Origin of the sequence: Fibrella forsythiae, assembly GCF_017353175.1 — a bacterium.
Lineage (GTDB): Bacteria > Bacteroidota > Bacteroidia > Cytophagales > Spirosomataceae > Fibrella > Fibrella forsythiae.
This window is the reverse complement of the sequence record NZ_JAFMYW010000001.1, coordinates 682,101-797,443: the sequence shown is the minus strand read 5'-3', so window position 1 is coordinate 797,443 and position 115,343 is coordinate 682,101. Positions and strand designations below refer to the sequence as shown.

The window sequence follows — 115,343 nt, the reverse complement described above, 5'->3', positions numbered from 1 at the left end:
AGTAATAGGGTTAAATATGTTAAAGCGGCTGGTTCTATTTCCTTATCAGGTACGTTGTAGTCCAGGCAGATATCCTGAATAAACTTGTCGATCAGAAGCGGGATATCCTCCCGGTGACTGGAAAGGGGAGGCAGATGAATGGCTATTTCACGAAGGTGATCGTACAAATCGGCCCGGAAATTTCCTGCCTCCACCTCACTCACCAGGTCTTTCTCTGTCGATGAAATGATGCGGGTGTTCAGCTTGAGTTCTTTTTTACTTCCGATGCGGGTAAATGTCTGTTGGTCAATGGCGTGCATCAGCTTTTCCTGGACCGCCGGGCTTATCCTGCCTATTTCATCGAGAAATAAGGTACCTCCTTCTGCCTGCTCAATTTTACCGATCCGTCGGCTGGCTGCTCCCGGAAAGGCACCTTTTTCATGACCAAACAATTCGCTTTCGAGTAATTCATCCGGAATGGCTGCGCAGTTCACCGTAATTAGCGGCCTTCTGGCGTTTCTGATTTTGTAATGAATCTGTTGGGCCACCATTCCCTTGCCAGCGCCGGAAGGACCGGATATCAATACAGGTGCACGTTGCTGACTTGCCTGCTCAATACAAGCTCTGATCGCCTGCATTGATGGAGACTCGCCCACAAACTCGCCGATTCTGTATATTTTTTTCCCTGCCAGTCGATTCGCTACTGCCCGTTTATAGCGTTCAACAGCATCTGCGGTAACTTTTAACAACCGGCTTAAGTCGGGTGGTTTCACGATAAAATCAAACGCACCAAGTCTGGACGATTCGATAGCATTTTCAACGGTGCCGACGGCCGTGATAACGATTATTTGTGTACTCACGCCTGCTTCATGTGCGTGAAATAACACATCGAATCCATGCATCTTGGGCATGTTCAAATTACAGAGTGCCACGTCATAGTAGTCTGTTACGAGCATTTCAATGCCTACCAGGCCATTTTCGGCCTCATCAACCTCGTAGCCTTCATACTCCAGAATGTCGCGAAGGGCAGCGCGAATACTCGCTTCGTCCTCAATAATGATGATTTTAGCCATTTACTCAGCGCGATAATGTCCCCGTAGTTGTCAGCTGGTTGAGCAGGGTATACCTACTTCTTTACTGCAATTGCTTCCTTCATGATTTGGCCATCAGCCTCCCAAACGCAGACCGTTGACTTACCGGAAAGGGCCAGGCTTGGCATCTTACCTTTCCCTAGGGCCACAGGTACGTTGCTGCCGTGTTGAAGCCAGACCGTGCCGTTCTCATCCCAGGCCATAACGTTTCCCGCCGGGCCGCTGGCGAGGGTCACGTTTTGTCCGGTGGCGAGAGGCGTTTCCGGTTTGCCCGGCTGGCAGGTATAGAGCGTGTTTTCGCGCCGCCATACCGTTGTCGGGTTGCCAGATGGGGTTAACGCGAGCCCGCCGCCATCCATTGGGCAGCCCGCCAGTTGCCAGGTGCCGATGCCCAGTTTCTGTACCGAGGGGTAGGTACGTCCGCCATCGGAAGAGTGGGCTAGGTACAGGTCGCGCGAGCCGTCGAGCCAGTTTCTGAATTGAACGTAAACGTCGTTGTTCCGCGCGGCAACAGACACCCGGCAACATTCGCAGACCGAGCCACCAGGCGATTGGTAAATGATTCGGTTAGCTGCCCAGGTACGTCCCCCATCTGTCGAGGTTGTACCCACGATCTTGTTTTGCCCGTTGCCGCGCAGATCGAGCCAGGCGGCGTGGAAGGTGCTCGATGACGCGCTGGCAACGGCCTGAAACCCTTCTTTGGCCACGTCAGGGACGTCGTTCAACCGGATTGCCCCCGACCATTTTCCGGCGCGACGATCCAATGTGTAGGCAAACAGATCGCCAATCTTGTTTACAACCGTGATAACAACGTAGCTGTCGGTTGCGGCGATTTGTGGCCCGCGTTTGGCCGTGGTAACCAGGCCGTGCAACGATGCTACGGCCACAGGTGGCGAAAAACTGCCGGGCTGCCCATTGGTATTGGCGTAATAAATTGTAGAGTCCTGTCCGAAGGTAAGATGCACCGTTCCTGCCTGGTCAGCTACAACTACCGGCAGATGCCCCGTTGCCATGCGCTGCCCCGAATCAGTTGGCTGGCTGGGTGTGAGGAATGGGAAAAGAAAGATCAGTAAGGAAAGAAGTGCGGGCATGGGCTGGGAAATTGGATGTACTACGTGATGCTGGTGCCAGGCCGTTGAAACATGTAGCGCGAAACCAGGTTGACGAACCCCCTCACCTCCGGCCGGCTATAAGGATTTTTGTGCGGCGCATCTGGCGGGTGGCTTTGTACCGAAGTCGTTCGTTGTACAGCATCCAGCCACCAATACCACCAAGAACACTGCCAATGAAAATATCGATAAATCGGGCAATGATCAGGGCTGTCGGGTCTACGGCTAGTGACTGGCCCGATTCGGCCAGGAAAATAGTGAGAACGGTGATAAAGATGACCGCTAATCCGTAATTGCGCACCACCAGAAACTCGACGATCAGTTGCAGGGCAATAATGCCCAGGCACAGCATCAGCGGCGATGGCTGTAACAACAGGATGACCCACGTAACCCCCAGTCCGATAAACGTACCCAGAATACGCTGCACGCTGCGTTGCCAGATATGCCTGGTACTTACGCCCTGCATCACGGCGGCGCAGGATGTGGGCACCCAGTACGGATTTTCGAGTTTTAGCAGATTGGCGATCAGAAGGGCAATACCAACCATGGACCCGAATGTGGCTGATTCGATCAGGTTGACGTACTTGCTTTTTGCAACAGTAACCGTCTGACTGTCATCGGCATGGCTCTTTATCGTCAGTAAACTGTAGACCACTGCCAGGGCGAAGGAGATCATCGTGCCAATGCCAATGAAGCCAATGTTTTGCGGAATGGTTGATAGTTTGAAAGGCAGGCAAATGGCAACCGACGCAATCATGATAAAAAAGAAATTGCCTGGCGGACGGGTCATCTTCAGGTAATAGAGGGCTACATGAACAACGAATGCGTATAGACCCAGGAGCAGTGGTGCCAACAGCGGATTGAAACTGAACAGACTACCCACTGAAAACGAGACCATGATGCCAAACGAGCAGGCCATCAGGATGATGAGCCGGTTGGCAATACGGATCGAGTGAATGTACAGAATGACGAGTCCGGCCATTGATGCCAGTTTGCCCCCCGGCAATGTTCCGGTGAAGTAGCCCGCCAGAATGGGAATACCAACGCTAAGGCCTGCCAGCACGGGTATGTGCCATTTCCGGTCTGTTTCTTTAAACTCCAGTAACTGCTTTAACATGGTGCCGCCCGTTTGTTTTCTGTCGGGAAAGTAACCCTTTATACGGCTCAACGCTATACGGATGGAGGCTTTATCGAGTGTATGCGCTTACGTACGCTGTTTATTTTGGGTGATGGCAAAGCCAGGGGAGAGTCAGCAACGCAACGCACAAAAGCGCTTAAACCCGAATGTAAATTCTGCGGCGGTCTAAGAGCCAGCCAACGCTCCAGCATAGGAGCATAAAGGCGAGCGCGAAGAGCAACGAACCCACCGGGCCGGGCGCGATAGTCTGAAACACGTGCGTGCCAACCCAGCCCTGTACGCTTTCGCCATCCCCCGCCGGAATCATGTAGCAGATAATCACGAGTACTTCGGACAGCAGATAAATGAAGAGTGGGTTTTTGCCGGGAATGACAAAGAATTGTGTCCAGTTGGCCCTGTTCCAGCGTCTGATCTCGATGGCGTAGATCAGCGTTGCCAGAATAGCCAGATCGAGGCCGGTGGTGAGCAGCACGAATGAGCTGGTCCAGAGCTTTTTGTTGATCGGGAACACCATATCCCAGCAAAGGGCCAGGAAGATCAGCGCGGCAGCGGTCAGCAGCAGCTTTGCTACGCTTTCGTAGTTCTTGCCCACCCGCTGCACAAACTGACCGGCGTAAAAGCCAATGATGACGTTGACAATGGCGGGCAGCGTGCTTAGCAGCCCTTCAGGGTCGAAAGCTACGCCGCCGTTGCCGTGGTATAAGTGATCATCGCCGAGCATGAACCGGTCGAGTTTGCGCACTGCATTACCCAGCAGGCTTAGCGGATCGGCCGGGTCACCCCAGCCAAGCAGCATCAGCCAGTAACCCACCAGAAAAGCCACACTCAGCCAGAAAACCGTGCGGGTCGAGAAGAAATAAACCATGAGCGAGGCCAGGCCGTAGCACACGCCAATACGTTGCAACACGCCCCAAATGCGGGTTTCGCCAATCGGGAAACTGAGTACATCGCCCGAATCGCTCAGCCGGAAAAACGGAAACCAGTACATCAGGTACCCGAGCAGAAAGATCAATGCCGTGCGCTTTGCCACTTTGCCCAGTACGGCCAACGTACCCAGCGCACTAACCTTTTTCATGGCAAAGCTCATGGCGTTGCCAACAGCGAATAAAAAGGAAGGAAAGACCAGATCGGTCGGGGTGAAGCCGTGCCAGTCGGCATGGTTGAGCGGGGCAAACGGTGTGGCACCAGCTCCGGGGGTATTCACCACGATCATGAAACAAACGGTTAGCCCCCGGAACACGTCGAGTGACAAAAAACGGTTGTCTGTCTCTGGAACGGCCAGTTGGGGCGGGGCAATCGAATAGTCTTCCACGGTAAAAATGGCTAAGGTGAGTGGTGGTAATCAGGTACGTTACTTTTTGATCGTTACCGTTTGTCCGGCCCGACCCGCCGAGTTGAATACCCGGAGCTTTGTCGTACTGGTAAATGGCAACGGAGCCGTGTACACCTGGCTGGCCGCGGTGGGCTCTGTGCCATCGGTGGTGTAGCGGATCGTCAGGCCGGGAAATTGTGTGTTGGCCATCAGCTTATTAGCAACGATGCTGGCTCCTGCCGTAGGAATCCGGTACTGAAACCCACCCGCGAACGAGTCGAGCCGGGGCAATTCCCGCTTGCCAACTGTGTGAAGGAATTCTGACCAGGCCCGATTATACAGTTGCTCACTCTTCCTTTCGTCTTTTTCGCGGGCCCATTCGGGGTCTTTAGCCCAGGCGCGCTCGGCAACGGCCAGTAGTTTGGGCAGGAGCTTGTATTCAAACTGAGGTGTGCTTCGGTTTGTCTCGGCCCAGAGCGGCGCTTCAATGCCGACGATGTTAGCCTTGCCTTTCTCCGTGATCATCTCCCGGCTCCTTATTCGGTTCTGATCAATGCGCTGTCCCGTATTATCGTCTTTCAGGTTGCGCAGGTAGTTGTAGGGGATAAAGTAGAACGGTTTGTCGATGTCGACGTACCCGCCCCAATATTGCCCGGCTTCTTCAGATAGTGGGTTATAGGCCAGATCGAGATACAGGTGCGTAACCCCGGTCAGGATAACCTTGTAGCCAGCATTGGCCATCCGGTAGGCCAGGTCTTCGGCGCCCGATCCCGGTTCGTTTTTCCATACGTTTACCCGGAATTTTTCGGGCACGAATGTGGGGTTGGGCACCCAGACTGACTTGTTGTTCTGCACCACTTTCTTCAGGCCAACTTCTTCCCAACCCGACAGAAACAGGCCCTTCTTTTTGAGCATTTGACCCAGCCTGCCGAAATAATAATACCACAGATCATCGGTTGATTTGACCGCTGAATTGCCCGCCATCAGCCGTTGCACAGCCGGTGATTTTTGCCAAACGCCCTGCGGTACTTCATCACCGCCAACGTGGATCGTTTTCAATGGAGCCCCCGCCTCGCGGTACATGCTTGTCAGATCATCGACTACCCGCTCCAGGAACGCGTAGGTTGAGGGGAGCGCTACGTCGATCACGTTATCATTCCAGCCTTGCACTGACTCATACGTCGATTTGTCGGCCAGATCTCGCAGCAGATACTGTTCGGCTTCAGCCTTCTTGCCCGCTTTCACCAGGGTTTGGTACCGGACATCCATTGCCCGCAGCGCGGCGCGAGCGTGGCCCGGCGATTCAATCTCCGGAATTACTTCGATATGCCGGTCGCGGGCGTATTTGAGGATCTCGATAAAATCGGCCTTTGTGTAGAAACCCGTGCCTGCTTTGTTGCTGGCATCCGGGCCGGAACCGTAGGAGGGAAGCAGGCTTTTTGTCTGATCGGCGTTGTAGGCACGGGTTCCGCCAACGGTGGTCAGTTCAGGAAGAGACGGCATTTCCACCCGCCAGCCTTCATCGTCGCTGAAATGCAGATGCAATACGTTGAGCTTGTATAAACCCATCAGGTCCAGCACTTTGATTACCTCTGATTTGGGTTGAAAATTCCGCGCCACATCCATCATCAACGCACGATAACCGAAGCGAGGGGCGTCTTTGACAACTAAACCCGGCAACCGAACGGAGTTAGCTTTCGCGGTGAATGCACTGGCCGGGATAAGCGTCTGGAGCGACTGAATACCGTAGAAAATCCCCGCGCGTGAAGACGCAGAGATCTGAATGCCGTCCTGGTTTACGCGCAATTCATAGCCTTCGACGGTAATCGACGGGTTTTTGCTAAGCGTAATCGTTTTGCCCGATGCCTGCGTTTTGACCGTCAGCTTTTTATCGACCACCGGAACAAGGCTCGCGACCAGAAAATTGGCCTCGGGAGTAAACTCGGCAGGCGACACAATCACGGTCTGTCCGTCGAGTACGAACGGCTGTCCCGTTTCCTGATACGAAGTTGGGGTTGGAAAGACCTTGGTCAATTGCTCATCAGGAATGGGCTGAATCGCCGTGTTTTGGCTATAAATACGCTCGGTCAGCTTTCGGTCTGATGCTTCGAACAAATCACCCAGGGTCGCCGTCAATTCGATTGGAAAAGCCTGCGCAGGATCTTTGTCAAAAACGATGTAAAATCCAGACGGGAAGTCGGTCCGGTTACGGAGCCGGCGTGACGAAACGGTTAGGGTGGCTGACTGACCCGGAGCAATCGACGAGAAGCCCGCCCCTGGGCTTAGTGCGTGCAAATCGCCATTTACCTGCTTTACGCTAGCCTGATTGGCGTCGGTGCTGGCATAGGATCCTCCATTGAAGAACAACCGCCAACCGGAAGCTGGCAGCGGCGTATCGCCCGTGTTTTTCAGCGTCAGGGCCATGCGTGATCCCGCCTTTGCGTCATTACTTACGAGCGTGAGCGTAATAGCAACAGGTTTCGACGCGATAGCTACAGCTGTCGGCAGGGGCAAGGCTGTGGCAGTAGGTGAAAGTGAGCCAACAAGAGGGAGGCAGAGAAGAAAAATACCAGGGAGGTTGAGGCGCATTAGAGTGGGGAAAGGGCGAAAGGGAAAGGGGGGTATTTATAAGGAATTACTGATAGTAAGCTTCGCGAGTCGTGCTCTTCGACTCGCGAAGCTTACTATCAGTAATTCACTCTTTAAAGTATATCAAAAAAATGCCCTGGCTTGCTGTATCGAGCAGGTTGCCAGGGCAAAGAAAGGGTGAATCAGAGCATCCCTCGCTTCAATTCGCCTACGGCGTGATTTGCCGCACGGGCGGTAATGGCCATGAACGTGAGCGAAGGGTTCTGCGTCGAGGTGGAGGTCATGCAGGCTCCATCGGTGACGAACACGTTTTTGCAGTGGTGCAACTGATTCCACTTGTTCAGCAGCGACGTTTTCGGGTCTTTCCCCATCCGAACGCCACCCATCTCGTGAATGTCGAGCCCCGGCGCTTTATCGGGTTTGTCGTTGGTACGGATGTTTTTAAAGCCCGATACCGTTAGCATCTCCGACATCTGTTCGTGGAAATCGCGGATCATTTTCTCGTCGTTGTCGTCGTAGGCCACCGAGATTTTGAGCTGTGGAATGCCCCAGGCATCTGTCAGAGCGGAATCCAGCGCCACGTAGTTCGACTCTTTCGGAATGGTCTCGCCCATCATGTGCGAGCCAACCCGCCAGGGGCCGTATTTAGGCTGCATAAGGCTGTTCTTCAAGTCTTCACCCAGGCCCGACGTATCTGTTTCCGATGATCGATAGCCACTAAAGCCCGCCGCGTAGCCGCGTAGAAAATCGGTTTCCTGCTTGAATACGTTACGGAAACGGGGAATATAACTGCCATTGGGCCGTATGCCGTCAGTGGTGGTGTCCTGGAAGCCGTCGTGCTCGGCCGAGATCGTTGTGCGGAAGTTATGAAACGCGACGTACTTGCCGAGTAGGCCGTTATCGTTGCCGAGTCCATTCGGGAAACGGTGCGAGGTCGAGTTGAGCAGAATCAGGTTACTATTTAAGCAGGCGGCATTCACGAACATGATTTTGGCATAATACTCCGTCACCTGTTTCGTGTGCGCGTCAATTACCCGTACGCCTGTAGCCTTGTTCTTTTTTTCGTCGAAGATGATCGAATGCACTACCGAATCGGGTCGGAGGGTAAGCCTTCCCGTGTTTGCAGCCCAGGGCAGTGTCGACGAGTTGCTGCTGAAGTAGCCGCCGTAGGGGCACCCCCGTTGACATAGTGACCGGTTCTGGCACTGACCCCGGCCCTGCTTCAGGTGAATAGGCTGCGGTTTGGTCAGGTGCGCACAACGACCAATGATCACGGGGCGGGTTCCCTTATACCGGGCCGCCATCTGATCGGTGAAGTGCTTCTCGATACATGACTGTTCGTGCGGCGGCAAAAACTCACCGTCGGGCAATTGTGCCAGTCCGTCTTTATTCCCCGAAATCCCCGCAAATTTCTCGACGTGGCTATACCAGGGGGCAAGTTCGGCGTAGCTAATGGGCCATTCCACCGCGAAACCATCGCGGGCCGGGCCATCAAAATCATATTGCGACCAGCGCTGCGTTCCGCGTGCCCACATCAGAGACTTACCGCCCACCTGATAGCCACGAATCCAGTCGAACGGTTTTTCCTGAACGTACGGATGGTCGGCGTCTTTCACAAAGAAGTGACTGGCATCTTCCCGGTTGGCGTAACAGCGGCTGGCAACAGGGTTGGCATCGATATACTCTTTCGACAGTGATCCCAAGTGAGCGAACTCCCAGGGCTGCATCATGGTCGTGGGGTAATCGGTAACGTGCTTCACGTCGCGGCCCCGTTCCAGCACGAGGGTACGTAATCCCTTTTCGGTGAGCTCTTTAGCTGCCCAGCCTCCGCTGATGCCTGAGCCAATAACAATAGCGTCGAACGTGCGCTCTTTAACGGAATCTATATTCAGAAAAGACATAATCGATTGGAGTAGAGATAAAACGGAAAAAGCCGAACGTACCTACCGGCTACCCGCAGCGGTCAGCTTTTCAACGGGTATACAACCATGGTAATAGCCCGGTGCCATGTTGAATTTCTGCACATTCACCAGGTAAAATTCCGAGTTCGTATACCCTTGAATCGTTAGCCGTTTGATCAGGTTGACAAAGGCTTTTCCAGCGGGGTCTGTCGAGGTGGCAACGGCGTTCAGCACTGCTTTTCGCTGGCTGGCATCGCAGTCAGCAAACGACTTGGTGAACAATTGCTGTGCAGTCGATTCCGTCAGTACTGTGCCCTGCTTCAGCGCCGTTTGAGCTGGTTCGCCATAACAATCCTGAATCATGCGCATGGCAAACTGATGCACTTTAAGCGATTTAGCGCCGGGTGTGGTCGTTTCGGGAATAATCGTCTCAACGATTTCGCCAAGTAGCGTCTCGTCATCGACGGAACCAATCGAAACTGGGCCGATCGACTCAGGTGTCCAGCCCGTCGCCCAGGCTGGCAGCGAAACCAGGCCACCCAGTGCCATCGTCAGGCCCCGAAGAGCAGTACGTCTTTGCATACAGATGAGGTATAAAATTAACTGTGAGTCAGATACTACGTGATACAGTAAAAGCACTACTCAACTAACGAAGCGAGTGCCCAAAAAAGTAAGCGTACCGGGAAATGGTGAGTCGAGTTGGCCACAAGCGTAACGCCCCATCCAAATCACGAAAAGCTGAAAAGCCTGATTCAGCTACTCTTTTACAACCGTACGACTTCGCCGGTGCGTACGCTTTCGTCGCAGGCGAAGGCAATGCGGAGGCTGTTGACGGCGTCGGCCAGGTGATCGGTCAGGTCGAGGTCTTCTTGAATGGCCTTCAGGAAGTAGCGCTGTTCGCGGTTGCACAGTTCCTGATGATCTGGCTCGTCGTGCATGTCGATCCAGGTGTCGGGCTGGGTAAACTGATCATCGGCGTTTAACTGAGCAGAATGGACCCGGAGCGATTCGGTCTTGGTATGCGAATCAACATCGTCGGATTTTCCGCCCGCGCCCGCATTTTTTGCTACAATGGAAACGCAACCCTTCGGACCAATCACGTCTTTCACGAAGAAAGCCGTTTCGCTGACCATCGGTCCCCAGGCGGCTTCGTACCAGCCAACAGACCCGTCTTCGAAACGCATCTGAAGTTGTCCGTAGTTGTAATTGTCGGCTGGAATATCGTCGGTTAGCCTGGCACCGATGGCTGATACCCAAACTGGTTTCGAGCGGGTCATCTGGCACATGACGTCGATGTAATGTACGCCGCAGTCGACAATGGGGCTCAGGGATTTCATCAGGTTGCGGTGAACCGTCCACATATAGCCGTGGCTTTGCTGGTTCAGGTTCATGCGCATCACCAGCGGTTTACCCAGCTTCTGGGCTTCTTCTACAAACCGGGCCCAGGAGGGGTGCACGCGAAGAATATAGCCCACCACCACTTTTTTGCCTGCTTTCACCGCTGCGGCCACTACTCGTTCTGACCCTTCGACGGTATCGGCCAGGGGTTTTTCAATAAACACGTGACAACCCGCTTCCAGGGCCATGATGGCAAAAGCTTCGTGGGTGTCTGGGTACGTTGAGATACAGACGGCATCGGGTTTAGTGTCAACGAGGGCTTTCGCGTAATCGTCGAAAAGAGGGTAACCACCGCCGAGTTTATCGTTCAGGGCGTACTTGCTTTGGCCGGTCGATACGATGCCGCAGATTTGAAAACCGTCGAGGGTATGATACGCCGTGGCGTGGGAGGCACCCATGTTGCCACAGCCGACAACCAGAACGCGTAGGGGAGAAGAAGACATAGTCTATTGAGTCAGGAAATAGTTGCAATATAACGCCGCGCTGAACCCTACCCGCAAAACACCCGTATATTGTGACGAAGGTTGACCGAAGTAATGCACATTTGTAAGTCGACCACTGTAATCGTAAGTAGTCATACATGCGTCACATCGTCATCATTGGTAATGGTATTGCCGGTATCACCGCCGCCCGCGAACTTCGTAAAGGGGGCGATGACCGGATCACCGTTATTTCGTCGGAAACCGACCACCATTTCTCGCGAACAGCCCTCATGTACATTTACATGGGGCACATGACCTACGCGCATACGAAACCCTACGAAGATTGGTTCTGGTCGAAAAACCGCATCGATCTGGTTCGAGCTCATGTAACAGGGATCGACTTTGACAACAAGCAGCTGACGACCAAACCCACCGACGGAGCCGAATTGACGCGTTCGTACGATGTGTTGATCCTCGCCGTAGGGTCGTCGCCTAACCGCCCTGGCGTGTTGCAAACAAACCTTCGAGGTGTGCAGGGATTGTACGGTATGCCTGATTTGGAGCAGATGGAAGCCCTGACCGATGCCAAAGAATCAGGTACGTTGGTAAGCCGGGCGGTGGTGATTGGTGGCGGGCTGATCGGGATTGAACTTTGCGAAATGCTGCTCTCGCGCGAGATTCCGGTATCATTTCTGGTACGCGAGTCTGGTTTCTGGCGGAGTGTGTTGCCCGTCGAAGAATCGGCGATGATCACCCGTCATATTCGCGAACACCACGTTGACCTGCAGCTGGAAACAGAGGTAACGGACATCCATGACGATGGCAATGGCCGAATCGGTAGCGTAACAACCAGTACCGGACAGCGAATCAACTGCCAGTTCGCAGGGGTGTCGGTGGGCGTGTCGGCGAATATTGGCTGGCTGCAGGGAACCAGCCTGGAGACAGACCGGGGCATCCTGGTTGATACGTACCTGGCAACGAACGTACCTGACGTCTACGCCATCGGCGATTGTGTGCAGCACCGAACGCCACCCCCGGGCCGCAAACCGACGGAACAGATCTGGTACACCGGCCGGATTATGGGCGAAACCCTTGCCCAGACCTTACTCGGCAAGAAAACGCCCTACCAGCCTGGCGTCTTTTTCAACTCCGCCAAGTTCTTCGATATTGAGTACCAGACCTACGGCGACGTACCGGCCAACCTGCCTGACAACGGCACGATTCAATCGCTCTATTGGGAACACCCGAACGGACAGAAGGCCATCCGGATCAATTACACCACCGCCAACGGGGCCGTAATGGGCGTGAACGCATTCGGCATCCGGCAACGACAGGATGTCTGGACACGCTGGATCACCGAAAAGCGCCCGATCCACTACGTGCTGGAACACCTCGCTCAGGCCAACTTTGATCCTGAGTTTTTCCGGCAGCACGAAGCCGATGTACTGGCCGTTTACAACGCCCAACATCCGGACGCGCCGCTACGCTTACGGGCGAAAAAGGGCTTGTTTGCCTTGTTCGGAAAGTAGCGTGATACTCGACCTTCTCATGCTGTTGCATGCCCTACAGGAAGTCGCCAGCTAAACGGATAACAATCGACGCTAGTCTGCTACTGCCTTCTCCACCCGGACCTCTGCCGACCTGGCCAGCGGGTGCGTAATTCCGGCCTGTATGGGTGGAATGGCGACTGCTGTTGCTGCTTCTATCTCCCGGTCGATAACGACCCGTTTCTCATCGATCCGCCGGAAGTGGTCGTCGAAATAATCGAAGCGAAGCTGTATCTGACGATAGCGGTGCTGACTGGATGTGTTGGTAATGGAGAACCGGTGTTCGTTTACCCGAGTCCCCGGCCGGTTGGCAATGGCCTTGGGTGTCCAGAAAATGCGGTCAATCAATAAGTCGCGAACCGGATTGGGCTGGCTTTTGTAGGAAGACTTATCGCTACCGCAACCAGTCAAAACCAGGAGAAAAAACGCGCAGCTTAGTTTTGCAAAGTGCATGGGCAAACCAGTGTCAATTAAAGTCAGTTGTGCAGCATAAATATTGGTGAAAGATAGGGTATGTTGGCTATAGTCGTTGACTGGGCAACATACTTACCCTGTAGAAACCCTGACTGGCTATGAATTCTCTGCGAAAACGTCAGCTCCTTGAGCTGTATCAGACCTTCCGGATTCACGACGCTGCGGAGCCCGATCGGCTGAAGCGCTGGCGTAATCTGGAGCCTGAATCGGCTTTGCTGCTGGCCATGCTGATCCGAACGCAACGGGCTCAACGTGTTCTGGAACTGGGTACGTCCAATGGGTTTTCTACGCTCTGGATAGCCGACGCACTCGAAGCCACGAACGGCCGATTAACGACAATTGATATCGATGCCGCCCGAACGGCGCTTGCGCAGGAGCACCTGCGTCAGTTTGGGCTGGCCGACCGGGTTGAGTGCATAACCCAGGATGCTGGCCTGTTTCTGGCGCAGGCAGAACCAATCTACAAACTAATTTTCTTAGACGCAGAGCGGCCCGCCTATGTTGGCTATTTGCCCGATCTGATCCGGCTGCTGACCCAGCAATCGGGTTGTTTACTGGTAGTTGATAATGTGCGCTCACACGCCGACGAGGTACACGAGTTTATAACGCTTCTTGGGGCAGAGCCTTCGCTCATGCTGTCAACGCTGGCCGTTGGGGCGGGCTTGCTGCTCTGTGTTGCGAGCTAATCAGTATAGTTTACCATCCCAACCTGAATTTGTCTGACTATATTGACCAACACTTCTATAGGATAACCCATGAAAAGACTGGTATACCTCTCGCTCGCCCTGTTATTGGCAGGTGCCTGCAGGCAAAACTCCATTACAAATAGAAAACGCGTCGTGGTTTCGGGCATTGACGCGTCTAAAAAACCGGGCGATGATTTTTTTATGTACGCCAACGGCATCTGGTATGATACCGCCCGAATTGCGGCTAGTCAGACCGGTGTTGGCGCGTATTCCTTTATGAATTACCCGCAACGGATCCGGCTGCAGGCAATTCTGGATAGCGTTGCGGCCACCAACAATCCGGCAGGAAGCATTGAACAGAAAGTGGGTGATTTTTACGCGTCAGGGATGGATACGGCCGCGATCAATAAGCGAGGGTACGAACCGATCAGGCCCCTGTTGACCCGCATTCAGGCCGTGACGGATGTGCCTGCCCTGTTGAGGTTGGTCGCTGACGAACAGAAAGTAGGTAATGGGTCCGTCCTTGGCTTTAACGTCGGCCCTGACAACAAACGGAGTACGGTCAACATTGCTCAATTTTCACAGACAGGCATTGGTCTTCCGGAACGGGATTACTATGTAAAAACCGATTCTTCGACGATCGCCATTCAGAAAGCGTATCGAAATTACCTTGCCCGTTTGTTTGAATTGACGGGGACGGAGCCAGCGATTGCCCGGAAAAATGCAGCTATTGCGTATGACATCGAGAAGCAGTTGGCCGCCGCCCACCGAACCAATATCGAACGAAGAGATGTAAAGGCCAACTACAATAAACTGGCGATCAGCGACCTGTCGGCTAAACAGCCTGCGCTGAACTGGCCTTTGTTGCTAACGACTTTGGGCGTAAAGGCTGATTCAGTCAATGTAGGGCAGCCGCCTTATTACGATAAACTGAATTCAATGCTGACTGCGGTTGCTATCGACGACTGGAAGGTCTATCTAACTGCGCATGCGCTCACTAATTATGCTAATTTCTTAAGCCAGCCGTTTGTCGATGCGTCGTTTGCCTACACAAAAATTCTGACGGGTCAGGCCGTTAAAAAAACGCGGGCCGAAGAAATGACCCAGGCGGTCGATGGCTCCCTGGGTGATGCCCTGGCCCAGCTGTACGTGAAAAAATATTTCCCGGAAGATGCCAAAAAGCGGATTGCCGTGCTGGTTGATAACCTCAAAAAAGCGTTTGAAGCCCGCATCAACAAGCTGGATTGGATGAGCGACTCTACCAAAGCAAAGGCTAAAGAGAAACTGTACGCTTTCAACCAGAAAATTGGTTATCCCGATAAATGGAAAGATTATTCGGCTGTGACCGTAAAACGGGACACCTATTTTGAAAACCGGCTGGCCACCATTAAAAATGAGTATCTCAACCGGGTGGGTAAAGTAGGTATGCCGGTAGACCGAACCGAGTGGCATACCACCCCGCCAACGGTTACGGCATACAACAACCCGCCCCTGAATGAAATTGTGTTCCCGGCCGGCATCTTACAATCACCTTATTTTGATTTGTATGCCGATGATGCGCTGAACTATGGGGGCATCGGTATGGTGATTGGCCACGAAATCACGCACTCGTTTGATGATCAGGGAGCGCAGTTTGACAAGGTTGGCAATGTAACAAACTGGTGGACAAAGGCCGACTACGACAAATTCAAAGCGAAAACACAACAGGTTATCGATCAGTACAACAAGTTTACCGTACTGGATTCGGTATCCATTAAAGGTGCCTTGACGGTGGGTGAAAATACGGCTGATATTGCTGGCGTTGCCATTGCCTATGACGCCTTTAAACTGACAGAGCAGGGAAAAGACACCACAAAACTTGACGGCTTTACGCCCGACCAGCGCTTCTTTATTTCGATTGCCCGAATCTGGCGCGTCAAAACGCGGGATGAGTTTATGCGCATGTACGTAAACACTAACCCGCACTCACCGGCCAAATGGCGGGTAAACGGGCCACTGATGAACTTCACGCCGTTCTATAAAGCCTTCAATGTACAACCTGGCAACAAAATGTATAAGCCCGAACAGGAGCGAATCACCGTTTGGTAGGGTTTAGTAAACCACTGAATGCGCTGTATGCCGTGCTTACTAAAGCAGCCTGTAGTGTACGTCTTTGAGGATGTATGCTACAGGCTGCTTTGTTAACTATCTGCTCATGATCAGAGGGAGACTGGATCCAGGCTATCAATGCGTGGCGAACACTGGTTCCGGTTCTGTCACTTCCACCAGGCTTTCCGGGTTAATGGCCGAGAGATGAACGGGAACCAACTCGTTGATGCGCAGTGGATCGTAGTTGGCCACCACGCGAACGTAGTTTTCGGTGAAGCCCTGCATGCGGCCGGTTGCTTCGTCTATGTCGTCTTCAAACAGCACCGTAGCCGTCCGCCCGATCTGCGATTCGTAGAAAGCACGCCGCTTTTTATCCGACAGAATGTGCAGCATCTTGCTCCGTTCGGCACGTACCTGACCGGGCACTACCGGCTTGATCGTGATGGCCATGGTGTTGGGCCGTTCCGAATAGGTGAACACGTGCAGGTACGAAATCGATAGTTCAGTCAGAAACTCGTACGTCTCACGGAAGAGGTCGTTCGTTTCGCCGGGATGTCCCACGATCACGTCGACACCAATGCAGGCGTGCGGCATGAGCGACTTGATTTTGGCTACCCGTTCCGCGTATAACTCACGCTTGTACCGGCGGCGCATCAGCCCCAGCACCGTATTGGAGCCTGACTGAAGCGGCACGTGAAAATGCGGCACGAATCGTTTCGACTGGGCTACAAACGCGATTATCTCGTCGGTCAGCAGATTTGGCTCGATGCTCGAAATGCGGAATCGGTCAATGCCCTCCACCTCGTCGAGCGTCTGAATCAATTCCAGAAACGTCTGGGTACGTTGCGGAGCCTGTCCAGCTACGTTCACCAGTCCGAAATCACCGATGTTCACGCCCGTCAGTACGATCTCCTTCACGCCACGACTGGCAATTTCGTGGGCGGCCCGAACTACGTTTTCGATTGTGTCGGACCGGCTTTTGCCACGCGCCAGTGGAATGGTGCAGTAGGCGCATGGATAATCGCAGCCGTCCTGCACCTTCAGAAACGTGCGGGTGCGGTCATTGAGCGAATAGGCGGCGTGGTAATCGATGGCTTCTTCAATGTTCGAATTCAACACCCGCCCCGGTTGGCCAACGGCGGCTTTCGTAAACGTCGGCATCAGCTCGGCTAACCGGAATTTTTCAGCGGCTCCCAGCACGGCATCGACACCCGGAATCTCCGAAATTTCGGTGGGCTTCAACTGGGCGTAGCAGCCAAGAATGGCCACAAACCCATCCGGATTTACCTTCTGGGCTTCCCGAACGATCTTGCGGCATTTCTTATCGGCGTTATCGGTCACCGAGCAGGTGTTGATGATGAAAATATCAGGTTGCTGGTTGAATTCCACGCGCTCGTAACCCTCTTTCTCCATCATGCGGGCGAGGGTCGAGGTTTCCGAGAAATTCAGCTTGCAGCCAAGCGTGTAAAAAGCCACTTTTTTCATATTCATTCCTAACACCCGTCATGTCATCGGGGTTTCATCCGGCAAAAATACAACATTCCGGCGTAGCCCCGCAGTGGCGGACCGTCCCGCCAGCATACCGAACCGTCTAAAAAGTACTTTCGTTGTCACTCGCCGCAGGCAAGCGACAATGTGCGCTGTAGCCGTATGCTGATACATCCACTACTCCCACGAATCCAGCCCCAGTAATTTCCGGCCCAAGTCTGACAGTTCGGCGGTTTGGTAGCGGGTCTTTTCCCAGTTGCGAGGGTCGCCGGGAAACGCGTAGCCTTCGGGTGCCTGCCGGTTGCGCCAGGAGCTGATGCGCCATTGGCGAAGTGCTTCGTTATCTTCCTGTGCGGGCATCATGGAAATGTATTGGGCAATGCGCACTTTATCCGTCGAATGGTTGGGCCGGATACCGTGAGCAAGGGTGCTGTTGAAGATGAGCAGGTCGCCCGCTTCGAGCTTCACCTTCACCAACTCGAAGCCGGTTGTGTCGGGCTTAAACCGGTCGCGGTCAGCGGGCTGAGTCAGCTTCCAGGTGTCGTAGGTTCGGTATAAGTCAGGGATGCACTGAAAACCACCCATGTTTTCGTCGGTCTGATCGGCGAGGGCCAACACGCCCTGCACGTTCTCCGGGCGCGTTTCGGGGTCATAATCCCAGTGAATAAACCCCTTGAAGGGCTGACCGGGCTGCAGCGGGAAATTGAGATTAGCCCGGTCGATAGTGACCCATAGTTTTTCGGTTCCCCACACATCCACAAAGGCGTCATAAACCCGCTGCGTCTGCCGGTTGTCCCACTCGTGTTGGTGGTTGTATAGCTCGACCATGCCCGAGCCGATCAGTTCTTTCATCCGCATTTCGGCGCGGGGTGGCGTGTACCAGGTGGCTTTATCGGTGGGGTCTTTCTCTTCAAATGCCCAGATCGTTTGGGCCAGGCGTTCAGCCTGCTCGCGGGGAACGGCCTGCTTGATGATGACGTACCCATTCTCGCGCCAGAATGTCCAGTCAGCTTCGGTTAGCACACGAAGAGGGGCACCGTTTGAACGGTCATTTAACGGTTGGGTGCTGCTGGTGGCGGTGGATGGATTACCCGGAATATCGGTATGCGCATTGTCGGGAATCATGGCAGGTTGCATAGTCGGTGTCATGGTTGGCTGCATCGTAGGGGTCATGAACAGGTTATGTTTTACAGTGAAAGAATAAGACAAAACTAGGATGCTGCCTGTTGTTTGTGTTAGCACGTACCTGACCCTTTTTTGCATTATATTGCTGTTGTCTGATGAGAATAAAGCGCACAAGAGTAAAGGAGTAAAAGAAAGTAACGCCGGTCGGGGCCACCACGCTCCAATTCAGATACTACCTCACTATGAAAATTGCCCTTGAAGAAATCCGACCTGATGCAGACAGTTCGTTTCATATTCTGCTGACGCCCCACCTGCAGGACGTTTTCCTGTGGCATTACCATCCCGAATACGAGATCGTGTATATCGACGGTGCCAGCGGAACCCGGCATGTGGGTGACCATATTTCACGCTATGAAGGCAGCGACCTGGTGTTTATTGGCCCTAACATTCCGCACCTGAACTTCGATTATGGTGTCAAGACCGACTACCGAAAAGTAGTGGTTCAGCTTCACGAATCGTTTCTCGGCGAAGGCTTCTGGAAGGCGCCTGAATTTGCCGCGATCACCACACTTTTTGAGCGTGCACGGGCTGGCCTATCATTCGGGGGTGAAACAAAACAGCAGGTCGGTGCTAAACTGGAAATGTTAGCCCATCAACCACCGTTTGAGCGGATGATGGCGTTACTGGCCATCTTCCAGCAACTCGCAACGAGTGCTGACGTCACCTCGCTGCATGGGAAGCCGGTGACAAGCGCATACAATCTGCGGGAACAAGAGCGAATCAGGAAACTCTATCAGTTTGTGGAAGAGCAGTTTACGCGGAAAATTAGTATCTCCGAAGCGGCTGATGTGGTGACCTTAACCGAAGCTGCTTTCTGCCGATACATTAAACGAATGACGGGGCTGACCTTTACGCAGTTACTAAACAAATACCGTATCAATCAGGCCCAGAAATTCCTGTTGGCCGATCATACAGTGACTGAAGCGGCTGAGGCCTGCGGGTTCGAGAGTCTGTCGTACTTCAATAAAATATTCCGAGCGGTAACGGGTGAAAATCCCTTGCAGTTCAAGAAACGGTTTCATGCCCGCTAGCTAGCCGAATGCTGGCGATTCCGGGGGTAACGAAACCAACGCCCATCAGCAGCTATGTTGCCCGGCTGCCCAGCGCCACGCTGATCAGTTCAACCATATTTTTCACACCTGCTTTTCGGATGATGCTGGCACGTTGGTTGGCAATCGTATTCGGGCTGACGTCGAACCGGTGAGCTATGTCGCGGCTGCTCATTCCCTGGGTGAGGCACTGCAGAATCTGGGTCTCCCGGGGCGTCAACTTTTTCCAGATCGTTGCGTTGCTTTCTTTGGTAAGTGCGGGGGTTTCCCGTTGCTGCGCCGCTTTAGGTACCACATAATGCCGAATGATGACCGCCGAGGCCGACGGCGGATAATACAGTTCGCCCGCCGCAACGGTCCTTAGTGCCTTCAGAATCTCGTCATGATCGCTGTCTTTGGGCAAATAGCCCGCCGCTCCGTTCTGCACGGAGGTCAGGATGTAATCAGGGTTGTTGTGCATGCTGAACATCAGTACCCGTACGCTGGGGTAGCTGGCGGCCACTTCCCTGGCCACCTCGAGCCCCGATAGTTTGGGCATGGTAATGTCGAGCAAGAGTACGTCGGGAAGCAGATCGGGAATGAGCGCCAGGGCCAGCTCACCATCTGCTGCTTCACCAATCACCTCCATGTCGTCGGCATCTTCGAGCAGGGTTAACATGCCTCTGCGCACTACGGCGTGATCATCGGCGATTAGGATTCGGATAGCCATCTGATTATGGTAACAGGTTGGTTGTATGATGAATAGTGGTAATGATTGTGGTTCCCTGCCCGGGCGCCGAGTGGATAGCGAAGGTGCCGTTAAGCAGTCGGGCTCTGGTGCGCATTGTGTCAATCCCGTTTCGGCCAATAACGGATTTGCCGCCAGTATCAGGCAGCTTACCTTCTGAATCTGGTGGCGTAAAGCCGAGTCCATCATCGGCAACCTGGATCGACACAACGTCATCATGCTGTTCCAGACTTAACCATATATGCTGGGCGCTGGCGTGCTTGACGGCGTTATTGATGGCCTCCTGCGCAATCCGGTATAACCCAATGTCAATTGCCGGACTTAACTTTTGGGGCGGGTGAAGTGATTCTGCCTGTGTGGCGTCAAACTGAACCTGAAGACCAGTAGAGTAGGCGGTTTGATCGGCAAGAAGCTGGAGGGCAGGGCCCAGGCCGAAATCGCCCAGAACCGAGGGCATCAGGTTATGCGATATCTGCCGGGTGGTTTGAATGATATCGCCGACAAGGTCGCACAGGTTTTCGGCCCGGCGGCGGTGTTTCTCGTCGGTGAAGCTGGCTTTTTTCAACGTACCTGCCTGTAGTTTTAATCCGGTCAGCATTTGTCCAATCCCATCGTGTAGTTCACGGGCAAACCGGCGGCGCTCTTCTTCCTGGCCTTCCAGCAGGGCGGCAGACCGAACGGTATCTTCGGCCCGTTGCAACAGGTGCTTATCCGTTGTCGCCTGAACAAGTTGCTGCTGCGTGCTGGTCAATGTCTGGTTGGCTACAATGAGCGTACTATTCGCCGCCTGTAGATCATCTTCTGATTTCGCTAATCGTCTGATGATCAATTTAACGTAATTGACAACTGGTCGAAAAATGAAAAGCCCTTCGAGCAGCAATGTAATGAGTGTAGCCAGTCCCAGAAACCATTCCGTCCGTTCCAGCGAACGTACCCGGGCTACGCTCTCGGCATCGAACTGAAACACGATCGCGTTCATCTGTCGAAGATAAGCCGGTTCGTTAGCCAGGATGACCCGAAGCGCCGCCTGCTTGTTTTCCGGTGACTGATTCAGCTGTATTACCTGCGTCAAGCCGTCGTGCATTCGCTGAAAAACAGGGTCTATCAGGATAAACATGCTGTCGAGCACCGGGCTTTTGGGAACTGTATAGGCTTTTTCCATTAGCAACGTACCTGCACGAAGCTGCTGATGGCTCTTGGTCCAGGTTTGCAATAGTGAATCGACGGGCGTCAGGTCGTTGCCGGGTATGTTCAGCAAACGGAGGAGCGCGAGTTTGGTCAGGCGCTGGCTTAACATACGCTGTCGGCCCGCAACGTTCACCACGCGACCATCATCGTAATGCTCATTGAGGGTACGCCGAACCAATACAATGCCGCTTACCGCCAATAGGGCAATGACCGACAGGGCCAGTACGTAAAAACGCGTAAGTCGACGAGCAACCTGCTCGTCGACTTGATGGTTTGTATGGGGGCGCGGGGGTGAGGTCATGCCGGGAGGCCAATATAGACCATGCCGTTCTCAATACGTACGGCGAATGTGTCGATCTGGTAATCGTCGCCGCTCAGACAGGCCCCGGTTTTTAGCGAAAAGGCCTTCTTATGGAATGGACAGGCAACTTTGGGTTCGTCGCCCACACTGCCGGTCATCCCCCGCGACAGGATCATCTGCTGGCGGTGGGGGCACTGGTTGTCGGTGGCATACCATTCGTTTCGGCGGGCCAGGTGAAAGATGGCAATTTGCCGGCCATTGATCAGGGCGCACGCCCCGCCGTCGGCAGGTACGTCGGCAGTCTGGCAGGCAACGTGCCAGGTTATGGTTTCGGTAGTTGTCATGGTTGTATTTTGTTCTTGATTCTGAAAAACAAGTTGTTAGGTGATTTTTCGCGTTTAGTGTATTGCTTTCGCGAGCTAGGCCCTTCGACAGGTTCAGGGTGACAACTCACTCAAGCATGTAAATGACGACCTTGGGTAGGGTTGTTACCCTGAGCTTGTCGAAGGGCCTACAGCGCGAAGCCAACGCTAGCCAGATCGTCGTTAAAATTCAACGTATCCAATCCTGCGCCTGTATCTGATCGCGCATGGGGGCAAACTGAACGGTTGGGTCTTTGAGCGTTGGGGCGTTGACAAAGTGGGTAAAGCGCTGGCGAAGGGCGGGCGACTCAACCACAGCCTTCCATTCGCAGCTATAATTGGCAATCAGCGCGTCCATTTCCCCTTCCAGTTCGGCGGCAATACCCAGACTATCCTCAACAACTACGGCTTTCAGGTACGTTATGCCGCCTTCCATTTTGTTAATCCAGGTAGCGGTGCGCATGAGCGGATCGGCGGTTTTAATGTAGAACATCAGGAACCGGTCGATCAACTTTACGCAGGTCGCCTTGTCAACGTCCGACACCAGCAGGTGTGCGTGTTGAGGCTTGGCCCCGCCGTTGCCACCCACATAGAGGTTCCAGCCCTTATCCGTAGCAATGATGCCGAAATCCTTGCTCTGCGCTTCGGCACACTCGCGCACGCAGCCCGATACCCCCGATTTGAATTTGTGGGGCGCCCGAATGCCTTTGTACCGGTTCTCGATCTCGATGGCAAACGAGACTGAATCCTGCACCCCAAACCGGCACCAGGTGGTTCCTACGCAGCTTTTTACCGTTCTGAGGGCTTTACCGTAGGCATGTCCGCTTTCAAAACCAGCGGCGATCAGTTGTTCCCAGATGGCGGGCAAATCACCCACGTGCGCGCCGAACAGGTCGATTCGCTGGCCACCGGTGATCTTGGTGTACAGGCCGTATTGCTTGGCCACCTGACCAATGGCAATGAGTTTGTCGGGCGTGATCTCGCCGCCCGGAATGCGGGGAACTACCGAATACGTACCCCCGCGTTGAAGGTTGGCCAGATACCGGTCGTTGGAGTCTTGAATCGGCGCACGGTCTTTCTCGAGGATGTTCTCATTCCACAAACTGGCCAGAATCGAAGCCACGGCCGGTTTACACACTTCGCAACCGTCGCCTTTCCCCAGCGTATCGAGCACGGCTCCGTAGGTGGTCAGCTGGTTGATCTTGGCCAGATCAAGCAGTTCCTGTCGGGTGTAGTCGAAATGTTCGCAAAGCACATTCCGAACATAGACGCCCTGCTGCTTCTGAACGGCCTGAATCAGGTCTTTCACCATCGGTGTACAGCCTCCGCATCCCGTACAGGCTTTAGTCGATTTCTTCAGCGCATCAATAGTGGTCTGGCCATTCTCGCCAATTTCGTGGCAGAGTTGCGCCTTTGTAACGGCCTCGCACGAGCATATCAGCGCTTCGTCGGGCAGGCTCATAACGCCCGCTCCGGGTACGTCTTCGCCACCCCGGTTGCCCAGGATCAGGTCTTCAGGGTCGGGCGGGAGAATCGTCTTGTTCTTGCAAACCTGTAATAACTGGTTGTATTCAGCAGCATCGCCCACCAGAATGCCCCCCAGCAGGGTGGTTCCGTCGGCACTGATGTTGATCCGTTTGTAAACGCCCTTCGCCTTGTTCTCATAACAAACCGTCCGGCAGTCGTCCCCTTCGGCAAACGCATCGCCAAAGCTAGCTACGTCGACCCCGATCAACTTCAGTTTTGTCGACATATCGAATGGCTGAAACTCCCGTTCGGTGCCGGTCAGGCGGGCCGCCACCACGTCGGCCATGTCGTAGGCCGGAGCTACCAGTCCGTAGATCATCGAGTGCACCAGCGCACATTCGCCAATGGCAAATATGGCCGGGTCGGACGTTTGTAGGAAATTATCGACCACGATTCCCCCGCGCGGATGTACGTCGAGACCACTGCGTTTGGCCAGTTCATCGCGCGGCCGAATGCCGGCCGAAATAACGAGCATGTCGATGGACAGAAGGGAGCCATCGGCAAACTGCATGCCGTTTATTACCCCGTCGCCGGTCAGTTGCTGTGTGCTTTTGTTCAGGTGAATCTGGAGGCCCAGATCTTCAAGCCGGCGTTGCAGAATGGCCGAACCCGCCGCATCGATCTGCCGGGGCATCAGGCGTGGCGCAAATTCAACCACGTGGGCAGCCTCCAGACCCAGGTCGAGCAGGGCGTTGGCGGCTTCGAGGCCCAGCAGCCCACCGCCCAGTACCGCCCCGTGCCGGGCTTTAGTGGCGTAGGTACGTATCAGGTCAAGATCTTCGAGTGTGCGGTACACAAACACGCCATCTTTATCGACGCCTGGTATCTGTGGCACAAACGCCGATGAGCCCGTGGCGAAGATCAGATAGTCATAAGGAACTACGTGACCGTGGTGTGAGCGAACCTCTTTCCGATCACGGTCAATGGCGATGACCGGGTCGGAAAGATAGAGCTGAATGTTGTTGTCGGTATACCAGCTTTCCGGGGCAAGCGCCAGATCGTCGGCGGTTTTTCCGGCGAAATAGGCACTGAGATGAACCCGATCGTAGGCGATGCGTGGCTCTTCCCCAAAAACGGTTAGTGTAAACGGGATTGCACTGCCCAATTGTTTGGCAATAAGCTTCTCGCAGAATTTGTACCCGGCCATGCCATTGCCCAATACCACAATACGACGGTTGTTTTGTGTGTTCATAGTCAATAGTAACTACGTGTTTAGAATTGCCCTGTTTTTTTATAGTACTAAACCAAGAAAATACCCCCGTATCCTCGATTTTTGTGTGCTTCAAAAGTAGCCGTGTTTTGCTAGTATTCCTATTAAAAAGAGCGTATAGAGGTTAAAATTCAAGATATTTTTTGGCAAAAGTGTTTTTTCTCAAAATTTAACCTCTACTTTTGAAGCAGTTAATCGTATAGTTACAAACAACTATAAATAGTACTTTTCTACTAACCAACAAGCAAGGCTATGCGTAGTGCAGTCCCTAAACTTACTCTGGTTGGCGCCGGTCCCGGAGATGCTGAATTGCTTACGTTGAAAGGCGTGCGGGTGCTCGAGCAGGCCGATGCCGTGCTGTACGACGACCTGGCCAACCGGAGCCTGCTGGCTTATGCTCCGGCGCATGCCCATCGCTACTATGTAGGAAAACGGGCAGGCCAGCCATCAACGCCTCAAACCGTTATCAATGAGTTGATCGTTGAGCTGGCGCATGAAGTAGGGCACGTGGTGCGGCTTAAAGGGGGCGACTCGTTTGTATTTGGTAGGGGATACGAAGAGATCGACTATGCCCGACGTCACGGGCTTATCTGCGACATTGTACCGGGTATATCGAGTTGCATTGCCGTACCCGCGTCGCAGGGAATACCCGTAACCAGCCGGGGCGTCAGCGAGAGTTTTTGGGTTATTACGGGCACCACCCGAAGCGGTGAACTGTCATCGGATCTGCCCCTGGCGGCACAATCGAACGCAACCGTGGTGGTGCTGATGGGTCTTTCGAAATTAACGGAGTTATGCCAGTTGTATCGCCAGTTTGGTCGGGATCACCTACCAATGGCCGTGATACAAAACGGAACACGCCCCGACGAACGGTGCGTGGTTGGGCAAGTCTGGAATATGCCACAATTGGTTGCGGAACAGGGCGTGGGGGCGCCCGCCGTACTGATTGTTGGTGAGGTGGTAGCGTTACACCCGGCCTATGTGACCGAGTATGCGCTGGGCCTGATGCAGGCTTGTTAACAAAAAAGCCGGTCTGGTGTGGGGGCACCTTTAGACCGGCTTAACAGGGGTTGTCTATGTGTCACACAAACAAAGCAAAGGAAATGAAAAATAGACCGTAAAGCAATTCAGCCGGCGGTTCACGCCCGGTTCCATTCGCCGCCTGTTGCACGGGCGAATGCCGCTCAGCACCATACTGAGCCCTTTTTCACCATCATTTTCATTGCTTAATCGTAACCACTTTCATGAAAATCTACCGTATCCGGTACTGGCTCCCGCTTGTGGCGCTGGTATGCGCACCGGGCCTTTTGCTGGCCCAGATGACCCTGGTTGGTCAGGTACGTACCCGAACAGAAATCAGGAATGGCCTGGGTAACCTGGCCCCGTTAGATGCTAAAGCGGCTGTATTTACGTCGCAACGTACCCGCCTCAACTTCGGCTATAAATGGGATCGCGTGCTGTTCTCAACCGCCATTCAGGATGTTCGCGTGTGGGGGCAGGATGCGTCAACCATCAACAACGCCGATGGCAACCGACTCATGGTTCACGAAGCCTGGGCCGAAATCACCCTCGCTAACAGCGCCGATACGACCATCCCGTTTAAAGCCATTCAAAACCTGTCGCTGAAACTCGGTCGGCAGGAACTGGTCTATGACGATGTACGCCTGCTTGGTAACCTCGACTGGCTGCAACAGGGCCGCCGGTTCGATGCTGCCCTGCTGAAAGCCCAACACCTCGGCTGGTCGCTTGACATTGGTGGTGGCTTTAACCAGAACTCCGACGCGTTTGGCGTGGCCGGTACCGACTACACACCCGGCAACGTGCCTGCATCAGCGCTGTCAAACAAGAACGTGTCGCTGGCCATTCCGGCGGGCTTCATCCCAACGTCGGGGAAAGGGGGGGCGCCGGTATTGGCTACCAATGTGAGTACCAACGGCCAGAACCAGCAGTTCAAATCGTTTCAGATGGCCTATCTGACGCGCAAGTTTGGCCAGACCAAATTCTCGGCGCTCTTCTTCAAAGACGACTTTTCCAGGTATCGTATAGACAGTACCGGTAGCGCTGCGGCTGGGTACGTTTACGGTCGCCGGTACGACCAGACGGGCACCAATTCGCGGATGACCTACGGCGGTATGCTGATCGGTCAGTTGGGCAATGCCTCATCGCGATTCGGGAAAGTGCAGTGGCAGGCGTTCGGCTACGGTCAGAGCGGTACCGACCGCGACGGGCTACTAATCAAAAATGCGTATCACTATGGCGGTAATCTGATGGTGCAGCGCGGATTATTGAGCACCGGTCCGGGTTATGAAGTGCTGTCGGGCAACAATGCCGCTACGATTCAGGCGGGGCAAACGAGCCGGTTCGATCCGCTCTACGGCACGCCACACCGGCATTGGGGCTACATGGATTATTTCTACGTGGGTACGGGTTCACCGGCGGGTGGTTTGCAGGATGCGTTCTGGAAATTCAAATACGCCGGTTCGCGTCTGACAGCCACCTTCGATGTGCATTATTTCTCACTGGCAGCGCCTACCTACAACAAGATGCCCGACGCCCCGACGGGCGCTCTCGTCGATGCCAAACTGGGTATGGAATACGATTTCATCGCCACTTACGCGCTCAACAAATTCACCACGGTTGAACTGGGTTACGCCGTCATGAATGGCACCAACAGCCTGGAATACACCAAACAGGGTACCATGAACCAGCGCGATAAAGTGGGTACGTGGTCTTACCTGATGATCAACATCCGCCCTGATTTCTTCTACGCTAAGCCAGTGGCTATCAAACAATAACACCATGAAAAAGAACTACATACGACTGCTCATCCTGACGTTACTGCCGGTTTTTGCCATCACCACGGCGCTGAAACCCGCCTCGGAACCCATCAAATTAGGGTTCATTCCCCTCACCGACTGCGCGCCACTGGTAGTGGCCAAAGAGCTCGGCCTGTTTCAGAAATACGGGGTGAATGTGGAGCTCAGCAAAGAAGCATCGTGGGCCAACATTCGTGATAAAGTACTCAACGGCGAGCTCGACGGAGCCCACTGCCTGTTCTCGATGCCTGCTTCGGTCTATACCGGCATCGGCGGCAAAGCAGGGTCGGAGATGAAGATTGCGATGGTGCTCAATAATAACGGACAGGCGATCACCCTCTCGAAAGATTTCTGCGGCCTCGTGGGCTTTAAAGAGATCAAGAAAGTGGGCGCGGCCATTTCGCAAATCAAACAGCGTAAGGAAGTTACGTTCGCCATGACGTTCCCCGGCGGCACGCACGACATCTGGTTGCGCAACTGGCTGGCAGCAGCGGGCGTGAACCCGAAATCGGTGGGTATCATCACCATTCCGCCGCCGCAGATGGTGGCCAACATGAAGGTCGACAATATGGAAGGTTTCTGCGTGGGCGAACCCTGGAATGGCGTGGCTGTGGCCCAAAACGTAGGATTTACGCACATCGCTTCGCAGGATATCTGGAAAGATCATCCCGAGAAAGCGCTGGTTGTCAACAGCCAGTTCTCGTCGGCCCGCCGCGCTGATCTGAAAAATGTAATGAAGGCCCTGATTGAAGCCGGTCGCTGGCTGGATAACATGGGTAATCGCAAGAAAGCAGCCGCCTGGCTCAGCAAACCGTATTACGTGAATGCACCGGTAGCCGTACTCGAAGCCCGGCTGATGGGTTCTAACGATCTGGGTTGTGAACTGGGCGTACAGAAATACGGCGCCGACAAGATGAATTTCTATAACAACGGTGTGGTGTGTACGCCGCTGAAAAGCCACATGATGTGGTTTCTGTCGCAATACGTTCGATTTGGCTACCTCAAATCAGCGCCCGATTACAAGGGCATATCTGAAAAGCTGATCCTCGATGACCTGTTCGCGGAAGTGGCTAAAGAGATGAACGTACCTATTCAGCCCGACATGAAGCCCATCAAAACGGCGTTCGATGTGGTGTTCGATCCGCTGGCTCCGGCAGGTTATCTGGCTCAAACAAAACATTAAGCGCAGACTGACTATGAAAAAGCTATTCACGAGGGCATCACTTCTGACCGTCGGTTCATTTGCTCTCAGCATGCTGATTCTGCTGGGCATCTGGTCGCTGGTGACGATGCTGACGAAAAACGAGATTCCGGGCCCGGTAGCCACCTGGACGGTGTTCTACGACCTGTTGCAAGACCCGTTCTACGATTACGGCCCCAACGATAAAGGCATTGGTATTCAGTTGTGGGCGTCGATCAAGCGGGTATTCAGCGGATTCCTGATCGGTAGCCTGATCGCCATTCCGGCGGGTTTGCTGATGGGCGCTTCGAAAACGGGCATGCGGTTGCTGAACCCAATTGTGCAGATCCTGCGTTCCGTATCACCGTTGGCCTGGTTTCCGCTTGGATTGCTGGCGTTCAAAGCGTCAGACGGTGCTACGGTGTTCATCATTGCCATCACTTCGCTCTGGCCAACGCTGGTCAATACGGCCTTTGGTGTAGCTAGTATTCCGCAGGATTTCAAGAATGTGGGGCGGGCCTACGGATTTCCGGTTGGCAAATACCTGACCAAAATCCTGATTCCGTACGCGTTGCCGCACATCATCACGGGACTGCGATTATCGATCGGCATTGCCTGGATGGTCATCGTAGCGGGCGAAATGCTCTCGGGCGGCGTTGGCATCGGCTTCTTCGTCTGGGATAGCTGGAATGGCCTGAGTCTGGAGAAAATCCTGTCGGCCATCCTGATCATCGGTATCGTAGGCCTGCTGCTCGATAAGCTGTTCAGCGGTTTTCAGAAGTGGGTCGCCTACGAATAAAACTTTTTCCGGTCCCTCTGCGCCTGCGGAGGGACCATAACAACCAACAACATGACTACTTCACTGATAGATAGCCCGGACGTACCTGTATTGGGCATTCAGGATCGGCCCGTTAGTATCGAGGTTAAAAACGTGACTGTCTCGTTTAAATCGTCTGGTAAAGGGCAGTTTACGGCGGTAAAAGACATTGACCTGACCATTGGTAAAGGGGAGATTGTCAGCATCATCGGTCACTCCGGCTGTGGCAAATCAACGTTGATGAACACCATTAGTGGTATGGTGAGCCCATCGGCCGGTGAGGTGCTGGTGAACGGAAAGCGCGTAACGGGACCGGGTCCCGACCGGGGCATTGTCTTCCAGAACTATTCGCTATTGCCCTGGCTCACGGTGTACCAGAATGTGTATCAGGCGGTTGATGCCGTGATGCCAGCGTGTTCGTCGGAAGAGAAAGCGGAAATCGTGATCAGAAACCTGGCCATGGTGAACCTGTCGGCGCATCAGGACAAACGCCCCGGTCAATTATCCGGGGGCATGAAGCAGCGCGTGGCCATTGCCCGCGCCTTTTCGATCAACCCGTCGGTGCTGCTGCTCGATGAACCGTTCGGCGCGTTGGATGCCCTGACGAAAGGCAGCATGCACGTGGAATTGCTCAAGCTCTGGAACCTCGATAACCGCGATAAAACGATTGTGATGGTGACGCACGACATCGAAGAAGCCATCTTCCTGTCAGACCGGGTGGTGGTGATGAACGATGGCCCATCGGCAACCATCAACCAGATCGTGGATATCAACCTGCCACGTCCCCGTCACAAAAAAGATATCATTCACCTGCCCGAATACATGGCTGTTCACGACAAGCTGCTAAGCCTACTGGTGAAGACGTATTCTATTGATGATGAAGTGGTTGACTGAGGCGTGGTTAGATGAATGACCAGTGCTCGATCAATTAAACTGGTTGACTACTGTGAATTAAGCAGCGCTTTTGTCATCCCGCAACGGCGGACCGCTCCTTACGTCGGGATGACAAAAAGCGCTGCATATCAACATCAGGAAATAAAGATATCAAGGGCCTAAGCGAGTGGTGATACCGCTACAAAACTCGTCAATTTAATTGTTGAAAACTCCTTCCCCCGAGTCTATAAACCGTACCGTTATGATTTCTCAAAACAAACCACTTACCAGTCTCAACGTACTCAGTTTCAGCGGCATTCAGATGCGCACGTTTCACATTACGTGGGTTACGTTTTTTGTCTGCTTCTTCGGCTGGTTTGGCCTGGCTCCGCTCATGCCCGCCATCCGCGCCGACCTGGGCCTGACCAAACCACAGGTCGGTAACACGATTATTGCGGCGGTCTCAGCCACGATTTTTGCCCGTCTGATCATCGGTCGCCTCTGCGATACCTGGGGACCGCGCAAAACCTACACGGCTCTGCTGGTGGTTGGCTCGTTGCCGGTTATGCTGGTGGGACTGGCCCATGATTATACCTCGTTTTTGTTGTTCCGGCTGGCCATTGGCATCATCGGCGCGTCGTTCGTTATCACGCAATACCACACCTCAGCCATGTTTGCACCGAACATCAAAGGCACGGCCAACGCGGTAGCGGGTGGTTGGGGGAACCTGGGCGGTGGCGTCACGCAACTGATTATGCCGTTGATCATGACAACCATCGTGGGCTTTGGGTACGTCAAAGGCGATGCCTGGCGGCTGGCCATGATCGTCCCCGGCGTGCTGATGCTGGTCATGGCTTACGTCTATTATACCTACACGAAAGATACCCCCGCCGGTAATTTCCAAAGCGCCGGACCGGACGGTATTGAGCAGACGTCGTCGGCCAAAAGCGGCATTTCGTTCTGGAAAGCCTGCGCTGACATTCGTGTATGGGGGCTGGCGCTGGCCTATGCCGGTTGTTTTGGCATGGAAATTACGTTCGACGGGGTGGCCGCTCTCTACTTTTTCGACAATTTCCACGTGTCGATGACCGAAGCTGGTTTCTGGGCCATGCTGTTTGGGTTCATGAATCTGTTCGCCCGTGCGCTCGGCGGCATCCTGGCCGATCGGGTGGGACGTACCTACGGCATGCGCGGGAAAGGCTGGTTGCTGGGTGGCCTGTTGCTGCTCGAAGGTGTGGGCGTTATCCTGTTTGCGCAGTCGGGTAATCTGCCCATCGCCATTGCTTCGATGCTCTCGTTTGCGCTGTTCCTGAAAATGGCGAACGGCAGCACCTACGCCATTGTGCCGTTCGTAAACCCCAAAGCCGTGGGCGTGATCTCGGGCGTTGTGGGGGCAGGCGGTAACCTCGGTGGTATGCTGATGGGCTTCCTGTTTAAGTCGGAAACCATCACCTACGCGCAGGCTTTCGGCTACATCGGCATTGCCGTAGCCAGTGTCGGTGCGCTTCTGTTCCTGATCAATTTCAACGAGAAAACGCAGGTCGCCGACGAACTCGAGCTGGTGCCCATCGCCGAACGAGCGTAGCGCAAGTTAGTTGATTCATAGTTAGATAACTGCTTCGCGCTCACGTACTTGGCTGACGTCTAGTCGAAGGGCCACAAGCGCGAAGCAAACGTGCCAACTCCGAACCGTACTCACCCTCTTTATCCCTAAAAACATGACGCATCAAACCACCTGCTGTTACTGTGGCGTTGGCTGCGGAGTTGTGGTAAAACAGGCCACCGGCGGACAGCTTTCCGTTGAAGGCGATACCCAGCATCCGTCGAATCGGGGTATGCTGTGTTCCAAGGGAATGAACCTGAATTACACGGTTATGGATCAGTCTGACCGGCTGCTGTATCCACAGATGCGGTTCAGTCGCGATCGGCCGATGCAACGGGTAAGCTGGGATGCGGCACTGGAACGGACCGCCGCCGTTTTCAAGACGTTTATTCAGAAATACGGCCCCGATTCGGTAGCGTTTTATGTATCGGGACAATGCCTCACAGAAGAGTATTACCTGGTAAGCAAGCTCATAAAAGGCTTTATCGGCTCCAACAACATCGATACCAATTCGCGGCTGTGCATGAGCTCGGCGGTGGTGGGGTACAAACTGTCGCTGGGTGAAGATGCCGTGCCGGTTTGTTACGACGATATCGAAGAGGCCGACCTGTTTTACGTGCAGGGCGCTAATCCGGCGTGGTGCCATCCCATTATCTGGCGGCGTATTGAGGCGCACAAAGCGGCCAATCCGCAGGTACGTATCATCTGCGTCGACCCCCGCCGAACAGACACCGCCCGTTCGGCCGATCTGCATCTGCCCATCCGTCCCGGCACCGATATCGTTCTCAATCACGCCATTGCCCGGGAACTGATTGACGGAGGAATGATTGACGCCTCGTTCGTCGCCGATCATACCGACGGGTTTACCGCCCTACGTGACGTGGTGCGCCTGCGAACCGTTGACGAAGCCGCCGACATCTGCGGTATTGACGCAGACGCAATTCGGCAAACGGCAGCGTGGATCAGCCAGTCGAAGGGGTTTTTGTCGCTCTGGACGATGGGGATGAACCAGTCGGTGGTGGGGGTGAACAAGAATTTGTCGCTTATCAATTTGCACCTGCTGACTGGTCGAATCGGAACGCCGGGCAACGGGCCGTTCTCGCTGACGGGGCAACCCAATGCCATGGGTGGCCGGGAAGTAGGGGGGCTGGCCAATGCGTTACCTGCTCACCGCGACGTGACTAATGCCGCCCACCGCGCCGAGATGGAAGCGTTCTGGAATAGCCCGGTGCCGATTGCGCCCAAACCCGGTCTTACGGCAACCGAGCTTGTCGATGCGCTGAACAACGATACGCTGAAGGCCATCTGGATTATTAATACGAATCCGGCGGTGAGCATGCCCGATGTGAATTCGACAGAAAAAGCCCTGAAAAACGCTCGTTTCGTAGTCGTGCAGGATATTTCGGCGCGGGCCGATACCGTAGCGTTTGCCGATGTAGTTCTGCCTGCTGCTGGCTGGCTGGAAAAAGAAGGCACCATGACCAATGCCGAACGCCGGATAACGTACCTGCCCAAAGTGCTCGACGTACCCGGCGAGGCCCTGCCCGATGTAGAGATTATCTGGCGATTTGCCCAGAAAATGGGCTTTGGCGATGCCTTTACGTACCCAAATGCCGAGGCTGTATACGCCGAATACGCCCGAAGTACGGCCAATACCAACGTTGACGTAACGGGCGTAACCTACGCGTTGCTGAAAGAGAAACGATCCATTCAGTGGCCTTATTCACTGGCCGATACCGAGTCGCTCGGTACGTCCCGCCTGTTCACTGACCACACATTTTACACGCCGAACAAACGCGCCCAACTCCACGCCGTACCCGACGAAAACGCATCGGAACCGACCGACGCCGATTTTCCGCTGGTGCTCACAACGGGACGGGTGCGCGATCAGTGGCATACCATGACCAAGACCGGGCGGGTGGCCAAGCTGAATCAACACGCGCCGTTGCCCCGGTTGCAACTTCACCCGGACGATGCCCGCGCCCGCGCCATCCGGGATGGTCAGCTTGTAACCATTACCGGTCGTCGGGGTCAGGTACGTGTCACCGCCGAACTGTCGGAAGATATCCGCCCCGGCCTATGCTTTCTGCCAATGCACTGGGGCCGCGCCCTGGCAGGCAACCCGGACAGCAGCACGCTGGGACGAGCCAACAACCTCACCAACGCCCTGATCGATCCCCGATCAAAAGAACCCGATTTCAAGTTCACGGCCGTGGAAGTGCTTCCGTACCAGAAACCGGTTGAAAAAATCATTCTGATCGGCGCTGGATCGGCAGGGTTGGGATTTATCAATGCTTACCGTAATCTGAATACCACCGACGAAATTCATGTGTTCTCGAGCGAAATTTATCCGTTCTACAACCGGGTGTTGCTGCCCGACTACATCAGTGGCGCGCAATCGTGGGAGCAGCTTGTCAAACTGCGCGAAGACCAGTTTGCTGAGGCGAATATTGTGGTGCATAAAGGCGTTAGCATTGCCCACATTGACCGACGAAATAAGGTGGTGACCGATACCGAAGGCGTTGAGCACAGCTACGATCGGCTATTGCTGGGCATGGGTAGCCGCGCGTTCATGCCGAAAGGCGTACCGAAGTTGCCCGGCATTTTCAATATGCGGTCTCGGCTCGATGCCGATGCGTTGCTCCCGTTTCTGTCGCCTGAAGCCGTTGGCAACGTACCTGTAGAACCACATACCGGAACGCCGACCGCCGTGATTGTGGGTGGTGGCCTGTTGGGGCTGGAACTGGCGGCGTCGCTCCGGCAGATTGGCGTTCGGGTGTCGGTCATTCAGCGCATCAGCCGGTTCATGGAGCGGCAGCTTGATCCGATAGCGGGCGATTTGTTGTATCAGGATCTGGTTGAGCGGGGCATCGACGTGTATTTCAACGAAGAAGTACAAACATTCGTCGGCACCGATCGGGTGACGGGCGTGCGACTTAAATCGGGACGCACACTGGCCTGTCAGGTGGTGGTGATGGCCATTGGCACCGTACCCAATACTGAACTCGCCCGCGATGCCGGACTGGCATGCAACCGGGGCGTGGTGATCAATGATTATGGGCAAACGTCGGACCCTGCCATTTTTGCAGCGGGTGAACTGGCGCAATGGCGCGGACAGATGTGGGGAATCACGCTGGCCGCCGAACAACAGGCCGAAGCCGCTGCCCGCTTCATCTCGGGCGACGTATCGCAACCCTACAAAGGCAGCGTGTCGATGAACATTCTGAAAATGGAGGGCCTGCACCTGTGCAGTATCGGCCTGCCCGAAGTGCCCGCCAGCATCGACCCGTCGGAGCGCGCCGCTTACGAAGAGATTATCTTCATCGATAAAGCAAAACGCTACTACAAGAAGTGTATCGTTCACCGGGATAAGCTGGTCGGCGCCGTGCTGGTTGGCGATAAAAACGAGTTTCAGGAATTCCGTGACCTCATTGCCAACGGCACCGAACTCACCGAGAAACGTCTCCAACTGCTCCGAGCCAGCAAGACGGCCGATCCGATTGCGGGCAAACTGGTTTGTTCCTGCAATAACGTAGGCCAAGGAAACCTGGAAAGGGCTATTACGGGCGGCTGTACCGATTTCCAGAAACTCTGCCAGCAAACGGGCGCCGGTACCGGCTGTGGCTCCTGCCGCCCCGAGGTACGGGGAATACTGGAACGAATGAGCGAATTGGTGAAAGCGGTAGCGAGTGACTAGTTACGTTGTCGGGATGACAAAAAAGCATACGCTCATTCTATCGTCCGTTCACTACCTAATTTCTTTCATCCATGCGCGATTATTTCACGGTAAAAATTAACCTGCCAGCTGGTATTGTCTCGCCCGCATCGTTGCAGAAAGTGCTGAAACTGGCCTACGAGGCCCGGGTACGTCAGGTACGGTTTGGGAGTCGTCAGCAGTTGCTGATCTCCGTTCATGGCGAGGAAATGAGACCGTTCGAGAAAGCCCTGAAAAGCGAGGCGATCACGTATGAAGTTGATACGGACAATCACCCGAACATCATCAGTTCGTATTGCGGCGAGGCGGTATTTCGCTCGGGCGACTGGCTGGGCGAAAGCGAGTACCACACCATTCTCGACCAGTTTGACTACCGGCCGAAGCTGAAGGTAAACCTGTCGGACGCCAACCAAAGCTTTACACCGTTTTTTACGGGTAACCTGAACTTCATTGCCTCGTCCGAACCCCATTTCTGGTATCTCTACATCCGCCCGAAGCAGAGCAATGCACTATTCCGCTGGCGCGATCTGGTGTATACGAATGATGTAGGTCGCCTGGCCAAAGCAGTTGAGGAGGCATTATTAAGGTCGGTAGGAGAGGATATCAACGCCAATGACCTGTACACGACGGTGATGGCTGGCAACTCGTTTATCACCCAGCCCGCCACGCAGGAGGTAGACCTGCCCGAATTTACGCTGCCGTACTACGAAGGTTTTAACCGCTACGGCGAACGTACCTGGCTGGGAATTTACCGCCGCGATGAGCTATTTCCGATCAGTTTCCTGCTCGATGTCTGCGCGCTCTGCCTTAAAACGCGGATTGGGGAAATTTGCATAACTCCATGGAAGTCATTGGTCATCAAGGCGATTACTGGTAAGGATCGGGCTGCCTGGTCGCACGTGCTTGGTAAACATAATATCAATGTACGCCATGCCGCCAATGAACTAGCCTGGCAAACCGAAGATCATACCGATGAAGGTACACGCCTGAAAAACTACGTGATCCGATTTTTCGAGAAGCATGATACGCGCACGTTTGGCTTGTGTTTTGGCATTCAAACCCGGGCCAAATCAGAGGTGTTCGGCTCTATTCTGATTCGTCGGCGGTCGGTGCTGGGCCTTGGACAACTCTCTTTCTTCAGCGTCTACGACCTGTATTTTGCCGAGAATTTCAATCCCAACAGCCGACGCTACACGCTTTTTGAGCGGGGCATATTTAAACTGCACCTGCCCGCCCGCATCGATCGGTTGTGCCATCAGTTCAACACCAGCCGCCTTAAACTGATGACTGTCAGCGCGGAACCAGCCGAACTGCCAACGCCCGCTACGGAACAGAGTCAACCGGTGCATCAATGCCCAAGCTGCTTCACGATCTACGATCCAGACTATGGAGATCTCAGACAGAACGTACCTGCTGGCCTACCCTTTGAGCAACTACCCACCGATTACCATTGCGCAACTTGCGACGAACCGAAGGCGAGCTTTGTGGCGGTTGATCTGAATGAGGTAATGGCTGGATGAGACGTACCTGATCGTAAGGTTGGTGGGCTGGGAGTTTTTGTCATCCCGACGTCAGGAGGGATGACAAAAACTCCCTCGAATTGATAAGAACTGTAAGTAGCAATCCTTACTTCCCGTTCTTACGATCGTTGCGATTACCGTTCATCTCCAGCAGTTTCAATCCAAGCAATCCGTTGATGCCACCCTCAGAACCTCCCTCGGCGCCGCCGTTGATGACCAGATCGGGAATGATCTTGATCTGACCTTTGCCGATCTCCTCGGTGATCTTGTAGCGGGTGAAGTTATCGTCGCCCATGGCCTTCACCTGCAATTCGTAGGCTTCGGCGGTCGATTTGCCAATGGCAAGAATCTTCTCGGCTTCGGCAGCACCCGTTTTGGCAATACGTTCGGCTTCGGCCTCGGCAGTCAGTTTGGTGGCATCTGCTTCGGCCGATGCCTGGCGGCGGCGGGCTTCGGCGTTGGCTTCGGCGCGTACTTTCGTGGCTTCCGATTCGGCCCCAACCTGAAGCTGTAAACTCCGCGCTTCACCTTCGCTTTTCTTTACGGCGGCATTGGCCGTGCGTTCGGCAATCTCTACGCTCTGTTGCGCTTTCACGATCTCGCGCTGCATCTCGGCAATGGCCGTTTCGCGTTCGTACCCCTGCCGTTTTTCCTGTGCCATCCGTTGCGTGTCATACGTTTTTTCCTCTTCCTGCGCCACCTTCCGGTCAGTCAGTGTTTTCATCAGGGCTTCAGGCGGAACAATGTCGCCAATGAGCGTGTCAACGGCGTTCACGTTGTAGATTTCCAACACCTGCCGGATATGCTCGCGGGCGGATTCCTGCCGTTCTTTCCGGGTGCTCAGAAAGGCGATCACGTCGGAGTCCTGCGCGGAGTTACGGAAGTAGTTGCCAATCGTAGGCTCCAGCACTTGCGACACCAGATTGACCATCGAGCCAAAACGGGCAATCACCTTGGGCGCTTCGTTGGCCGGAATGTGAATGATCTGCGCCACGTCGAGGTTGAACGGGAAACCATCGCGCGACCGTACCGTAATGGTCGACAGATTTCGGTCAAGTGCGTGCGCTTCCGAACGCGCATTCGCCCAGTTCAGGACCAGGTTGGTGGTAGGTACGTTCTCGACTTTCATCGTATACGTATTGATCGGGTATTTCCCCGGCCCCAGCGGCTCCATCCAAACGCCCCGGAACCCCTTCCTGACAATGTTGCCGTGCTTGAAGGTATCGCCGGTCATGTCTTCGCCATCTTCACCAATATAGGAGATCACCACCCCCACATGCCCGATCGCTACTTCCGTCATCGGGATCTGCTCGATCTGCACCGCCCAGGGGTTTATATAATAGGAACCTGCCAGCACCACCTGCGGCTGTAAGCCCCGGTTACCGCCATTCTGCAGGAAGCTATCGATGTTCTGGAAGTTGTTGTGCCCTTCTACCTGCCTGCCCGCAATCTGACCCGGCTGTAGTGGTGCCCCGTCGAGTGCGGTAATAATGCCGACCATGTTTTCTTTCACGTCGGTCATCGGGGCCATCGTGACCGTGAAGGCGTAGGGGTTGATCCGGTACGTACCTGGCGTCAGAATCGACGTTTGCCGACCTTTCTGCCCGCCGCTATCGAGGAAGCGGATGGTATCCTGGAAGTTGTCAGATTCCACCCGACGGGCCAGAATATTACCTGTTGGTAGCTCTTGCCCGTCGTTGGCCAATACAAGCCCTACCATCCCTTCCGGTACAACCGTGAACGGCTGCATCTCAACGCCGTATTGCCAGGGCCACATCCACCAGTATAAGCCCGGTGCGAGCATCTTAGCCTGGTAACCGGCTTCTCCCTTAGTGGCCATAATGCGTCCGTCGGGTAGCTCACGGTCAGTACCGACCAGCACGAATTTCTTGGTCACCAGGCCAATCCGGTCTTCGGGAACGATCACCATTCCGAACAGAAAGCGTAGCACGAACTTGTATAACACAATGGCTACCAATAGAATGGGCGCCCAGGCCCAGCTGGTCAAATCAGATAAAAATGTCATCGATACGGTTAGATTAAGTTGTTTTTGACAGCCGCCGTTTGGTGGCTGATCGTGGGTCAAATGTATTTACCTCCAACTTTCGTAGTGTACCCATCTGGATGTACGGTTGCCTTATGGCCGGATTGGTCGCCGGTATTGACGAATGGCAACCTCTGTTGTGCTTAAGTATATTTATGGATTATATGGTATAAAGGCGGGCCATATGAACTGAGGCTGGTAAGAATTTAAGGCAGTTCTCAACCCAAAATTGAATTTTGTCGAAATTGTGGCTTGTCGTAAAATGCCTGTGAAAACAGACGATAAATTGGTTGAAATTGTATTTAACAAACATTAATTGTAATTCAGTGTATATACCTCTATAAAATCCTGTGATTGCCGATAATTGCCTTTTTTTATTTTGGAAAGAGGGGTCTATATTTGATGCCGACAGTACCACCCACGTACCGCAAAACAATAAAACGACCTCTCCAAACACATGGCAAAGTCTAAATTAGAGTACATCTGGCTCGACGGTTACAAGCCCACCCAAAGCCTCCGGTCAAAAACGAAAATTGAAGAAGACTTCTCAGGCAACCTGGAAGATTGCTCAATGTGGTCATTTGATGGCTCCTCAACCGAACAGGCTGCTGGCGGTTCATCAGACTGTTTGTTGAAGCCCGTTTACATCTGTCCGGACCCACAACGCAAGAACGCGTTTCTGGTAATGTGCGAAGTGTTAAACGCCGACGGTACGCCACACGAAACCAACGGTCGTGCAACGATTGAAGACGATGACAATGATTTCTGGTTTGGTTTCGAGCAGGAGTACTTCCTGTACGACACGGCTACCAACAAACCATTAGGCTTCCCTGAAGAAGGTGATCCAGCTCCGCAGGGTCCATATTACTGCTCAGTGGGTGCCAACAACGCGTTTGGTCGCAACATCATTGAAGAACACCTCGACGTGTGCCTCGATGCGGGTCTGAACGTAGAAGGGATCAACGCCGAAGTGGCGCCCGGTCAGTGGGAGTTCCAGATTTTTGCTAAAGGTGCCCGTGAAGCTGGTGATCAGATCTGGGTTGCCCGTTACCTGCTGGAGCGTATCGGCGAAAGCTACGACGTAGCCATTAACTGGCACTGTAAGCCTCTGGGCGTAGATGCTGACTGGAACGGCTCAGGTATGCACGCTAACTTCTCGAATACGGCCCTCCGTACGTCGGGCAGCAAAGAAGTATACGACGCCATCTGCCAGTCGTTTGCTCCTGCAGACGTTGTTAAAGCACACATCGACGTATACGGTGCCGATAACCACCTGCGTCTGACCGGTAAACACGAAACCCAGTCGATCGACCAGTTCTCATATGGTATTTCTGACCGTGGTGCATCTATCCGTATCCCGATCGCTACTGTTCAGCGCGGTTGGAAAGGCTGGTTGGAAGACCGTCGGCCAAACTCGGCAGCTGATCCATACAAAGTAGCTGCTGTAATCATCAAAACGGTTAAGTCGGCTGCCCTGCCCGAAGTAGCTTAATCCGTTAGACTGTTCTTGCCAAAACGGCCCGTCGTTCTCGACGGGCCGTTTTTTTTGTATGTTTGGCAGGAAAAATGTTGTTCTTTAAATGAATGTGACTTGGTTAATCGGTTAACTGGTTGGCTGGTTAATCAGGTAATTGGGTGTTGGTAGCAATTAACCAATCAACTGATTAACCAGCCAGCCAACCAGCCAACCGATTAACCACCAACCAACTCCTTCACCACCAAACAGACCGAATGGCCTACCTACGTTTTAATGCCCTTGACACGGCACAAAGCCGCCAGCCGCTGGCGGTTGCTGCTCCCGCCGAACGTCTGACCGAATATTACGGAGTATATACATTCAGTAAAGACGTGATGCAGTCGCTGCTCTCGCGGGAAGCATACCTGCGCATCGCTGAAGCCATTGATACCGGCGGACGAATCGACCGAGATATTGCCGATGAAGTGGCTAACGCCATGAAATCGTGGGCGGTGAGTAAAGGCGCAACCCACTTCACCCACTGGTTTCAACCGCTGACCGGATCGACCGCCGAAAAGCACGACTCGTTTTTTGATCTGGCGAATGATGGAAAAGCGCTTGAGAAATTCAAAGGTTCGGCCCTGGTTCAACAGGAGCCCGACGCATCTTCCTTTCCGAGCGGTGGGCTTCGCAACACCTTTGAAGCGCGGGGGTACACCGGCTGGGATCCGTCGTCGCCTGCGTTCCTGATGGATAATGGCGCGGGCGGGAAGACGCTCTGCATTCCGTCGGTGTTTATTTCGTATACGGGCGAGGCGCTTGATTATAAAACGCCGCTACTCAAATCACTGGCTGCCATTGATAAAGCCGCCACAGCTGTTTGCCATTATTTCGATCGGAACATCGATAAAGTAACCCCCACACTAGGTATTGAGCAGGAATATTTTCTGGTCGATAAAGCCCTGTTTGTGGCTCGTCCCGATCTGGTTATGGCTGGCCGTACCGTGTTTGGTCATGCACCTGCCAGAGGGCAGCAGCTTGAAGATCATTATTTCGGTACCATTCCGCCCCGTGTAAATGCGTTTATGGTCGATTTTGAGTTCGAAGCGCTCAAACTCGGAATTCCGGTACGTACCCGTCACAACGAAGTAGCCCCCGGGCAGTTTGAGGTGGCACCCACGTTTGAAGAAGTAAACCTGGCCATCGATCACAACGCCCTACTGATGGACCTGATGAACAAGGTTGCCGAAAAGCACGGCTTCAAAGTGCTTTTTCACGAGAAACCGTTTGCGGGCATCAACGGGTCGGGCAAGCATAATAACTGGTCACTGGGCACCAACACAGGTGTGAATCTGCTGGGACCGAGCAGTAAACCCAAAGAAACCCTGCGGTTTATCGCCTTCATTGTCAACGTGGTAAAAGCCGTTCACGATCATGCCGATCTGCTTCGGGCAAGCATTGCTTCGGCCGGGAACGAACACCGTTTGGGTGCTAATGAAGCGCCACCCGCCATCATGTCGGTTTTCTTGGGTGATACGCTCACAAAGGCGCTCGATGACCTGGAAAACAAATCGGAAATCTCGCTGAGCAAGGGTGATAACGTGTATTATAAGCTGGGCCTGAACCGTATTCCGTCGTTGATCCGGGATAATACCGATCGCAACCGTACGTCGCCATTTGCCTTCACGGGCAATAAATTTGAGTTTCGGGCTGTGGGCGGCGGGGCCAATTCTGCCTCAACCATGATTGTGCTGAATACGATCGTGGCCGATCAGCTCATTCAGTTCCGCCGCGATCTGGAAACCCGGCTGGAAACCGGCGAGAAGAAAGAACTGGCCGTTGTGGAGGTGCTGAAACAGTATTACCGGGAATCGAAACGAATTCTGTTCGAAGGAAACGGCTATTCAGACGAGTGGGTTGCCGAAGCCGAAAAACGGGGCCTCTCCAACATCGCCTCCACGCCCGACGCGCTGAAGGTGTATCTCAAACCGGAGTCGATCGATCTGTTTGCCCGGCTGGGCGTAATGAATCACGCCGAAGTAGAAGCCCGCTACGAAATTGAGCTGGAGAAATACATCAAAAACGTGCAGATCGAGGCGCGGGTAATGGGCGATCTGGCCATTAACCATGTGGTGTCAACGGCGCTGAAGTACATGAACCAACTGGCCACAACGGCAAAATCGCTGGTGGACCTGGATATGATCAACGAAGCCCAACCGGTGAAAGCCATTATCCGCGAGCTGTCGGCGCGGGTGGTGGTGATCAAGAAAAATGTGGAGGCGATGATTGACTCACGAAAGCGGGCCAATAACGTACCTGACTCGGTTGAAATGGCCCGCCTCTATGCTACCGAGGTGAAAGGGTATTTCGACGTGATCCGTTATGAGGTAGACAAACTTGAACTGCTTATTGATGATGACGACTGGCCGCTGGTGAAATACCGTGAACTGCTTTTTGTGAAGTAGGGAGCAGATAAGCTGTAGTTTTGTGGCCATGCACCCCCTTCTGAACGCTCTTTGCCAGTTACCTCATCGCGGCGCGGCCACACCCAACGAACGTGAAGCGGCCCGCCTTCTGGCCGAACACCTGCGAAATCGGGGTGCTGCTGTCAGACTTGAGGCGTTTAGTACGCCCCAGACCTACGCAACGGTGGTTTACTGGATCACCGGCCTGCTGCTGGCAGGCATCGGCCTGGCCCTCAGCGGCGGCTTTCTGGTTGGGCAACTTGGGGTGATCCTGGGCGGGTTTGCCCTGAGTCAGGCGTGGTTGTACAGCAATTGGCGGGAAGCGCCGGTAACCCGTTTTCCTGGTCAACACCGGGCCGTAAACGTGCTGGCACAGTGGTCAATACCCGACAAGATACCGGTGAAGCTGCACGTCATCCTGATGGCTCATTACGACACCGCGCCAATCTCAATACTGTACAGCATGAAGCGCCAAAAAACTGCCAGGGCAACGCTGATCCTGTCGCTTTTCCTGATGACGCTGGGCGTTGTTCTGTCGATCATATACACCTTTGGCGGCACCTCGCCAGTTGTCTTCTGGTCGTTGTGGGGAATCGCGCTGTACCATGTTGTTCTGGCCATTGTCAGCACGCTTGGCTACCTGGTAAAAGGGTATGCCAACGGGGCGAGTGATAATGCAACCGGCGTAGTAGCGGCTATCGAAACCGCCGTCCGGCTACAGGCGGCCAGCCGATCAGGGGCATTGCCAGGTACGTTGGTTGAGGTAGTGCTGCCTTCAGCGGCAGAGGCTGGCATGCTGGGGTCATTGGCCTACCTGAGGAAAAATAAGGCAGAGTGGCCTAACGGTGGCCAAAATACAATCGTCATTAACTTCAATACGTTGGGGGCGGGTATGCTTACGGTAGTCGAACAAACCGGTACTGTTGAGGTTATCCGGTATACGAATGCGTTGACAGGGGTGGCCCGTCAGTTACTTGTTCAGCCTGATTTTGCGTTACGTGCGCAGACTGGGCAATGGCATGCCGCCGACTTTGATAGCGTCTGGTTTGTGCGGGAAGGAATACCGGCACTGGCTCTGTGCGCGCTTGATTCTGATGGAGGCATGCCACGTATTCACCAGATTAACGACGTACCTGATTTGGTCGACGAAGCGCCAATGAATACGGCGGTAGATCTGGCGGCATCAGTAGTGGAACATTGGTACAAACAGTTTTAACTAACTTGCAACAAACGAACGTTGCTCAATCATGAATTATAAGAATGAAGGATACGCCCCCGAAGAAATTGAGGGGCTCCGGGAAGAGTGCCGCGAGACAGGCCGCTCATTTATATATGTTGAAGACGAAGACCTGGATGTACTGGAATCAGGCGAATGTGCGCATATTCAATTTGTTGGAAAGGATTTTGGCGATGAGGTCATCTTCGACGGATTGATCTACACCCTGCGTCTTCACCACAGCAGCACCGTATATGAAACGGCTGTTGAGCAGATCCGGAAATCGCACCCGGAATATGTGCCACCCGAAGAGCGTCAGCCTGGCTATTCGATTGATGTGGCTAAAGATGAAGAGATCGAAGAGTTGTTGACGGAACTGATCGAGGAACTGGAAGAAACCGAAGCCGTGAAAGTGCAGGAGCACGTTGAACTGGAGCACGATTTCGAATACGGTATTGGTATCGATGTGTGCCTGAACGTGGAAGATATCAACGACGAGGTGATTGAGAACTTTATCAGCCAGTTCAACGCTGGCACCCTGAAACTGGATAAGACCCTCTACTCGTTCACCAGCGACGAAGTGGATGAAGAGTAATTCATAACGTATCGTTCTTGATCTGTCAGGTACGTTGTGAAGCGCTGGCTAGTGCAGCATACTCGACAGATCATTTTTACTTCTCTTTTCTATGCACTTCCAGGGCACCGAATCCTATGTGGCTACGCGTGAGTTGAGCGTAGCAGTCAACGCGGCCATTCAACTGCAAAAGCCACTCCTCATAAAAGGTGAACCCGGCACTGGAAAAACATTGCTGGCATTCGAAATTGCCCGCGCGCTGAACAAACCGCTGTTTACCTGGCATGTGAAATCGACCACAACAGCGCAGCAGGGGCTGTACGAATACGACGCCGTATCACGCCTCCGCGATTCCCAACTAGGCGACCGGGAGGTGGGCGACCTATCGGCTTACATTAAAAAAGGTAAACTCTGGGAAGTATTTGAAACCGACGAATCGTCCGTATTGCTGATCGACGAGATCGACAAGGCAGATATTGAGTTTCCCAATGACCTGTTGCAGGAGATCGACCGCATGGAGTTTTACTGCTACGAACTCCGGCAAACGATTTCGGCTAAACATAGGCCGGTCGTGATTATCACCTCCAATAACGAGAAAGAATTGCCCGACGCGTTCCTGCGGCGGTGCTTCTTCCACTACATCCGCTTTCCCGACCGCGAAACCATGCAGACCATCGTTGATGTACATTTTCCGGATCTGCCCGGTGAACTCATGGCGAAAGCGTTAGCCGTTTTTTACGGCATCAGGGAGGTTAAAGCGTTGAAAAAGAGGCCATCGACCAGCGAATTGATCGACTGGATTCGGCTGCTGATGGTTGCCGGCGTTACCCATAATGACCTGACAGACCTCGAAAATCTTCGCGAAGTTCCTCCTTATTTAGGCGCGCTGCTAAAAAACGAACAGGACTCCGACCTCCTGACCGCCCTACGAACAAAAGGACGCAATTATTGACAGCAAATAATGACCAGTTATCAGTGATCCACTGACTGATAACTGATCACTGCTACCTGTTGACAACGTATGTTTCTCTCCTTCTTCTTACTACTTCGCCAGCATGGACTTCCGGTTACACTGTCGGAGTACCTGACGTTGCTCAATGCGTTACGGAGTGATGTGGGCGGCGTAACGATCGATGACTTTTATTACCTCAGTAAAACGACGCTGGTCAAACACGAACAACACCTCGACCTGTTCGATCGGCTATTTGGCAACTGGGTATCAGAGCAGCCCGATGGCTCGGCGTTATCTGAAAACCTTCCCGATGTGCCGCCCGACTGGCTGAAAAATGCGTTGTCGCTCAACCTGAGTGATGAAGAAAAAGCGGCCCTGGACGCCGCCGGTGGTCTCGATGCCCTCTATGAACGGTTGCGTACGCTCCTGGCCGAACAGCAAAATCGGCATGAAGGAGGCAGCGAATGGATCGGGACAGGAGGCACGTCGCCCTTCGGAACGGCTGGTTATGCGCCGAAGGGATTCAACGTCGACAAGTCAGCGGAAGGGCAGGGAAATCGGACCGCATCAAAAGTCTGGGAAAACCGCGCTTATAAAAACCTGGATGACGGCATTGAACTGAACACCCGGAACATGAAGATGGCGATGCGTCGCCTGCGAATTTTAACCCGTGAGGGTGCCGCCGATGAACTTGATCTGGATGAAACCATTTTGGAAACCAGCCGGAACGGTGGCTATCTGGATATCAAACTCCATCCGTCGAGGCAAAATCGGGTTAAAGTGTTGATCCTGTTCGACGTGGGAGGCTCGATGGACGAGCATATCGACCTGTGTAATCAACTGTTTTCGGCCGCCCGGTATCAGTTTAAACACCTTGAGTTTCTGTACTTCCATAATTGTGTTTACGAAACACTCTGGAAAGACAACTCACGCCGACGTGAGCGGTTACTGACCTATGAGGTGCTTCATAAATACAACAAAGAGTATAAAGTGATCTTCGTGGGCGATGCCGCTATGTCGCCCTATGAGATTACCCAGTCCAGAGGGAGCGTAGAACATTACAACGAAGAAGCAGGCATTGTCTGGCTCGACCGGTTTAAAAGACAGTATCCGCACCTGGTCTGGCTAAATCCGTCACCGGCGGGCTATTGGCAATATACCCACAGCACCACGCTCATCCGCGACTGGTCGGGTAACCGCATGTTTCCGCTCACACTAGCCGGGCTGGGGCAAGCCATGAAATCGCTGAAAAACCCGAAGGTAACGTTTGAGGGGTGACGCAGACCTCCTGCGCCGAATCAATGAGGTTGAGAGTCGCCTTTTGGGGCAAGTATGCAGCACTTACCGGCATGTAGCAGACCGGTAGCCTGCAAAGGGCCGTGAGTAACGTTGCTTACGTACTAAATCTGAGCTGATTGCTGCGTTGGTGGCCTCAAATTGGTTAAGTTGCCTTGAAATTGAGCCGATTGGCTTTTGTATCTGATGGGCACTTTATATCGCATTTGCCAGGGGTGTTATCTGCTACTATTGCTCGCTTTTTGCCTGGGTAACGTACCCAGCCAGGCACAGTCAGTGCAACGGGCAACGTTAACGGGCCGGATCACCAATGCCACCGACGGGCAGGCATTGCCATTCGCCAGTGTGTATCTGAACGGAACAACAAAAGGCACGACGGCCGATCAGAACGGGCAGTTCACGTTGACGGACGTACCGTTTGGCGCCATTGAACTGGTCGCCTCATATACCGGGTTTTCGGCCGTACGCCAGGCGATGCGCATTACAGAAGCCAGGCCTCGTCCGGTTGCCATTGCGTTGCTGTCCATGACCAACATGCTGGCTGGTGTAGTGATAACGGCGAAAAAAGATAAAACCTGGACACGGCAGCTTGAACAGTTTGAACGGGATCTGCTTGGCGAATCATCGTTTGCCCGTCAATGTACCCTTATCAATCCAGACGTTCTCCAGTTTGAGGAGTCTGGCGGTACGCTGACAGCCACTGCAAGCGAGGCCCTGCGTATTGAGAATCAGGCACTGGGTTTCCAGATGACTTATACGCTGCTGGGATTTCGGAGCCAGGCAAAAACGGGAAAGGTTGTTTTTGGCGGAACAACACTGTTCAGGGAATTGACGCCCGAATCACCAAAACAGACCAAGCAATGGCAGCGAAACCGGATACTGGCTTATCAGGGGTCACTCCGGCATCTATTGGCCAGCCTGGCGGCCAATACTTATGAGCAGGAAGGATTCATGGTGTATCAGACCGACCCCGCTCACCCGTTGGTGGATAACCCGCCCCCGTCATTATCCGGTGAACTGGGTCGTCATCTGAAGCCGTTCAATGCAAAATTGATGGTCACGCCAGGTACGTTGCCACATGAACGCTGGCTGGTTAGCGCAAGTCCGCTTGACGTCTTTTACACGAAGATCACATCGCGCAATTCGCCATATCGTGATGCGCAGTATGCTTTTTCGCAGATCGTTCTGCCCCAGCTTTCGCTTGGCTTTACCGTAAACGGGCAGATCACGTCGCCGCGTGGTTTCGAAGCGGTTGGTTACCTCAGCAACGACCGGCTCGCCAATTCGCTGCCCGATGACTGGCAAACCGATGCCGCCTCTCCCGTTCAGCCACTCGCCTCCCGCCGCGATTCGACCCGTAGCCAGGAAGAAATAAAACCAGTTGCAGAATCCACCCTCGATTCACTGGTTCAGCGTTGGAAACGGCAACCGGCAGAAGCGCCAAAACCGGTTTTCGTACAGATCAACAAACCCCTGTACATGACTGGTGAGCGCCTCTGGTTGAGCGGTTATTTGCTCGATGCCCGTTCGCGGCGTTGCGATTCCGCACAGGTTGGTCCGGCTCTGTCTGTTGAATTAGTGAGCGCATCGACCAACAGGCTGGTTCAACACCAGTGGCTACCCGTTGAAACGGGTCGAACAAGCGGGTCATTTCAACTGTCGGATACGCTGACTTCAGGTACGTACTGGTTACGGGCCTATACTGAGGTAGACCGGCTACAGGGAAAAACTGCCTTTGAACGGCCGTTCTGGATCGTGAACCCGACAGTTCCATTGCCTGAGTCACCCGCCAGTACGACTGTCAGTGAACCAATCCGTAATGCCTGGATGCCAATGAGTGAATATGTAGAGGAGGCACCGGGGGCACCGTATCGGGTAACCGTGAACGTGGATAGTGCCCAGTTTTCACTGACATTGAACGCCCGTTTGAAAACCCGGTTTCAGACAGTGTATGTGTTGGTTGAGAGCCGTGGCAGGCTTGCGCTGTCTGCCTACGTACCTGTTCGGGCTGCCTCCACCACAATGCGGTGGTCAACGCGTACCTGGCCAACCGGTACCGCCTGGATTTCGCTAATGGATAGTACCGGACGAATCTGGGCCAAACGATCGGTGCGCGTGGCCGAACGGGCGGGCGACATCGCCGCCACGATTACCACAACGAGAGCAGGTACGTTTGGTCAGCCGGAAGGCGCTGTAGTCGTTTCGCTGCATGATGACGTTGGTAGGCCCGTTGTTGCACAGGTGTCTGTTTCCGTTGCCGACGCAGCCCTGACCCCCTCCGACTCGATGGTGCCGGGTTTTGCTGATTATCTGATGATCCTGGATAGCCGCCGTGTAACGCAACCGATACCTATGTCTGCAGCCGCAGACATCACGCTTCACGGTCAGGTTTCGACAACTGAAAAGCACCCTGTCAATGTGGTCCTGCTGGCAACTGGCCAGCAGGGAATTCAGTCCCGCTCTACGCAGACAGACGCCGGTGGCCATTTTCAGGTTCGGCAGTTATCGCTGGCAGATTCGGCCCGGGTTATGGTGCAGGTAACTAACCGGCGGGGCAAACCAGTTGATGCATCTGTTACGTTCCCGGTTGGGGCCAATCTTGGCTTACTGCCATTCTGGCCAGATGCCGCCGCGCAGTTTCGGCCGTGGAAAGCGTTTATCGAGTTGGCCCGCCAACGGCAACTGGCCGACACAACCCGGTACCGCCAACGTGATGCCCGCCAACTCCGCGAGGTGGTGGTGCGAACGAATCGACCGATCGACGAACGGCCCGCCGATATACAACTGCGGAGCCTGCACAGCCAGATCGATCAAACCATTATCCTGAATAAAGACACGCCACCGTTCGAGAATCTGTACCTGCTCATGCGAGCCAAAGTGCCGGTTCTCCGGGTAGATGAGGTACTGGCTGGCGGACGTACAGCCTACTCCGTGAGTTTTCCCGGTGCTTCGTCGGTTATGAATTCGCAGGTTGCCCCCGTAGTTAGCCGGGGAGCACCACCACAACCCACAATGGTGAAAGCCCAGGCTGGCATACAGAACCCGCTTTTTCTGATCGATGGCTTCCCGATTGATGATACCGACGGCACCCAATTGCTGTCATTTTCGCCTACTACCATCGAGCGTATCGAAGTGTTAAAATCGGGCGCTGTGGCGGCGATGTATGGCACTCAGGCCAGCAAAGGCGTGATTGCTTTTTACACGAAAACAATGCGTGAGGCCGCCAAAGCAAAAGGAGTCAGCCAACACCTGCTGCTGGGTTATCCCGCCAGCAGACCGTTCCCGAAAGCAACGTCCGCAGCGGCTGGCGATGTACTGGCCTGGGAACCGATAGCAACTACCGATCAGGCCGGGCAGTTACAGATACCGCTCACTATTCCCTCAACTACCAGGCTGCTGCGCGTAACCATTCAGGGTGTATCAGCCGATGGACAGCCCATCTATAGCGTACAAACGGTATCGCTAAAGCCTCACTGACCAAACACGGTTTGGGCAGTAGCCAACGTTTGTTTGTGAGCTGTAACGGCATCCAGTGTGTTGGGCGAACCGGTTTCCAGGCATTGTTCCATCACAATCAGGGGGTTAACTTTTATCGCGTCCAACGCGGATGCCAGTCGTGAATAATCAACGTCACCGGTTGGCGTAAATGTCTCAGACCAAACCCCTTCCTTCGATTGCCTGACGTGCAGTTCCACAATACGTTTGCCATACAGCTTCACCACATCGAACAGCGCTATCTGCGAATTCTCTGACCCCCGGTACACCCAGTGAGCATCGAGGCAGAGCGATACGTTGTTGGGGTCGCTGCCCAGCATCATGTGGTGAAATTCGCGGGCAGCGGCGCGGTGCTCCGGGGCATGGGTGTGGTAAGCCAGCGTCAGGCCTCGCTTTCGGAGTGCCGCACCCAGCCGGTCGAGGTTACGTACCTGTTCGATCAACTCAGCATCTGTTTTATTGTCGGCCGACCCCCACTTGATCGGATTAGGGTTGGTGACGATGATGCGCGTGCCCAGCGTTTTGGCCAGATCGGCAATGGCGAGTGCGGCGGCGATTGAGGCGTCGGCTTCGTTGGGGTTATGCAGCGAGCTATTCACGTAGAGTGAAGGCATGGCGAGGCTATACTTTTTTAGTAATGGGCCAAGTATCTGTACTTGTTTCAGCGAATCAACGCCCGGTTCGTAGGCCCTGAACCCTGAGGCGACAAAATCGCTGAGGGAAGCTTCAGGGTCCTGCATCCAGATCTTGCCAGCCCGGTTGTAGAAGGTATTCCAGGTGTAGGAATTACAGGCGATGAGCGGCGAAGCAACCAGCAGCCCGCTTACAGGCATCGCACCGGCAACCAGCGGCGAAGGGATAGTTAGCGTGGTGGCGCCCAGCGTGACTGATTGAAGGAACTGACGGCGTGTGGTGGTCATGGCGGTTTTGTGGTTTTACCAGTAAAGGAACACCGTATCCCAATTTCCCGATGAGTGACTGGTTATTTAGGTTGCGAAAGCCGACGTAAAGCCGGATTTTTGAGCCACTAACTTGTCTTTACCAATCACGACGTCGTTCATGCACATTGCGATTACCGGGAATATCGGTGCCGGAAAAACTACCCTGGCTCAACTTTTAGCCACTCACTATGGCTGGGACGTCCTCTACGAAGCCGTAGAAGGAAACCCCTATCTGGCTGATTTCTACGGTGATATGGCCCGTTGGTCGTTTCATCTGCAGATTTATTTCCTGAACAGCCGATTTGAGCAGGTTCAAAAAATCAGGGCATCGGGTCGAAGTGTCATTCAGGACCGGACGATCTATGAAGATGCCTATATCTTCGCCAAAAACCTGTACGATACGGGCAAGATGATCCCGCGCGACTATGAAACATACCGGAGTTTGTTCGATAATATGGTTGGGCTGGTGCGCCCGCCCGATCTGATGATCTACCTCCGCGCTGATCTGCCTAAGCTGACCGGCCAGATCAGGAAACGGGGCCGTGATTTCGAGCAGGCTATTAGTCCCGATTACCTGGAAAGCCTGAATGGGCTTTACGAAGATTTTGCCCTGACCTATTCCGCCGGCGACCTGCTCGTTATCGATGTGAATAATCTGGACTATGCCAACCGTTCCGCCGATCTGGAGTATGTAATATCGCTGATCGACAGGCAGTTAACGGAAAAGGTTTAACCGGTGAGCCAACGAGTAGTCGGTGGCTTGGCTTGAGCCCTGGCCACTCGTTGGCTCACCGTCTTTGTACCGGTTACTTCAATGAGTAACGTGCCGGGCGGGGTTTATCGACCATCAACAGAATGCCTTGGGTTGTCAGTGCACGAAGGAGCTTCGTGGCGCGGTAATCGGAGATGTTGACGAGTTTGCCCAATCGTTCGGCCGTGATACTGTCGTGTTTGCGGAGAAACTGAAGCAAATTCTTCACCATTGGCGTTTGTATCAGCTTCTTGTCTACCGTCTCTAGGTCGAGCATCAGGTGGTTTGTGGGCACTGATTTGTCGCGCTGGCGAACGTAGATCGTGCGATTTCCCCGCTCGTCGAGGGCTGTATGTGGCTTTTCGCTGCTTTCCGGAATAGTAAGTAGCAGGATAGTTTTTCCGTCTAGTCGCCGGGTCTCGTAACTGATGTCGATGGGTGGTTCGATCAGAAAATCGGTGGCCCGTTCAATCTTCTCCATCTCCTTGTATTCGGAATCGATACCGACAATTTTTCCGTCGTCGGCAATGCCGATCAGCAACGTACCACCGCTTGTATTGGAAAATGCCGTGAGCGTTCTGGCAATGCGGTAGGGCGTTGAGAGCGTGCTTTTAAATTCAAGCTGAATGCCTTCGCCGCGGGCAATAAGTTCAGGTATAGAAGCTGCCATATACAATATAAACGCGATCGGGCGGGCTGTGTTGCCGTCGGTTCGGCTAGCGCCTGCCCAGCGTCATGAGGGTGACACCAATAAGCGCCACGCCAGCACCAATGAGCGAACGGGCAGAAAAAACCTCACCGGCAAACGTTACGCCCAGCAAAACAGCAATGATCGGGTTGACAAACGCGTAGGTTGCCAGCAGGGCAGGGGGCGCATGTCGGGCCAGCCAGGCATAGGCCGAGAACCCAATGATACTGCCAAAGATGACCAGATACAGCATGGAGCCAAGGGCCTTCACAGGGGCATGGGTAATGCTGAACAGATTGACCGGCTCGAAGATCAGGCTGATCACCATCAACAGTAACCCGCCCATCAGCATTTGCATACCGCTGGCCAGAGTTTGGTTTGGCTGCTGAAGCCGGGGCGTCAGCAACGTACCCACGGCCCACGACAGGTTGCCGATCGCGACCAGGACTGTACCGATCAGGTTTGCATCGGCACCGCCTGAACTGACCATCTTGTCGGGTTTAATGAGCAGGTAAATGCCCGTAAACCCAATGGCAACGCCAATCAACGACAGGTTTTTGGGACGTACCTGACCGAAGGAAACCCAGTTCAATAACAGCAGAAAAATAGGCAGCAGGCCCCCAAGTAACGCGCCCACCCCCGACGGAATGTATTGAAGGGCCAGTGTGAGAGCACCATTGGCAACCGTTAGCAGAAAGAAGCCAATGATCGAAGTTGACTTCCAGTGAGCGAGCGTTGGGCGTTCGGTGCCTGTGAAGCGGGCGTAAGCATACAGAATACTGCCCGCTACAATATACCGCATCGATGCCATGTAGAGGGGAGGCATCTGCTCGGTCATGAAATGAATGAACAGGTACGTTGACCCCCAGAGAACATACACGGCTGCCAGCGATAACCAGAGCCGGGTGCCGCTGGTAACAGTGGCCGGAGCCGAGTCAATAGAAACTGCCATAATACGTTACTAATGCACCTGCACCGGGAATAGTGCCAATTTTTGCCAGAATGGCGATTTTTGGCCGTTCCGTCAGGGTTGACGCAGGATTTTCTTCATGAACAACTCGTCTCCAACCCGCACCTGAATAAAGAACATGCCTGCCTGATCGAGCGGTACGGCAATGCGGGCTGGCGTTGAACCGCTGCCAAGTTGCCGACCACTAATCTGAACGCCCCGGCTATCGAATACTTGCAGATCAATAGGGGTACGCTCTGCTTTCAGAAAATCAATCCACACCTGACCGGATGTTGGATTCGGATAAATCTGGATGCGATTGGCCGCTGGCTCAACGGCAGTTGGCAGCAAGCCGGTTAGCTCACCCGCCGCCAGAACGGTTCCTTTGCCGCAGTCATTCGAGACGTTTGTCAACCGCGTGATACCTCCGGGTAAGGCCGGGAAGGTTATAACGGCGGGTTGTGTGGTGACAGTCTGAGAGGTGCCATTAGAAAATGTCAACTGCCAGGGAGCGTCACCCGTAAGGCTAACAGTAGCAGATGCCGGCTGCCCAACCAGGGCCGTTGCAGAACCTGTTACCGCTGCCGTTGGAAGGGCCTTTATACTGAATGCCGGCCCGGCAACTACCTCGGCATACCCAACTTCGCGGGGAACGGCGCGCAACCGGTAGCCCGTTCCAGCGTTCAGGTCTGCCGGAATTCGGGTTGTGAGCGCGGCAAACGTACCTGAACTTAGTGATCGTGGCGAACTGAAGCTGCCTGAAGCGTCGGAGAGTTGTATGTCGTATGTCCAGTTTGGCGCGAGTGGTGCATTTTCCGCGGTGACTGTCAGTGTAACGATGGTGCCGGGGCAGTAGGCCGATGCCGCCAGTGCGTTGGTGGTTAGTTTCGGGCGGGGCGCTACCGTTACCGTATATTCATCCGTAAGGCATCCCTGCCCATCAGTAACCCGGAACGTACCTGACTGATTGACCGTCCGAATGGTGCGGCTTGTCTGTCCGGTCGACCAGCTGTACCGGGCAGACGAGCCATTGCCAGTTACCGCGTTTCCTACCCAGGAGGCAGTAAGTGTTAAGGTGTCGGCATAGTTTAGGGCAAATGACTGACGGCGGTTCACGTTCTTTACCATCGTGAATCGATCGAGAACACCACTCGGTGCAACCCATTGACCATCAAGCCGATTCTCAGATGCATCGATCACCATCGAACCCCCTTCGTCGGTATAACTGTATACCATAGCCTTGTGTGGGTAGTTGGGCGACCGCCCCGTATTAGCACCGCCTGACCCATTGACGATATAGACAAGGCTCCCGTTTTTCTGAACGATCGGACATGAATTAGCCGAACCATCGTATCGCCCCGTCGTTGTATCTACGGCATATAATTTCTTGTCGAAGGTGGTAGACAAACCCCGGTGGCCGCGCATCTGGTAGGTACGTTCGTACACATGACTGTGCCCACTTACGACCAGATCAACGTTGTAGCGTTCAAAAATCGGCGTTAGTCGTTCACGGTTCAGGATCAGATCCTGTTCTGTATCCGAGTTGCGCGATCCCTGTGTGTAGGGCGGGTGATGAAAGACAATGATTGTCCAGGGTCTTTTATTGGCGGCCAGATCACGCTTGAGCCATTGCATCTGCGTGCCGGTGGTGTCCCAGATTCTGTATTTACCGTCTTCATTGCCAAAGGAGTCCAGCGACACCAGGTGGACCGCCCCGTAATCTACCGAATAGTATGACGACGAGTTGGAGGGAGTGCCTCCTGCTTCGCCTTGTTTTGGGTACGTAGTTAGTGCATAATAAGGCACATTATAATCGTTATTGTCGTCGTGGTAGTCGTGGTTTCCCGGCGTCGCGTAGAACGGTAAATTACGCAGATATTCGGGTGCATAGTTGAATACCCAGTTCTGATACTCGTCATCTCTGCCATATGTATAGGCGTTGTCGCCGAGCCAAATCCACAAATCAGCGCGCTTGTTCTGAAACGGTAGTTTAATGGCATCGAAGGTTTGCCTCTGACGGTCCGAGCCCGTCCCGAAATCACCCAGCATCCATAACCTTACCGGGTCATTCGACCCAAATGCGGGTGCTGTTTTAACATAGTATGAATCGTCGACCGGCGAAAGATTAGCCGTTGACGTACCGACAACATATGGGTATTTGGTCGCTGGAAGAAGCCCAGTCAGCGTAACAGCGTGTTCTGTTGTCGATTTAGGGTCAGTAACCTGTTGGGTCAATCCTGTACCGAAACGTACCCGGCTATCGGTTGCGAGGTCAGTTCGCCAGCGCACCACAACACTGGTGGGTGTAACCTGTTGTAGATACGGACCACGAATGATCGTTTGTGCCAGGCCGGGCAAGTTGCTCAGGCAGAGGCTTAACGGGAAAATCAATAAACGTAGAGTGTAACGCATGCGCGAATAAAAATAGGCTGTGCGCAAAGGTACGGGCAAACAAATAAGCCCGCCAACGAGAGTTAGCGGGCTTACCGAGTTTTGTGTGTAATGTGAGGCCGTCTTATCGGCTTATTTATGGGTACTAAGTAGTTTTACAAAGATCGTGCCAGAAAAAGTTTACAATTTTCTGTCTTCAGTTGTGCCGCTCATTCCCAGCCGGTTGCTTAGCGAAGCAATTGAAGACAAAAAACTGTAAACTCTTTTTTTACCTGCCGCCTTTCAGGTTAGTCAGGAACTCAACGACATCCCTTATCTCGCGTTTCGAGAGGAGGTATCCCATCGGCGGCATACTTGAGGGCATGTTTTCCCGCTTCTTGATCCGTGATACGGCCACTTTCAGTGGCTCGGCTTCCGTTGTTTTCAGCACAAGTTCACTCTCCGACTCCTGCATCAGAACACCACTAACCGTTTGCCCGTCGGCCAGGGTGAGCATTACCGTTCCGTAGCCGGGCGAGAGTCGGGCACTTGGTTCGATGAGCGCCTGTAATAGTTGATCTCGGGTAAGTACATTGCCGATATTGGTCAGCGAGGGGCCAACCTCGCCACCCTGCCCGCCGATGGCATGGCAGCGTACACACTGACCGGTTGAGTTGGTCATAAAATAACGACGACCCGCCTGCCGGTCGCCACCGAACAGCGCATCCTGATAATCGGCTACCGTCATGCCCGTTGAGCGGAAGGGTGCCAACTTAGCGATGAGCGAAGCTGATTTGGTTGAATCAACGGCTTCATTTAATTCCAGCGCAAGACTTGGAGCAAGCGTTTTAGCCGCCATCCGGTCAATCAATCCAGCCAGAATTGGTTCGGTTTTCGCTACCGGCATGGCTCCCAGCACCTGAATAAGCTGCTGCTGTTCTTTCTCCGTACCTTTCTCGAAAATCGTTTTCGACATTTCGGCCAGCGCCGCCGCAGACAGGTTTTGCCCGCGCATGAGCCCCAACGCTACCGTACGAACGTCGGCGTTTGAATCACTCATGCCCATCTTCAACGCCGATTCCATACCGGCGTAGTGTAATGTGTTCAGGGCCGTCAAGACAGCACTGCGTACCTCGCCAGCACCGCTTTCCTGTTGCAGCTTGGCTAACTTATCAGTGGCGCTGGTGATGCCCAGATTACTGGCCATCTGTGCCGTTGCCACCAGAACAGCAGGCTCAGAGTCCTGCAACAGGTCATTCATATAAGGCTGAACGGCCGATTGAACCGTAACCAGATCATGTTGAAGCGCTCCCCGATAGCGGCCGTCAACCCGGTCCATTAGCGAAGGGGCCGCCCACGTACCCAGCGTTGCCAGCGCTTCCGCTCTCAGTGTTTTGTCTACGTCGGTTCGTTTGGCAAAAGACAGGAGCTGATTTATCTGATCATTACCCCCAACGCGCAGACAGGCATTGATTGCCCGCCGGAGTAGCGGTTCAGATGTGAACCGTTTTTCGCCTAGCGTAGCTGCCAGGGCGGGCAGGGCCGTTGGGATCGACTCGTCATCGTTGATGGCGCGGGCCGCTTCGGTGACGATATATTCATCGCTGTCTTTCAGGAAAAGGGCCACTTTGTCGTTTTTCAGGCGGCGCAATACCAGCACGCCAGCCAGGCGGAGCGATTTGTCCTGGCTTTTTGCCAGCGCGGCTATCGGGTCAATCTGGCCAATACGAGAAAGGGCCAGTACCGCCGCATGACGCAGGTAAACGTCTTCGTCGTTGTTGGCCTTGATCATGGCCAGCAGGGGCTCAACGGCGGCTTTATCGTGAATACGGCCCAGGGCCTGAGCGCTGAAAAACTTAACACGTGGATGCTGACTCGCCAACAGAGGAAGCAGGGTGGGGCCAGCTTCGGTAAGCATCTCGTCGCCGATCACTTTGGCGGTCTGCGCCACTATCTCCGGGTCTTTATCGGTCAGCAGGGCCACGAGCGGTTTGCCGTATGTTTTATCCTGCCGGGCCAGTTGCCCCAATCCCCAAATGCCGTGAATGCGTGCTAACTGGTTCTCCGTTTGGGCAATGGCTTTGTTCAACTGCGCAGCACCGGCAGCACCACGGCTGGCCAGTTCAAACTGTGCTTTCTGCCGGATACGCATATCCGGGTTGCTTAACAGGTTGTACAGCACATCTACAGTCTGGTCTGGGTACGTTAACTGCATGAGCCGTTTGGTCTCCGAACGTAGCGCACTCATGTCGTTTTTGTCGGTCGTTACGTCCAGCTTCCAGACCCGACCGTAGTTTTTCGTATCCCATCCGTTGATCCAGTCGGCAACATAGAGCGCGCCATCCGGACCGAAACGAATGCCCGTTGGGAGTAAACCCGAGAGAATGTTCTGCTCGCCGTCGAGGACAAACGAGGCTCCCTTTGGTTTCAGACCAAACGACCAGATCGGCGAACGGGCAGGGTTGCCCACAAACTCAACCAGGAAAAACTTATTTTTCCAGGCCGACCCCAGTGCCGTTCCCGGATTATAGACCATACCGGTGGGGCCGTTATGGTAATTCATGATCGGTGGAATGATGTAGGCGGCCTGACCGTCCCAACGTGGCTTGTAGAGCTTCTCGTCCATCCAGACCTTATACAGGTTATTTTTCGGGTCGGTGTATTTGCCGTACTGCCAGTTCGACCGCCAACCGGCATCCGAGCCATCGACAACGTGTACCAGCCGTTCGCTTTCGCCGGGATGGTCGCCGTCGTTATCCGAACTGATCAGGTTGCCGTATTCATCAAACACGAATTCATGCGTGTTGCGAAGGCCACCGGCAAAGATTTCAAAATGAGTGCCATCCGGGTTCGACCGGGCAATGATGCCTTCATTCGACCGCTTGTGATTGACGCCCTCGGCCGTAGTAATGTTTGCGCCGATATCGCCGATATTCCAGTAAATCTTCCCGTCAGGCCCTTCAATCGGGTTCGACATGCCGTGGCCACCGAAACCGATATGAACCCCATACCCGTGGCTGATCGACGTTTTCTGATCATATACACCGTCGTTATTGGTGTCTGTAAGCCGCCATACATCGGGGGCTATGGTTACGAAAGCGTCTTTTGCCCGCACCAGAATACCGCCAGCTACGTCCGATACTTCGTCGAAGAAGTCGTTCAGAACGCGCATCGACACGTCGGCCAGTCCATCGCCGTTGGTGTCTTCGAGTCGCCATACTTCGTCTTTTTCAACGGCCAGATCACGCCAGTCGTGGCTGCCGTCTACGTTCAGGTCTTTCAGCCATTCGTTTTCCTTACTTTTTGCGGGGTCAAATGTTTTGTGCAGAAAAGCACGCCGGTCTTCCACCGTTTGAAGCCCAATTGACTCGGTCATCCAGTCGCGGTGGCCCCGAATGTCGAACTCCGAGTTTTTCTGCCGGTTTGTCCGGTTCAGGTATACGCGGCCTTTATCGTCGATCGACATCGAAACCGGGTCGGGCGCCAGCGAATCAGAGGCCCATAGCGATACCTGAAGGCCATCGGCTACTTTAAGGGCGGTCTTTTCACGGGTTGCTTTCGCGTTGGCGAGGCCATTAACTGGATCTTCCCGAATAATTTGCGCCGTCGATTTAGCAGTTTTAGACGATCCGCCGGGCGCCATTTTAATGCAGGAGACAACGGCAATGGCCAGGAAAGCCAGCCAGAGTAGGGGTGTTTTTAGTGATTTCATTCGAAGCATTGAGCGGCGATGTGTCTGTAAACAAGTTACTGTCTGGCATCGCAGTGGCGATCAGCTGGTAACGTACCCAGTAAAGCGAAAACAGGCCAACCCTTACCGTCTGTCTGCGATCAATCACGAATATCGCCAACCTATCCAGCGAAAAAAAAGCCCCTGCTAACTTAGCAGGGGCTTTTAACCCTGTTATGTCTTTCTGAGACCTGACAGAGTTAAAACATTACTTCACTTCTTCGTAAGGAACGTCTGAAACGTCACCGTCCGTAGGCTGGTTCTGCGCGCCGTTTGGCTGGCCACCGCCGGGTTGTCCGCCGAAACCATCCATTGGGTTGGCCCCGCCATCCTGGCCTTGTGTGGCCGCGTAGATTTCCTGCGAAGCAGCGTTCCAGGCAGCGGTGATCGCTTCCATCGCCGTGTCAATCGCGGCCACGTCGCGTGAACCGTGAGCCGAACGCAGTTGCGTCAGGGCGCTTTCGATGGCTTCTTTATTACCAGCCGACAGTTTGTCGCCGTAGTCTTTCAGTTGCTTCTCGGTTTGGAAAATCATCGAGTCGGCGCTGTTCACTTTCTCGATTTTTTCGCGTTCCGCCTTATCCGATGCTTCATTGGCTTTCGCTTCTTCGCGCATCCGGGTAATTTCAGCGTCGGTGAGGCCACTGCTGGCTTCAATCCGAATCTTCTGTTCTTTACCGGTGCCTTTGTCGCGGGCCGTTACGTTCAGAATACCGTTGGCATCTACGTCGAACGTCACCTCAATCTGCGGTACGCCACGTGGTGCTGGTGGAATGTCTGACAGGATAAACCGACCTAACTGGCGGTTCTGAGCCGCCATCGGACGTTCGCCCTGCAGGACGTTGATCTCTACGCTAGGCTGGTTGTCAGACGCCGTTGAGAACGTTTCCGTTTTCTTGGTTGGAATCGTGGTGTTGGCCTCTACCATTTTGGTGAACACACCGTTCATGGTTTCGATACCCAGCGACAGCGGAATAACGTCGAGCAGCAGTACGTCTTTTACTTCACCCGTCAGTACGCCACCCTGAATGGCAGCGCCAATGGCTACGGCTTCGTCGGGGTTAACGGCTTTCGATGGTTTGCGGCCAAACAGTTTCTCTACTTCTTCCTGCACTTTCGGAATCCGCGTTGACCCACCTACCAGAATCACTTCGTCGATCTGGCTGGCGCTCAGACCTGAGTTCTTCAGCGCGCGGCGGCAAGGCTCCAGGCTCCGCTGAATCAGTGAATCAGCCAGTTGCTCAAACTTCGCCCGGGTCAGCGTACGCACCAGGTGCTTGGGTATGCCGTTAACGGGCATAATGTAAGGCAGGTTGATCTCTGTTGACGATGAACTCGACAATTCGATCTTCGCTTTTTCGGCGGCTTCCTTCAGGCGTTGAAGCGCCATTGGGTCTTTCCGCAGATCAATGTTTTCGTCGTTGATGAACTCCTGCGCCAACCAGCCGATGATCACCTGGTCGAAGTCGTCACCACCAAGGTGCGTATCACCGTCAGTTGATTTTACTTCGAAGATGCCATCACCCAGTTCCAGGATCGAGATATCGAACGTACCGCCACCAAGGTCAAATACGGCGATCTTCATGTCCTTGCTAGTCTTGTCAAGACCGTAGGCAAGGGCTGCCGCTGTTGGCTCGTTGATGATCCGTTTCACGTCGAGGCCGGCAATCTGACCAGCTTCTTTGGTGGCCTGACGCTCAGCATCGTTAAAGTAAGCAGGAACCGTAATAACGGCTTCCGTTACAGTTTGGCCCAGATAGTCTTCGGCCGTCTGCTTCATCTTTTGCAGAATCAGCGCCGAAAGCTCCTGAGGAGTATATTGACGATCGCCGATGCGTACGCGAGGGGTGTCGTTTGGACCACGCTCAACGGTGTACGGCATTTGGCTGGTTTCGTTGGCAACGTCGTTGAAACGCTTGCCCATAAACCGCTTAATCGATGAAATGGTGTTTTGCGGGTTCGTAATGGCCTGACGTTTGGCGGGGTCACCGATTTTACGCTCGCCATTGCCGTTGTCCATAAACGCCACTACCGATGGTGTGGTACGACGGCCTTCGCTGTTTGGAATAACAACGGGCTCGTTCCCTTCCATCACGGCCACGCACGAGTTGGTGGTGCCTAAGTCAATGCCTATGATCTTTCCCATATTTGGTTAATTGGACCGCCGCGCCAGGCGCGACAGTCAGATGCTGTTTAGAGTTTATGCTGTGGTTAATGATCGTTCGATTCCTATCAAAGCAACCGATTACCACTCCTACATCAAGCAAAATGCCAGTCGACTTTTTTGTTCGATTTTGTGACAGATTGGCAGTTAAATTCAACGTAACGGGCCGGAATGACAGGGGGTGGGGGCAGGTGGCAGTAGTAGTTGGCAGTATGCCCGTCCGGGTACGTTGCTTTGGGGACCTGCACAATAGGGCATAAGAAAAGCCCGCAGTCGAAACCACGGGCTTTTTATACCGTTTCAAAGTAGGGCGATGTACTGCCTGCTGCAACTGCTTACTTGCCGCCGAACAGGCCACCCAGCATACCGCCGAGGCCACCTGCACCGCCGCCAAGTTGGCTACCTGCTACGCGCATCAGGTCGTTCATGTCCAGTTTTCCGTCGGCCATGGCAGAACCGGCCATACCCATCCAGTCAGTACCCTGTTGCCCGGTAGCTGCACCCAAAATGGTGTTGCCATCTACGCTTGAGTCGTTCGGGTCAGCGGCTTTGTGCATCAGCTTGCCCAGTACAACGGGTACCAGCGCTCCGGCAATTGACATTGCCACCTGTGGCGAAATGCCCAGTTTCTCCATCAGGCCCTGCTCAACGTTCTGCTGAACACCCTGCGTTACCGGATTGTCCTGAATATTACCGCCGCCGTTTACTACCATGCCGAGCAGGTTGCCCAGGCCACCGCCCTGTGCCTGCTGTGTAAGGCCACCCAGCATGCTCTGTACGACCGTTTCCATAGCGGTATTATTATGCTGGTTCGGAATGGCTGGATTGTTTACAATTGCACTGCCCGCATTCTGCTGGACAAGGTTCATTAAGGTCTCGAACATGATCTTGGTTGGGAAAAGAATGGACTATTGGTTAGACTTCGTTTAGCTACCAAATGTAGCAACTTGAGGATAAATGCTTAGCACAGAGTTGCAGAATACATCTGGAGCAATAATGTGGTTTATTCTTAACTGCGAATAATCGACGCTATACTGTTACTTTACAGCACCTGATTAATTCACTCCTATGACGACCGACTCAGCAGATAGTAACGTACCTGAACCGAACATAAAAGCTCAATCTGAGCCAGAAACAAGTTCTTTCGTTCAAGAGGTAACCCCGCTCTTAACCGATTTGTTGTATCCCAGCGAGTCTGACGAACCGCTGGAGCCCGTTGATACGTACCTGCGTATGGCTGAGCCCCTCACGGTCAGTCACATCAAAGACTGGCTGATGCTGCCGCCATCCAATTATGTGGATGAGATCACCGAAGCCGAGTTCTGGGAGCCAGTTGTGACGATAGAAGACTGGTTTGGCGATGAAGAAAAAGCCAAAGCCGACCAGTTTCAGAAGCTGAAGACGTACCTGGAAACGACCCTTACCGACCGGCAGGTATTCCGCGTGGGCCAGACCGAGATCGATGTATACCTGCTGGGTAAACCAAAAGAAGGGGAACCCCGCGTAGGGCTGAAAACAAAGGTTGTAGAAACGTAGTACATAAGCGAGCTAAAACTGATATCATGTTCTTAACGGGACGTAAACTATATACCGCCCCGCCGTTTTCTACCAATCTTGTGGCCCGATGGGCCGCTCCAGTTTTATAAGAAAGCTCTGGTTGAGCATCCAAACGGCAAACAAAAAACCCCGACTGATTCAGTCGGGGTTTTGCAGTAAGAAGGTCTGTTTATTTAAGCTGGTCAACAACCGCTTTGAACGCCTCCGGGTGGTTCATAGCCAGATCGGCCAGTACTTTCCGGTTCAATTCGATACCTGATTTATTCAGGGCGCCGATGAATACAGAATATGACATTCCGTGTTGGCGGGCACCTGCGTTGATCCGTTGAATCCATAGGCCGCGGAAATCGCGTTTCTTGGCTTTACGGTCACGGTATGAGTAGCCCAGGGCTTTCTCAACCGCGTTTTTGGCAACGGTCCAAACGTTTTTACGACGGCCATAGAAACCTTTGGCCAGTTTTAAAATTTTCTTGCGACGTGCCCGTGAGGCGACGTGATTGACTGAACGCATAATGGTTGCTTTTTTTGACGCGGGCGGGTTTTGATTTAAGAATCAATAACGTAGAAGTAAGAATGGTTGCCAGATGGGTCAATTCTTAATCTTTAATTCTTAATTAGCTTCCTCTTGGTTGCCCTGAGTCGGGTGAAATAGATAACCGAAAAAAATAGACTAAGACAGGCCCAGAAGCGCTTTGATGCGGGTCTCGTTCGTCGGGTGTACGGTCGACGAGTGAACGAGGTTACGCTTCTGCTTCGTGGTTTTCTTGGTCAGAATGTGTGAGTGGAAGGCGTGCTTCCGCTTGATTTTTCCGGTGCCGGTCAGCTTGAAACGCTTTTTGGCAGCCGAGTTGGTTTTTTGCTTTGGCATGATTGAATTGGGCCGGTACGCCGGTCGCGTTAAATAAACAGGCCGCAAAGGTACAACAAAAGGAGGAAAGGGAGAAGGGAGGAAAGGAGAAAAGGTAACTCCGATACATAACGTACCTGAGCGCAGCCCTTTTCTCCTTTCCTCCCTTCTCCCTTTCCTCCCTTCAGTTATTTCTTCACCTGCACCGCTTTGGGGGCAAGGAACATGATCATACGTTTGCCTTCCAATTTGGGCTCCTGCTCAATTTTGCCTACTTCTTCGAGTCCTTTCGAGAAGCGTTCCAGAATCTGAAGGCCCCGGTCCTTGAACACGATCGAGCGGCCAACGAAGTGAACGTAGGCTTTCACCTTAGCCCCTTCTTTCAGGAATGTCAGGGCATGCTTCAGCTTGAATTCAAAGTCGTGATCATCCGTGTTCGGACCGAAACGGATTTCTTTGATCACCACTTTCTGGGCGTTCGACTTAATCTCTTTTTGCTTCTTCTTCTGCTCGTACTTGAATTTCGAGTAGTCGATGACGCGGCAAACCGGAGGGGTCGCGTTTGGTGAAATCTCCACCAGATCTAAGCTCTGAGCTTTGGCAATGGCCAATGCCTGCTGAATGCCAAAAATGCCTTGCTCGACGTTTTCGCCGACAACACGCACCTCGCGAGCCTGGATGCGTTCATTAATTCGGTAGGGTTCTTCCACCACGCGACGGGGTGGTCTCCGTTGGGGTAATGCCATATGGTTTGGTTAATGTGACTACTTGTTGGTTTGGTAAACGTATTGTGTTACTAAAAGTTTAGAGTGACATCAGGCAATTGCGTACGGTCCTGGTCTGACTCGGGTAAGCAACTGCCTACTGCCACTGTAAACTGCGACTAAACTTTTACTTGCTCTTGAAACAGGGCTGTAAATTCGGCGACGGTCATGCTACCCAGATCGCCTTCACCTTTCCGGCGAACAGATACCCGGCCCTCTGCCTGCTCTTTCTCGCCGACAATAAGCATGAAGGGTACTTTTGCTACTTCAGCATCGCGAATTTTGCGGCCAATTTTTTCGTCACGCACATCCACGAAACCTCTGATATCATTCTCCTGCAAGTTTAGGAAAAGCTCGTTGGCGTATGCTTCATACTTTTCCGAAATAGGCAGCACGGCAATCTGATCAGGCGACAACCAGAGTGGGAAATTCCCCGCTGTGTTTTCGATCAGGATCGCAATGAAACGCTCCATAGAACCAAAGGGAGCGCGGTGAATCATAACGGGCCGGTGCTTTTGGTTATCGGCGCCAGTATACTCTAGCTCGAAGCGTTCAGGCAGGTTGTAATCGACCTGAATGGTGCCCAACTGCCATTTCCGACCAAGGGCATCGCGCACCATAAAATCAAGCTTGGGACCGTAGAAAGCAGCTTCGCCCTTCTCCATAACGGTAGGTAAGCCTTTCTCGTTCGCTGCGTTGATGATGGCCGCTTCTGCTTTTTCCCAATTCTCGTCGGAGCCAATGTACTTGGTACCATTATCAGGGTCACGAAGCGATACCTGCGCACTATAGTCATTGAATCCCAGTGCCTTGAATACATAGAGCACAAGGTCGATCACCTTCATAAACTCTTCGCTTACCTGATCGGGGCGGCAGAAGATATGGGCGTCGTCCTGGGTGAAACCACGTACCCGCGTCAGTCCGTGAAGCTCACCCGATTGCTCGTAGCGGTATACCGTTCCGAACTCGGCCAGCCGCAGGGGCAGGTCGCGGTAGGAGCGGGGCTTCGTCTTGTAAATCTCGCAGTGGTGTGGGCAGTTCATCGGCTTCAGCAGGAACTCCTCACCCACATCAGGGGTCAGAATAGGCTTGAAGGAATCCTCACCGTATTTCTCCCAATGGCCCGACGTAACGTACAACTGCTTGCTGCCAATGTGCGGCGTTACCACGGGCGAATACCCGGCACGTACCTGCGCTTTGCGAAGGAAGTTCTCGAGCCTTTCGCGAATGATCGCGCCTTTAGGCAACCAGAGTGGCAAGCCCTGACCTACTTTTTCCGAGAAGGCAAATAGTTCGAGTTCTTTACCCAGTTTGCGATGGTCGCGCTTTTTGGCTTCTTCCAGCAGGGTCAGGTACTCTTCCAGTTCCTTCTGTTTTGGAAACGTGATGGCGTAGATGCGGGTCAGCATCTTGTTCTTCTCATCGCCGCGCCAGTAGGCACCTGCCACGTTCATCAGCTTAGCGGCCTTGATAAAGCCCGTGTTCGGTATGTGTGGCCCCCGGCAAAGATCTGTAAAGTTGCCCTGCGTGTAGAACGTAATGCTGCCATCGGCTAGCCCCTGCAGCAGGTCAATTTTGTATGGATCGCCTTTTTCTTCGAAGTACGCAATAGCATCGGCTTTGCTCACCGACTTGCGTACATACGTATTTTTCTGCCGTGCCAGTTCAAGCATCTTGTCTTCAACTTTCTTGAAGTCGTCCTGCGAGAAGTGCTTGCCCTCAAAATCAACATCATAATAGAAACCATTCTCGATCGGTGGACCGATGGCGAATTTGATGCCCGGATACAGCGATTCCAGAGCCTCGGCCAGTAAGTGGGCTGATGAATGCCAGAACGTTGATTTTCCTTCCAGATCGTTCCAGGTCAGTAACTGCACAGAAACGGGTTTTCCATCCGCAGGTAGGTCGATGGGCAGGGTAGCATCCTGCACTTTCCCGTTCACTTTAGCGGCCAGTACATTGCGGGCCAGTCCCTCGCTGATACCAAGGGCCACGTCGTACCCCGACGAACCGGCTGGGTACTCGCGAACACTGCCATCGGGCAATGCCACCTGTAATTGTATATCCTGAGTTGTCATATTCTTTGTGTTTACGGTTTTCTGTTTACTGTCTTCAGTTGCGCTGCCTGGGTACGTTCATTTAAATGAGCGGAGCAACAGAATACAGTAAACAGAAAACTGTAAACTGATTTAATCAATTTGTTTTACTTTAAATGTTGAATCGTTCATCGAACGGATGCGGGTTCGGGGCTGTATCGGTGCGATACGGATCCGGCTGGTGTCAAGTGTACGCCCGCCGGGCGTTCGGGTTGATGGAGCCTGCAATAAACCCGTTTCCGGTGATGTTGGATTCAGTAAATAATCATTGTACGATGAGGTTGCCTGCTGCTGCCTTTTCTGCACGCGCCAGAAGCCAAATTGGGCAAGCTGATCGTTCGGATCTTTCTGTAAGGCGCTGGTATACTGCGCTAAAGCACGGTCCCACTGGTAGGTCATCTCGGCTCCATGCCCAACATAAAAATCAATATGGGGGAATGTTGGTTTCCGTTTTTGTACCTGTTCGAAGTTAGCTAGTGCTTGTCCATAATTATGGAAACGGTCAAAAATCAGACCAGCCTGAAAGTAAGCCTGCACGTAATCGGGTTGCAGGCTGACGGTACGCTGGTAAGCAATCAACGCGCTGTCTGCCCGGCCGGCATATTGGTAGATCATGCCCCGCTGGAACAGCAACTCAGCATTGACCGGAAAATAGTGCATAGCCCGCTCATTATACACCAGCGCCGTGTTCAAATCACCCAGTGATCGGTATACAGCCGTTAACTGGTTGTACGTTGGCAGGAAGCGCGGTTTCAACTGCAACGCCTGCTGATATTGCGCCAGTGCTCTGGTGGTGTCTCCCTGCTTGGCAGCCATCAGCCCGCTATAAAAGTGTGCTTCTCCGTCGTAGGGGGCCATTTGCAATGCCTTGGCCACGTACAACTGCGCTTTCGGATATTGTGCCTGTTGTTGCAGTACATCGCCGATTAGCGTAAACAATTCGGGCGAATTGATGCCCAGAATTTCTGCCCGCTGGGCATCATCGAATGCGCGCGCTGGTTTGTTCTGAGCACGCATCACCTGCGCCCGAACCAGAAAGAAAAAACCGGTACTGTTGTTTCGGGAAATGGCCTCGTCAATATCCTCCAGCGCCTCGGCCGTTCGACCTACAGACAGGAGCAATACGGCCCGTTTGGCGTAGGCAGTGGCAGACGACGACTGATTAATGGCACGAGTGAGCGCCCGGAGGGTGTTTGCCGTCTGGACACTGTCTGAGGCCTGGGGGAGGGGTGGAATGCGCGAAAGCCGCCGGTCGCCGCTACTGCACGACGCCAGGGTGGCTACCACCAGCAGGATCAATATGTACCGCAAAATGTCCCCAAAGCAATTGACGTTTGTTGTTATTTACTGTTTACAGTCTTCTGTTTTCAGCGCAACTGAAAACAGAAGACTGTAAACAGTAAACTTATTCCTACAAATCTACGGAAGAAAAACGAGAGAAAACGCCCAGCGGGAGGCGTTTCTGGTGTGAATCGGTCAGGAAAAGCTCGCCAGACTGTTCGTTGGGTAGGTTGCCGAAGCACTGTGCCATCAGGTTATCCAGGATCAGTGCCGAAAAACCGAGCGAATACAGGTTGATGATGAAGAAGAAGTTCTGCTTATCGAGCAGGGCAGCGCAGGTCTTCAGAATGCCGTTGAGCTGTTCTTCGAGTACCCATTTTTCGCCGTCGGGGCCGCGCCCGTAGGCGGGTGGGTCCAGGATGATGCCGTGGTAGGTATTGCCCCGCCGTTCTTCGCGCTTCACAAATTTCACGGCGTCTTCAACCACCCAGCGAATGTTGTCGAGCTTACTCATCTCCATACTCTCGCGTGACCATGAGATTACCTGCTTTACTGAATCAACGTGCGTAACGTCGGCTCCTGCCTGACGAGCGGCCAACGATGATCCGCCTGTGTAGGCAAACAGATTCAATACACGTGGTTTCTCAACGGGCAATGCCTTTACTGCATCGTGGATGTATGTCCAGTTGGCTGCCTGTTCAGGAAACAGACCAACGTGCTTGAAGGAGGTAAGCGCCAGTTTCAAGGTCAGGTCCAGACCCTGTTGCCGAAACCGAACCGTCCAGGGGTCCTGCATTGGTTTCAGCCGAAGCCAGTCGCCGCGCTCCGGCGATTGCTTGTCGCGGCGGAAGGTAGCGTGGGCCTGCCGTTCCCATTCCGCTTCCGAGAGCGAACAGTCCCAGATGGCCTGTGGCTCCGGCCGGGCCAGCACATACGCCCCGAATCGTTCGAGTTTCATGAAATCGCCCGAGTCGATCAGTTCATAATCAGGCCAGGCAGATGGTGTGAGTAGGGTCATAACTAACTGTCTTCTGTTTTCAGTCCTCTGTCTTCTGTTGCTCCGAACAGGTACGTTTCCTGATTGAGCAGAGCAACAGAAGACAGAGGACAGTAAACTATTTTTTCACTAGTAATACCACGTTCTCAACATGGTGTGTGTGGGGGAACATATCCACGGGTTGTACGGCTTCAACGCGGTAGGCTTCGTCGAGCCAGGCAATATCGCGGGCCTGGGTGGCGGTGTTACAGCTGACGTACACGATCTTTTGGGGGCCCGCTTTCAGTAACTGGCGAACAACGGCCTCGTCCATACCGGCGCGGGGCGGGTCGGTAATAACCACGTCGGGTCGACCGTGCTGGGCGAAAAATTCGTCGGTCAGTAGCAATTTCATATCACCCGCGTGGAAGGAGGCATTCGTGATGCCGTTCACCTCCGCGTTAACGTGCGCATCGGCTACGGCCGCTTCAACGTATTCTACGCCAACAACGTACCTGGCTTCGCGGGCAACGAAGAGGGCGATGGTGCCCGTGCCCGTATATAAATCGTATACCAGTTCGTTGCCGGTCAGGCCAGCCATGTCGCGGGCGATGCTGTACAGTGCGTGAGCCTGAATAGCGTTGGTCTGGTAAAACGATTTCGCATTAATCCGGAACGTCAAGGGTGGATGATTGGGCGACGACACCATCGTTTCTTCAATGTAGGGCGTGCCGGCGTAGTTAATCACCTCCTGATCGCCGTAGTTGTCGTTTTTCTTCTTGTTAATAATGTAGTTCAACGACGTAATCTGCGGGAAACGCTCGCGCAGATGATCGAGCAGGGCGGCCAGCGTGTCGGGGTGATCCTGTGCCACCTGCATCGTTACCATCACCTGACTGGTGGTGTCGGCGGTGCGGATAATCAGCGTGCGTAGGTAGCCTTCATGAGTTTTCAGGTTATAGGCCGCCAGGTTATGGGCAAACATATAATCGGAAACCGCCAGCCGAATATCGTTTGATGGATCGGGTTGTAAATAACAGTGATTGATGGGCAGCACCTTATCGAACCGGCCTGGTACGTGGAAACCAACGGCGCGGAAGTCCATACGTTCGCCTGCGTCTACTTCTGCCTGCGTCAGCCAGCGACCAGCGGCCACGGTAAATTCCAGTTTGTTGCGGTAATACTGCGTGGGTTCGGCGGCAACAATTGGCTGAAACTCCGGCAACGGAACCTTGGCAATCCGCGTAAGATGATCAATGACCTGCTGCTGCTTGAAGCGAAGCTGTTCGGCATACTGGATGTGCTGCCACTTACAGCCCCCACAAATACCGAAATGTTCGCAGAACGGCTGGGTACGTACCTCAGAAGGTGTAACGATCCGTTCAACGACGGCCTCGCGATACTGCTTCTTTTGATTGACTATTTTAACATCAACGATATCGCCGGGGGCAGGCATCGGATAACCGGGCCGGCCTTCCACAAAGATGACACCTTCGTCGGTTTTAATAATACACTTTCCTTCGGCGGCCACGTCGGCTACCAGGAGGTTGGCAATGAGCTGGGGTTGTTTGTGTTTGTGACGGCGCATTAAAAAATGAGGTCGCTGGAATGACCTGCTGGATGTGACTACTAACAAGTAGCTGATTTATAGTACTTTCCTTGAAAGCAGTAGCCGTTAGGCTCCTTTCAATAGACGCTTATTTCGAGATAAACCGCTAAATTAAGCATCCGTTATCGGACCAAGTGTACCCTGCCCCAATTTGTATGACTCAACAATACCGTTCATTTTTTCATTTCCTGCTTTTCGTTGGCCTGTTCGGGTTGTTGCCGGGAATGGTGATGGCCACCCATATTGTCGGTGGCGAAATAGAATTACAATACCTGGGCACCGGACGAGCCTATACGCACCGGATCAACCTGAACCTGTACTTCGACCAGTTGACGGGTAATCCGGGGGCCGAAGATGCCACGGTTTCGCTTGGCGTTTTCCGGAAGCGTGACAACGCTTTTTTGTCTGGTATTGTGTTGCCTCAGACTGGTTCGTCACTTGTTGCCTCCACACTGCCCAACTGCACGCAGGCGACGCAAAGTACACGCCTTATTCGATACGGCATTGATGTTACCCTGAACCCGCAGGCGTTTAATGATCCGGGTGGCTACTACATTTCCTGGGAGCGCTGCTGCCGGAACGCGGGTATTGTCAACATCAATCTGCCTGGCGATGCTGCCGACGCGTTTTATCTGGAATTTCCGGCTATCTCGGCCACATCAACGCCGCTGTATAATTCATCGCCTGTTTTTAACACGCCCAAAGGCGATTACATCTGCCTGAATCGCCCGTTCACGTTTGACTTTTCGGCCAAAGACCCCGACGGTGACAGCCTGGTTTATACGATGGTGACGCCCTACAACGGGTTCAGCGACAAGAACAACCCGATTCCGGGCATCGGTACCCAACTCATTCCGCCTATGTTTAATCCCGGTCCGTACCCGACTGTCAACTGGAGTTCAGGGTATTCGGCTACCAATGCCATTCCGGGAAGTATTCCGCTGCAAGTCAATCCCCGGACAGGTATTCTGACGGTTACGGCCAGTCGGGCGGGCCTTTACGTGTTTTCGGTTGAGGTGGTCGAATACAGAAAAGGCGTTGCTATTGGGCGAGTCCGGCGCGATTACCAGCTGAAAGCGATCGATTGCCCCGTGAATGACCCGCCGGTACTGCTGATGAAAGCACAGGGAGCCAGTGGTTTTTACAAAGAAGGTACACTCCTGACCTTAAATGACACCGATAACGCCTGCCTGACGCTTTACGTGACTGACCCCAACGCCAACCAGACGATCTCGATCGCGAACGGAAGCGGATCATTATCGGGCCTGGCCATTACGCCAGGTGTGCTGGTGTCGAGAACCGGTCGGGATACCACAACGGCCCAGTTCTGCTTCGATGCCTGCGCCTTGTATAACAATGGGAAAGCTGTGACGCTGCAAATAAAAGCAACGGACGACGGTTGCCCGCAGGGGTTGACCTCGATCATAAATATTCAGGTGCTGGTAAATGCCACGGTGGCAACAAAGCCCGCCGCCAGCACTGATCTGCGAAACGGACAGACAACCGTAACCGTAGGTACGTCGCTGACATTCAATGGGATCGGTAAGGATTCGCAGAACGGAGCCGTAACAATTCAGGCAGTTGGGCGGGGGTTCGATCTGGCCAGCGCCGGTATGTCGTTCTCCCCCAAATCAGGGACCGCTACGGTGTCGAGCCCGTTTGTCTGGAAACCGACCTGTTCGCAGGCTACCCGCACCGAATACCTCGTTGATTTTATCGCGATCAATAAAAAATGTACTACCGAACGCCGCGATACGACCACCGTTCGGCTGACAGCGCAAGGCGTGGCCAGCCAACCGCCCAGTATACGAACCTCGTTGGCCAGCCGAGTCATTGAACTGGTAGTTACCCCCGCAGATACGGCCGCAGGTGGTGTTCGGTTTACCGTTTTTGGCAATGACCCGGACAAAGGCGATACCCTGAAACTGACAGGTACAGGCAGAGGCTTCAATCTGGCGAGTGCAGGCATGGTGTTTACTAACAAAACGGGGCGACCTGAGTTGCAATCGCCTTTCTCATGGCAAGCTACCTGCGCAACGCTCCAGGGAAAAAGTGAGGCTACGTTCACGCTCGATTTCGCCAATACCGACGGAAGCTGCCAGCCTAAAAATACAGATACCACCAGTGTCGTGCTGAAGGTGAGAACGCCGGAGATCAACTACGACGAGATGAAGATTCCGAATACGATCACGCCCAACAACGATGGTAAGAACGATTATTTCGGGCTTATGAACGTACCTGTGGAAACCTGTACGGAACGGTTCGAGCGCGTTACGGTCTACAATCGCTGGGGAAAATCGGTCTTCGATTCAGTCGATCGGGCATTCCGCTGGTACGCGCCCGATTATCCGGCAGGGGTCTATTATTACACCATACTGTATGGCCAACGAAGCTTCAAAGGAACACTGATGATTATGCGCTGAAGCACCAAAGCAAGTAAGATGAGAAGCCCAATTCGAGCCGCCGAGCCATCGAGTTGGGCTTCTCATCGTTTGGTGCTGGTCACCTGGGTATCCTGCACAGCCAGCTTGCCGGTTAGGAGGGTAAAGTAGCGAAGACTATTCCTTATAGCAGTAGATAGTTTTCAATCCTGATTGTCTTTACTTTTTAAAGCACGTCTTCACTTCATGTATACACCTTCTCTTTACCAGCGCCTGATCGGTACGCGCCGACTGGGGCGAACCATAGCCGTGGCTGGCGGCTTATTAGCTGCTGCATACGTACCTGGTAGTAACGTACAGGCGCAGTCGCCAACGGCCAAACGGGTACTCGTTTTCTCGCGTACTATGGGTTTCCGTCATCAGTCAATTCCAACGGGTCAACGTACATTGATGGAATTGGGCAAACAGAACGGATTTGCCGTTGATACCACGGAAGATGCCGGGAAATTTACAGAGGATAACCTGAAACGATACGGCGCCGTGGTTTTCCTGAGTACAACCGGTGATGTTCTGAACGATGCCCAACAGGTTAATTTCGAGCGTTATATTCAGTCGGGCGGTGGGTACGTTGGTATTCATGCTGCCGCCGACACAGAATATGACTGGGCCTGGTATAATAAACTGGCCGGAGCTCAGTTCGCATCGCACCCCGGTAACCCGAACGTGCAGGAGGGTGAGGCCTATGCCGTGAATAAAAACAATGCGTCGATGTTTGGTTTTCCTGATCGCTGGAAGATCAAAGATGAGTTTTATGACTTCAAAAACGTCAATCCGGCCATCAATGTGCTCGTAAAGATTGATGAGAAGACGTATAAGGACGGCAAGATGGGCGATAATCACCCAATGGCCTGGTACCACGATTACGACGGTGGGAAAGCGTTTTACACCAATTTCGGTCACCCCGACGAGACATATGCCAATCCGGTTTTCCTGAAGCACCTGCTGGGCGGTCTGCAATCTGTTATGGCCACTTCGCTGGACTATGCCAAAGCCAAATCAATGCCTGCGCCTGAAGAAAATCGCTTCGAGCGCGAAGTAATGGTTAGCAGCCTGGATGAGCCAACCGAACTGGTTGTACTGCCGGGTGGCAAAGTGATGTTTGGCGAGCGCAAAGGGCTGTTGAAGGTGTATAACCCCACGACGAAAAAGACCAAGATCGTGGCCCGGATGCCGGTTTACACCAAGTTTGAGTACGGTCTGATGGGGGTAAACGTCGATCCGAATTACGCAGCAAACAAACGGCTGTTTCTCTATTATGCACCCGATGCTGCCGTATTTGGTGCCGACACTGCCCAGCACCTGTCGCAGTTTACTTACGACGACGCGCGTGACACGTTGTTGATGAATACTGAAAAAGTGCTGCTTCGCGTACCTGTTAAACGGACGGGTTGCTGCCATACGGGTGGGTCTATTGCCTGGGATCGGAAGGGTAACCTGTACCTGTCGACGGGAGACGATACCAATCCATTTAATTCAGATGGATACTCGCCTTCCGACAACCGGGAAGGTCGCCAGGGCTGGGATGCACTCAGCACGTCGTCGAACACGAACGACCTGCGCGGAAAAATTCTTCGCATTACGCCAAACGGTAACGGCGGTTACACCATTCCGGAAGGAAACCTTTTTGCTACGGGTAATCCCAAGGCCCGGCCGGAGATTTATGTGATGGGGAACCGGAATCCATACCGGATTGCTGTTGACCAGCGCACTGGTTTTCTGTATTGGGGCGAAGTTGGCCCTGATGCTGGTGAAAACCGGGCGAAACGCGGCCCCCGCGGCCATGACGAAATGAACCAGGCCCGGAAAGCCGGGTTCTTTGGCTGGCCAATGTTTGTAGCCGATAACAGGGCGTATGACGTTTTCGATTTCAAAGACAGCACCTCAAGGGGCATGGCCTATGATCCGGCTAAACCCGTCAACAATTCGCCCCACAACACAGGCCTGAATGAATTGCCACCTGCTCAGAAAGCGTTCATCTACTATCCTTATGCCGATTCGCCCGAATTCGGCGCGATCGTTGGAAAAGGTGGCCGTAATGCCATGGGCGGCCCGGTTTATTACTACGACGACTACGCTGCCGACTCGAAGGTGAAGTTTCCCCGTGCTTACGATGGAAAATTCTTTGCCTACGACTGGATGCGCGACTGGATCAACCCTGTAACCATGACGCCGGAAGGGGATTTCGTGAAGATGGAGCGGTTTGCCCCCAACATGAAGTTCTCGCACGTTATCGATATGCAGTTTGCGCCGGATGGTAGCCTGTACACGCTCGAATATGGCCAGAACTGGTTTGCTGCCAATGACGATGCCCGTCTGTCGCGTATCACCTACAACGCCGGAAACCGCCGCCCGGTAGCGGTTGCGTCGGCCAATAAACTGGTTGGAGCCGCCCCGCTTGCCGTAACCTTCTCAACCAAGGGAACGATGGATTATGATGGCGACGCGCTTACCTACAACTGGGATTTCGGGAAGGGAATGGCGCGCAGCACGCAGGCAAACCCAACCATGACTTTCAGCAAACCGGGAATCTACACACCAACACTGACCGTGACCGATGCCGCTGGAAATAAAGCCACGCAGACAGTGACGGTTAAGGTGGGTAACGACATGCCAAAGGTTGACCTGGCCGTTAAGGGAAATAAAACGTTCTTCTTCCCCAAACAGCCAATTGCTTACCAGACAGCCGTAGCCGATAAAGAAGACGGTACGCTGGCAAAAGGCATTAACCCTGAAGATGTTACGATGACGATCAACTACGTGGAAGGCTTTGATAAAACCATGCTGGCACAAGGGCACCAGGCAAACCTGGGTTATACGGCCGGTAAACGATTGATCGAACTGAACGACTGTAAATCCTGCCACGCCATCGAGCGCAAATCGATCGGACCAGCGTATATCGATGTGGCCAAAAAATACAGAAGTGCCACGCGGGTACGTGCCCTGGCGCAGAAGATCATTAGTGGTGGTGGTGGCGTATGGGGCGAACAAGCCATGAGCGCTCACCCGCAACTTAAAATCGAAGAAGCTGAAGACATGGTCCGCTACATTCAGTCATTGGCCGACACGAAAGTGGCAGATAAACACCCCCTGCAGGGTAACTATATGACCCAGGATCATACAAAAGACGGGTCATACATTCTGACGGCGACCTACACCGATCGGGGTAACGGTCAAATTGGCCCTCTGACTCAGGTTAAGTCGGTGGCTCTCCGTAGCCCGAAATTCAAGGCGATCAATTACGATGGAAAGAAAGACATCTCAACCGTGAAGATGCCAACTGGCAATGACGTAGCTATTGCTACGAAAAGTGGCAGTTACCTGGTGTATAATGATATCGACCTGACGGGCATTTCGGGCCTGAGTGCTTCAGTAATGACCAGAGCCGGCATGTCGGCAGGTGGTAAAGTAGAGGTACGTACTGATTCGCCGACGGGGCCCTTGCTTGGCGACGCCGACGTGTCTGTGGGAACGGCAGGACCAGTTAGTATTCCCTTCAAAAAGCCAACATCGGGTATGCATAAGCTCTACCTGGTGTTTGTGAACCCGGAAAGCGCAAATAAGGCGCTTATGGCCGTTGACGATTTGACAGTACAGCAAAGCGGGATGTAAGCTTACTGCCAATTATACCAATAAGAGGCCATTTCCCGAAGGAAATGGCCTCTTGCGTTTAGCGTGGATGGGGCGCTTAAGCGCAACGTACCTACGAGATCGTTAGCACCAGTGCACCTAGTGGCGGCACGGTTACAGGAATAATCTGGCCTGCCGTAATCGTAGTTTTCGTCAGGAAAATATCACGATAGGTGTAGGTTTTCTTTGGGACAACCTTCATCGCTTTCCATACATCAGCTGGAATTTGGAGTTGCGTACGTATCGTTTCCTGCCGGTCGAAGTTGCAGACGATCAAAAGTTTCTGTTTGGCCGAATACCGCAGGTAGCTGAAAAGTTTTTCGGGCCTTCCATACTGTTGCAAATCATAAAACGCACCGTTCCTAATGGCCTCGCTGGCGTTGACCAGCTGACCTAGCTGGACGTAGAACTGCCGCAGCTTTTTCTGGTCGGCGGTTAATTTGCCGCCATCGAACGCACCGCCGTTTGTCCAGGCCTGGAATTCAGGGATACCCCAGTAATCGAAGATGGTGGTTCGTCCATCGTCGCCCTGAAAGCCTTCTGCCTGGATTGGTTTTACGCCCACTTCCTGACCCGCATAGACCATAACCGGCCCGGTTTGTAGTGTGGCCGACAGCGTCATGGCCGGCACAGCCGTCCAGGGGTCGTTGGCGAATTGTGTTGCCGCGATACGTTGCTCATCATGGTTTTCCAGGAAACGAAGCATGTGCTTGCCTAACGTACCTGATTCGCCCTGACAAACTCTTGAAATGGCAATGGGACTACCTTTCCCCTCCATGAGTGCCCGAACAGAATCATACAGGCCAACCTTGTCGTAGAGGTAGTCGAATTTTCCTGTCTCGATGTAATTGGCGTACTGTTGCGGGTTGTAAATCTCGGCAATGAAAACAAGGGGTGCGTAAGTGGGTGCGGCACTAACACCCGAAGGCGCCCCGGTAGCGCCCGATGGCCTGGAGGGCTTCACCGATACCACCGGGGCGGGCCTACTGGCTTTAATCTGCGGAATTACCCAACCCCAGAATTCGACCGGTACCATTTCGGCCATATCGCACCGGAACCCATCGACGCCCTTTGCTGCCCAAAAGAGCAGAATATCGCGCATCTTGATCCACGTTCCCGGAATGGGGTCGAAATACGTTTTCCGGCCGTTCTGATAATCAACACCGTAATTGAGCTTGATCGTTTCGTACCAGTCGTTACTGTCAGGCTGCGCTTTAAACACATCATTACCCGTAGCCTTCGCCGGATTTTCTTCGTAATCCGGAGCGATCGTTCCTTCGGGGACCAACGTACCTGCGGGCGGCTGAAAAGGCTGGTCGGGGAGGTAATAAAAATTGTTTTGCGGGTCAAAGGCCTTCGTTGTGTCGTCGGTTTGCCCCAGATCCTGAACGCCTTCCGGTTTAGCATCCGAACTATACTGGCGTGCCAGGTGATTCGGTACAAAATCGATGATCACCTGCAACCCGTTGGCATGCGAGCGTTTCACCAGCGACTCAAACTCAGCCATCCGTTTTCTGACATCGACCGCCAGGTCAGGGTCTACATCGTAATAGTCTTTAATGGCGTAGGGTGAGCCGGCACGACCTTTTACCACAAGCGGATTATCATTTGCAATGCCTAGCGATGAGTAGCCCGTCATGGTCGCGTGTTCAATGACGCCCGTGTACCAAACGTGCGAGACCCCCATTTTTTTGATTTCCTGAAGGGCTTTGTCCGTAATGTCGTTGAATTTGCCAACCCCGTTTTCAGCCAGACTTCCCCAGGGTTTATTCGCCGTTTGCTGGTTGCCAAAAAGCCGTGTAACTATCTGATAAACAACCAGTTTGTTGGTGGGTGGAGTAGGGGGGACGGGCGTCAGAAGACCAGCTGCCGCCCGAGCAATTGTGTGGCCAAGTAGGCCAGTTGCTGCTAGTCCGACAGTAAATGTTCGGCGTGATAAGTTGGATGAACGGGAGGTAGGCATAGGTTTTAGGAATCATGGTTAGTAACTACAGAAAAAGCCCAGAGTAACACCCTGGGCTTTTTCTGTAGCTGGTTCTGGATGCTTAAAACGGCGTTTCCTGACTTGGATCAGCATTACCAAAGTTAGACAGATCGTTGGCGCGGCTTCGTAACGTACCTGGCGTTGGTGGAAGCGGGGGCATGGTACCCGGTGGCGGAATAGACCCTGGCATGCCGGATGCTCCTGATCCATCGAAGCTGCTCATGCCCGACACGCCTTCAGGGAATGAACCCGGTACCGGCGTGAAGTAACCGTCGAGGTCACAGAACTTAGTGAAACGGTTAACGAATCGCAACTGAATGGTATCCAGTGAGCCAGACCGGTTTTTAGCCACGATGACCTCACCAACGCCCAGCGTTGAATTACCCGCTTCGTCTTGAGTAATGTTGTAATATTCAGGACGATACAGGAACATAACCATATCCGCATCCTGCTCGATAGATCCTGATTCCCGCAGATCGGATAGTTGCGGCTTTTTATCGCCTCCCCGCGTTTCAACGGCCCGGCTCAACTGCGACAGGGCAATCACAGGTACGTTCAATTCCTTGGCCAGGTTTTTCAGTGCCCTCGAAATCGACGCAATTTCCTGTTCGCGGTTAGACCCTTTGCTGTTATCGCCGGTCATCAATTGCAGGTAGTCGATCACGACGATCTGAATATCGTGCTGTGCCTTCAACCGGCGACATTTTGCCCGAAGTTCCAGAATGGAGAGCGCAGGCGTGTCGTCGATGTAGATCGGTGCTTCGGTAAGTCGCTGAATTTTGTGGTGAAGCTGTTGCCATTCGTGCGGTGCCAACTGCCCCTTCCGTATCTTCTCCGAATCGATCTCGGCCTCGGCGGAAATCAGACGATTGACCAGCTGCACCGATGACATTTCGAGCGAGAAAATAGCCACCGGTTTGCCATGGTCCACCGCCGCATTTCGGAGGGCAGAGACAACGAAAGCGGTTTTGCCCATCGCTGGCCGGGCGGCAATAATAACCAATTCAGACGGCTGCCAACCGGATGTTAACCGGTCGAGGGCGGTGAAGCCGGAAGGTACCCCCGTGAGGCCTTCCTGATTCTTCTTGGTCTCCATCTCCTTCAGGGCTTCACCCACGATGGAGCGCATGTCGGAGACAGTTTTGCGGATGTTCGACTCGGTCAGCTGGAACAGGTCGCGTTCAGTCCGGTCGAGGAGGGTGAAGACGTCGGTGGTGTCTTCGTAGGCATCGCGCTGAATCTCCGACGACATCGTGATCAATCCGCGTTTCAGGGCCTGCTCGGTGATGATCCGGGCGTGATATTCTATGTTGGCCGCTGAGTTAACCCGGAGCGTCAGCTCCGAAATATAGCCTCCGCCACCCACTAGCTCGATCTCACCAGTTTTACGCAGTTGCTGGGTAACCGTCAGAAGGTCAATGGGTTCTGAATTGGCGAACAGTGTTAGAATCGCCTTATAAACCCGCTGATGCGCCTCCTTATAGAAGGTCTCAGGCTTCAGCAGGTCCACTACAGCCGACAGCGCATCTTTTTCGATCATCAGCGCGCCCAGAACCGCTTCTTCCAGATCTACCGCCTGTGGTGGCAACTTGCCGAGACCCGTATCTAGGAATCGGTTAATGCCTGCCTGTTGCCGATTTCCCGGCGCGTTAGTGGTATTCTTTCTAAAGTTGTTGTTGGGGCGGGGCGCTCCGCTGTTGGTATCCATAGTTAAACAAAAATAGGCGGAAAGCGCCAGTAAAGGCAAGTTGCTTAACGGCCCAAAATTCAGAATCGGTTAACTTGGAAGAGCTAACTAACTGATCACAAACAGGATGCTGACCACCTAAAAAAGCAGGTTATCACCAAAAAAATCGTTAGCCCAAAAATAGATCTTTTTTATTAAACGACTGGGTGAGCGGCCCTGTTTTGCAAGGTTGTTGACCGTCAGCAAGATAGAGAGGACCAGGCAATTATTCAGCCTTTTCGTTGTGCCGTTATTATACGGTAAGGGTTGGGCCGGTGAGCCAATTTTTTCCAAATCGTGTTGTGTAGGTAAGGCGATTCGGTATATTCAACCAACCAACGTAAAATCACTCTACTAATTCAGAGGTTGACTGGTGTCCATTGGAAATGAGATCGAGTCTGCTGGTTATTTGTACTAAACAGATACGCATCTTTTCTTTAAATGGCCCCCAATAATCAGCCTTCTTTAATCTCCCCTAGCAGTTTGGTCGAAAAAATCATCACTCTCGACGGCGACGTTTCCCTCATCGATTTCCTGGGCGTCGAAAACACTAATATCAAGGAAGTGGCTGCGGCCTTTCCAATGAGTAAAATCATTTCGCGGGGTAACGAAATCCGTATCAAAGGCACTACGCCCGAAATTTCCCGCATCACCGACATTCTGGAATCGCTGATGCAGCATTACCAGCGGTATGGTAAGCTGACCCACGAAAATGTGCAAACGTACCTGAGTGGCGGCAACGAATCAGACCAGAACAGCGTACCGGTATCTGACGATGAAGTGCTGGTGTACGGTACGAAGGGCATTGTGGTCAGGGCCAAGACGGCCAACCAGAAAAAACTGGTTGAAGCCGCCGAGAAAAGTGACCTTGTGTTTGCTATTGGCCCCGCCGGAACGGGTAAAACCTATACCGCCGTGGCCATTGCCGTACGCGCCCTGAAAAACAAGGAAGTACGCAAGATTATCATTACCCGCCCTGCCGTAGAAGCCGGTGAAAATCTTGGTTTTCTGCCTGGCGACCTGAAAGAGAAGATTGACCCGTACCTACGTCCGATTTATGACGCTCTCGACGACATGATTCCGGCCGAAAAACTTAAATTTTACCTGGAGAACCGGACAATTGAGATTGCACCGCTTGCCTATATGCGTGGCCGTACGTTGAACAACGCGTTTATTCTGCTCGACGAAGCGCAGAATACCACGGCCATGCAGATGAAGATGTTTCTGACCCGGATGGGGCCATCCTCAAAAGCCATCATCACCGGCGACCGTTCGCAGGTCGATTTGCCGAAGCATCAGAAATCAGGGTTATCAGAGTCGATCGGTATTTTGCGGGATATTCCGGGCATTGCCTTTGTTGAACTCGATGGACGCGACGTGGTTCGTCACCGGCTCGTGAAAGCCATTATCAGTGCATATGAAAAAGCAGGACAATAGAGGAGGAGTTTTCAGTTTGCTGTCTACCGTTTTCTGTGGCGTTGCCAACAGGGCGACCCTCGAATTGGATAACCAACAGAAGACAGAAGACAGTAAACTGAAAGCTGTTTTGACCGGCCTTTTTTTGTGGATGTCGCTAACCAGCGGTTTTGGCCAAACGGGCGTACCCAGCGTGGGTACATCTGCTGACGACGATAGTCATAAACAGCGGTGTGCCAACCCGATCATCGAAGCCCAATTGCAACGGCAGTCTCCCGGTCGGCTTCAACAGATAAACTCGCTGAACGATCAGGTACGTACCTACACGTTGTTCAACCCGCAGGCAAGGGGAGCGGCCGCCACGGTTTATCGCATTCCGGTGGTGGTTCATGTGGTGCACAATCAGCCAACAGGAACAGTTGGCGGAGCAAACAACCCTAATATCACTGAAGCGCAGATTCTGTCGCAGATTCAGGTGTTGAACGAAGACTACCGTAAAATAGCCGGAACGCCGGGTGGTAGCTCGACCAATCCGATTGCGGTAGATACGAATATTGAGTTTTATCTGGCTACCCAGGATCCCAACGGTCAGACAACCAACGGCATTACCCGCACCTATTACGCGGCCAAAAGCTCTTTCGATCTGTTTAATGACCTGTTTCTCCTATCGAGCATCGTTTATTGGCCATCTGACCGCTACCTGAACATCTGGGTAGCTGCTATTTCAAACAAGAATTACCTGGGGTACGGACAGTTTCCTACCGCAGCCGATACACTGAAGGGACTGGGCGATACCGATGCCCGCATTGACGGCGTTGTTATTGATCATCATTATTTTGGCCGGAAAACGGGCACCGTCACCAGTAGCCTATATTGCTGTGGGCGCACTACCACCCACGAAGTTGGCCACTGGCTGGGACTGATTCACCCCAACGGCGACACCTATTGCGGCGATGATTATGTGGCCGATACACCGCCTATCCAGTCGTTGAATGAAACAGACAGGTGCACGGATATCTTCTCAACCTGCAAGCCGGGCGTCACCACGCGTAACCTGATCGAAGATTATATGGATTACACGCCCGATGCCTGTATGAACGTGTTTACGGGCGGGCAACGCGATCGGATGGCGGCCGTTTTGCAGCTAAGTCCCAGGCGGTTACAGTTGATCCAGGCGAATAGCGCATTGCCCGAAACAGAAAAGTTGACGGTGCTGGTTTATCCGAACCCGAGCGAGACGCAAAGTACCGTAAACGTGCAGTTCAAGGGCTCCCAGGCCTTCAGTACCGAACTGATTGATGCGAGTGGGCGGCTTATACAGTCAGATGCTTACCCAACAACCCTGAGTCGACAAATCACACTACCGGTTACCAATTTACAGGCGGGAGTCTATATATTTCGGGTCAAGACGCAGAACGAGACAGTTAGCCAACGTGTGCTGATTCGGTAAATCGTTGCGTCTTTCGCCACTATGATCACTGTATCCACAATCCAATCGAAAGCCGATCTAGAGACTGTTTTCGCCATTCGTCGGGCCGTTTTCGTTGTTGAACAGAACGTACCTGCCGACGAGGAATATGATGAGTTTGAAGACACCAGTCATCACTTTCTAGCCATGCTCGATGGCCAACCCGTTGGAACAGCACGGTGGCGCCGGACCAGCAAAGGCATTAAGCTGGAGCGGTTTGCCGTTCTGGCGTCGGCGCGGAAGAAGGGTGTCGGAAAAGCGTTGGTTCAGGCGGTGTTGAATGACGTATTTGCGCAGCAACCCGAACCCATCGAAAGTATTTACCTCCACGCGCAGGTTACGGCCATGCCGCTATACGCTGATTTTGGCTTTGTTCCCGTTGGCCAGAAATTTGAGGAATGTAATATCCAGCATTACAAAATGGTGTTGCCCGGTAAGCGAATGCCTGGCGAACAAATGGCGGGGCCGCAATAGTCGTGCGGGGGTATCCCTTTTTCAGGTACGTTGGTGCCATGCTGGTTGGCATTTTTATGGCCGAAGCGTGGCCCGATGCCCGTTGGTGGCCGCTTTGCCTTGCCCTCACCAGCGGGGTTGTAGCTGGCGCGATCATCTATCGAAACGAACGACGGCTCATTAAACCGCTGAGTCTGGCTCTAGGCTTATCCATGCTGGGGCTGTTTGGCGTCATTGGCTGGTTGGCAGTGTATAGTCAATCACCGGTTCGCCGGCCAACGCATCTGCTCCATGCGAGTCAGTTACCAACCGCTTACGAAGCCGTGGTGACGAATTTGCCTGAGGCACGCGCTAAAACGTATAAAGTTGAACTGAGTCTCCGGCGGGGTCAACTCGGCAACAGCAGCAACTTATTTCAGCCGTTGACCGGGCGCGTGATGATCTACCTCGACAAGGGAGACTCGCTGCACCCAACTCCGCTGCCTCGATACGGTGACATCTGGCTGGTATCCGGTCAGCCCCGCCTGGTTGATCCGCCCATCAATCCGGGTGAGTTTGATTTCAAACGCTTTCTGGCCCATCGGGGTATTTTCCACCAGCAGTATTTGCTTGCCTGGCAACGGCACGTCGTGGGCTACGAACCGCCAAACCGACTGGTGGCGCTGGCCTACCAGACCAACCGCTGGGCCGATAGCCTACTAACTGCTAGCATTGGCACCAAAGCGGAATATGGTATTGTCAATGCCATGATTCTTGGCGTTCGCGATGATCTTGATCCGGCGCAGTATCAGTCATACGCTGCTGCCGGAGCCGTCCATATCTTGTCGGTGTCGGGGCTGCATGTCGGTATTTTGTTCCTGGTGCTCACCTGGTTATTACAAAAACTTGCGCCGGGGAAGGGCAATAGTTGGTGGGTTGTCGGCATAAAGCTGGCCGTGCTCTGGTTCTTTGCGTTGATGACTGGCTTCTCGGCGCCCGTGTTGCGGTCAGCCCTGATGTTTTCTTTCCTGTTGATGTCGGGATTGATCAACCGAACGCAGAGTTTGCTCAATACGCTGGCGGCATCGGCCCTGCTCATTCTGTGTTACGATCCGTTTGCGGCGTTTTCGGCTGGTTTTCAGTTGTCGTACCTGGCGGTAATCGGCATTGGCGCGTTCGTTCCGTATCTGAATCAACTGCTACGACCCACCACCTGGATTGGCATCAAACTGTGGGAGATTTCGGTTGTGGCGGTGGCGGCTCAACTGCTTACGTTTCCGTTGGGTATCTATTATTTCCATTCGTTTCCAACATTTTTCCTGCTGGCTAATCCAATCGTGATGGTGTTATCGGCGGGGTTGGTGCCTCTGTCAATTGCCACGTTGGTGCTTGGTTGGGTACCGTATCTGGGTGACGTGCTGGGCTGGTTGTTACAGAAAACAGCCTGGTCAATGAATCAAAGCGTCGAGGTTGTTGGGCAATTGCCCGGGGCTACGCCTGGCGATCTGTGGCTGTCATCAACGGGTCTGGCGTTAGTCTACGCACTCATTGGCACCGGTTGCCTGCTATTATTGACCCGCGACCGAACGTACCTGAATCTGACGGCTGCATTGTCGTTCTGTTTTGCGGTGCTGGTGATTTACGAGAAACTGCAGCAAAACGAACAGCAACGGTTAACGGTACATTTCCTGCCCAGAAAAACGGCCGTCAGCTTTACCAGTGGCCATCAGTCGTTGGTATTGACCGACGATGACTGGCAGGCAAACACCCGCAACTACGACTTCTACCTCAAAAACACGTTTGGGCAGTGGGGAATTGATAGCCTGCAGGTTGGCAGCCTGCGCGCCGATTCGCTCGCCTTTCCGCTGCCCTATCGGCACTACCCGGACATGGCACTGGCTGTGTGGCGAGGGCGCAGTATTCTATTCGTGAATCGAATAGCTGAGTATCGCCCCTGGCGATTACCTGAGGTCGTTGATTATGCCATCATACGTCGAACTGCCGTTCTTAATTGGGCGTCGCTGACCCGGCGGGTGGTAGCCCGGCACGTTATTTTCGATGATTCGAACCGGGCCGAACCGACGGATAGTTTGTTGGCGCAGGCGCCGCCGCCCGGAATTGCCGTGCACTCAATTCGGCGTGATGGTGTCTTCATGGCCGAATGGTAAGTAACAGTTACGAGCTGGCAACACGTAGCCGCCAAAGCGAAACCAGTCCAAGGGCAACCGGCAGACCAATATTGACGAACCAGAGCGTCAGCGTGGCGGCAAGTAGGGCGGGAGCAGACAGACCAAACGGGGCAAATACCCAAAGAGCCGCCGCCTCACGAACCCCCAAATCACTTAGCCAGTTGAAGGCCGGTGTGATGGTCTTGACCAGAAAGATGACGCCAACCCCCGCTGCCAGTGGTAAAGGAGCCAGCAGAATGCCATACAACCGAAAGGCCGCGTAGAGTTGCAGCGAAAAGGTCAGGTGCCGCAACAGGGCCAGCCCAGACACCATAGCCATTTCGCCATGTGTATACTGCCCGATTACCTGCCACCAGACAACGTACCTACTCAGCAGCGGCCACCGCCCCGACCAACTGACAAACTGACTACGGCAAAAGTTGAGCACAACGCCCAGCACACTGAGTCCCGCCATCAGGAAAAGCAGTCCGTTTCCGGCCGTAGTAGCGCGTTCAGGTACGTTGGTCAGGTACGTTGCCCAGGCGAACGTACCCACCACCAATGCCACATAAAACTGCATGCCACCTGCCACCAGCGCAGCACCCACTGCCCCGGTGCGCTGCCCCGCCCGGATGGATAGCACCCGTCCCGCCGTATCGCCCAATGGACCAGGTAGCGCCATACTGAGCGAAAGACCAGCGAGAACACCGTTGAGCGCTTCGCCGAAAGGTAGCGGAGCCAATCGCCGGACGAGCCACTGCCATTTTAGCGCTTCGAACGACCAGTTTAACGGCGTCAACACAATCAGCAAAACTGCCCAGCCCGACCGCCAGTTAGTCTGAACCAGCGGCTGGCGCAAATCGGACCAGCGGATTGTTTGCTGATGCAACGTCCAGCCGATGAAGCCAATAAGTGAAAAAAAGGTGGCTGCTTTGGCCCAGCGAGTGATTTTTTTGGTTACGTCGGGCATGGAATACGTTCCGAAAGCGTTACTTTGCACATATGGCCTCTAAAACTCCCGTTACTGAAAAAATCATCCTCGGTGTTGACCCCGGCACTGTGATTGCCGGTTATGGCGTCATTTCGGTTCGGGCGGGCGTAATGCGGATGTTGCAATATGGGGTCATTAATCTCTCCAAATATACGACCCATCAACTCAAGCTTCAGAAACTGCACGAAACCATGCACCGGCTCATCGAGGAACATAAGCCTGATGAAATGGCCATTGAAGACCCGTTCTTCGGAAAAAACGTGCAGGTGATGCTTAAGCTGGGGCGGGCGCAGGGCGTGGTGATGGCGGCTGCCCTATCACGGGGCATTCCGATCGTTGAATACGCACCCCGCCGGGTAAAACAATCGGTCACGGGTAATGGAAATGCCTCCAAAGAGCAGGTGTCGCACATGGTATCCAGCCTGCTGGCCGAAGAGTTAGTGCCCGAATTTTTCGACGCTACCGATGCACTGGCCATCGCAATCTGCCATCATTTCCACGAAAACGCGCTGCCTGTAAGGTCGACCAAAAAGACGAAGAAAGGGGCGTGGGGCGCTTTTGTAAGCGAAAACGAAAGCCGGATTATGTAAGCGTACTTCCGCCGGATGCCGCCTCAATTGATCATCTGAGTTGTACTGTAAAGTCATTGCCAGCAGGTGATGACTTTTTTTATGCAGGTGAGGCCCTGATTAACTAGTTGTTTTATCTGTTTCGGTAGTCTTTGTCCTCCCGTCGGGAGGACGAAAATTGGAAACTGTTTCAGCTTACCAAATCCAAAAACTAAATTTTTTCCTCCAAGGATGTAGGATAGGCAAGGGTAAAATTGTCTTTGTCTGTACGGCGGATAGCAACACTCTATTTTACTCCGCCATTCGACCAGATCATGCTGTATTCGTCAAGATGTTTACTCAATAGTTTATGCTTCACTCTTCTTCTTGCAGGTCTTCTAACTGCCCCGGCCAGCATATTGGCACAGGGCGTCAAGCCCGAGCAAGTGAACTGGAATGCAATTGCTGATAGCAGCAGTATGGCGCTGGATACGCAGTTCTTCAACCCGGCTGGACGGTATTTTAACGTCAACAATAGCGGTAAGACAGACTTTAATTACTGGCCGCAAGCTCATGCCCTCGACCTGCTTGTTGATGCCTATACCCGTACGAACGATGCCCGCTACCTGACCCATATGAATGACTGGTTTGTTGGCGTACCGGTCAAGAATGGTAATTCGTTCCTGAACACGTATTACGACGATATGCTCTGGAATGCGCTGGCGATGCTCAGAGCGTATGATGCCACGAAGGATAAAAAATGGCTCGATGCCACCCGGCTCTTGTGGGATGATATCAAGCTTGGATGGAGTGATGTTCAGGGTGGTGGCATTGCCTGGCAGAAAAAGCAGCTCTACTATAAAAATACGCCAGCCAATGCGCCTGCAATTATTCTGGCCGCCCGCCTCTACCAGCGTTTCAAGCGGAAAGATGACCTCGACTGGGCGAAAAAGATATACGATTGGCAACTAAAAACACTTGTTGATCCCGCAACCGGCTTCGTCTACGATGGCATCAATCGCCAGAACGATGGGAAGATCGATCTGAACTGGAAGTTTACCTATAATCAGGGGCTGATGATCGGGGCAGGGGTGGAGATGTTCCGAGCTACCAGGGTCAATACGTACCTGAACGAGGCAGTGAAGACGGCTAATTTCACGCTTACCGACGCCAATCTCGCGCCTTCAGGCATACTAAAAGCCGAAGGAAATGGCGATGGTGGCTTGTTTAAAGCCGTTCTTGTCCGTTATCTTGCCCTGCTGGCTGTTGAAGCTGCTGCACCTGCCACTGACCGGAACAGGTTTGTTCGCTTTCTGACCAGCAACGCCGAAAGCCTCTGGCAAACTGGTACTCAGAAGCCTGCGATCGTGTTTGGCCCCAACTGGACCAGGCAGCCCACAGATGGAAAGGCGGAACTGACAACTCAACTCAGCGGCGCCATTTTGCTGGAAGCCATAACCCGATTAAACTAATTTTCCGTTGCTCTCAGCAGGAGCAGACGTAAGTGTAATTAAATAATATGAACCGAAGAACATTCATTCAAACGGCTTCCCTAACCACCGCTGCCGTATCGGCAGGGCAATTCTCACTGGCTAAACCGGCGGCAGATTATCCCGTTGTTCGGGTGCCGCTTTCGCAGCGCAATTTCCGGTCAGAGGCCGTTGAGAAAACCATTCTGGCCGTAAAGAACGGAATAAAAAATCCGGAGATGGCGTGGCTGTTCGAGAACTGCTTCCCCAATACGCTCGATACGACCGTTGACCACTCAATGCTCGATGGAAGGCCTGACACGTATGTCATCACTGGTGATATTGATGCCATGTGGCTGCGCGATTCGACAGCGCAGGTATGGCCTTATTTGCCTCTGATGTCGCAGGATAAACCACTACAACAACTGGTGGCTGGTGTTATTGCCCGGCAGGCGCGCTGTATCCGGTTCGATCCGTACGCCAATGCCTTTTACAAAGAGCAGACTAAAACGGGTGAGTGGAAGAATGATGCCACCGACATGAAACCCGGCCTCCACGAGCGCAAATGGGAGATAGACAGCCTCTGCTATCCTATTCGGCTCGCTTATTTTTATTGGAAACGAACAGGCGATACAACACCGTTCGATGCCAGCTGGCAGGAAGCCATGCGGCTGGTTGTTCAAACGTTTCGCGAACAGCAACGCAAGACCGGAAAGGGCCCTTATAAATTTGAACGGCGCACGAGTTGGGCCACTGATGGTGTACCATTAGGTGGTTACGGATACCCCGCCAAACCCAACGGGCTCATCTGCTCAATGTTTCGCCCCAGCGACGACGCCACCATTTACCCGTACCTGATTCCAGCGAACTTCTTTGCCGTAACCTCGCTCCGGCAAATGGCTGAGTTGCTCACGGCCTTAAAATCAAACGCGTCACTGGCGAACGAAGCGCGCACAATGGCCAATGAAGTAGATGCCGCGCTGAAGCAACACGCCGTAACGACACATCCAAAATATGGTAAAGTGTATGCTTATGAAGTAAACGGCTACGGATCGTATAATTTGATGGACGATGCCAACGTACCCAGCCTCCTGGCTATGCCGTATCTGGGAGCTATGCCCGTCAGCGATCCGATCTACCAGAATACGCGTAAGCTGTTGCTCAGCGACGATAACCCGTTCTTCTTCAGAGGGAAAGCAGGCGAAGGTATTGGTGGCCCACACGCCGGTATCGATATGATATGGCCTCTCAGCATCATTATCCGTGGCCTCACAAGCACCAACGATGCCGAGATCAGGCAATGTTTGCGTACGTTACAAAGCATCAATGCGGGGACGGGCTTTATGCACGAAGCCTTTCATAAAGACGATGCCAGCAAGTTTACCCGCAAATGGTTTGCCTGGGCCAATACCATCTTCGGCGAGTTTGTGCTGAAAACCTTCAACGAACGGCGGAGCCTGCTTTCGTAATGCTACTTGCCGGGGTTGTTGACGCGCTGCACTGACAATCCCGGTAACGTGATACGCTGACTGGACCATGATGCCATTGGAGTAAGGGAAAAACCATTCGTGGAAAATCCAGCATATAGTCAGCCAAAGCTGGGGCGTTTTGGGTTATCACCAGTATGTCCACTCAACTCGATTCAATGACGTCCTACGAACAGACGGCTCAGCAGGAGGTTGTGCGCTGGTCGGAAAAGATGCGCCGGAAGCCTTCATTGACAAACCGGCTGGCAAAATCGTGGCAAACACGAATCAACCGGTTGATTCCGAATAAAGTGCATGCGGTGATAACGGGAGCCATCAAACACATGACTCGTGCCGTATTGCTAGGTTCTGAGTTCACAGCTCCCAAGCCGTTGACGAACAAATCGCTCGAAGAGCGCGAAGCAGCCGTTCATAACCGGATTGCCTGGTATAAGCGATTTGGGGCGGCCGAAGGGGGCTTAACCGGTGCCGCCGGCCTGCTGGTAGGCCTTGCCGATTTTCCGCTGCTGTTGAGTCTGAAAATGAAAATGCTCTACGATATTGCCGCACTCTACGGGCACGATGTGTCAGACTACCGGGAGCGGCTCTACCTGCTTCATATCTTTCAACTGGCGTTTTCGAGCCAAAGCCGCCGTCAGGAACTCTTCGCGCAACTCGAGAACTGGACAACCTATTCCCAGACGCTCCCCAACGATATCCATCAGTTCGATTGGCTGACGTTTCAGCAGGAATACCGCGATTATATTGACCTGGCCAAAATGCTTCAGCTTGTACCCGGTATCGGCGCCGTTGTAGGCGTCATCGCTAACTGGCGATTGCTCGACGACCTGGGGAACGTAGCCGTAATGGCCTATCGAATGAGAACAAAGAAATAGGCGGCACTAAACAGGCCCGGCGCCCAGGCTAGTATGTACAACTAACTGTGGAGCCAGGCCTGTTCCCGGATATCCAGGACAAAAAGACGCCTTTCCTTTACGCCTCTACAGCTTTCAGATCGAAATACGTTTTGTAAATCTCCGTACCGATTTCGTTGGTCTGGGTCTGGAAATTATCAAGGAACTCGTGCAGGCCGCTTTTAAATACATCGTCTACCACCGTAAATTCCAGATCGCTCCTCAGCTTACTGATAGCCCGTTCGGCACTGTTGCCAAACCCCTGCGATACCAGCGTACCTGAGATTTCGTACAGCGATAATTCGGCCTGACGAATGCAATGTGCCGCCGCCCTCGGGAATAGTTTATCCAACAGGAGAAATTCCACAATGTTGGCGGGCGTTAAGCTGCGATACTGCTGCCGGAACATGTTATAGGCCGACACCGATTTAAGCACAGCGGCCCAGATCACCAGGTCGAGCGTGGTCGAAGCTGATCCGTCGGCGGGGAGGAGGGTGAAATACTTTACGTCCAGAAACCGGGTCGTTTTATCGGCGCGTTCGGTGAACCGGCCAACGCGGGCAAAATGCCAGGCTTCGTTGCGGGTAATCGTAGCGTCGATGATGCCGTAGAAAAGCTGCGCTCCGTAGCTGATTTCGGTAAAAAAATCCTGCGTCTGACCCAGGCTCCAGTCGGCGTGGTTACCGGTTCCCTGAACCATGTGGTAGAGTTCGTTCAGTTTTTCCCACATCTCCCGCGAGATCGTCTCCCGAACAGTGCGTGCGTTTTCACGGGCAAAATTCAGGCTGGATACAATCGAACTGGGGTTCCGCTTATCGAACGTCATATACTCGATCACATTGTCGCGGGTTGCCTCCTGATAGTGTTCGTAGAAACCAAAGTTGTTGGCAGTAGCAATAAGCAGCGGCTCCCATTGCGGTACCACGTTGGGTGGTAGATCGAGGGCAAGGTTGAAATTCACGCTCATGAAGCGGGCATAATTCTCGGCCCGTTCAATGTAGCGATTCATCCAGTAAATTGAGTTGGCAACGCGGCTCAGCATGATGTTAGCGGGGAATAAAAAAGAGATTTGTCAAAAATAACCCCCTCACGCGCTGAAACAAGTGATTCCGGAGAAAAGCCTGGTTAGCCTTGCTCGATTCATACTCACGACCGGGAGCTAAGTGAGCATACCGCTCAATTGGTCTACCTTGATTTGCGTATACGCATCAATCACCAGGTCTGCTTTTTCTGTTGCTTCCGGTTCGTGGCTGGTTTTGAGGGCAATAACTTTCATGCCCGCATGCTGGGCCGCTTCAACACCTTTTGCCGAGTCTTCAAAAACAAGACACCGTACCGGATCGGCACCCATCCGGTCGGCCGCAATCCGGAAAACCGCAGGGTCAGGTTTACCCTTAGGTACGTCGCCATCGGTGATCACGTGCTGAAAAAATTGACGGATGCCCAACTTGTCAAAAACGAAATCAACATTTAGTAGTGGGGCCGATGTGGCAAGCGCCATTGGGATGCCGGCAGCTTTTACCGCCATTAAAAATCCGGGAAGGCCAGCTATCGGCCTGATTATAGGGCTGTATAGTTGCTGAAAAAGAGTTTCTTTTTCAACAACCAGTTCTTCTATCTGTTTGTCTGTTAATTTCTTACCTTTTTGTCCAAAGAAGAAGGTCATTATCTCGGTATTGATTCGGCCAGAGATGTGTTGCGTAAAATCATCATCAGAGATTTTGATACCATGACGAGCAAAAAATTGAGTGTATGCTTCTCTGTGGGTTGGATTACTATCAATCAGTGTTCCATCCATATCGAAAATCAGGTATAGCGTATTGTTTGTATCTGTCATAGTTGTTCATGATTATATATTATGACAGATAGGCGTTCATTTTGTTCATACCAGGTGTGTGCATGTCAGCGCTAAAACCAACGCTGATTTTCAGGAAATCAGTATAATTTTTGAAACTATGTCCTTTCACTCTAAAATATCACATACATCTGATGACCAAACATCGCTTCACCCTTTCAAATACAGTTGGCTTATTGGCGCTTTGCTGTCTGACCACTATGGCTTTTGCTCAAAGTCCCTCTTCAAAATACTATGAGGTACGTGTGTACCATCCAACTCCGGGTAAGTACGAGGCTATTGTTGACCGGTTCAGGCAATACACGACCAAGCTTTTTGAAAAACATGGCATGGAAAATATCGGCTACTGGACCCCAATCGACACCAGCCGTAAAGAGTTGATCTACATTCTGGCCTATCCCAGCAAGGCTGCCCGCGATACATCGTGGAAACATTTCGGATCTGATCCGGCCTGGCGGGCGGTAGTGGCCAAGACAGAAGCCAACGGGAAACTGGTCGAGAAAGTTGACTCTTACTTTATGACCGAATCAGACCTGTCGCCTGCCATTAAGCTAAAGAAAAAATCACCGATGCGTACGTTTGAACTACGTACCTACACTGCCCAGCCAGACAAACTGCCAAACCTGCTGACCCGTTTCCGCGACCACACCCGGAAGCTGTTTACGAAGCACGGTATGGAAAACATTGCCTATTGGACAACGGCCGAAAAAGAGGGCGTGCAGCCCAAACTGGTCTATATCCTTGCCCATCCAAGTGAAGAAGAAGGAAAGGCAAATTTTGAGATGTTTCGCAAAGATCCAATCTGGGAGAAAGTAAAAGCAGATTCGGAAAAAGGAGGCCCATTAACCGTGAAAGTTGAGTCGGTCTACATGAAACCTACCGATTACTCACCGATCCAATAACCGCAGATACACGTCAACCGCCTTTATTTTACAAAAACTTAAGCCTTACCTGAACATCAGGTAAGGCTTAAGTTTTTGTACCTCGGTATACTTACTGATGCGTTATTTTAAAATACACTATCTATCTGGATAAACAGTTTTCCGGATCCTGTAAAAATCCATACTGTCACTATTTCTGAAAGTTTAGCACTCAAATAGACCTGTTTTGTGAAAATTAGTTATAAGAAATCGTGTTTTTATCTACTTTATTGAGCACCTTTTTTATTAGGTAACGGCTACTAGCTATTACTTTTTATAAGTTTCACCGGCCCGAATATGCTGCCTGCCGTGCATGTGTAGGTTAATAAATGACGAAGCAGACTCCCTTAATTTATGAGCGTAAATGTTGATGCCGAATAAAATGTGAAGAGGATAGCATATTTCTGCATTCTAGAAAAGGTGCTAAACTAGGTTATTATAAATAATTTTTTCTCACCTAATATAAATGTGTATGTTTGTGATGAACTTATCAATCCCAACATTATGCAGACAGGCGAAATCCGCTTCTTCAACCCTTCGGAAAACACAGATGTTGTTCCACAAAAGCGCTCGAAAAAACCAGCTACACTTACTGGCTATATTTCTACAACGGGAAAATTAGTACTGCCAAATAAAACTGTTGAACAGCTAGGCCTCAATCTTGATGGAATGACGTTTAAAGTTGGTGCTCAGGCCGGTAAGCGTACTGCTAAACTTTTGTATCTGGTGCCGGCTGATTCTGGTGACTCATCTGCTTTTGAAGTAGTGAAGGCGGCAAAAAGCTACAGCATTTCGTTGCCATTTATTCTCCAAAAGAATGGTATTGACTACGTTACTCAGAAATATACCTTCGTTATCAGCTCTTTCGACTTTGACGGCGGCGTAACTGGCTATTCGTTGAAATTGAACAAGCCTGCTGAAAAAACTGGTAAAGTTGGTCGGCCAAAGGCCGAGTAGCTGAATACACCCATAGCCTGATTGGTGGCCAGCAAATCGAACACCCGAGGCCATGAATTACTAATTGCTCTGTGTTGACAGTAGTTAACAGATCAGGTAGTAGTTCATGGCCTCTCTGTGTATAAAAGATCCCGGGAATACTATGTAGCCTCGCCAAACTTGTTGCAGCAGTGCTTTGAGCGTTGGTGGGTAACATCATTTCTGGCGATATCAGGCGAACAACGAACCGTACTGCAAACTCAGTCGGGCTACGTTATTTTTGTGCATCAATCACCCTTTCATCTATGAAGAAACAATCGTCGTTGACAAAGTCTGCAACCAAACCAGACCTTTCATTGTCTGGCATTGCCGGGCAGACTCGCGTTCGGATCGAACGCGTCTCGCCGGAAGTCGACGCAGGCTACGACCGGCCTGGTAGGTACCCTATAAAAGCCATTATTGGTGATCGTATTCCGGTTGAAGCTGATATCATTACAGATGGTCATGATGTTCTGGCTGCCCGGTTACTCTATCGCCATGGTAATGAAAAAAAATGGCAGGAAACGCCCCTGCAGTTACTGCTCAATGACCGCTGGGCTGGGGCATTTACCGTAGAAAAACTGGGTCGTTACCAATATACAATAGAAGCCTGGGTTGATCACATTGCTTCCTGGCAGCATGAGATCGAACTGAAAGTTGCTGATGGTCAACGTATAAGCAGTGAACTACTGGCTGGTGCCGTACTGGTCGACGGCATGGCCCACCGGGCTGGTAGCGCATCAAATGCCGACGCGCATGACGCGGCAACCCTACTTCGGGTGGCTGCCCTGTTTCGCGAAGGATCAGAGCTAGCAAACAATGAAGCGTATCAGGAGGCAATTCAGGTGGCCGAAAGTGAGCAGTTTCTAGTCTGGGCGCAACTATACCCGGAACGGCAGCATCCGGCCCGCTACCAATACGAACTCAACGTTGAGGTTGATCGGGCTGCCGCCGGGTTCAGTACATGGTACTGCCTGTTCCCCCGTTCGGCAAGCCGGGAACTGGGCCCTGGCAACGTACCTGTTCACGGCAACTTTGGCGATGTGGAGAAATTATTGCCACGCATTGCCGGCATGGGCTTTGATGTGCTCTACCTGCCACCTATTCACCCAATCGGTACGGCTCACCGGAAAGGGAAAAATAACTCGGTTACATGCCTGCCCGGCGAACCCGGTGTTCCGTATGGTATTGGCTCCGCCGAGGGTGGGCACGATGCCATTCATGCCGAATTAGGTACGGTCGACGAGTTTAAGCACCTGATCACCGAGGCGAAAAACTACGGAATTGAAGTGGCCATGGATTTGGCAATCCAATGCTCTCCCGATCATCCGTGGGCTAAAGAACATCCCGAATGGTTCAAAAAACGCCCCGACGGAACGATTCAGTATGCCGAAAATCCGCCTAAAAAATACCAGGACATTTACCCTGTTTACTTTGAAACTGCCGACTGGCAAAATCTGTGGCTCGAATTAAAACGAGTGCTGCTTGTCTGGGCCGAGTGGGGGGTACGTATCGTTCGGGTTGATAATCCGCACACCAAACCGTTCGAATTTTGGGAATGGGTCATTGCCGAAGTGAAGAAACAGCATCCTGATATGCTGTTTCTGTCGGAGGCATTCACAAAACCCAAAGTGATGCAGCAACTGGCAAAAGTTGGCTTTGCGCATTCGTATACGTATTACACCTGGCGAACGACCAAAGCCGAGTTGGAGCAGTACATGACCGAGCTGACGGCGGGCGAAATGAAGCATTATTTCAGGCCGAATTTCTGGCCAACAACCCATGATATCAATCCCGGGGTGCTGCAGTCGGGTCACGAACCTCAATTCCTGATTCGCTACTTTCTGGCCGCAACGCTTTCGGCTAATTACGGAATTTATGGCCCTTCTTTCGAATTGATGGAGCATGTGCCGGTGCCGAATAAAGAAGAGTTTCTGAACTCAGAAAAATACGAAATCCGCCACTGGGACTGGGAGCGCACCAACAAACTAACGTACCTGATCAGCCTGACCAACCGCATCCGACGCGAGAATCCGGCCCTGCAGCAAACCAATAACCTGACTTTCTGCCGAATTGATGAGGAGCATTTGACGGCGTATCTGAAAGTTACCGGCGATAACCGCTTGCTGACGGTCGTAAATATGGACGCCTATAATCGGCGTGCAGGGGTGGTTCAGGTACCCATCTGGCAGTTGGGTATTGATGCTGACCAGCCCTATACGGTTCATGATCTGCTGACGGGCAACAAATACACCTGGAAGGGGGAATGGAACTTCGTGGAACTGGACCCGTATATTATGCCGATGCATCTGTTTCGGATAGAATAGGGTGTTAAAGTAAGGCCGCATTAATCAATAAAAAACGCAGACCGTTGAGTCTGCGTTTTTTATTGAATCAGATGACGAAGTAGGTCCTGAATCAGTGCAACCACATCGGCGAGGCGGTTTGCAAACCAGTTGGCAATGCTGAAATCACCAACGTTCGGAATACTGAGCGTAGGGCGCTGAAACGTAGTTGGCAGCATGTAGCGAAGGCCAATCACAGCGACGATACACAGTGCATTCAGGGCAAACATTGCTGTTAGCCGCATGCTTGAATGATCACTGAAAAAACGCGATGGGCGGCTCATAAAAGTGAGTGCTGTTTGTCGTTACAAAAATAACAGACAAACGTATGCATCTCTTCTTTACGAGCTAATTATTACGCTGCCAAGTGCCAGCCAATCAGCTATTTGGAAATGATTTTCAGCATCGTACCTTTTTCCACCCGGCTGTCGGCCTTGAGGCTGTTTAAAACACCCAGTTCCTCGATCCGGGCTGTGGGCATGTTTAGGGCAGACATTACCTCCTGGAACGTACCTGCCCGCGGGGCCTGCCGAACATACACCCGATCTGGCTTCCGGTTAAGTTTATCGGGGTCTGTCAGGCTACGGAATCCTTCTGAAACCGTACGAAACGTTGGGAACGACCGCTCGAAGTCGGCAGCAGATGACAGACCGTGAATGGCATATATGAGGTTATTGTACTGAATCAGGTACGTGCTGATCTGCAATGTGTTGGCTGCCGTTTGCTGTTGTTGCGGTTGTCCCTGTTGCTGCTGCGGAAGCTGCTGCGAAATGAGCGCGAGTGCCTGGTTTCCGTTTACGGTCCGTTTGCTGTTTTCCAGAACCTTCAGGTTTAGCTCCTTCACCATTGTCTGCGCTGCCTCGTCGAGCGAGTTTCCTTTAGCCAGCATCATAATAACCGATGATTTCCCGTCTTTAGGCCCCATCTGAAACTGCGACGGTGCATTCTGATGCTGCCAGCCGGCTGGTACCGGAAACTGAAACTTTAGCTCCGGGTGGTAAAAGGCGTTATTTTCCACAAAACCCTGCTTAGGATCTTCGCCAAACAGCAGTCCATCAATCATTCGCAAGTATGCTTCACGATTGACTTGATAATTGCCGGGGTTCTTGGCCTGATAGTCTTTGGCAAGCTCATGTACTTTCGTGAACCGATTGCCAGGGTCCGGGTGTGTCGACATCATATTCGGCACACTCTGCCCCGAATTATCCTGAATGCGTTTGATGGTAGCAAAAAACTCGGCCATCTGATTGGCATCGTAGCCAATCTTGCTGGAGTAGCCAACCCCGATCTCATCTGATTCTGACTCGTGTGCGCGGCTATATTTCAGCTGCAACAGCTGCGCTCCCTGTATGGCCGACTCCAGTAAGCCTCCGGATTTGTCGATGAGAATAGCGCCCAGTATGGCACCACCGGTTGTCAATATCTGGCTAGTTTGCTGCCGGGCCGAATGCCGGGCCGTGATATGACCGATCTCGTGGCCCAGTACACCCGCAAATTCGGCCTCGTTGTTAAAGTGGGCCAGAATACCGCGAGTGAAATAAACGTATCCGCCCGGAACGGCAAAGGCATTAACTACGGGTGAGTCAACGATAAAAAACTGGTAAGGCAGTTCGGGCCGGTGCGAGATAGCAGCCATGGCCTTGCCCTTCTGATTCATAAAGGCTTGGAGCTTAGTATCTTCGTAGAGGCCCATAGTGGCTACGATAGACGGATGCGACTCTTTACCAATGGCAATCTCCTGTTCAGTCGACATGAGGCTTATCTCGCGTTTGCCGGTAACAGGATTACGGGCACAGTTGGTCAGCAATAGGGCAACCGAAGCAATGACCAGTCTGGATAAGGTAGGAATGGATTTCATAAAAGATGGATTAAAGAATGATCCCTAACGCTAAACCTCCGATAATGAGTGCGTAGGGCGGAAGCTTTGTAAATTCAAGTAGCAATATTGTACCCATTACAACGGCAACAAATGGCCAGTGCGGTACCATCGGTTCAAACAGAATAATGGCTGAAGCGGCGGTCAAGCCGGTGCTGGCGGCATTGATACCTTCTAAGGAGGCACGAACAGGCCGGTGGCGCTTGAGCTGGTCCCAGAATCGATACACAAAGAAGATAAGGAACGTACCTGGCAAAAAAATGCCGACTGTCGACACCAAACTGCCCAGCAGTTGACCGTGTAATCCCTGATCGCGCATGGCCAGCGTACCGATGTAGGAGGCAAATGAAAAAACCGGACCTGGCATAGCCTGAACAAGGCCGAGCCCGGATAGAAACTCCTCACGGCTGACATACTGCTTAAACGCCACAAACTCGTTGTATAGAATGGGGGTTAGCACCTGCCCGCCGCCAAAAACAAGACTGCCATTCCGATAAAAATTCTCAAATAACCGAACCGGAAGAGACTGGGTTAGTGCGCCCAGAACGGCCGCGCCTGCCAGCACACCAAACCAGAGCCCAAAATTAGCCCATTGGATCTTCATGGGCTGATAATCCATTTTCTCGTGTTTGCGATAGGCAAGCGAAGTCGTCAGGCCACCTACGACAATCACAATGGGTGTCAGGAAAGGTGACCGAAATGCGTAGGCTGCCAGCGCTGCCAGTATAGCCAGTACCAAGCCTGTCTGATTATGAATCACCTTACGGCCAATTCGGTACCCGGCAACCACCAGAAAGCCGACCGCCATGGGTTGTATGTAACGCGTAAAGGCTAGTGAACCGTTGTGCTGCTCAATGTAATGCACGCCAATGCCTGCGGCTGTCATGGCCAACACGGCGGGTAAGCACCAGATAATCAGCGTTAGATAGGCCAGATTAGGGCCGCCAATCTTATACCCTAAGGCCGTAATCGTTTGCGTTGACGTTGGGCCGGGTAATAATTGACACAGGGCCGTTAATTCCATTACCTCAGCCTCTGTAAGGTACCTGCGTTTGCTAACCAGCAAATCCAGAAACATAGTCAGATGTACCTGGGGTCCTCCAAACGTTGTTATAGCCAGAATCAGCACATCTTTAAGAAAGATGATATGCCGAATTTTCCGGACAGGTGTTAGGGTAGGAGGGCGTTTCAAAGCAGGGAAACCGTGCGTCGTACGTTGATAATTGGTCTGTTTCTGGCTGAAAGTTAGATAAGCAGCGCAACTTACGATTATCAACGTACGACCTGCAATTATTTTTTCAGGCCCAACTCCATTAACCGCTCGTTCAGGAACTCGCCAGCGGTCATGTCTGAATAGAGCTTTGGGTTCTGAGAGTCGATACAGCTATCGAGACTCGTCAAATTCATGTCGGCACGGGGATGCATAAAAAACGGGATCGAGTAGCGCGACGTACCCATTTTCTCGCGCGGAGGGTTCACCACCCGGTGAATTGTTGACTTTAAATGGTGATTGGTCAGCCGGTCGAGCATATCGCCAACATTGACAATAATTTGGTCAGGTAGCGCCGTAATGGCAATCCACTGGCCATCTCGGCGAAGTACTTCCAGTCCATCGGCCGAAGCCCCCATCAGTAGCGTGATCAGGTTAATGTCACCGTGGGCTGCTGCCCGCACGGCACCTTCGGGCGTCTTGTTGGGGTCGAGCGGGAAATAGTGCAGGGCGCGCAAAATACTATCGCCCTTGTAGACTTTTGCTTCGAAATAATCTTCCGGCAATTTCAGGAACAGAGCAATGGCTTTCAAGAGTGTTTTGCCGGTTTGTTCCAGAATCCGATACGTGTCGACCGTGTATTGGCTAAACTCGGGATATTCGGCTGGCAGTACGTTGGCGGGCATTGAGCCTTCGGGCTCCGGCTGGCCAATGTGGTAGAATTCCTTCAGGTCGGCCACTTTGAAGCCTTTTGCCGTTTCTCGGCCTTTGCCGATATAGCCGCGCTGCCCGTTCAGTTCCAGGTGCTCGTACTGTTTTTTTACCTCGTCGGGTGCTGAAAAAAAGGCTTGAGCCGATGAATACAGGTTCTTCGTGAGTTCGTCGGTCAGTCCGTGATTTTTTATGGCAACAAAGCCAATATTAGTAAACGCATTGCCCAGATCTGCAACGAAACGGTCGCGGCGGGTTTGGTCGTCTGAAGAAAAATCGGCTAAGTCTAGCGAGGGAATTTCGTTGTACTCTGATAAGTCAGTCATAACTAGTGACGAAGTTTTATCGCGCAAAATTACAAAAATGGATGCTAATGTAGGTAAGCTATAATGGCCAGCCCGTTGTGGTTAGCATTGCCCATTCGCGCTTTTTTTTAAACAGGATTTAAGCATGTTGCGTTACCAATCCAATTGCTTGTGCTCCCGTTGAAGTAAGCAGATAAACGTATGCACTAACGAATGTATTCTATACCTCCCGTAACCACTTCATTGCCAAATGGCCCATCTGATGGACTTTTGCAGATTGCCCTTGACCAATCGGCTAGTGGGATTATTGTCTTCGAAGCTAGACGGGATGAGGCCAGAAAGTCGATTCAGACCTATAAGATTGTACTGGTGAACAAGCGTGCTGAACAGGTCATTGGCCTACAGCGCGAGGATCTGTTGGGGCAGACCGTTGATAAACTTTTCCCGGAGTCGATTGGGGCTGATCTGTGGTCTAACGCCGGGCAGGTCATCGATACCGGTATTGCCCATCGCCAGGATTTGTTCTATCACTCCCGGCGTACCAACAGCGCCGCCTGGTACGATCTTGTTACTGAACCTGTTGGCGACGGAGAGCGGGCAGTTGTCTCATTTACCGATATCTCGGAGCTGCGTTCCGCACAGGAAACGATGCTCACCGACTCGATACTGTTCAAGGCCTTGTCATCCACGGTACCGGAAGTTGGCGTTATTGTAACCAACTACTTCAAGAAGGTACTGGTAGCTAGTGGAACACTGCCGGGGTTGCTGGCTAAGACCGATCCTGATGAGTTGGTTGGTCGTTTATTGGAAAATAACGTATTACCCGAATTTCGGGAAGACTGGCGTAATTACCTCGGAACAGCCTTAACGGGCGAATCACATTTTTTCTCTGATCATTGGGGAGGATGGCGCAGCGAAGTCTATGTGGGCCCGGTACGGAACCAGGCGGGCGTGGTGGTGATGATCCTGATCGTTTTCCGCAATGTTACCGAGCAGTACCGGCAGCAGCAGGCACTGATCCAGAGTAACACGGCGCTTCAGCAGTCGAACCAGAATCTGGAGCAGTTCGCGTATGTTGCCAGTCACGATCTGCAGGAGCCCCTACGGAAGATCAGGGCATTCGGCGATCTGTTGAAAGCCAATTATGCGAGCGTAGTTGGAGACCAGGGCGTTGATATGATTCATAGGATGCAGGCGGCGTCTGACCGGATGAGCACCCTTATTCAATCGCTATTATCGTACGCCCGGTTAAGCTCCGACCAAAAACCCCAGGGGATCGTCCATTTGGAAGACCTGTTCAATGAGCTGATCTTTGATCTTAGCGTGCTGATACAGGAACGAAACGGCGTTGTCAGGCTGAAACCACCCATCCCGATGATTCCTGGTGATGAGCAACAACTCCGGCAGTTGTTTCAGAACCTGTTGACCAACGCACTCAAGTTTGTTCCGCCCGAACGGACGCCACTTATCACCCTATCTGCGCGGATTGTGGAGGGGCCGAATGTGCCTAACCTGGCAACGTCAGCCGATTCAGTCTATGCCGAATTGATTGTGAAAGACAATGGCATCGGTATTGAACCCGTCAATTTTGATAAAATTTTCGGCCTTTTCAACAGACTGCATGGCCGCCGTCAGTTTGAGGGGTCAGGTATCGGGTTGGCTACCACAAAGAAGGTAGTAGACAACCATAACGGGACAATCTCGCTGGAAAGCGAAGTGGGTAAAGGGACCGAGTTCCGCGTATACCTACCCATGAACTCAGAAAGAGTTATAACGAAGTCGTAGGAGAGTTGTAAGTGAAAAAGTCGTAAGTCATAAGTGGCGTTACCCTTTCACCTGATTCAGATGAGCGGAGCTCTTACGACTTACGACCGCAGCGGCGGACCGTTTACGACTTACGCGAACGCTTTTGCGGCTTTGTCCCAGTCGTACAGATTCCAGGCGGCCGCTACGTAGTCTGGACGCTTGTTCTGGTATTTCAGGTAGTAGGCGTGTTCCCATACGTCAAGACCAATCAACGGTGTTCCTGGTTTTTCGGCCAGCTTCATCAGTGGGTTATCCTGGTTGGGCGTTGACACGATCTCTACGCCATTGCCATCTTTAATGAGCCACACCCATCCCGAGCCAAACCGGCCGGTAGCCGCTTTTGCCCATTCTTCTTTGAACTTATCGAACGAACCGTATTTTTTATTAATCGCGTCGGCAAGGGCTCCTTTAGGTTGACCACCCCCCTTAGGCGATAAAATATTCCAGAAGAACGTGTGATTCCAATGGCCACCGCCGTTGTTGCGCACCGCTGCAGGCGTTTTAGCATCAATGCTCCGAACCAGCTGGTCGATGTTCATACCCGCCATTTCTGTGCCGGCTACTGCCTTATTCAGGTTGTCGACATATGCTTTATGGTGTTTGCCGTGGTGAATCTCCATCGTCATTTTGTCGATGTGTGGCTCCAGTGCGGCGGCATCGTAGGGTAGCGGGGCCAGCGTGAAGGGGCCCGCCTGTTGAAATCCAAATACGCGGGTTTGGGCAACTGCCAGACCGGCGGCGGCCCCAAAGGCTAACTTCAAAAATTCAGAACGATTCATGTCAACGTGGTTTTTAAATACAAAAGGCAGCAGAGGGCCACACTAGTATAACTGGCAGTCATGACTGTCTGTTGCCTGCTATTGGGCAAGTAACAACGTTTTCAACGGACAGCCAAACAGAATGCTGCAGCCTTAGCGCACGGGCATGCCCGGTCTGCTCAGGCCACCTGCTCCGGGCCGTGGAGCAGGGCCTGGTGTGGGCATTCGGCGACGGGATACAATTCGGTCACCATCGCGAAGCTGGTTCTCTTCAACTGTTTTGTACGGGTCAACAAATCGATACGGACGATACCAGGCCCGGCGGATGTAGAAGTACCATTCGTAGAATTCACCTCTTGGATTGGCAATCTGAATCATCCGGTTTGGGTTCTTCCGGTTATCCTCGTCGATGGTCAGTTTGAAGCCATCGCCCACAAGCATTACGTCGGGGATCTTCGACCGCATATCGTAAGGGTTGGGTTCATTGTAATTTACGTCAAGCACAAACGTCACCACTTTGGTGTTGTTGCGGTCGCGCTCTGTTAGGTTTGGCAGCCGGATCAGCGGATTATATTTCCAGATCTTGTAGATCCTGGGTGGAATCTGCTCAAACAGTTCGTAGGCCCAACTAATAAAGTACGGAAGTGGAAAAGCCAGCATTGTACTGATTAGTGGCCGAACGTTTCCACGGAATTCCTGTGCATTCAGTGATTCAAATAATTTAGGCGAAAAGGTCAGGAAGAAGAGCGTCAGACTGCCCACCAATCCAATGTAGAGCGTCATAACCGTGCCCGTCATGTAGTCATCTGCTTTGATCCAGGTAAACATGGAGCGGAGAATCGTCACGTGAATCATGCCCAGCAGAAAAACGAAGCCCATGGTGATTGCGTAGATCCAGAGGCCAACATCACTCGTTGCGGGTAAAAATTCGTTGATGACAATGGCGTGGGCCAAGAAACCAACCATACCAAACACAAGAATGGCACCAAGGGTGTATAGGATGGTCGCCCTGACGCTGGGTTTGCGGATAAACCGGCCCTTTGCCTGATTAACCGTTCCCGTAACCAGCGTGCGGGCTTCATTACCAAGGTTGGGTGTATACATGGTGTAAAAGAGAATAGTTGACTAACTCGATCGGAATACCAACTTTTACTGCCAATAACGTCAATCTTAGCCAAATAGTGGCTGCTATTTTACAAAGCGGACCACTCATCTGATACCTATGATGGCCAGCATTCGTCCGGTGAACCCCTGTTCCAGCCGGTGAGAAAAATAATCCGTGTTGTTGAGCACTGTTGAATAGGGTGATAGTTCAATTTGCGTATCGGAAAGCCCAAAATCACGCAACTGATCGGTGTTGGCCTGCTTCAGATCAACCATCGATTTGCCGGTCGATGGGTTTGTAGTTATATAATTTTCGTTAAACTGGGTGGCCACTTCATGACCAACCTCGAAGGAGCAGGCATCAATACACGTACCTACGTACGCCCGGCAATCGGCTGATGTTGTTCCATAGGTTTCCTGCATCATCCCCAGCGTTTTCGTGACAATGCCGCCCACCGTACCGCGCCAGCCCGCGTGTATGGCAGCTACCGCCCGGTTTCGGACATCATAAACCAGAATAGGAGTACAATCGGCTACAGTTACGCCAACTACGAGCCCGGGTACGTTGGTAATCAGCGCATCATATCCCGTTGTGCGCCCCGCTGCTGTAGCTACCTGAACGGCGGTTCCATGCACCTGATACGAGGAGGCCAGGTTTGATTCATCCAACTGCCAATTGGCCAGCCATAACCGACGGTTCTCGGCTACATTCGCGGGTTCATCGTCGGTGTTGATACCGAGGTTCATAGATGAGTAGGGTGGCTGACTGACACCACCGTGGCGGGTACTCTCGGCCGCAATCAAATTCAGAAAAGGAGTGAAGATCGACGGAGTTCGAAATGAAGCGGTTTGCATGGGGTAAAAATAAATACTAGACGTTGGATACTGGATGATGAATAATAAACCTCGGTTATCAGGCATTAGATGCCCTGATAATCTGGTCAATCCACGGATGGTCAATAGCTAATGTCCCGTACTCAGTATCTAGCGGCCAACATCCGGCATCCAGTACCTATTTTTACCTCATGATCAATCGAGTTCGTACGTGGTTGAACCGGCCTTTAGCTGAAGATTTTAGCTTTAAAAATCAGAGTACACTGTCCGTTCAGGCGGGGATTTACGTCTTTCTTTTCTTAACGGTGTTCAACGCTGGCTGGGCTGACTGGCAGAGTCGGCTGTGGATGCATGTCCTCTTTGCGATAGGTTGCGTATTTTCCTCGGTACTGGCCAACGCTGCAATTCCCCGCCTATTTCCGGTCTTGTACGACGAAGACCGCTGGACAGTGGGCCGACACATCGTGCATGTGCTGGTTGTTCTACTGATTATATCAATTGGCAATCAGCTGATTGTGTGGTCGCTGAAGCTCCCTGCTCCGTCATTTCTTACTATGTATGGTATGGTCACGGCAATTGGTTTTTTCCCGATTTTCATGGGTGTGATGGTCGCCGAACGCCGCCGATTGAAGCGAAATCTGGCGCAGGCCAGCCAACTCAACAAGCAGCTCAATGAACTGCACCAGCCAAACGTACCTGACACCGCCAACGTACCTGAACTACCGAGGGGAATTTTACTGACAAGCGATACTGGAAAAGAGCGCCTAAGCTTGCTGCCGAACCAACTCATCTACGTTGAATCGGTGGGGAACTACGTGGAGGTGCATTGGCTGAACTTCATGTTTCCGCAGAAAACAGTGTTGCGGAGTACACTCAAAGACGTCGAAGCCGCAGTGGCCCATGACCCCCAGTTTTTCAGGTGTCACCGGGCCTTTCTGGTCAACCTGCGGGCGGTGAACCACACCACCGGAAATAGCAGGGGGTATCAATTGACGATGAGTGGTTCGAACCGTGAAATCCCTGTTTCGCGAAGCTACCTGGTCAGCTTTGATGAGCGAATGGCGCAACTGGTATAAGCTGGGTACGTTGCCAATGGCTTCCCTACTGTCTGAAAATGCCCTTTTCACCCCCATTGACTCCCGGATAGATGCCTGTCTGGTTTCAGATAAGGTCGTGATTATCGTTCCTGCGCCAGCAAATACAGCACGGCCATGCGTACGGCTACCCCGTTTTCTACCTGGTCGAGAATAATGCTGTGGGGCGAATCGGCGGCGTCGGAGGTGAGTTCCACGCCCCGGTTTATCGGGCCGGGGTGCATCAGTACAATGGGGCGGTCGAGCTCATCGAGCATTTGGCGGCTGATACCAAAATACAGGCTGTATTCGCGCAGGCTGGGGAAATACTTGATCTGCTGTCGTTCCAGCTGAATACGGAGCACGTTGGCTACGTCGCACCATTGCAAAGCCTCGCGCACATCATGACTAACCCGAACACCAAGCGAAGCCATATGCTTGGGAATCAGGGTGGTTGGCCCACAGACCATTACGTCGGCTCCCTGTTTTTGCAGGCAGAAGATATTGGATAGCGCAACGCGTGAATGCGTAATGTCGCCGATGATGGCAATCCGTTTGCCGGCCAGGTCGCCTAGTTTTTCGCGCATCGAAAACGAGTCGAGCAGGGCCTGGGTGGGGTGTTCGTGCGTACCATCACCCGCGTTGACCACATTGGCGGGAATCCGTGATGACAGGTAATGTGGCGCCCCCGGACTGCTGTGCCGCATCACGATCATGTCGACCTTCATGGCCAGAATGTTATTGACCGTATCGAGCAGCGTTTCACCTTTTTTCACGGAGCTACCCGATGCCGAAAAATTAACAACATCGGCAGAAAGGCGCTTTTCGGCCAGCTCAAATGACAGGCGGGTGCGGGTCGAATTTTCGAAAAAGACGTTGGCAATCGTGATGTCCCGCAGAGATGGGACCTTCTTGATTGGCCGATTGATAACGTCTTTAAATTGGGTGGCTGTCTCCAGAATAAGCTGAATGTCGTTCTGGGTCAGGTCTTTAATGCCAAGCAGGTGGCGCGTACTAAGTTGCGGCATGGGGCGCGGCGTGGGCGACGATTTGGCAAATATAAGACGGGATGACTGTAAGTTAAGGAGTCGTAAGTCGCGTTGTCTCATCATCTGGCTCAGATGAGCGGAGCTCTTACGACTTACGAGATTACGGCTAACCCGAATGCGGGCAAGGTCAGCGTACCCTCAGCAAGCAACGTACCTGGAACGGTAGCTAGCTGAACGCTTTCAGCAGCTTGTTCGGCTGCCGATAACACTACATCGATAGGGGAGTTTGTGAGGTTTTGAATAAACCAGACCAGGCCGTGCTCGTTCTGCCGGCCAAACGAAACGATCCCTTTCTGCCGGATGCCGCTCAACTGAAGGCGACTGCGATTATCGTTCAGAACGGCGTGACCATTCCTGAAGGCGATCAACTGTTTGTAATGCGTAAACAATGAATCGGGGTCGGTCTGCTGATGGGCCAGGGGTCGAACCGTACGGCTGGTCGAATACCGGGCGTGTGTCCAGCGAGCGCGATGCGAGTCTTTTTTGCCGACATTCCAGATGAATGGTTCGCGGATGTATTCGTCGGGTTTTAGCCCCAGCATCCCAATTTCTTCGCCGTAATAGAGGTAGGGGTTTCCGGGGAGGGTGAGTAATAGATTTGCGGCGACTTTCAGCTTGTTCAGGTCACCTTTTAGCAGGCTACCAATCCGATTCTGATCGTGGTTCGACAGGATAAGTGCGTCGATGAACTGGTCGTTTACCTCGCCGTATGCCGCCTGCGTTTCGTACAGGAACGCCATTACATCGTTTTCATCATCGCCCTGACGAATGATGGCCTCGAGTTCAAGGGCCAGATCAAAATTGAAGTTGGCCTGCAATCCCCGGAAGTAGGGAGCTACTTTGTTAGGGCGGGTCCACACTTCGCCCACGAGGTATGCACCCGGTTTGGCGGCCTGCACAACCTGCCCGAACTCATCCCAAAACTGGTGATTCTTAGGCTCTTCGGCTTCCCGGTATAAATGGCGGGCTGCATCGAGCCGGAAACCGTCAACCCCAATGTCGGTGAGCCAATAGCGGACAATATTATAAATTTCTTCGCGTAGCGGCTGATGATCGAAGTTCAGATCGGGCATGCCGCTCCAGAACATACCGTAGTATTTTTCGGTAGCAGGGTTGCTCCTGGTGGTGCCTGGTGCATAGTGCCACGGGCTGCGTTCGTCAGAATCGGCGGTAATGTCGCGGGTGGCCAGGTTGCGCCGTTTTATTTCATCGGGCAGCATCCATTTATAAAATGAGCGGTACGGGTTATCCGGCCCTTTGGCTGCTTCGGTAAACCAGTGGTGTTTGATACTGGTATGGTGAATGACCAGATCCATCAGCACGGCGATACCCCGTTTATGTGCCTCGTGGATTAGCCGACGGAAATCATCCAGCGTGCCGTAGTCCGGATCGATGCCGTAATAATCGGTGATGTCGTATTTATGGTAGGTAGGCGAGGGGTTGACGGGCATAAGCCAGATGGCCGAAATGCCGAGGTCGCGCAGGTAATCCAATTTCTGGGTTACCCCGTTCAGGTCGCCGATGCCGTCGTGGTTGCTATCGGCAAAGGCCCGCACAAATAGTTCATAGTGAACGCCGGTTGTGCCCACATGGGCGGCGGTGCCGATGGTAGGCGCGTGGGTACGTACTTCGGTAGTCAAAACGTAAGCGGTAGTTGATGCTAGATGTATAATGATTTCACAACCGTAAAGGTTGACGGATTTTTAAAAACTAAACTAACCGACTCCATTAACGGATTGATTTTCCTATCAGAGCGGAGCTGTTGGCTCGTTAAAGGTAGGATGATACGTTTGTGGGCTGTGTTGTTTTGGGTAACCAGTAAAAATTTGCTAATTCTGTTGTGGCCATTTTATAGACGATATGGATACTAGTTTGTAATCATTATTATTTTTCTTTTACCTTTTAATACTTACTTGTAGGTTATTACAGGCAAGTTAACGGTCTTACACGTAACAAAACAGGTAGCTATGAATACGTCGAGAACTACTGGTCTACTGCTACTCATCCTGGTATTCGTCGGTTTAGGTTGCCGCGATCAGATACAGACTATACCTGAAGCGGATAACGCCGGGTATCTGCCCTTACCGTCTGTAAACAGATTGGAGAAGAGGATATATAAAACGGTCATTCTGGAAGGCCCCGTTGTTGAGCCGGAAATAGTAGATGTGGGTGTGGAAAAACAGTTACTGTAGGAGTTAAAGAAGTAGCTACTTATACGTATGATGAAAAAGGACGGCTAACAACAGAACTAACTGTTAAATCAAAAGGGGATTCTTTACAGACTAATTACACGTATTTGCAAAATAAAGTAGTATTAGTCAGTAAAAATAAGCGGGCAGATTTGCCTTTATCACCACCTGGTATTTCATAGGACACTCTACTACTTAATGGAAATGGATTAGCAATTGTTCAGAGGAATAATGCTAAAGTGACTTTTGATAGTAACGGCTACGCTATCCGGGTACTTAGTGGCGGTTCAGATGAAGTTACTTTAATAAAAGACGGTAATCCCACAGAATGAAGCAATTTTATGGGCAGTGATATTGGACGAATAATTATTTATCAGGATTTCGACAATAAAAGTCATAATCGGCAGCCTGATCTGTATCCTTTTACGGGTCGAAAAAGTAAAAACCTTATGGTTAACAGTAAGATAGCATATTCAGGCAGTGTTATTTATCCAAACGAACTTGTATATACGTCAAATTATTTACGTACCCTGGATAAGTATGGTCGAATCGTTAGGGAGGTCGCAATTGGTCAACGGCTCAACCGTTCTTGGCCGTTCGAACTTCACACGGATGGTATTGGCGTATTCATACATGAATACGCTGTAAATTGATTAATAATTTACCGAATTTTCTCACAACATTTTCCCACCATTAACTATCTATAGACAATGAAAAAATGTCTAATGGTATTGCTATGCTTACTATTTAAAGTAGGCTACGCTCAACAAGTCAATTCAGCCATTCCCGGACCGGGATACAAACCCTTATTAGTTAATATTTCTCTCCCCCTTTCTGGAGCAGTTTACCAACGGAATGCCCAAAACAACGGACGAATTCGGGTAATTGGCACCTACAACGGTTTATCAACAACCAATAATAGTAGTTCAGTAGCTGCCTGGTTGACCAAGCTAAACTTGCAGAGTGGAAGTCCGGTGGGAAATGCATCTATTAATATCAATATGGCTCAAGATGGGCCATGTTTTCAAGGGGAAATTGAAGCTGATGCGGGATGATACTTAGAGCATGTTGGGGAATTGAAAAGGGTTGAGAGTCGTGCCAACTTTGTATCGACCAAAATGCAAAGCCATGACCAAACAGTGGATGCCACTGACCGACCCTCAATGGGATCAATCGGCCGGCGCTCCGGTCTTTAACCTCAAACGCAAACGTAAACATGATCTGCGGCAGATTCTAGATGCTATTTTGTGGTTGCTGAGAACGGGGTGTCAATGGCGAAATTTACCGTCAGAATGGCCTCACTGGCAAGCTGTTTATTATTACTTTGATCAGTGGAAACACCAGCAGTTGCTGGCACAAATTAACGCGGCACTTAATGAGGAAGATCGAATTCGGACGGGGAAAGAACCACTACCTTCGCCTGGATGTGCTGATTCACAAAGCGTTAAGCTACATCCAATGATCTGGAAGGATCGAGGATTGGATGCTAACAAACGCGTCAATGGACGCAAACGGCTGTTTTTAGTCGATACGCAGGGGCGGGTCTGGGTGGTGCTGGTTCATACCGCCAACGGAGCCGATGGCCCGGCCGCCACCGCCCTCATAGGCGACCTGTTGTGGCGCACGGGTGAGCGGTTGGAGAAGGTGTTCGGTGACCAGGCTTATAATGGGGTGTTTGCTCAAGCGTTAGGCGAACGGGGGATCGACTTTGAGAAGGCTTCACGTCCCGAATCAGCGCAAGGTTTTGTCCCTGTTGCCAAGCGGTGGGTAGTAGAAAGGACCATTGCCTGGAGGAATTTCTTCCGACGCATCGTCAAAGACTACGAGTATACGGTAGCTTCTTCGGTAAGCTGGTTGTATTTGGCTAACATTCAGATCATGTTGCAACGAATTGACCATCAATACCAAACATTATTTCCCAACACCTTCTAAGTGGCCACGCTGCCAACGGCTTATATGATTGGAACTTACAATCAAATCCGGCAAACACAAATCTATGGCGCGTGTTTTACCCTGCCAACAACAATACCTGGGATTTGGAAGGCTTTGCCAACGGGTCGTTACTGCAGATATATGGTAACACGTCGGAAAGCTTTTATGACTGCCGCTCCTTCCAATTCGAACCTGCTAGCTGCCCTACTACAGTCGGGTCGTGTAATTTTACACCATCGGTAGTGTCAACTGTAGCCAATCCTGGCTGCGGGCAAACTGTTCAGCTCACTGTAAACTGTTCGGGGTCTAATTGCGACCAACTTACCTATAATTAAAATGGTACAGGGCAGACCAGTCAGTCTGTTAACGTCACCTTGCCCAATGCGAACGGTAGTTATAGCTACGCCGTAACAGTTTCTCGGCCCGGCTGTGGTAATAACACAACTAGCATCACCCTAAACGTGTCGGGGTGCGGCGGCAGTGACCCTTGTTCAGCATACACTGTCGGTGCTCAGGTGGCGTATCGTTCTCCTAGTATCGGTGACCCTTCGGTGAAGATTGTGGTTTCAGCCGCTGGCGGTTGCAAGCGGGCGGTTTGGAGTAACAACGATGGGGCAGTAAACCAAGACTGGCTCCCTTATGTAACGGCTAACCCTGGCTTTAGTGTTAGTCAAATGGCTAGTTGCCTTAAGTTTTCGGATGAACCGTGTAACGGTAGAATGGCAGTAGATGAGCCAGCTACCGACCTTACGACACTGGAAGTGGTAGTTACCCCGAACCCCAATAGTGGACAGTTTACTGTGCTCTTCCAGACGAAAGCCGGACAGATGGCAACCCTGCGGATAAGCGATTTAAAAGGGCGGGCTGTGCGACCTACTCATACAATACTGGGTACGGGGTGCATTCATCAGGAGACCGTAAACCTACCGGCTCAAGTGCCTGGAGTATTGTTACTTGAAGTTGTAAGTGGACAGCAACGTGGAATTCGAAAAGTACTGATTGAGTAAGGATTGACAATTCAGTACACAAAAAACGGTTGGCTACAATAGAAGCCAACCGTTTTTTATGTACTGAAACTTGCCGAATGTGATATCAGGCCAAAAAGGAATTGGGTACGTTGTTGATCAGCAACTATTTCTTCATCAGCTTATACTTCGGAGCTGATGCGTTGGTTAGATCAAATACGACATCGTATGTGCCGGCCGTTACCTTAATGTTGTCACTACTATTCTTTACGAAGACGCCGCCTGTGAGGCCATAGTTATTATCCCACTTGTTGTCTTGCCGGAACTTCACTTCGCCATCTGCGAGCTTTACGTTATTGGCGTAGAAGTAGCCGTCCTTACTGAAATCTGGCAGAAGCAAAATATCTGGTCCATCCCAGCCTTTAGGCGTAGCACTACCTACCAAACCCCAGGGTTTATAGGCTTCAATGGCGTATGTCAACGCAGTAGCTTTAAAATCAGCTGTAATCAGGTACGTACCTGCGGCGGCTACTTTTATATTGTCATTGCTTTGAATGAGCTTACCGTTTAAACCGCTGAAGTTCACAGCCCAGTCATTGTTCTGACGGAACTTGATCTCGCCTGCCTTGAGGGTTACAATGGCCCGCCACTGATCGGTAGAGGGGTCATAGAAGAAATTCTGATCAGGGCCATTCCAGCCGTTAGCTGTTGCATCGCCAACAACGCCCCACGAGAAGGGATCGATTTTATACGTCAGCGCAGTGGGATTTATTGTAATCTTATATGTACCTGCTTTCACTGCGATATTCGGGCCATTATCTGCCGTGAGTTTACCGGCAGCCCCACCTAAGCTATAAGCCCAGTCGTTGTTTGTGCGAAATTTGATAAAGCCATCCGTCAAGGTCACGTATGATACCAACTCGCCTGTCGTAGATGTCTTGTAGAACGGTTGGTCAGGACCGTTCCAACCGTTGGCCGTTGCATCGCCGACGACACCCCAGGGCGAACTCAGGTCGAGGCGGTCCAGGTAAGGCGTTGCTTTCACGCTCGCGAGTGCTGAAGACAACACCGTACGGCCACCCAGTGCCGACATTACTTTCACGTCAACATCACCAGCCGTTGCCGGTACGAGACCCAGGCCCAGCAACAGGCTGTTGAGCTCCGATGCTTTGAAGGTTTTAGACAGGCTTGTGCCAACGGGAAACGTAGCTGCTTTCGAGAAATCACCGCCTTTTTTATCGACCATGATCGTATAATTGGCGGCGGCGTC

Annotated in this window: 85 protein-coding genes (2 of these 85 cut by a window edge); 40 read left to right on the top strand and 45 right to left on the bottom strand. The window is 52.6% G+C overall.

Features of this window, described 5'->3' with window-relative positions; genetic code table 11:
• The 8 genes from J2I46_RS03850 to J2I46_RS03815 all read right to left on the bottom strand — a co-directional run.
• Positions 1–1,052: the 5' portion of a sigma-54-dependent transcriptional regulator gene (locus J2I46_RS03850; protein WP_207327603.1), read on the bottom strand. It extends 100 nt beyond the left edge of the window; the window shows 1,052 of its 1,152 coding nt (coding positions 1–1,052); the start codon lies at positions 1,050–1,052; the stop codon falls past the left edge of the window.
• Positions 1,053–1,105: 53 nt separating this feature from the next.
• Positions 1,106–2,161, bottom strand: coding sequence for an exo-alpha-sialidase (locus J2I46_RS03845; RefSeq protein ID WP_229379475.1), 1,056 nt, complete (start codon positions 2,159–2,161; stop codon positions 1,106–1,108).
• Between the two features lie 82 nt (positions 2,162–2,243).
• Entirely contained in the window at positions 2,244–3,296 is a 1,053-nt protein-coding gene (locus J2I46_RS03840; protein WP_207327602.1) for an FUSC family protein, read from the bottom strand.
• Positions 3,297–3,453: 157 nt separating this feature from the next.
• Positions 3,454–4,629 (bottom strand): acyltransferase family protein, encoded by a 1,176-nt coding sequence (locus tag J2I46_RS03835; protein ID WP_310588980.1) that lies wholly within the window; start codon positions 4,627–4,629, stop codon positions 3,454–3,456.
• A gap of 39 nt (positions 4,630–4,668) precedes the next feature.
• Positions 4,669–7,218, bottom strand: a complete 2,550-nt coding sequence (locus tag J2I46_RS03830; RefSeq protein ID WP_207327601.1) for a family 20 glycosylhydrolase — start codon at positions 7,216–7,218, stop codon at positions 4,669–4,671.
• Positions 7,219–7,400: 182 nt separating this feature from the next.
• Positions 7,401–9,119, bottom strand: a complete 1,719-nt coding sequence (locus J2I46_RS03825) for a GMC oxidoreductase (protein ID WP_207327600.1) — start codon at positions 9,117–9,119, stop codon at positions 7,401–7,403.
• Between the two features lie 42 nt (positions 9,120–9,161).
• Positions 9,162–9,701 carry a gluconate 2-dehydrogenase subunit 3 family protein gene (locus tag J2I46_RS03820; protein WP_207327599.1) on the bottom strand — a complete coding sequence of 180 codons (540 nt, stop codon included), beginning with the start codon at positions 9,699–9,701 and terminating at the stop codon, positions 9,162–9,164.
• Between the two features lie 182 nt (positions 9,702–9,883).
• Complete coding sequence (locus tag J2I46_RS03815) at positions 9,884–10,960, bottom strand: Gfo/Idh/MocA family protein (protein ID WP_207327598.1); 1,077 nt, start codon at positions 10,958–10,960, stop codon at positions 9,884–9,886.
• Positions 10,961–11,097: 137 nt separating this feature from the next.
• Between J2I46_RS03815 and J2I46_RS03810 the strand changes: the two genes are divergently transcribed.
• A complete protein-coding gene (locus J2I46_RS03810) occupies positions 11,098–12,468 on the top strand; it encodes an NAD(P)/FAD-dependent oxidoreductase (RefSeq protein ID WP_207327597.1) in 1,371 nt (456 codons plus the stop codon).
• Between the two features lie 72 nt (positions 12,469–12,540).
• On the opposite strand, the gene J2I46_RS03805 is transcribed toward J2I46_RS03810, so the two are convergent.
• Positions 12,541–12,939: a hypothetical protein gene (locus tag J2I46_RS03805; RefSeq protein ID WP_207327596.1), complete on the bottom strand. Its 399-nt coding sequence runs from the start codon at positions 12,937–12,939 to the stop codon at positions 12,541–12,543.
• Between the two features lie 119 nt (positions 12,940–13,058).
• On the opposite strand from J2I46_RS03805, the gene J2I46_RS03800 reads away from it, so the two are divergent.
• Both J2I46_RS03800 and J2I46_RS03795 read left to right on the top strand, forming a co-directional pair.
• On the top strand, positions 13,059–13,646 hold the full coding sequence (locus J2I46_RS03800; protein WP_207327595.1) for an O-methyltransferase: 588 nt from the start codon (positions 13,059–13,061) through the stop codon (positions 13,644–13,646).
• Positions 13,647–13,715: 69 nt separating this feature from the next.
• A complete protein-coding gene (locus J2I46_RS03795) occupies positions 13,716–15,734 on the top strand; it encodes a M13 family metallopeptidase (protein WP_207327594.1) in 2,019 nt (672 codons plus the stop codon).
• A gap of 135 nt (positions 15,735–15,869) precedes the next feature.
• Here J2I46_RS03795 and mtaB read toward each other — a convergent pair whose 3' ends face one another.
• Positions 15,870–17,219: a tRNA (N(6)-L-threonylcarbamoyladenosine(37)-C(2))-methylthiotransferase MtaB gene (gene mtaB, locus J2I46_RS03790; protein ID WP_207328102.1), complete on the bottom strand. Its 1,350-nt coding sequence runs from the start codon at positions 17,217–17,219 to the stop codon at positions 15,870–15,872.
• A 180-nt stretch (positions 17,220–17,399) separates the two neighbouring features.
• On the bottom strand, positions 17,400–18,395 hold the full coding sequence (locus J2I46_RS03785) for a phytanoyl-CoA dioxygenase family protein (protein ID WP_229379473.1): 996 nt from the start codon (positions 18,393–18,395) through the stop codon (positions 17,400–17,402).
• A 194-nt stretch (positions 18,396–18,589) separates the two neighbouring features.
• On the opposite strand from J2I46_RS03785, the gene J2I46_RS03780 reads away from it, so the two are divergent.
• The gene (locus J2I46_RS03780) at positions 18,590–19,438 is read left to right on the top strand and encodes an AraC family transcriptional regulator (RefSeq protein ID WP_207327593.1); all 849 of its coding nucleotides are present in this window, start codon (positions 18,590–18,592) and stop codon (positions 19,436–19,438) included.
• A 52-nt stretch (positions 19,439–19,490) separates the two neighbouring features.
• Here the strand turns inward: J2I46_RS03780 and J2I46_RS03775 are convergent, their stop codons facing one another.
• The 4 genes from J2I46_RS03775 to nirB all read right to left on the bottom strand — a co-directional run bounded on the left by J2I46_RS03775 (position 19,491) and on the right by nirB (position 24,753).
• Positions 19,491–20,165 carry a response regulator transcription factor gene (locus J2I46_RS03775; protein WP_207327592.1) on the bottom strand — a complete coding sequence of 225 codons (675 nt, stop codon included), beginning with the start codon at positions 20,163–20,165 and terminating at the stop codon, positions 19,491–19,493.
• 4 nt (positions 20,166–20,169) lie between these two features.
• A complete protein-coding gene (locus J2I46_RS03770; protein ID WP_207327591.1) occupies positions 20,170–21,672 on the bottom strand; it encodes an ATP-binding protein in 1,503 nt (500 codons plus the stop codon).
• Positions 21,669–22,016: a nitrite reductase small subunit NirD gene (gene nirD / locus J2I46_RS03765; RefSeq protein ID WP_207327590.1), complete on the bottom strand. Its 348-nt coding sequence runs from the start codon at positions 22,014–22,016 to the stop codon at positions 21,669–21,671. Before nirD ends, J2I46_RS03770 begins: the two co-directional genes overlap by 4 nt.
• A gap of 208 nt (positions 22,017–22,224) precedes the next feature.
• Entirely contained in the window at positions 22,225–24,753 is a 2,529-nt protein-coding gene (nirB, locus tag J2I46_RS03760) for a nitrite reductase large subunit NirB (RefSeq protein ID WP_207327589.1), read from the bottom strand.
• A 270-nt stretch (positions 24,754–25,023) separates the two neighbouring features.
• Between nirB and cobA the strand changes: the two genes are divergently transcribed.
• The 8 genes from cobA (at position 25,024) to J2I46_RS03720 (ending at position 37,295) form a co-directional block, all read left to right on the top strand.
• Entirely contained in the window at positions 25,024–25,791 is a 768-nt protein-coding gene (gene cobA, locus J2I46_RS03755; RefSeq protein ID WP_207327588.1) for a uroporphyrinogen-III C-methyltransferase, read from the top strand.
• A gap of 299 nt (positions 25,792–26,090) precedes the next feature.
• On the top strand, positions 26,091–27,566 hold the full coding sequence (locus J2I46_RS03750) for an alginate export family protein (RefSeq protein WP_229379605.1): 1,476 nt from the start codon (positions 26,091–26,093) through the stop codon (positions 27,564–27,566).
• A 4-nt stretch (positions 27,567–27,570) separates the two neighbouring features.
• Complete coding sequence (locus tag J2I46_RS03745; protein WP_207327586.1) at positions 27,571–28,770, top strand: CmpA/NrtA family ABC transporter substrate-binding protein; 1,200 nt, start codon at positions 27,571–27,573, stop codon at positions 28,768–28,770.
• 13 nt (positions 28,771–28,783) lie between these two features.
• Positions 28,784–29,566 carry a nitrate ABC transporter permease gene (gene ntrB, locus J2I46_RS03740; RefSeq protein WP_229379471.1) on the top strand — a complete coding sequence of 261 codons (783 nt, stop codon included), beginning with the start codon at positions 28,784–28,786 and terminating at the stop codon, positions 29,564–29,566.
• A gap of 51 nt (positions 29,567–29,617) precedes the next feature.
• Entirely contained in the window at positions 29,618–30,478 is an 861-nt protein-coding gene (locus J2I46_RS03735; RefSeq protein ID WP_207327584.1) for an ABC transporter ATP-binding protein, read from the top strand.
• Between the two features lie 241 nt (positions 30,479–30,719).
• Positions 30,720–32,042: a NarK family nitrate/nitrite MFS transporter gene (locus J2I46_RS03730; protein ID WP_207327583.1), complete on the top strand. Its 1,323-nt coding sequence runs from the start codon at positions 30,720–30,722 to the stop codon at positions 32,040–32,042.
• Positions 32,043–32,175: 133 nt separating this feature from the next.
• Positions 32,176–35,757, top strand: coding sequence for a nitrate reductase (locus J2I46_RS03725; protein WP_207327582.1), 3,582 nt, complete (start codon positions 32,176–32,178; stop codon positions 35,755–35,757).
• Positions 35,758–35,828: 71 nt separating this feature from the next.
• Complete coding sequence (locus J2I46_RS03720) at positions 35,829–37,295, top strand: rubredoxin domain-containing protein (protein WP_207327581.1); 1,467 nt, start codon at positions 35,829–35,831, stop codon at positions 37,293–37,295.
• A gap of 106 nt (positions 37,296–37,401) precedes the next feature.
• Here J2I46_RS03720 and J2I46_RS03715 read toward each other — a convergent pair whose 3' ends face one another.
• Positions 37,402–39,321: an SPFH domain-containing protein gene (locus J2I46_RS03715; protein ID WP_207327580.1), complete on the bottom strand. Its 1,920-nt coding sequence runs from the start codon at positions 39,319–39,321 to the stop codon at positions 37,402–37,404.
• Positions 39,322–39,796: 475 nt separating this feature from the next.
• Here J2I46_RS03715 and J2I46_RS03710 point away from each other — a divergent pair, with 475 nt between their 5' ends.
• The 7 genes from J2I46_RS03710 to J2I46_RS03680 all read left to right on the top strand — a co-directional run bounded on the left by J2I46_RS03710 (position 39,797) and on the right by J2I46_RS03680 (position 50,775).
• Positions 39,797–40,831: a glutamine synthetase beta-grasp domain-containing protein gene (locus tag J2I46_RS03710; protein ID WP_207327579.1), complete on the top strand. Its 1,035-nt coding sequence runs from the start codon at positions 39,797–39,799 to the stop codon at positions 40,829–40,831.
• 239 nt (positions 40,832–41,070) lie between these two features.
• Positions 41,071–43,260: a glutamine synthetase III family protein gene (locus J2I46_RS03705; RefSeq protein WP_207327578.1), complete on the top strand. Its 2,190-nt coding sequence runs from the start codon at positions 41,071–41,073 to the stop codon at positions 43,258–43,260.
• A 28-nt stretch (positions 43,261–43,288) separates the two neighbouring features.
• Positions 43,289–44,476: a M28 family peptidase gene (locus J2I46_RS03700; protein ID WP_207327577.1), complete on the top strand. Its 1,188-nt coding sequence runs from the start codon at positions 43,289–43,291 to the stop codon at positions 44,474–44,476.
• A gap of 28 nt (positions 44,477–44,504) precedes the next feature.
• Positions 44,505–45,071, top strand: a complete 567-nt coding sequence (locus J2I46_RS03695; RefSeq protein ID WP_207328100.1) for a hypothetical protein — start codon at positions 44,505–44,507, stop codon at positions 45,069–45,071.
• 91 nt (positions 45,072–45,162) lie between these two features.
• Positions 45,163–46,002, top strand: coding sequence for an AAA family ATPase (locus J2I46_RS03690; protein WP_207327576.1), 840 nt, complete (start codon positions 45,163–45,165; stop codon positions 46,000–46,002).
• 69 nt (positions 46,003–46,071) lie between these two features.
• Complete coding sequence (locus tag J2I46_RS03685; protein ID WP_207327575.1) at positions 46,072–47,280, top strand: vWA domain-containing protein; 1,209 nt, start codon at positions 46,072–46,074, stop codon at positions 47,278–47,280.
• Between the two features lie 249 nt (positions 47,281–47,529).
• On the top strand, positions 47,530–50,775 hold the full coding sequence (locus J2I46_RS03680; RefSeq protein ID WP_207327574.1) for a carboxypeptidase-like regulatory domain-containing protein: 3,246 nt from the start codon (positions 47,530–47,532) through the stop codon (positions 50,773–50,775).
• Here the strand turns inward: J2I46_RS03680 and J2I46_RS03675 are convergent.
• A complete protein-coding gene (locus J2I46_RS03675) occupies positions 50,769–51,713 on the bottom strand; it encodes a sugar phosphate isomerase/epimerase family protein (protein ID WP_207327573.1) in 945 nt (314 codons plus the stop codon). The genes J2I46_RS03680 and J2I46_RS03675 overlap by 7 nt on opposite strands.
• A gap of 139 nt (positions 51,714–51,852) precedes the next feature.
• Between J2I46_RS03675 and J2I46_RS03670 the strand changes: the two genes are divergently transcribed.
• Positions 51,853–52,467 (top strand): deoxynucleoside kinase, encoded by a 615-nt coding sequence (locus J2I46_RS03670; protein WP_207327572.1) that lies wholly within the window; start codon positions 51,853–51,855, stop codon positions 52,465–52,467.
• A 73-nt stretch (positions 52,468–52,540) separates the two neighbouring features.
• Here the strand turns inward: J2I46_RS03670 and J2I46_RS03665 are convergent, their stop codons facing one another.
• From J2I46_RS03665 to J2I46_RS03640, 6 genes are all read right to left on the bottom strand, one after another.
• Positions 52,541–53,155: an AlbA family DNA-binding domain-containing protein gene (locus tag J2I46_RS03665; RefSeq protein WP_207327571.1), complete on the bottom strand. Its 615-nt coding sequence runs from the start codon at positions 53,153–53,155 to the stop codon at positions 52,541–52,543.
• A gap of 46 nt (positions 53,156–53,201) precedes the next feature.
• Entirely contained in the window at positions 53,202–54,125 is a 924-nt protein-coding gene (locus J2I46_RS03660) for an EamA family transporter (RefSeq protein WP_207327570.1), read from the bottom strand.
• A 72-nt stretch (positions 54,126–54,197) separates the two neighbouring features.
• Complete coding sequence (locus J2I46_RS03655; RefSeq protein ID WP_207327569.1) at positions 54,198–56,534, bottom strand: metallophosphoesterase; 2,337 nt, start codon at positions 56,532–56,534, stop codon at positions 54,198–54,200.
• Between the two features lie 247 nt (positions 56,535–56,781).
• Complete coding sequence (locus tag J2I46_RS03650) at positions 56,782–60,213, bottom strand: DUF7133 domain-containing protein (protein WP_207327568.1); 3,432 nt, start codon at positions 60,211–60,213, stop codon at positions 56,782–56,784.
• A 217-nt stretch (positions 60,214–60,430) separates the two neighbouring features.
• Complete coding sequence (gene dnaK / locus J2I46_RS03645) at positions 60,431–62,368, bottom strand: molecular chaperone DnaK (protein ID WP_207327567.1); 1,938 nt, start codon at positions 62,366–62,368, stop codon at positions 60,431–60,433.
• Positions 62,369–62,721: 353 nt separating this feature from the next.
• Positions 62,722–63,270 (bottom strand): hypothetical protein, encoded by a 549-nt coding sequence (locus J2I46_RS03640; RefSeq protein ID WP_207327566.1) that lies wholly within the window; start codon positions 63,268–63,270, stop codon positions 62,722–62,724.
• 184 nt (positions 63,271–63,454) lie between these two features.
• On the opposite strand from J2I46_RS03640, the gene J2I46_RS03635 reads away from it, so the two are divergent.
• Positions 63,455–63,922: a nuclease A inhibitor family protein gene (locus J2I46_RS03635; RefSeq protein ID WP_207327565.1), complete on the top strand. Its 468-nt coding sequence runs from the start codon at positions 63,455–63,457 to the stop codon at positions 63,920–63,922.
• A 190-nt stretch (positions 63,923–64,112) separates the two neighbouring features.
• On the opposite strand, the gene rplT is transcribed toward J2I46_RS03635, so the two are convergent.
• From rplT to rlmD, 7 genes are all read right to left on the bottom strand, one after another.
• On the bottom strand, positions 64,113–64,457 hold the full coding sequence (gene rplT, locus J2I46_RS03630; RefSeq protein ID WP_310588994.1) for a 50S ribosomal protein L20: 345 nt from the start codon (positions 64,455–64,457) through the stop codon (positions 64,113–64,115).
• Positions 64,458–64,613: 156 nt separating this feature from the next.
• Positions 64,614–64,811 (bottom strand): 50S ribosomal protein L35, encoded by a 198-nt coding sequence (rpmI, locus tag J2I46_RS03625; protein WP_207327563.1) that lies wholly within the window; start codon positions 64,809–64,811, stop codon positions 64,614–64,616.
• Between the two features lie 167 nt (positions 64,812–64,978).
• Positions 64,979–65,536 carry a translation initiation factor IF-3 gene (gene infC, locus J2I46_RS03620; RefSeq protein WP_207327562.1) on the bottom strand — a complete coding sequence of 186 codons (558 nt, stop codon included), beginning with the start codon at positions 65,534–65,536 and terminating at the stop codon, positions 64,979–64,981.
• A gap of 137 nt (positions 65,537–65,673) precedes the next feature.
• Positions 65,674–67,632: a threonine--tRNA ligase gene (gene thrS / locus J2I46_RS03615; RefSeq protein ID WP_207327561.1), complete on the bottom strand. Its 1,959-nt coding sequence runs from the start codon at positions 67,630–67,632 to the stop codon at positions 65,674–65,676.
• A 111-nt stretch (positions 67,633–67,743) separates the two neighbouring features.
• Entirely contained in the window at positions 67,744–68,961 is a 1,218-nt protein-coding gene (locus tag J2I46_RS03610) for a tetratricopeptide repeat protein (protein WP_207327560.1), read from the bottom strand.
• 100 nt (positions 68,962–69,061) lie between these two features.
• Positions 69,062–69,949 carry a class I SAM-dependent methyltransferase gene (locus tag J2I46_RS03605; protein ID WP_207327559.1) on the bottom strand — a complete coding sequence of 296 codons (888 nt, stop codon included), beginning with the start codon at positions 69,947–69,949 and terminating at the stop codon, positions 69,062–69,064.
• Between the two features lie 97 nt (positions 69,950–70,046).
• Positions 70,047–71,495: a 23S rRNA (uracil(1939)-C(5))-methyltransferase RlmD gene (gene rlmD, locus J2I46_RS03600; RefSeq protein WP_207327558.1), complete on the bottom strand. Its 1,449-nt coding sequence runs from the start codon at positions 71,493–71,495 to the stop codon at positions 70,047–70,049.
• A gap of 176 nt (positions 71,496–71,671) precedes the next feature.
• On the opposite strand from rlmD, the gene J2I46_RS03595 reads away from it, so the two are divergent.
• Both J2I46_RS03595 and J2I46_RS03590 read left to right on the top strand, forming a co-directional pair.
• Positions 71,672–73,939, top strand: a complete 2,268-nt coding sequence (locus J2I46_RS03595; protein WP_207327557.1) for a T9SS type B sorting domain-containing protein — start codon at positions 71,672–71,674, stop codon at positions 73,937–73,939.
• A 204-nt stretch (positions 73,940–74,143) separates the two neighbouring features.
• The gene (locus J2I46_RS03590) at positions 74,144–77,566 is read left to right on the top strand and encodes a ThuA domain-containing protein (RefSeq protein WP_207327556.1); all 3,423 of its coding nucleotides are present in this window, start codon (positions 74,144–74,146) and stop codon (positions 77,564–77,566) included.
• A 91-nt stretch (positions 77,567–77,657) separates the two neighbouring features.
• Here the strand turns inward: J2I46_RS03590 and J2I46_RS03585 are convergent, their stop codons facing one another.
• Together J2I46_RS03585 and dnaB are read right to left on the bottom strand one after the other, a co-directional pair.
• Positions 77,658–79,547 (bottom strand): alpha-amylase family glycosyl hydrolase, encoded by a 1,890-nt coding sequence (locus J2I46_RS03585; RefSeq protein WP_207327555.1) that lies wholly within the window; start codon positions 79,545–79,547, stop codon positions 77,658–77,660.
• Between the two features lie 82 nt (positions 79,548–79,629).
• Positions 79,630–81,276, bottom strand: a complete 1,647-nt coding sequence (gene dnaB, locus J2I46_RS03580) for a replicative DNA helicase (RefSeq protein WP_207327554.1) — start codon at positions 81,274–81,276, stop codon at positions 79,630–79,632.
• A gap of 501 nt (positions 81,277–81,777) precedes the next feature.
• Here dnaB and J2I46_RS03575 point away from each other — a divergent pair.
• From J2I46_RS03575 to J2I46_RS03560, 4 genes are read left to right on the top strand one after another with little or no spacing between them, the layout of a single operon-like run.
• Positions 81,778–82,731 (top strand): PhoH family protein, encoded by a 954-nt coding sequence (locus J2I46_RS03575; RefSeq protein ID WP_207327553.1) that lies wholly within the window; start codon positions 81,778–81,780, stop codon positions 82,729–82,731.
• A complete protein-coding gene (locus J2I46_RS03570) occupies positions 82,712–84,160 on the top strand; it encodes a T9SS type A sorting domain-containing protein (RefSeq protein WP_207327552.1) in 1,449 nt (482 codons plus the stop codon). The genes J2I46_RS03575 and J2I46_RS03570 overlap by 20 nt, the downstream gene beginning before the upstream one ends.
• A 21-nt stretch (positions 84,161–84,181) precedes the next feature.
• The gene (locus tag J2I46_RS03565; protein ID WP_207327551.1) at positions 84,182–84,652 is read left to right on the top strand and encodes a GNAT family N-acetyltransferase; all 471 of its coding nucleotides are present in this window, start codon (positions 84,182–84,184) and stop codon (positions 84,650–84,652) included.
• 2 nt (positions 84,653–84,654) lie between these two features.
• Complete coding sequence (locus J2I46_RS03560; RefSeq protein ID WP_207327550.1) at positions 84,655–86,778, top strand: ComEC/Rec2 family competence protein; 2,124 nt, start codon at positions 84,655–84,657, stop codon at positions 86,776–86,778.
• Positions 86,779–86,785: 7 nt separating this feature from the next.
• Here the strand turns inward: J2I46_RS03560 and J2I46_RS03555 are convergent, their stop codons facing one another.
• Positions 86,786–87,748 carry a lysylphosphatidylglycerol synthase domain-containing protein gene (locus J2I46_RS03555; protein ID WP_207327549.1) on the bottom strand — a complete coding sequence of 321 codons (963 nt, stop codon included), beginning with the start codon at positions 87,746–87,748 and terminating at the stop codon, positions 86,786–86,788.
• Positions 87,749–87,780: 32 nt separating this feature from the next.
• Between J2I46_RS03555 and ruvC the strand changes: the two genes are divergently transcribed.
• The 4 genes from ruvC (at position 87,781) to J2I46_RS03535 (ending at position 92,148) form a co-directional block, all read left to right on the top strand.
• Positions 87,781–88,359, top strand: coding sequence for a crossover junction endodeoxyribonuclease RuvC (ruvC, locus tag J2I46_RS03550; RefSeq protein WP_207327548.1), 579 nt, complete (start codon positions 87,781–87,783; stop codon positions 88,357–88,359).
• A 377-nt stretch (positions 88,360–88,736) separates the two neighbouring features.
• Positions 88,737–89,789 (top strand): glycoside hydrolase family 76 protein, encoded by a 1,053-nt coding sequence (locus tag J2I46_RS03545; RefSeq protein WP_207327547.1) that lies wholly within the window; start codon positions 88,737–88,739, stop codon positions 89,787–89,789.
• A 47-nt stretch (positions 89,790–89,836) separates the two neighbouring features.
• Positions 89,837–91,255 carry a glycoside hydrolase family 125 protein gene (locus J2I46_RS03540; RefSeq protein WP_207327546.1) on the top strand — a complete coding sequence of 473 codons (1,419 nt, stop codon included), beginning with the start codon at positions 89,837–89,839 and terminating at the stop codon, positions 91,253–91,255.
• Between the two features lie 176 nt (positions 91,256–91,431).
• Positions 91,432–92,148, top strand: a complete 717-nt coding sequence (locus J2I46_RS03535) for an EcsC family protein (protein WP_207327545.1) — start codon at positions 91,432–91,434, stop codon at positions 92,146–92,148.
• A 97-nt stretch (positions 92,149–92,245) separates the two neighbouring features.
• Here J2I46_RS03535 and J2I46_RS03530 read toward each other — a convergent pair whose 3' ends face one another.
• Positions 92,246–93,208 (bottom strand): alpha-E domain-containing protein, encoded by a 963-nt coding sequence (locus J2I46_RS03530; protein ID WP_207327544.1) that lies wholly within the window; start codon positions 93,206–93,208, stop codon positions 92,246–92,248.
• A 117-nt stretch (positions 93,209–93,325) separates the two neighbouring features.
• Positions 93,326–94,003, bottom strand: coding sequence for an HAD family hydrolase (locus J2I46_RS03525; protein WP_207327543.1), 678 nt, complete (start codon positions 94,001–94,003; stop codon positions 93,326–93,328).
• A gap of 218 nt (positions 94,004–94,221) precedes the next feature.
• Between J2I46_RS03525 and J2I46_RS03520 the strand changes: the two genes are divergently transcribed.
• The 3 genes from J2I46_RS03520 to J2I46_RS03510 all read left to right on the top strand — a co-directional run bounded on the left by J2I46_RS03520 (position 94,222) and on the right by J2I46_RS03510 (position 98,243).
• A complete protein-coding gene (locus J2I46_RS03520) occupies positions 94,222–94,923 on the top strand; it encodes an NIPSNAP family protein (protein ID WP_229379601.1) in 702 nt (233 codons plus the stop codon).
• 522 nt (positions 94,924–95,445) lie between these two features.
• Positions 95,446–95,898, top strand: a complete 453-nt coding sequence (locus tag J2I46_RS03515; RefSeq protein ID WP_207327541.1) for a hypothetical protein — start codon at positions 95,446–95,448, stop codon at positions 95,896–95,898.
• Between the two features lie 284 nt (positions 95,899–96,182).
• Positions 96,183–98,243 (top strand): alpha-1,4-glucan--maltose-1-phosphate maltosyltransferase, encoded by a 2,061-nt coding sequence (locus J2I46_RS03510; protein ID WP_207327540.1) that lies wholly within the window; start codon positions 96,183–96,185, stop codon positions 98,241–98,243.
• A gap of 59 nt (positions 98,244–98,302) precedes the next feature.
• Here the strand turns inward: J2I46_RS03510 and J2I46_RS03505 are convergent, their stop codons facing one another.
• The 4 genes from J2I46_RS03505 to J2I46_RS03490 all read right to left on the bottom strand — a co-directional run bounded on the left by J2I46_RS03505 (position 98,303) and on the right by J2I46_RS03490 (position 102,384).
• Positions 98,303–98,545: a hypothetical protein gene (locus J2I46_RS03505; protein ID WP_207327539.1), complete on the bottom strand. Its 243-nt coding sequence runs from the start codon at positions 98,543–98,545 to the stop codon at positions 98,303–98,305.
• 98 nt (positions 98,546–98,643) lie between these two features.
• Complete coding sequence (locus J2I46_RS03500) at positions 98,644–100,119, bottom strand: M48 family metalloprotease (RefSeq protein ID WP_207327538.1); 1,476 nt, start codon at positions 100,117–100,119, stop codon at positions 98,644–98,646.
• Between the two features lie 10 nt (positions 100,120–100,129).
• Positions 100,130–101,329 (bottom strand): chromate efflux transporter, encoded by a 1,200-nt coding sequence (chrA, locus tag J2I46_RS03495; protein ID WP_207327537.1) that lies wholly within the window; start codon positions 101,327–101,329, stop codon positions 100,130–100,132.
• Positions 101,330–101,427: 98 nt separating this feature from the next.
• Positions 101,428–102,384, bottom strand: coding sequence for an isopenicillin N synthase family dioxygenase (locus J2I46_RS03490; RefSeq protein ID WP_207327536.1), 957 nt, complete (start codon positions 102,382–102,384; stop codon positions 101,428–101,430).
• 192 nt (positions 102,385–102,576) lie between these two features.
• Between J2I46_RS03490 and J2I46_RS03485 the strand changes: the two genes are divergently transcribed.
• Positions 102,577–104,148, top strand: a complete 1,572-nt coding sequence (locus tag J2I46_RS03485; protein WP_207327535.1) for a sensor histidine kinase — start codon at positions 102,577–102,579, stop codon at positions 104,146–104,148.
• 110 nt (positions 104,149–104,258) lie between these two features.
• Here the strand turns inward: J2I46_RS03485 and J2I46_RS03480 are convergent, their stop codons facing one another.
• The 3 genes from J2I46_RS03480 to pgeF all read right to left on the bottom strand — a co-directional run bounded on the left by J2I46_RS03480 (position 104,259) and on the right by pgeF (position 106,886).
• Positions 104,259–104,948 carry a superoxide dismutase gene (locus tag J2I46_RS03480; protein ID WP_207327534.1) on the bottom strand — a complete coding sequence of 230 codons (690 nt, stop codon included), beginning with the start codon at positions 104,946–104,948 and terminating at the stop codon, positions 104,259–104,261.
• Between the two features lie 132 nt (positions 104,949–105,080).
• On the bottom strand, positions 105,081–106,031 hold the full coding sequence (locus J2I46_RS03475) for a TssN family type VI secretion system protein (RefSeq protein ID WP_207327533.1): 951 nt from the start codon (positions 106,029–106,031) through the stop codon (positions 105,081–105,083).
• 105 nt (positions 106,032–106,136) lie between these two features.
• The gene (pgeF, locus tag J2I46_RS03470; protein ID WP_207327532.1) at positions 106,137–106,886 is read right to left on the bottom strand and encodes a peptidoglycan editing factor PgeF; all 750 of its coding nucleotides are present in this window, start codon (positions 106,884–106,886) and stop codon (positions 106,137–106,139) included.
• Positions 106,887–107,056: 170 nt separating this feature from the next.
• Between pgeF and J2I46_RS03465 the strand changes: the two genes are divergently transcribed.
• Complete coding sequence (locus J2I46_RS03465) at positions 107,057–107,941, top strand: LytR/AlgR family response regulator transcription factor (RefSeq protein WP_207327531.1); 885 nt, start codon at positions 107,057–107,059, stop codon at positions 107,939–107,941.
• A 101-nt stretch (positions 107,942–108,042) separates the two neighbouring features.
• On the opposite strand, the gene J2I46_RS03460 is transcribed toward J2I46_RS03465, so the two are convergent.
• Positions 108,043–108,966, bottom strand: a complete 924-nt coding sequence (locus tag J2I46_RS03460) for an aspartate carbamoyltransferase catalytic subunit (protein WP_207327530.1) — start codon at positions 108,964–108,966, stop codon at positions 108,043–108,045.
• Between the two features lie 113 nt (positions 108,967–109,079).
• A complete protein-coding gene (locus J2I46_RS03455) occupies positions 109,080–110,627 on the bottom strand; it encodes an alpha-amylase family glycosyl hydrolase (protein WP_207327529.1) in 1,548 nt (515 codons plus the stop codon).
• Between the two features lie 327 nt (positions 110,628–110,954).
• Between J2I46_RS03455 and J2I46_RS03450 the strand changes: the two genes are divergently transcribed.
• The 4 genes from J2I46_RS03450 to J2I46_RS33445 all read left to right on the top strand — a co-directional run bounded on the left by J2I46_RS03450 (position 110,955) and on the right by J2I46_RS33445 (position 114,115).
• Positions 110,955–111,179: a hypothetical protein gene (locus tag J2I46_RS03450; RefSeq protein ID WP_207327528.1), complete on the top strand. Its 225-nt coding sequence runs from the start codon at positions 110,955–110,957 to the stop codon at positions 111,177–111,179.
• Between the two features lie 707 nt (positions 111,180–111,886).
• Positions 111,887–112,231, top strand: a complete 345-nt coding sequence (locus J2I46_RS03445) for a hypothetical protein (RefSeq protein ID WP_207327527.1) — start codon at positions 111,887–111,889, stop codon at positions 112,229–112,231.
• A 73-nt stretch (positions 112,232–112,304) separates the two neighbouring features.
• A complete protein-coding gene (locus J2I46_RS03440; protein WP_207327526.1) occupies positions 112,305–113,108 on the top strand; it encodes an IS5 family transposase in 804 nt (267 codons plus the stop codon).
• A 674-nt stretch (positions 113,109–113,782) separates the two neighbouring features.
• Positions 113,783–114,115 (top strand): T9SS type A sorting domain-containing protein, encoded by a 333-nt coding sequence (locus J2I46_RS33445; RefSeq protein ID WP_374758073.1) that lies wholly within the window; start codon positions 113,783–113,785, stop codon positions 114,113–114,115.
• A 124-nt stretch (positions 114,116–114,239) separates the two neighbouring features.
• Here J2I46_RS33445 and J2I46_RS03430 read toward each other — a convergent pair whose 3' ends face one another.
• On the bottom strand, positions 114,240–115,343 hold the 3' portion of the coding sequence (locus J2I46_RS03430) for a SusE domain-containing protein (RefSeq protein ID WP_207327524.1). 204 nt of this gene lie beyond the right edge of the window; the window shows 1,104 of its 1,308 coding nt (coding positions 205–1,308); the start codon falls outside the window, past its right edge; it ends in the stop codon at positions 114,240–114,242.

Excerpts from the sequence above, each read along its gene's own strand:
- J2I46_RS03750 (WP_229379605.1), top strand. The coding sequence starts at position 26,091 with ATGACCCTGGTTGGTCAGGTACGTACCCGAACAGAAATCAGGAATGGC.
- J2I46_RS03800 (WP_207327595.1), top strand. The coding sequence starts at position 13,059 with ATGAATTCTCTGCGAAAACGTCAGCTCCTTGAGCTGTATCAGACCTTC.
- pgeF (WP_207327532.1), bottom strand. The coding sequence starts at position 106,886 with ATGCAAACCGCTTCATTTCGAACTCCGTCGATCTTCACTCCTTTTCTG.
- J2I46_RS03700 (WP_207327577.1), top strand. The coding sequence starts at position 43,289 with ATGCACCCCCTTCTGAACGCTCTTTGCCAGTTACCTCATCGCGGCGCG.
- J2I46_RS03535 (WP_207327545.1), top strand. The coding sequence starts at position 91,432 with ATGACGTCCTACGAACAGACGGCTCAGCAGGAGGTTGTGCGCTGGTCG.
- J2I46_RS03505 (WP_207327539.1), bottom strand. The coding sequence starts at position 98,545 with ATGAGCCGCCCATCGCGTTTTTTCAGTGATCATTCAAGCATGCGGCTA.
- J2I46_RS03840 (WP_207327602.1), bottom strand. The coding sequence starts at position 3,296 with ATGTTAAAGCAGTTACTGGAGTTTAAAGAAACAGACCGGAAATGGCAC.
- J2I46_RS03730 (WP_207327583.1), top strand. The coding sequence starts at position 30,720 with ATGATTTCTCAAAACAAACCACTTACCAGTCTCAACGTACTCAGTTTC.
- J2I46_RS03725 (WP_207327582.1), top strand. The coding sequence starts at position 32,176 with ATGACGCATCAAACCACCTGCTGTTACTGTGGCGTTGGCTGCGGAGTT.
- J2I46_RS03675 (WP_207327573.1), bottom strand. The coding sequence starts at position 51,713 with ATGACCACCACACGCCGTCAGTTCCTTCAATCAGTCACGCTGGGCGCC.
- J2I46_RS03565 (WP_207327551.1), top strand. The coding sequence starts at position 84,182 with ATGATCACTGTATCCACAATCCAATCGAAAGCCGATCTAGAGACTGTT.
- J2I46_RS03590 (WP_207327556.1), top strand. The coding sequence starts at position 74,144 with ATGTATACACCTTCTCTTTACCAGCGCCTGATCGGTACGCGCCGACTG.
- J2I46_RS03805 (WP_207327596.1), bottom strand. The coding sequence starts at position 12,939 with ATGCACTTTGCAAAACTAAGCTGCGCGTTTTTTCTCCTGGTTTTGACT.
- J2I46_RS03815 (WP_207327598.1), bottom strand. The coding sequence starts at position 10,960 with ATGTCTTCTTCTCCCCTACGCGTTCTGGTTGTCGGCTGTGGCAACATG.
- J2I46_RS03660 (WP_207327570.1), bottom strand. The coding sequence starts at position 54,125 with ATGGCAGTTTCTATTGACTCGGCTCCGGCCACTGTTACCAGCGGCACC.
- nirD (WP_207327590.1), bottom strand. The coding sequence starts at position 22,016 with ATGACAACTACCGAAACCATAACCTGGCACGTTGCCTGCCAGACTGCC.
- J2I46_RS03500 (WP_207327538.1), bottom strand. The coding sequence starts at position 100,119 with ATGAAATCCATTCCTACCTTATCCAGACTGGTCATTGCTTCGGTTGCC.
- J2I46_RS03460 (WP_207327530.1), bottom strand. The coding sequence starts at position 108,966 with ATGCCGCAACTTAGTACGCGCCACCTGCTTGGCATTAAAGACCTGACC.
- J2I46_RS03635 (WP_207327565.1), top strand. The coding sequence starts at position 63,455 with ATGACGACCGACTCAGCAGATAGTAACGTACCTGAACCGAACATAAAA.
- J2I46_RS03605 (WP_207327559.1), bottom strand. The coding sequence starts at position 69,949 with ATGACCCTACTCACACCATCTGCCTGGCCTGATTATGAACTGATCGAC.
- J2I46_RS03520 (WP_229379601.1), top strand. The coding sequence starts at position 94,222 with ATGGCTTTTGCTCAAAGTCCCTCTTCAAAATACTATGAGGTACGTGTG.
- rpmI (WP_207327563.1), bottom strand. The coding sequence starts at position 64,811 with ATGCCAAAGCAAAAAACCAACTCGGCTGCCAAAAAGCGTTTCAAGCTG.
- J2I46_RS03710 (WP_207327579.1), top strand. The coding sequence starts at position 39,797 with ATGGCAAAGTCTAAATTAGAGTACATCTGGCTCGACGGTTACAAGCCC.
- J2I46_RS03465 (WP_207327531.1), top strand. The coding sequence starts at position 107,057 with ATGATCAATCGAGTTCGTACGTGGTTGAACCGGCCTTTAGCTGAAGAT.
- J2I46_RS03715 (WP_207327580.1), bottom strand. The coding sequence starts at position 39,321 with ATGACATTTTTATCTGATTTGACCAGCTGGGCCTGGGCGCCCATTCTA.
- dnaK (WP_207327567.1), bottom strand. The coding sequence starts at position 62,368 with ATGGGAAAGATCATAGGCATTGACTTAGGCACCACCAACTCGTGCGTG.
- J2I46_RS03795 (WP_207327594.1), top strand. The coding sequence starts at position 13,716 with ATGAAAAGACTGGTATACCTCTCGCTCGCCCTGTTATTGGCAGGTGCC.
- J2I46_RS03670 (WP_207327572.1), top strand. The coding sequence starts at position 51,853 with ATGCACATTGCGATTACCGGGAATATCGGTGCCGGAAAAACTACCCTG.
- J2I46_RS03570 (WP_207327552.1), top strand. The coding sequence starts at position 82,712 with ATGAAAAAGCAGGACAATAGAGGAGGAGTTTTCAGTTTGCTGTCTACC.
- J2I46_RS03705 (WP_207327578.1), top strand. The coding sequence starts at position 41,071 with ATGGCCTACCTACGTTTTAATGCCCTTGACACGGCACAAAGCCGCCAG.
- dnaB (WP_207327554.1), bottom strand. The coding sequence starts at position 81,276 with ATGGATACCAACAGCGGAGCGCCCCGCCCCAACAACAACTTTAGAAAG.
- J2I46_RS03530 (WP_207327544.1), bottom strand. The coding sequence starts at position 93,208 with ATGCTGAGCCGCGTTGCCAACTCAATTTACTGGATGAATCGCTACATT.
- J2I46_RS03640 (WP_207327566.1), bottom strand. The coding sequence starts at position 63,270 with ATGTTCGAGACCTTAATGAACCTTGTCCAGCAGAATGCGGGCAGTGCA.
- J2I46_RS03655 (WP_207327569.1), bottom strand. The coding sequence starts at position 56,534 with ATGCGTTACACTCTACGTTTATTGATTTTCCCGTTAAGCCTCTGCCTG.
- cobA (WP_207327588.1), top strand. The coding sequence starts at position 25,024 with ATGCGTAGTGCAGTCCCTAAACTTACTCTGGTTGGCGCCGGTCCCGGA.
- J2I46_RS03440 (WP_207327526.1), top strand. The coding sequence starts at position 112,305 with ATGACCAAACAGTGGATGCCACTGACCGACCCTCAATGGGATCAATCG.
- ntrB (WP_229379471.1), top strand. The coding sequence starts at position 28,784 with ATGAAAAAGCTATTCACGAGGGCATCACTTCTGACCGTCGGTTCATTT.
- J2I46_RS03650 (WP_207327568.1), bottom strand. The coding sequence starts at position 60,213 with ATGCTTCGAATGAAATCACTAAAAACACCCCTACTCTGGCTGGCTTTC.
- J2I46_RS03485 (WP_207327535.1), top strand. The coding sequence starts at position 102,577 with ATGTATTCTATACCTCCCGTAACCACTTCATTGCCAAATGGCCCATCT.
- J2I46_RS03450 (WP_207327528.1), top strand. The coding sequence starts at position 110,955 with ATGAATACGTCGAGAACTACTGGTCTACTGCTACTCATCCTGGTATTC.
- J2I46_RS03845 (WP_229379475.1), bottom strand. The coding sequence starts at position 2,161 with ATGCCCGCACTTCTTTCCTTACTGATCTTTCTTTTCCCATTCCTCACA.
- J2I46_RS03685 (WP_207327575.1), top strand. The coding sequence starts at position 46,072 with ATGTTTCTCTCCTTCTTCTTACTACTTCGCCAGCATGGACTTCCGGTT.
- J2I46_RS03780 (WP_207327593.1), top strand. The coding sequence starts at position 18,590 with ATGAAAATTGCCCTTGAAGAAATCCGACCTGATGCAGACAGTTCGTTT.
- ruvC (WP_207327548.1), top strand. The coding sequence starts at position 87,781 with ATGGCCTCTAAAACTCCCGTTACTGAAAAAATCATCCTCGGTGTTGAC.
- J2I46_RS03585 (WP_207327555.1), bottom strand. The coding sequence starts at position 79,547 with ATGCCTACCTCCCGTTCATCCAACTTATCACGCCGAACATTTACTGTC.
- J2I46_RS03480 (WP_207327534.1), bottom strand. The coding sequence starts at position 104,948 with ATGAATCGTTCTGAATTTTTGAAGTTAGCCTTTGGGGCCGCCGCCGGT.
- J2I46_RS03525 (WP_207327543.1), bottom strand. The coding sequence starts at position 94,003 with ATGACAGATACAAACAATACGCTATACCTGATTTTCGATATGGATGGA.
- J2I46_RS33445 (WP_374758073.1), top strand. The coding sequence starts at position 113,783 with ATGGCTAGTTGCCTTAAGTTTTCGGATGAACCGTGTAACGGTAGAATG.
- J2I46_RS03510 (WP_207327540.1), top strand. The coding sequence starts at position 96,183 with ATGAAGAAACAATCGTCGTTGACAAAGTCTGCAACCAAACCAGACCTT.
- nirB (WP_207327589.1), bottom strand. The coding sequence starts at position 24,753 with ATGAACACACAAAACAACCGTCGTATTGTGGTATTGGGCAATGGCATG.
- J2I46_RS03820 (WP_207327599.1), bottom strand. The coding sequence starts at position 9,701 with ATGCAAAGACGTACTGCTCTTCGGGGCCTGACGATGGCACTGGGTGGC.
- J2I46_RS03445 (WP_207327527.1), top strand. The coding sequence starts at position 111,887 with ATGAAAAAATGTCTAATGGTATTGCTATGCTTACTATTTAAAGTAGGC.
- J2I46_RS03690 (WP_207327576.1), top strand. The coding sequence starts at position 45,163 with ATGCACTTCCAGGGCACCGAATCCTATGTGGCTACGCGTGAGTTGAGC.
- J2I46_RS03825 (WP_207327600.1), bottom strand. The coding sequence starts at position 9,119 with ATGTCTTTTCTGAATATAGATTCCGTTAAAGAGCGCACGTTCGACGCT.
- J2I46_RS03785 (WP_229379473.1), bottom strand. The coding sequence starts at position 18,395 with ATGACCCCTACGATGCAGCCAACCATGACACCGACTATGCAACCTGCC.
- J2I46_RS03720 (WP_207327581.1), top strand. The coding sequence starts at position 35,829 with ATGCGCGATTATTTCACGGTAAAAATTAACCTGCCAGCTGGTATTGTC.
- J2I46_RS03735 (WP_207327584.1), top strand. The coding sequence starts at position 29,618 with ATGACTACTTCACTGATAGATAGCCCGGACGTACCTGTATTGGGCATT.
- rlmD (WP_207327558.1), bottom strand. The coding sequence starts at position 71,495 with ATGCGCCGTCACAAACACAAACAACCCCAGCTCATTGCCAACCTCCTG.
- mtaB (WP_207328102.1), bottom strand. The coding sequence starts at position 17,219 with ATGAAAAAAGTGGCTTTTTACACGCTTGGCTGCAAGCTGAATTTCTCG.
- J2I46_RS03540 (WP_207327546.1), top strand. The coding sequence starts at position 89,837 with ATGAACCGAAGAACATTCATTCAAACGGCTTCCCTAACCACCGCTGCC.
- J2I46_RS03830 (WP_207327601.1), bottom strand. The coding sequence starts at position 7,218 with ATGCGCCTCAACCTCCCTGGTATTTTTCTTCTCTGCCTCCCTCTTGTT.
- J2I46_RS03665 (WP_207327571.1), bottom strand. The coding sequence starts at position 53,155 with ATGGCAGCTTCTATACCTGAACTTATTGCCCGCGGCGAAGGCATTCAG.
- J2I46_RS03595 (WP_207327557.1), top strand. The coding sequence starts at position 71,672 with ATGACTCAACAATACCGTTCATTTTTTCATTTCCTGCTTTTCGTTGGC.
- J2I46_RS03490 (WP_207327536.1), bottom strand. The coding sequence starts at position 102,384 with ATGACTGACTTATCAGAGTACAACGAAATTCCCTCGCTAGACTTAGCC.
- J2I46_RS03770 (WP_207327591.1), bottom strand. The coding sequence starts at position 21,672 with ATGACCTCACCCCCGCGCCCCCATACAAACCATCAAGTCGACGAGCAG.
- thrS (WP_207327561.1), bottom strand. The coding sequence starts at position 67,632 with ATGACAACTCAGGATATACAATTACAGGTGGCATTGCCCGATGGCAGT.
- J2I46_RS03745 (WP_207327586.1), top strand. The coding sequence starts at position 27,571 with ATGAAAAAGAACTACATACGACTGCTCATCCTGACGTTACTGCCGGTT.
- J2I46_RS03555 (WP_207327549.1), bottom strand. The coding sequence starts at position 87,748 with ATGCCCGACGTAACCAAAAAAATCACTCGCTGGGCCAAAGCAGCCACC.
- J2I46_RS03515 (WP_207327541.1), top strand. The coding sequence starts at position 95,446 with ATGCAGACAGGCGAAATCCGCTTCTTCAACCCTTCGGAAAACACAGAT.
- J2I46_RS03810 (WP_207327597.1), top strand. The coding sequence starts at position 11,098 with ATGCGTCACATCGTCATCATTGGTAATGGTATTGCCGGTATCACCGCC.
- J2I46_RS03475 (WP_207327533.1), bottom strand. The coding sequence starts at position 106,031 with ATGTATACACCCAACCTTGGTAATGAAGCCCGCACGCTGGTTACGGGA.
- infC (WP_207327562.1), bottom strand. The coding sequence starts at position 65,536 with ATGGCATTACCCCAACGGAGACCACCCCGTCGCGTGGTGGAAGAACCC.
- J2I46_RS03775 (WP_207327592.1), bottom strand. The coding sequence starts at position 20,165 with ATGGCTATCCGAATCCTAATCGCCGATGATCACGCCGTAGTGCGCAGA.